Below are 113,704 nucleotides of genomic sequence, written 5' to 3'. Positions count from 1 at the left end.
GTCCTTTGGCAGGCAAGAGCCGCCGAAGGCGAAGCCAGGACGCATGTAGTACTGGGACAGGTTGAGTGTCTTGTCCTGGCAAACCACTTCCATCACTTCACGACCATCAACGCCGACTGCTTTGGCGATGTTGCCGATTTCGTTGGCGAAGGTCACTTTGGTGGCGTGCCACACGTTGCAGGTGTACTTGATCATCTCGGCCACTGCGATGTCCTTGCGGATGATCGGAGCGTCGAGTTCTTCGTACAGGGACTGCAGGACATCGCCGGAAGCTTTGTCGAATTCACCGATAACGGTCATCGGTGGCAGGTCGTAGTCCTTGATCGCGGTGCTTTCACGCAGGAACTCAGGGTTCACTGCAACGCCGAAATCGATGCCGGCTTTCTTGCCCGAGCAATCTTCCAGGATTGGAATAACCACGTTGGCGACAGTGCCTGGCAATACAGTACTGCGCACCACGATGGTGTGGCGGGAAGTCTTGTCGCGCAGAACGAAGCCGATTTCGCGGCAGACGGATTCGATGTAATCGAGTTCCAGATCGCCGTTCTTTTTGCTCGGCGTGCCGACACAGATCATCGACAGGTCGGTGGCCCGAATGGCTTCGGAGAAGTCTGTGGTGCCGCGCAGTTTGCCGGTACGAATACCCTGTGCCAGGAGGTCTTCCAGGCCAGGTTCTACGATTGGCGATTTGCCGCTATTGATAAGGTCGATCTTGGCTGCAGAGATATCCACACCAACAACATCATGACCCCGCGCAGAAAGGCAACCGGCACATACTGCACCGACATAACCCAAACCAAAGATGCTGATACGCATCGTATTCTCCTCGATGTTCACGCCATAAGTTGGCTGGATATTAAAATTTGACCAGCAGTTATCGCGCGCTCGAAAAACGTGACTTGTAGAAGTCACATATCGAACGCAGGCATAGTTGAAAGGTGAGCGCCAAATAGTTAAGGCGGACTCAAGTACTGCTGAGTATTCGTGGCAAGTAACCTGTATGTAACGCTGCAGGATCTCGCTCTGGGACGCGGCAAGCCACTCCGTTCGGTGTCCCCAGTGGTCTCTAGGTCAGAGGCGCGGGCTAAAGCCTTTGCGGTCGTTCCTGAGTCACGCTGTGTGCACCTCGATAGTGCTTTGCCCAATAACCAATCGTTGCCAAATGGTGCATTTATCTCCAGATACCTACCGCCTTGACCTGTCAGGTCAAACATCGTGGTCGGCAACTTCCAGTTTCCCCACCTTGTCTGTAAGTGATCTCTCACAAGCTTGGCGAGAATTGTTACGGGATGTAGGAGCCCCTGATTTCGAGATAAGTTCCTGGCCACTCGTCCTCTTTTTGAGATTCGCCGATTTCAAATCGCCCGGATAAGTAATCTCACAATGATGGCATTTTCCGTTCAGGCCTTAGTTCTCAGGGGGTTTAGCGTCCTAATATAGAAAAGCCACTATCGTGAAAAAGCAAAATGCTAGCACGGAAAAAGTTTGTTAATTTTTTGAGAATCGAAAGTTGGAAAACTCGAAGACTTAATATTGACGTCATTAACTCGTCAAAAACGCGTCACGATAAAGGGGCGTATCAGCGCAACCCGACTTGCTGTTGCGCTTTACAACTGACTTTAGTGTTCGGGAGTTTCCCGCAAGAACACTAACTTGGTGGGCGTGGACTGTTCGCTGTTGTAGCGATAGCCCTGAGCGTCGAACTGCTTTAGTGCGTCGGGTGTATTGATCTGCTCGGAAATCACGAAGCGACTCATCATGCCTCGGGCTTTTTTCGCATAGAAGCTGATGATCTTGTACTGCCCGTTCTTGAAGTCCTTGAACTCGGTGTCGATGATCCGGGCATTCAAGGCAGGGCGTTTGACGGCGGAAAAATACTCGGTCGATGCCAGATTCAGCAGCAGGTCGTCGCCTTGCTCGGCCAGCGCCTCGTTGAGCCATTCGCTGATGCGCGTACCCCAGAATGCGTAAAGGTCCTTGCCGCGAGCGTTGGCCAGTCTGGTGCCCATTTCCAGCCGATACGGCTGCATCAGGTCCAGCGGCCGAAGCAGGCCGTACAGACCCGACAGCATGCGCAAGTGGTCCTGAGCATAAGTTAGCTCGGTTTCGCTCAGGGTCTCGGCTTGCAGCCCGGTGTACACATCGCCCTTGAACGCCAACAACGCCTGCTTGGCGTTCTCCGGAGTGAAGGCCGGGGTCCAGCTGCCGAAGCGCGCGGCATTGAGGCCCGAGAGCTTGTCGGACAGGTGCATCAACTCGCTGATCTGCGCCGGGCTGAGCTCGCGCAGCTGGGTGATCAACTCCTGCGAGTGGTCCAGGTATTGCGGCTGAGTGAAACGGGCAGTGGTCGGCGGGGTGTCGAAATCGAGGGTTTTCGCTGGGGAAATCACCATCAGCATAAAGTCGTCTCCTTTAATCGTGGCGCGATTCTAGGGACTTCGGCCTGCGGGAGCCAATAAAACGCATAAACGCCTGGTGAAATGTCCCTGTGGGAGCGAGCTTGCTCGCGATGGCGTCGGGTCAGCCAAAACTGTTTAGTATGACGCATTGCTTCGCGAGCAAGCTCGCTCCCACAAACGGCTGTGCTTTGTATCACCCTCGACATCAGCCATGCCGGGCATTTGGGCTATAGTGCCGCGCTAGTCTGGCGATTAAGGGAGCGATTGGTTTTGCGTAAGTTTTTAGCAGTTTGCGCGTGTCTGTTCGGGCTTGAGGCCCACGCGGCATTGCCCGAGGTGGCAACCATCGATCGCGGCGCGTGGCCCGAGCCATTGGTCACCGCCGATCTGTTCGACGTGGCGTCGCGTGCCGAAATTCTCGGTTTCGCCCACGCACTGTATCTCAGCGAAGGTCTGGACGAAGAAGGCCTGAAGAAGCGCCTGGGCTTGCGCTACGTCAATCTGCAATCGCTGAACCTGATCCGCAACCGGCTCTGGAACCGCTTGCTGGAGAACTACCAGAGCGCGCAAAAAAGCTGCCCACAGGACGCGTCGTTTTGCGTACTGGTCGAAGACATGGACATGCTGCGCGCGCGTGCCGCCGAATTCAAAATCGCCGATGATTCGTTCTACGCCAAATGGGCGGCGCCCAGTGCGACTTTTCATGAGCGCTATCTCAATGAGCTGCTGTTTCAGGCTGCGCTGTTCCCGCAGACCAGCAGCGAAATCGCCCGCTACAACTCCGACGAGTTGAGTGGTGATGCAATGGCGGATCGAACCTTTCAGCTGAATTTCGATGGCGGGCCTACCGGCGCCGATGGCGGCACGGACTGGCTCGCCGATTTCATGCGCCAACAGAAGATGAACGCTACATTTTTTGTGCTGGGCAAAAGTCTCCAGGAGCGCCTCGAAGCCGGGTCTGCCACGACGTTGCAGTCCCTGTACCGTTTGCAATGCGTGGGGATTCAGGGCTGGGAATATCGTTCGCATAGTCAGTGGCTGGAATGGCAGGGCTCAGTGGTGCGCAGCGCGGGTTTGACCCAACAACTGCTGCCGGACAACTACGTGCCGTTGTTCCGTCCGCCGTATGGCCATCGTCGCGCGGACAGCGGGCAATTTTTCCGCGATCAGAATCTGCGCGTTTCGCTGTGGACGATCGATGCCCAGGATGCCAACGGCCGGCTTTCCACCGAACAGATCAGTGACCGGATTATTAACCTGATGCTGTTGTGGCGACGCGGTACGGTGGTGTTTCACGACGCCAGTGCCAAAGTGCAATCGGCAGTGCCGCTGTTGCTGGCCAATACGGCACAAAGTGAGCTGATTTGGGACGATTGCCGCAATATCCCTGAGAGCCCCGCAGAATAAGGGGCTACACGCGTTTGAGTGGGGGATCTGCCGGGATTTCGGGCATATTTCGAGTGGGGCGGACTTCCGACTGTAAGCGCACTGACGCAGGTCGCCAAGGGCTATTCGTCATACTGTGAAATAAACTTCAAAAAAGTGTCAAAGAGCTTTTTTCTGTCATGGGTTTTGCGGTATTACCACTACAGACCGCCGAAACCTGCAACACAGGTGGCGTCCTTCCAGACGAACCTTGAGCATATTTCTCCTGCTTGAAGGAGAAAGCCCGGCGGCCTTTTCGTGGCGCAGTATTGTTGTGGTTCTGCGTCGCTTGGCTTTTATAAAGGTGAGCGAGTATGGATGATCACGGACGCACCCCTTCCTCAAACCAGCCAATCCTTTACGTGCTCGATACCAACGTATTGATTCACGATCCCAATGCCCTGCTGAATTTCGAAGAACACCGCGTCGCCATTCCCATGACCGTCCTCGAAGAGCTGGACAAGCTCAAGGCCGGTAAACACTCGGTTGCCGCCGAATGCCGCCAGGCGATTCGCCTGATCGACAAAACTCTGGGCGAAGCCACACCCGAGGAAGTTGAACTCGGCGTACCGATTGATCGCGGTACCGGTGTGCGCAAAGGCTTCCTGTCCATCCTGATGAGCAAGCGCGAGGAGCCCAACAACCTTCTGCCCGAACACCTCAACGACAACATCATCATCAACCAACTGATCGACCTGCATGCGCGCGACAAGGATTTGCGCCTGGTGCTGGTCACCAAAGACATCAACATGCGCCTCAAGGCGCGGGCGTGTGGGATCGCCGCAGAAGACTACAGCACTGATCAACTGGTCGACGACGTGTCGATGTTGTCCCGTGGCTATCACACCATGACCGGTTCGTTCTGGGATCGCGTCAGCAAGGTCGAAACCCGTCAGGATCATGGCCGCACCTGGCACCGTGTGCAGCTCACCGACAACCTGCCGGCGGTTCACATCAACGAGTTCATCATTGACGAACAGGGTTTCGTCGGCTGGATCAAGGGCATCAAGTCTGACGAGTTGCTGATTCTGGACATGCACCAGGAACCGCTGATGCACCAGGAAGCCTGGGGTCTCAAGCCGCGCGACATCTATCAGGGCCTGGCGCTGTTTGCCTTGCTCGATCCCGATATCCACCTGGTCAACCTGTCCGGCGCCGCCGGTTCCGGCAAGACCATTCTGGCGCTGGCCGCTGCCATCGAGCAGACCATGGTCAGCAAGCGCTACCGTCGCATCATCGCCACCCGCAGCGTGCAGGGCCTGGATCAGGAGATCGGCTTCCTGCCCGGCACCGAAGCGGAAAAAATGGAGCCGTGGCTCGGCGCGATCACCGACAACCTCGAAGCCTTGCACATGGATGACGAAAACACCCATGGCAGCGTCGATTACATCCTCAGCAAAGTGCCGTTGCAGTTCAAATCCCTCAACTACATCCGGGGTCGCAGCTTCCAGCAGAGCCTGATTCTGATCGACGAATGCCAGAACCTGACGCCGCACCAGATGAAAACCATCATCACCCGTGCCGGCGCCGGTTCCAAAGTGGTCTGCCTGGGTAACCTGGCGCAGATCGACACCCCTTACCTGTCGGCCACCAGTTCCGGGCTGACTTACCTGACGGAGCGTTTCAAAGACTTCCCCAACGGCGTGCACATCTCGCTGCAAGGCGTGCCACGCTCCATCCTGGCCGAGTATGCGGAGTCGCATTTGTAGATGAAAAGTTTCAAGCTGCAAGCTGCAAGCGAAGATCCAAAGCTTGTAGCTTGTAGCTTGTAGCTTGTAGCTTGTAGCTTGTAGCTTGTAGCTTGTAGCTTGCAGCTTGCAGCTTGCAGCGTTAGCTCACACAATTCCCACTCCTGTTCAGGAGTAAGGCAAGTGCTGACTCACCTCGATTCCCAAGGTCGCGCCAATATGGTCGACGTCACCGATAAATCCGTGACGTTCCGTGAAGCCGTGGCCCAGGCGCGCATTCGCATGCGGCCTGAAACCCTGCAAATGATTGTCAGCGGTGGTCATCCCAAAGGGGATGTATTCGCCGTTGCGCGGATCGCCGGCATTCAGGCGGCGAAGAAAACCAGCGATCTTATCCCGCTCTGCCACCCGCTGATGCTCACCAGCATCAAGGTCGAACTCAGTGCCGAGGGTGAAGACACGGTCCTGATCCTCGCGCGCTGCAAATTGTCCGGGCAGACCGGCGTGGAAATGGAAGCCCTGACCGCCGCCAGCGTCGCCGCGCTGACCATCTATGACATGTGCAAGGCCGTTGATCGCGGCATGGTCATCGAATCCGTGCGCCTGCTGGAAAAACTCGGCGGCAAGAGCGGCCATTTCATAGCCGATGAACCGCAAGCGGAGGCGTGATGACCCTGCAAGTCCAGTATTTCGCCCGTTATCGTGAAGTCCTCGGCCTGGATGGCGAGCAGGTCACAGGCGACTTCGCCACCATCGATGACCTGCGCCAGCACCTGTTGCAACGCGACGGGGCCTGGCAAGTGTTGGCCGAGCAAAGCGTGATGTGCGCGCGCAATCAGGAACTGTGTTCGCTCGACGAGCCGTTGCAGGCTGGCGACGAAGTGGCGTTTTTCCCGACTGTGACGGGAGGCTGACGATGGCGATTCGGGTCCAGGCGGCTCCTTTTGATCCGGGAGCGGAAGTCAACGCCTTGCATGCCGCCAATGTTGGCATTGGCGCGGTGGTGGGTTTCGTTGGTTATGTGCGGGATTTCAACGAGGGTCGGGAAGTGGCGGGGATGTTTCTCGAACACTATCCGGGCATGACTGAAAAAGCCCTGGCCAAGATTGTTGAAGAAGCCGAACAGCGTTGGCCGTTGCTCAGGCTGGAGGTATTGCATCGGGTGGGCGCTCTGGAGCCGGGCGAACCGATTGTGTTCGTCGGCGTCGCCAGCGCCCATCGTCAGGCAGCGTTCGAAGCCTGCGATTTCGTCATGGACTACCTGAAAACCCGTGCACCTTTCTGGAAGAAGGAAACCACTTCAGACGGGCCGCGTTGGGTAGAAGGGCGGGACAGTGATCATGCGGCGGCGAATCGTTGGAAGTGAGCCTGCATGTTTTGTGGGAGCGAGCTTGCTCCCACAGGTGAAATGCGGTCATCCCGTGGGACCGGATTTATCCGGGAAGGCGTCGGTGCAGACACCACATCTGCGGCGTCTGTGGGTTGCCCTCAAACATAGAATTTCCCACAGAGCAGTGAAGGCCCGTTACACCGGCTGCGCTGGCTTGCGCACCACCGGCTTCAACAACTCCGCTGGCGGGGTTTCGCAGCTGATCTTGCGACCGAGTTTTTCTTCAATCGACGGCAATTGATACGAGTCGTCTTCACCGGCAAAGCTGATCGACACGCCGCTCGCGCCAGCACGACCGGTACGGCCGATACGGTGCACGTAATCGTCCGGCACTTCCGGCAGGGTGAAGTTGATCACGTGGCTGATGCCATCGATGTGAATCCCGCGACCGGCAACATCGGTTGCTACCAGCACGCGAATCTTGCCTTCGCGGAAACCTTCCAGCGTCTTGATGCGCTTGTGCTGCGGCACATCGCCGGAAAGCTGAGCGGCATTCACACCATCGCGTACCAGACGTTCTTCAATGCGGCGCACTTCGTCCTTGCGGTTGGCAAAGACCATCACCCGTTCCCAGTTGTTTTCGGTAACCAGGTTGTAGAGCAGCTTGTATTTGTCGGCAGCGGCCACGGCATAGATATGCTGTTCGACCATTTCGCTGGCGACGTTCAGGGCTTCAATTTCGACAATGGCGGGTTCGGTGGTCCACTGTTTGGCGAGGTTCATCACGTCTTCGGTGAAGGTCGCGGAAAACAACAGAGTCTGGCGCTCGCCCTTGTGCGGCGTCTGACGAATGATCTGACGCACTTGTGGGATGAAACCCATATCCAGCATGCGGTCGGCTTCGTCGAGCACCATCACTTCGACCATGTCCAGATGCACTTCGCCGCGCTGGTTGAAGTCCAGCAGACGGCCCGGCGTTGCCACCAGAATGTCGCAATGGCGCGCTTCAAGCTGCTTGAGCTGTTTGTCGAAGTCCATGCCGCCCACGAACGTCATGACGTTCAGGTCGGTGTACTTGGTCAGGTCGGCGGCGTCCTTGGCGATCTGTACGACCAGTTCGCGGGTCGGCGCGATGATCAATGCACGCGGCTCGCCCATGTAGCGTTCTTTGGGCGGCGGCGTCTGGGTCAGCTGCGAAATGATCGAAATCAGGAACGCTGCGGTTTTACCGGTACCGGTCTGGGCGCGACCGATGGCGTCCTGACCTTTAAGGGTAAAACCCAGCACCTCGGCCTGAATCGGTGTGCAATACGGAAACCCCAGATCCTGAATCGCGTGCATCAATTCCGGCGCCAGGTCGAAATCATGGAAGCGGGTTTTACCTTCCTGCGGCTCGACGACGAAATCTGCAAGGTTCCAGACGACCACTGGCGGCTTGGGCGCGCGCTCGCGACGTGGGCGCTCGGACTTTGGTTTGGCGGAGCTGACCGGTTCGGCCTTGGCGGGCTCCTCGCGCGATTCCTCAACAGCAACGGATGCGCTGGGCGCAGCCGAAACCTGGGCATGACGATTCTGCAAATCGTCAGCAACAGGGCTGATAGGGGCGGGGGAGGATGTAACAGGGCTAGGCGCGAGCTGCTCAGCCTCGCTTTTACCGAACATCTTTTTAAGTGCTTTGAGCACGGTCATCTCGTCGATTGATTAGGGAATGTACGCCGAGCAGTGTAAAGCAAGAACAGGGCGCGGCGTAGTGTCATGCGGAATGGGCTACACGATGGGCTCCAAAGGCGCATTCCAGAGGCGTCTAAAAACGGTGTTACCTAAGTTTGTTGCTTAGCCAGCTACCAATGTCGGAAATCTCCTGCGGTAACACTTCGTGCCCCATTGGGTATTCCTGCCATGTGACGGTGACGCCCAGCGTCTGGAGCCGCTCATAAACGTCACGTCCCATGCCGTACTGAACCACATCATCGTTTTGGCCATGCAGGCAATACGCCGGGATGCGTTGCTGACTGGCAGAAAGCGTCATCTGATCGTTGAATGTCGGTGCATAAGTCGACAGCGCAAGTACGCCGCCCAACGGACCCTGCCAACGACGAAAGGCCGCGTGCAGGATCACTGCGCCACCTTGGGAAAAGCCCGCCAGAAAAATCCGCGCCGGGTCGATGCCGCTGTCGCGTTGCGCTTCGACAAGGTTCAAAACCGTCAGCGCCGACGCCTCCAATTGGTCGTGATCAATAGCGCGGGCGGGGGTCATCGCTAATATGTCGTACCAGCTGGGCATGGCGTAGCCACCATTGATAGTCACCGCGCGGGTCGGTGCCTGGGGCAGCACGAAGCGGGTGGTCAACAGTGTTTCCTGGAGCATTTCCGCGACGGGCATGAAGTCGTAGCGATCCGCCCCCAGACCATGCAGCCAGATGACGCAGGCGTCGGTAGCCTGGATCGGCTCTAGAACAAGGGTCTCACTCATGTGCGCTCCATTACCGTGCGGTCGCTCTTTTGCAGTGCGTTAAGGCGGTGCACGGCCTGTTAAAAATGAAAGAAGATGTCGCAAGGTTACAAGTTTTCCTATTGACCTGTCGCTAATTCGACTCTGCCATCATGCTGGTACGGGCTTTGCTATAAAAACGCTGGAGTGAAAGCGCTCACCTCGGTCGGTAACACTATCAGCGTATGACTGATAACCACCGGGGCAGGCACGGAATCCATGCATCAGGATTTTCGGCACGGTTCGTCCTGTACCGGGTTGGTCCAGGAACATCATGGGGCTTGAATCTGCCAGACCGTTTTGGGGTCGTGATTACGAGTGACGAGAAGATCTTGCGCTCGATTCAGGATCCGGGTCTTACGCCGCATGACCCAAAAATAAGCCAGCACGGGTCATCAGTGCCTCACAAGGGTGCGGCGGGGCTCAAGCTCCGACACAACAAAGAGCAAACTGGAGGTTTGAATGAAGATGTTGAAATCCACCCTGGCCGTAGTGGCCGCCGCAGCAGTTCTCGGCGTGAGCAGTTTTGCTCAGGCAGGCGCGACACTGGACGCTATTCAAAAGAAAGGCTTCGTACAGTGCGGCGTCAGCGATGGCCTGCCAGGTTTCTCCGTTCCTGATGCCAAGGGCAAAATCAACGGTATCGACGCCGACGTCTGCCGCGCTGTCGCTGCTGCCGTATTCGGTGACGCGAACAAAGTGAAATTCAGCCAGTTGAACGCCAAAGAGCGTTTCACCGCGCTGCAGTCCGGCGAAATCGACATCCTGTCGCGTAACACCACCTGGACCAGCTCCCGTGACGCTGGCATGGGTCTGGTATTCGCTGGCGTGACTTACTACGACGGTATCGGCTTCCTGGTAAACAACAAGCTGGGCGTTAAAAGTGCCAAGGAACTGGACGGTGCAACCATCTGTATCCAGGCCGGTACTACTACCGAGCTTAACGTTTCCGACTACTTCCGTTCGAACGGTCTGAAATACACCCCGATCACTTTCGACACCTCTGACGAAAGCGCCAAGTCCCTGGAAGGCGGCCGTTGCGACGTTCTGACCTCCGACCAATCGCAGCTTTACGCACAGCGCAGCAAGCTGGCCAAGCCGGACGACTACATCGTTCTGCCAGAAGTGATCTCCAAAGAACCTCTGGGCCCGGTCGTACGTAAAGGCGACGAAGAGTGGTTCAGCATCGTCAAGTGGACTCTGTTCGCAATGCTGAACGCTGAAGAAGCTGGCGTGACGTCGAAAAACGTTGAAGCCGAAGCCAAATCGACCAAAAACCCGGACGTCGCTCGTATGCTCGGTGCTGACGGCGAATACGGCAAAGACCTGAAACTGCCGAAAGACTGGGTAGTACAGATCGTCAAGCAAGTCGGTAACTACGGTGAAGTTTTCGAACGTAACCTGGGTGAAGGCACCGCGCTGAAAATCAAGCGTGGCCTGAATAATCTCTGGAACAAAGGCGGCATTCAGTACGCTCCACCAATTCGCTGATTGACCCGGCGCCCGACAGTCTGAACAACAGGCTGTCGGGCGTTGTTCTGTTCCATTTTTCCTGGGGCATTCAATGGAAAAGCAAATCGTCGCACCCAAGCAAAAGCTCTCTTTGAGCGACCCGAAAGTGCGCGCGTGGGCATTTCAGATCATCACCATAGTGGCGGTGATCTCGATGGGCTGGTTCTTGTTCGATAACACCCAGACCAACCTGGAACATCGTGGCATCACCTCGGGTTTCAGCTTTCTTGAGCGCAGTGCCGGGTTTGGCATTGCTCAGCATCTGATCGATTACACGGAGTCTGACACCTACGCTCGCGTATTTGTCATCGGTCTGCTCAACACCCTTCTGGTTTCGTTCATCGGTATCGTCCTGGCGACGCTGCTGGGCTTCATCATTGGCGTTGCCCGCTTGTCACCCAACTGGATGATCAACAAGCTGGCGACTGTCTACGTTGAGGTCTTCCGGAACATCCCGCCGCTGCTGCAGATTTTATTCTGGTACTTCGCGGTGTTCCTGACCTTGCCGGGTCCGCGTCAGGCGCACGGCTACCTGGAGATGTTCTTCGTCAGCAGCCGTGGCCTGAACATGCCCAGAGCACTGGCCGCTGATGGCGCGTGGCCGTTCATCATCAGCATTGTGCTGGCCATTGTTGCTGTGGTCATGATGACCCGCTGGGCCAACAAGCGTTTTGAAGCCACCGGGCAACCGTTCCACAAGGTCTGGGTCGGCCTCGGGCTACTCATCGTGATCCCTGCGCTGTGTGCCGCGATCTTCGGTGCGCCGGTGCATTGGGAAATGCCGGAACTCAAGGGCTTCAACTTCGTCGGCGGCTGGGTTCTGATCCCTGAACTGCTGGCCTTGACCCTGGCGCTTACGGTGTACACCGCAGCGTTCATCGCCGAAATCGTGCGTTCGGGTATCAAGTCGGTCAGCCACGGTCAAACGGAAGCTGCACGTTCCCTGGGCCTGCGCCCTGGGCCGACGCTGCGCAAGGTCATCATCCCGCAGGCTCTGCGCGTGATCATCCCGCCGCTGACCAGCCAATACCTGAACCTGGCGAAGAACTCCTCGCTGGCGGCCGGTATCGGTTATCCGGAAATGGTTTCCCTGTTTGCCGGTACGGTGTTGAACCAGACCGGGCAAGCGATTGAAGTCGTTGCCATCACCATGAGCGTGTACCTGGCGATCAGCATCAGCATTTCCCTGCTGATGAACTGGTACAACAAGCGCATTGCGCTGATTGAGCGGTGAGGAAGCGCCCATGACTACCCATACTTTCAAACCTGATATGCCACCACCGGGCAAAGTGTTCGGCCCCGTGGCATGGATGCGGCAAAACCTGTTCTCCAGCTGGATGAATACGCTGCTGACCTTGTTTTCGATCTACCTGGTATTCCTGGTCGTGCCGCCGATTCTCAGCTGGGCGTTCATCGACGCCAACTGGGTCGGCACCACACGCGCCGATTGCACCAAGGCTGGCGCCTGCTGGGTGTTCATCGAGCAACGCTTTGGTCAGTTCATGTACGGCTACTACCCTGGCGACCTGCGCTGGCGTGTAGACCTGACCGTGATCCTGGCGATTGTCGGCGTTGCGCCGCTGTTCATTTCGCGCTTCCCGCGCAAAGCCGTCTACGGCCTGAGCTTTTTGTTCATCTACCCGGTCGTTGCGTTCTTCCTGCTGCATGGTGGCGTGTTTGGTCTGACCAACGTCGCCACCAGCCAGTGGGGCGGCCTGATGCTGACGCTGGTGATCGCCACGGTCGGTATTGCCGGTGCATTGCCGCTGGGTATCGTGCTGGCGCTGGGTCGTCGCTCGAACATGCCGGCGGTGCGCGTGGTCTGCGTGACGTTCATCGAGTTCTGGCGCGGCGTGCCGTTGATCACCGTGCTGTTCATGTCCTCGGTGATGCTGCCGTTGTTCCTGCCGGAAGGGATGAACTTCGACAAACTGCTGCGCGCCCTGATCGGCGTCATCCTGTTCCAGTCGGCTTATGTGGCTGAAGTGGTTCGCGGCGGTATGCAGGCAATCCCCAAAGGGCAATACGAAGCGGCTGCGGCCATGGGCCTGGGTTACTGGCGCGCCATGGGGCTGGTCATTCTGCCCCAGGCGTTGAAGATGGTTATCCCCGGCATCGTCAACACCTTTATTGCCCTGTTCAAAGACACCAGCCTGGTGATCATCATCGGCCTGTTCGACCTGCTCAACAGCGTCAAGCAAGCTGCTGCCGACCCGGCCTGGCTCGGTATGGCCACTGAAGGCTATGTCTTCGCGGCATTGGTGTTCTGGATCTTCTGTTTCGGCATGTCCCGCTATTCCATGCATTTGGAACGTAAGCTGGACACAGGCCACAAGCGTTAGGAGTTATGTGATGAGTGAAGTTATCAGTAAGCCTCTGGGCGCCGAAGGCATGATCCGCATGGAGGGCGTACACAAGTGGTACGGCCAGTTCCACGTGCTCAAGGACATCAACCTGAACGTGCGTCAGGGTGAGCGAATCGTGTTGTGCGGCCCTTCCGGCTCCGGCAAGTCGACGACCATTCGTTGCCTGAACCGCCTGGAAGAGCACCAGCAAGGCAAGATCGTCGTCGATGGCACCGAGCTGACTTCGGACCTGAAACAGATCGAAACCATCCGCCGTGAAGTCGGCATGGTGTTTCAGCACTTCAACCTGTTTCCGCATCTGACTATCCTGCAGAACTGCACGCTGGCGCCGATGTGGGTTCGCAAGCTGCCCAAGCGCAAGGCCGAAGAAATCGCCATGCACTACCTTGAGCGCGTGCGTATCCCGGAACAGGCCCACAAGTTTCCAGGCCAGCTTTCCGGCGGTCAGCAACAACGTGTGGCGATTGCCCGCGCGCTGTGCATGAAGCCGAAAATCATGCTGTTCGATGAGCCAACCTCGGCACTCGATCCGGAAATGGTAAAAGAAGTGCTCGACACCATGGTCGGCCTGGCGGAAGAAGGCATGACCATGCTCTGCGTCACCCACGAAATGGGCTTCGCCCGCACCGTGGCCAACCGCGTGATCTTCATGGACAAAGGCGAAATCGTCGAACAGGCCCCGCCAAACGAGTTCTTCGACAATCCGCAAAGCGATCGCACCAAACTGTTCCTGAGCCAGATCCTGCATTGATTGGTTGTTGGTGACAGAGAGAAACCCGGACCTTGTGTTCGGGTTTTTTATGGGGCGCTAATTGATGGCGAGGCCTCTTCACGCAATCCCGTTGGAACGAGGCAAGCGTGGCGATCCTGTGGGAGCGATCGGAGGTTACGACGGCCGCGAAGCGGTGTTTCAGGAGGATTGCTATCGCTGCATCGCGCCGCTCGTGAGCCTTTTAAGCCTCCAACCGATCCAGCGACTGCTCCACCGCGCCACGCGCCAGATCAATCAGGTGCATAACGGCAAAGGCCAGGTCGCGTTGGCTGCCGTTCAAGTGATCGCCCGTTTCATACGCCGTCGCAGATGCGCAACGCAGCAGTTCGACGGCGTGGATCAAGGAATCTTCCACAGTGGGCAACGGTTGAGCGGGGGTGATCTTGAGCATGTTGAAACTCCTATTGCAGTAAGGAGCCATCACTCGTCGCGACTAAACGAAGGGTGGTGGCCGTGCCACAGGTTAGTCGACCGGCCAATAGGAAACCGGCGCACCCGAAAGTGCCCTGCGCACAGCCACCATAAGAGGTGAAATCATATGCGCCTATTGATCCGGGCGACTAAACCCGATCGCTGATGTGCAGCGACCGACGCAGCCTAGACACCCAAATCGGCAGGCGCAAGCGGCTGAGAGTTTCTAGGAAATTTCACGCAAGGGAAAGAGACGGGTCTTGCGATTTGCGAGTTACGGTGCTTGGCGATCTCTGTGGGACCGGATTTATCCGGGAAGACGTCGGTTCATGCACCGGCATCTTCGGGAATGAATTCCCTCCTACAGAGTTTGGTCCCAGGAGCGTCTGTACCCAATCCCGGTGAAACTTGTATTCGCCCTGGTTCTCCAACAGGATGCATGCTTTGCGCAATGCGCTGTTACACACTCTGCCCTTTACGAGAATCCCATGACGACCAAGGCGCCATCGGCGAGCACGACTCCAATAAATCATTCCCTTCCTCACGACATCGATGCCCAGCTGATCGATTGCGAAGCCGACGATACGCCCGCGCCGCCGTTGCTCAAGCGGCCGTGGTTGCTGCTGTTGGGGCTGGTGCTGGTGGCGCTGAATCTGCGCCCGGCGTTGTCCAGTGTCGCGCCGCTGCTTAACAGCGTGTCCAAAAGCCTTGGGCTGTCGGCGGCTGAAGCGGGTTTGCTGACGACATTGCCGGTATTGTGCCTGGGACTGTTTGCGCCCTTGGCGCCAAGGCTGGCGCGCCGGTTTGGTGGGGAGCGGGTGGTGTTCGGCATTTTGCTGATGCTGGCGGCGGGGATCATTTTGCGCAGTTGCTTTGGCGAAGTCGGGCTGTTCGCCGGCAGCCTCGTGGCCGGGGCCAGTATTGGCATCATCGGCGTGCTGTTGCCGGGGATCGTCAAGCGGGATTTCCCGAAACAGGCCGGGGCGATGACCGGCGTCTACACCATGGCCTTGTGTCTGGGTGCGGCGATCGCGGCGGGTTCGACGGTGCCGCTGAGCCAGCATTTCGACGACAGCTGGGCCATCGGTCTGGGCTTCTGGATGATCCCCGCCGTGCTGGCCGCCATCGTCTGGCTGCCGCAAGCCCGCCACGGGCATGGCGCGCATCATGTGGCGTATCGCGTCAAAGGTTTGCTGCGTGATCCGCTGGCCTGGCAAGTTACGTTGTACATGGGTCTGCAGTCGTCCCTGGCCTACATCGTGTTCGGCTGGCTGCCGTCGGTGCTGATCGGGCGCGGTATGAGCGCCACCGAAGCCGGGCTGCTGTTGTCCGGGTCGATCATGGTGCAGTTGGTCAGCGCCCTGACCGCGCCGTGGCTCGCGACCCGTGGCAAGGATCAGCGAGCCGGCATTCTGCTGGCGATGGCATTGACGCTGACGGGTTTGTTCGGCTGCCTGTACGCGCCGCTGGATGGGCTGTGGGGTTGGGCCATCGTATTGGGATTGGGGCAGGGCGCGACGTTCAGTCTGGCGCTGACCTTGATTGTGCTGCGCTCGCGGGATTCTCATGTAGCGGCCAATCTGTCGAGCATGGCCCAAGGCATCGGCTACACCATTGCGTCCGTCGGGCCTTTCGCCGTAGGCGTGGTGCATGATGTCACGGGTGGCTGGGACGCCATCGGCTGGATCTTCGCCGTGATCGGTATCGCCGCCACCGTTGCCGGAATGGGCGCCGGTCGGTCGCTGTACGTGCAGGTCACCAGCGAAAAAATCTGAGTCGGGGTATTTGCCATGCGAATGGGCATGGCAAATCGCCCGTTGGCCGCTTATCGTGCAACGACCTTTTGCTTCAACGGACTTGCCTGCATGAGTGACGAAGATAAACGTCTGATCAACAATGCCCTGATCACCCGCTTCTACGAGGCGTTCAATCGACTGGACGCCGAAGCCATGAGCGCCTGTTACAGCGATGACGTGCTGTTCAGTGATCCGGTGTTTGGTGAGCTGCGCGGCGCCGAGGCCAGTGACATGTGGCGCATGTTGACGTCTCGCGCCAAGGATTTTTCCCTGACCTTCGACAGCGTACGTGCCGATGAACGAACCGGCGGGGCGCATTGGGTCGCCACGTACGTGTTCAGCCAGACCGGCAACACCGTGGTCAACGATATTCAGGCGCGCTTCGTGTTCCGCGACGGCAAGATCTGCGAACACCACGATCACTTCGACCTGTGGCGCTGGTCACGTCAGGCGCTGGGGTTCAAGGGCCTGTTGCTGGGCTGGACGCCAATGGTGCAGAACGCGATTCGCGCCCAGGCGCAAAAGGGTTTGAAGGCGTTTCAGGCCGGGCGTTGAGCCTCTGTTAGAATCGCGCCTTTCATGTAACCCGACTGCTGCCATGCCTGACACATCTCCCGCCGTCATCAGCGCACCCTCCGAACCTGCGGCGAGCAAACCATGGTTCGTCTATCTGGTGCGCGCGGCGAATGGCTCGCTGTATTGCGGCATCAGCGACGATCCGCAGCGGCGTTTCGCCAAGCACCAGAGCGGCAAAGGCGCACGCTACTTCAGCTCCAGCCCTGCGGTGGCGCTGGTCTATGTCGAAGCCTGGCCGGACAAGGGCGAGGCGTTACGCCAGGAGCGGCTGATCAAGAAGTTGAAGAAGAGTGCCAAGGAGTGTCTGGCTGCGGGTTTTCAGGGGGTGGCAGCCGATCCATCCGCGTGATGTCGTGACTTCAGGTTCACTGCGTAGGCCGCAGGCTCACAGCCAGCTAAGCTATCGGCTTTCCACCTGCCGGACAGACCGAACATGACAGAGCTCATCCTGCACCATTACCCGAATTCACTTTTCGCCGAAAAAGCCCGTTTGATGCTGGGTTTCAAAGGGTTGTCGTGGCGCTCGGTAATCATCCCGTCGATCATGCCCAAACCCGACCTGACCGCGCTCACCGGTGGTTATCGCAAGACGCCAGTCTTGCAGATTGGTGCTGATATCTATTGCGATACCGCGCTGATGGCGCGTCGACTTGAGCAGGAAAAGGTCTCGCCGACGTTTTACCCGGAAGGCCAGGAATTCACCGTCGCCAGTTTTGCTGCCTGGGCAGATTCGGTCATGTTCATGCATGCCGTGACCCTGGTATTCCAGCCTGAGTCGCTGGCGGTGCGCTTCGCCAAGGTGCCGCCCGAAGCGGTCAAGGCCTTCGTCGCTGATCGCGCGGGCTTGTTCACCGGCGGCAATGCGAGCCGTTTGCCAGCCGAGCAGGCCAGGCATCAATGGCCGACGCTGATGTCCCGCCTGGAACTGCAACTCGCACGCAATGGCGACTTTCTGTTTGGTGTGCCTTCCATTGCGGACTTCACTGTTGCGCACACGCTGTGGTTCCTTAAACAAACCCCGGTTACTGCACCGTTGGTGGATGGCTACCCGGAAATTGCCGCGTGGCTGGGTCGTGTGCTGGGCTTCGGCCATGGCGCTTGCAGCGAGCTGAGTTCAGCTGACGCCCTGGAGATTGCTGCCAAGGCAACGCCCGCCGCGCTGCCGGACGAAGTGTTTGTCGATCCGAACGGATTCAAGCCGGGCGATCAAGTGACGATTGCCGCCATTGATTACGGCGTTGATCCGGTCGAGGGCGAACTGGTGTACAGCGGGCGTGAGGAGTTGATTGTGCGTCGCGAAGACGAACGCGCGGGCGTGGTGCATGTGCACTTTCCTCGGTTCGGGTTTCGGGTTGAGAGGCGCTGAATATTCATCTGATGCCTCTCGTACTAAAAGCCGGTGTGACAAACATTTAAGTGCCGGGATGTGCGTCCGGAAATATGACGGGGTTCGCATGGCCTCACGCAGCGACCCCGTTATAGCGATTAAAAAAACAGTGCAAAGCGCGAAAAGTTATGCTGACTTGTCAGTTCTGACAGTTGCCAGTCTCGGCAAGGCGGTAGTAGGGTGCCCTGTGTGCGAGTCAGTAACTGGAAACAAAATTGCGCTTATTAGACAGGAGTCTACGGCAATGAAAAAACATAACTGGAAGATAATATGTGAAGACGCTGCATATTACGTGGAGTTTAACCTGGACGCCGCAGATTTTCCTGGGCATGCCTATCCAACGCTGTTCATTGATGGCGTGGAACGTGAGGCTCGGCTGTTAAACGACCAAAAAACATTAAGAGTGTCCATTTCTGATGTCGATATTGACCGAATAATAGAAGTCATGACTCCTCGGCTATTTTTTTTGTCGCATCGAGGTCAGTGCACCGCAGGTAAAGTCCCATTTCAAACCAGGGTGATTGATAAGCCTGCAGGCATGATGGCACCTGATTCAATGTCCCCAGGAAAGTTTAATGTCATTCGCCATGACTATGACTATGGTGATGAGGCATTGGCATTGCCCGAGGCCATCGCTAACGTGGAGTTCCGCGCCGCCGTATATATGCCGGATAATACGGTTGGCACTCATCCCGTTGTTATATTTTTACATGGGCGGCACTATACATGTTATGGCGCAGAGGGTATCCAAAGTACCTGGCCCTGCAGTGTCGATAATCTTCCCATTCCCAGTCATGAAGGCTACAGCCTGGCAGCATCAAGTCTTGCCAGTCATGGCTATGTCGTTATTTCCCTGTCGGCTAATGGTATTTTTCCCATAGAGGCGCCCGGTGCTTTAAGTATCGGTGGCACGTTACGTGGGCATTTGATTCTGGCGCACCTTGATCTGTTAGCCGAGGCGAACGGAGGCAATCGTCCTGAGCTCTCTTTTCTGGCGGGTAAACTGAATTTACAGAACATCGGCCTTATGGGGCATTCGCGTGGCGGTGAGGGCGTGGCGAGGGCTGTCACATTGAACAGGCTTTTTAACAAGGGTTACGGGATACGAAGCGCCTTGTTTCTAGGCAGCACGGCTCGTGAAGGAGTAGCCATCCCCGATACGCACACAGCAGTTGTTCTACCGTTTCTGGACGGCGACGTTCAAGACTTAACGGGCCAGGGGTTCTCTGATCTTTCTCGTTATGCATTTGACGATAACGTGCTGCGCAGTGTCGTATTAATGCTGGGCGGCAATCATAACTATTTCAATCCGGTATGGTCGCCCGGATTTCCAGGCGGTTCGGATGACGCAGCCATGTGGGATGAAGTCCCGGTGACTCGCCTGACACAACCGGAACAGGAGCTGCTGGGCTCCTTTTATATCGCCGGTTTCTTTCGTTTGACTCTGAGCGCAGAGCAACAGTATCTGCCACTGTTCGATGGTTCTCTCGTGACTGTACCGGTACTTCCAGAGGCACAGGTGCGCAGCTCTGCCCACTTTCCAGCATCAAGTAGCTACGTGATTCAAAGTTTTGAAGCGATTCATTCGGGCGAAACCTTCTCCATGCCGGGAAACTGGGATTGGAATATCGGGCAAGGCGTCGGAGAAATAATGGACAAGGCTTTATTCGTCAATAAATTCCGTTACACGCACAACGCGTATCACAGCTTTTTAAATCTTAAAAGCGACACGCCGTCATCGCCCGCCCAGCTTGAACTTTACCCTCGACAGGGTAGTGAACCGGTCAATGTCTCGGGTTATACCCATTTAAGTTTTCACGTCACTCACCTCCTGGAAGAAAACTCTCAAGAAACCATCGAGCTCTATATAACGTTGCAAGGGGGCGTACTCGACGTCAGGAGAAACGTTTCCGCCTTATGGCCTGTCCCGGAAATCAATCCCGGTGTTGGAACGGTGCTCAAGCAACAGATAACAGTACCGCTCAAGGAGTTTCGCATCGACATGTCCATGCCGGTTAACAGCCTGTCGTTCACGCTACCCAACGGCGGAAACATCTACCTGTCGGATATTGCCTTTGTAAAACCGTCGTTAGGAGCGACCGGTTCGATTCGCCTGCCCTTCGTCAGTATTGAAGACGTGCATATCGTGCCAACGGGGCTGGAGCAGGAGCTGGAGATTAAAGTCACTTTGTCCGAGGCGAGCGCGAACAGGATTTCCATGCGGATATATACGCCGATAATGCACACGCTTCTGGGCACTATGCGTCTCGACACGCCGCTGGTATTTGAGCCAGGAGAAACAACCAAATCTGCCAGATTCCTCATACCCTCGGGAGGCTTTAGAGGGGCGGATGGAGACTTGGTGAATTTTATTTCTGTCATCGAGGCGCGGGCCCTGTCGAACGCCTTGTTCGACCGCGAGCGCGCATTGTTGACAACGCCCAGACCTGCCAAATAATCAGCGAATTTCAGCAGCGAGCTGGGTCAGGCAGATTGAGGTTGTCGGGCTGGCTTTTTCGGGGACAAGTCCCCTCCTACAGGTTTTTTTGAGGTTGTCGAGGCAGAGCCGGCGCGTTGATCGTCAGTTCAACGCCGCCAATATCGCCTCTTCACTGAAACCGCGAATGATCGTGCCGTTCACATCGATCAACGGAATGCCGCGCCCGCCCAATGCCTCGTAAGCCTTGCGGCCCTCCGGGGATTTCTCGATGTCGTATTCCTTGAAGGGAATGCCTTTGCTGTCGAGAAAGCGCCGGGTCTGTTTGCAGTAGCCGCACCAGTCCGTGGCGTAGAGCACGACGCGGGCCTGTGCCTGGCTTTGCGTGACGACAACCGGGGATGGATTGAAGAAGTGCTCGATCTTGCCCCAGTTCTGGTAAACCACCACGAACAGCATGATCAGCACGACTTTCTTCAAGGTGCGCAGCAACATCGCGTCAGGCCCTCAGCGGCGTTTGAGCTGATCGGTGAGCTGGGTCGGCAAGCCTTTGATGATCAAGGTTCCGGCCTCTTCGTCGTATTCGATCTTGTCGCCCAGCAGGTGCGCTTCAAAACTGATCGACAAGCCCTCTGCGCGGCCCGTGAAGCGGCGGAACTGGTTGAGGGTGCGCTTATCCGCAGGGATCTCCGGTGACAGGCCGTAATCCTTGTTGCGGATGTGCTCGTAGAAAGCGCGCGGGCGCTCTTCGTCAATCAGCCCGGACAATTCTTCCAGGCCCATGGGCTCGCCCATCTTGCTCTGGCTGCTGGCGTAGTCCACCAGGGTCTTGGTTTTCTCGCGGGCGGATTCTTCCGGCAGGTCTTCGCTTTCCACGAAGTCACTGAACGCCTTGAGCAGCGTGCGGGTTTCGCCGGGACCGTCGACGCCTTCCTGGCAGCCGATGAAGTCGCGGAAATACTCCGAAACCTTTTTGCCGTTCTTGCCCTTGATGAAAGAAATGTACTGCCTGGAGGTCTTGTTGTTTTGCCACTCGGAAACGTTGACCCGCGCCGCGAGGTGCAACTGGCCCAGATCCAGGTGCCGCGACGGGGTGACATCCAGCGCGTCGTTCACTGCCACGCCTTCGCTGTGGTGCAGCAGGGCGATGGCCAGGTAATCCGTCATGCCTTGTTGATAGTGAGCGAACAACACGTGACCGCCGACGGACAGGTTCGATTCCTCCATCAGCTTTTGCAGATGCTCGACCGCCACGCGGCTGAACGCGGTGAAGTCCTTGCCGCCGTCCAGGTATTCCTTGAGCCAGCCGCTGAACGGGTGCGCGCCGGACTCGGCATGGAAGAAGCCCCAGGCCTTGCCTTGTTTGGCGTTATAGCTCTCGTTGAGGTCGGCCAGCATGTTCTCGATGGCTTGGGACTCAGCGAGTTCGGAGTCGCGTGCGTGGAGGACTGCGGGCGTACCGTCAGGTTTTTTGTCGATCAAATGGACGATGCAATGACGGATCGGCATGGGCTTCTCGGCTGTGTGTGGGCGAGCGGGGTGGCTCGATGTGACGGCGGCCAGTGTAACGCACCAAAGACATGAAACATCGCTGCACCCCTTGGTTTTAGCTCCGATCAGGCCCAAACCCCCGTTTTTTTGGGTTGAAACACTTTAATCCTGTCCAAACGGGTAGGTTAGTGCGGATATTTGCGCGGCTCTGTGCTAGTTTTGCGCGGTCTTGCGCACTACAGCGCGCCAAGCACCGCAGTTTGTGTGTGATTGAGCCGAACCAAAGCCCGGTTTCAGTATCTACATTTCGCGATTAATCGTGGCTGCTACTGGAGGGCCAGGTTCATTGCCTGGCCCCAGGCCGACACCGCATCCTGCAATCCAAATGAATTTGATAGGGAAGGAACACCACCATGGCTCTGACTAAAGACCAATTGATCGCCGATATCGCTGAAGCTATCGACGCGCCAAAAACCACCGCGCGTAACGCTCTTGAGCAATTGGGCCAAATTGTTGCCGATCAATTGGAAAACGGCGTTGAAATCACTCTGCCGGGTATCGGCAAACTGAAAGTGGCAGAGCGTCCAGCTCGCACTGGCCGCAACCCTTCGACTGGCGCTGCCATCGAAATCGCTGCCAAGAAAGTCATCAAGTTCGTACCAGCTAAAGTGCTGAGCGACTCGATCAACAAGTAAGCCCACGCTTGCTGTTGAAAAGCCGTGCTCCGGTCAACCGGGCACGGCTTTTTTGTGGGCGATGACATCAGTTGGGCTCGTTCTGTGGGACCGGCTTTAGCCGGGAAGAGGCTGGTACATTCACTGCATTTGCGTCGTCAGTGATGGCGGCTTCCCGGCTGAAGCCGGTCCCACGAGTAGCCTGTCCCGCTAGTTCTTCAGATTAAACCCAACGCTCCTGCCGCCACGCTTCTTGCTGCGCTTTGTCGAGGAAGGTCCAGGCCACGAAGCGGCTTTGTTTCTGCCCCTGGCCCATCTCGATGACGCGGCTTTCGGCGACGCCGGCCTTTTTCAGGGTGCTTTGAATCAATGGCAGGTTCGAGGCCTTGGACACCAGGGTGCTGAACCAGAACACTTGCCTGGGCAAGCGCGTGCTTTCGTTGATCATCTGGGTCACGAAGCCGATTTCGCCGCCTTCACACCATAGCTCCTGGGATTGCCCGCCAAAATTCAGCACCGGCAATTTGCGCTTGGGATCGGCCTTGCCCAGGGCGCGCCATTTGCGCTGGCTGCCGCGCTGTGCTTCGTCGATGGACGAGTGGAACGGCGGGTTACACATGCACACGTCAAAGCGTTCGTCGCTCTTCAGCAAATCCAGCAGGATCTGTTTGCGATTGGCTTGCAGGCGCAGGCTGATGGCTTTGCTCAGGCTGTTGGATTTGACGATGGCGGTCGCCGCTGCAATCGCGGTCGGATCGATATCCGAACCGAGGAACTGCCAGCCGTAATCACTGTGACCGATCAGCGGATAGACGCAGTTGGCGCCCATGCCGATGTCCAGCGCCTTGATCGATGCGCCACGCGGGATCACACCTTCGTTGCGCTCGGCGAGCAAGTCGGCGAGGAAGTGCAGGTAGTCCGCACGCCCCGGAATCGGCGGGCACAGGTAGTCGGCGGGAATATCCCAGTGCGCCACGCCGTAGAACGACTTGAGCAGCGCCCGGTTGAACACGCGCACGGCTGACGGGTTGGCAAAGTCGATGCTTTCCTTGCCGTACGGATTGATGATCACGAATTCAGCCAGCTCGGGGCTGGTTTTGATCAACTTGGGGAAGTCGTAGCGGCCCTGATGGCGATTGCGCGGGTGCAGCGTGGCCTTTTCTCGCGGCTCGGCGGGTTTCGCCTGACGCTCGCCCTGATTCTTCTTGCGTTGTGCTTTGGGTTTTTCTGGAGTGGTCATTTCTGTGTCCGAAATCGTGGAGTCAGTTCAGAGGCTGATTCGTCGCCTGAATGGACGTCTTCGCGAGCAAGCTCGCTCCCACGGTGGATGCGAGCTTGCTCGCGAAGACGTCATGAGACGTTTGCAGCCATCAGCAAAATAAAAAGGGAAGCCGCCTTGGGCTTCCCTCTCGTCAGCGCATTGCCAGGTTTACAAACTGGCTATCCGAGCATGTTGCTCCGCCAGTTTGCCCAAGGCCTGTTCAGCCTCGACCATTTTGGCGCGTTCCTTGGCGATGACTTCCGGCGGTGCCTTGTCGACGAACGCTGCGTTGGACAGCTTGCCGCCCACCCGTTGCACTTCGCCTTGCAGACGCTGGATTTCCTTGTCCAGACGCGCCAGTTCCGCAGCCTTGTCGATCAGACCGGCCATTGGCACCAGCACTTCCATCTCGCCGACCAGACCGGTGGCGGACAATGGCGCTTCCGCGCCCGGTGCCAGTACGGTGATGGATTCCAGCTTGGCGAGTTTCTTCAGCAGGTAATCGTTCTCGTGCAGACGACGCTGGTCTTCGGCGCTGACGTTCTTGAGGAACAATTGCAGCGGCTTGCCCGGACCGATGTTCATTTCACCACGAATATTACGGGTGGCGAGCATCAGGCCCTTGAGCCATTCGATGTCGTCTTCGGCGGCCTGATCGATGCGTGCTTCGTTGGCCACTGGCCACGGTTGCAGCATGATGGTCTTGCCTTCGACGCCTGCCAGCGGCGCGAGGCGCTGCCAGATTTCTTCGGTGATGAACGGCATGAACGGATGCGCCAGACGCAGCGCGACTTCCAGCACGCGAACCAGCGTGCGACGGGTGCCGCGCTGACGCTCGACCGGCGCGGTTTCGTCCCACAGAACCGGCTTGGACAGCTCCAGGTACCAGTCGCAATACTGGTTCCAGATGAACTCGTACAAGGCCTGCGCCGCGAGGTCGAAACGGAACTGATCCAGTTGGCGGGTCACTTCGGCTTCGGTGCGTTGCAGCTGCGAGATGATCCAGCGATCCGCCAGGGACAACTCGACCGCTTCGCCGTTCTGGCCGCAGTCTTCGCCCTTGTCCAGCACGTAGCGGGCGGCGTTCCAGATCTTGTTGCAGAAGTTGCGATAGCCTTCGACGCGGCCCATGTCGAACTTGATGTCGCGACCGGTGGACGCCAGCGAGCAGAACGTGAAGCGCAGCGCGTCGGTGCCATAGCTGGCGATGCCGTCGGCGAACTCGTCACGGGTCTGCTTTTCGATTTTCTTCAGCAGTTTGGGCTGCATCAGGCCGGTGGTGCGCTTGGCCACCAGGTCTTCCAGCTCGATACCGTCGATGATGTCCAGCGGGTCCAGGACGTTGCCCTTGGACTTGGACATTTTCTGCCCCTGGCCGTCGCGAACCAGACCATGCACGTACACGGTCTTGAACGGGACTTGCGGGGTGCCATCTTCATTTTTCACCAAATGCATGGTGAGCATGATCATCCGGGCGACCCAGAAGAAAATGATGTCGAAACCGGTGACCAGCACGTCGGTGGAGTGGAATGTCTCAAGAGCCTTGGTCTTTTCAGGCCAGCCCAACGTCGAGAATGTCCACAGGCCCGAGCTGAACCAGGTGTCGAGAACGTCGTTGTCCTGTTGCAGCGCAACGTCCGGACCCAGGTTGTTCCTGGCGCGTACTTCGGCTTCGTCGCGGCCGACGTAAACCTTGCCGGATTCGTCGTACCAGGCCGGGATGCGGTGGCCCCACCAGAGTTGACGGCTGATGCACCAGTCCTGAATGTCGCGCATCCACGAGAAGTACATGTTTTCGTACTGTTTAGGCACGAACGCGATGCGGCCGTCTTCGACAGCAGCAATGGCCGGTTCAGCCAAAGGCTTGGTGGACACGTACCACTGGTCGGTCAGCCACGGCTCGATGATCGTGCCGGAGCGGTCGCCTTTCGGTACTTTCAGGGCGTGATCGTCGACGCTGACCAACAGGCCGGCGGCGTCGAACGCAGCGACGATCTGCTTGCGTGCTTCGAAGCGGTCCAGACCTGCGTATTCGGCAGGCAGGCGACCATCAACGCTTTCGTTGAGCGTGCCGTCGATGTTGAACACCTGCGCCGCAGGCAGCACGTTGGCGTTCTTGTCGAAGATGTTCAGCAGCGGCAGGTTGTGGCGCTTGCCGACTTCGTAGTCGTTGAAATCGTGGGCCGGGGTGATTTTCACGCAGCCGGTGCCGAATTCAGGATCGCAGTAATCGTCAGCGATGATCGGGATGCGGCGGCCAACCAGTGGCAGCTCGACGAACTTGCCGATCAGTGCCTTGTAACGCTCGTCTTCCGGGTTCACGGCGACAGCGGCGTCACCGAGCATGGTTTCCGGGCGCGTGGTGGCAACGATCAGGTAATCCAGGCCGTCAGCGGTTTTCGCGCCGTCAGCCAGTGGATAACGCAGGTTCCACAGGAAGCCTTTCTCGTCGTGGTTTTCCACTTCAAGGTCGGAGATTGCTGTGTGCAGCTTGGTGTCCCAGTTGACCAAACGCTTGCCGCGATAGATCAGGCCGTCTTCGTGCAGGCGTACGAACGCTTCCTTGACCGCTTCCGACAGGCCGTCGTCCATGGTGAAGCGCTCGCGGCTCCAGTCTACGGACGAGCCGAGACGACGAATCTGACGGCTGATGTTGCCGCCGGACTGATCTTTCCACTCCCAGATTTTTTCCAGGAACTTGTCGCGACCCAGGTCGTGGCGGTTCAGGCCTTGTGCCTCGATCTGACGCTCCACCAGCATTTGCGTGGCGATACCGGCGTGGTCGGTACCCGGCTGCCACAGGGTGTTGCGACCCTGCATGCGGCGGAAGCGGATCAGGGCATCCATGATCGCGTTGTTGAAACCGTGGCCCATGTGCAGGCTGCCGGTGACATTCGGCGGCGGGATCATGATGGTGTACGGGTCACCCGAGCCTTGCGGAGCGAAATAATTCTCGGACTCCCAGGTTTGGTACCAGGAAGTTTCGATGGCGTGCGGCTGGTAGGTCTTGTCCATGCGCGGCGGGAACCTAATTGGCATTAATTCAGGAAAGCCGGCAAGTATAGCGGTGGGGGCAGCTGCAAGCCACAAGCGGCGCTTCGCAAGCGGCAAGCCATGTTTCACGAGCTACAAGCCTCGAGTTTCGGACCGCAAGGGAATGCGTCCGGCTTTTGCCTGGCTTGCAGCTTACAGCTTGCAGCTAACTGCTTGCGGCTGCGGCGAGCAGCCGCTCCATCCGCGCTTCAAGGCGACGTTTGATTTCGGTTTCGATGTGCGGGGCGAAGTCGTCGATGACGTCTTGCATGATCAATTGCGCGGCAGCACGCAGTTCGGTTTCCAGATGCAGCAGGGCATCCGGATTGGCCGCCGGTTTCTGGGGTGCTTGCGTTTGAGGCGGTTCGGCCTGCTGAACAGGCGTCAGCGTCGGGATGTCGGCTTCATCGGTGTCGAAGTCCAGATCGTGGTTCAACGCCGGTTTGGCGCCTACCACATCGAACAGCAACGGAATCTGCGTCTCGCTTTTTACCGTGTCGGTCAGCAGCGGCGGTTGCAGTGAGTCATCGCCGAGCAGTTGCCGGATCGACTCAAGGTCATCCAGCAGGTTGGCGGAGTCTTTCAGGGGTTTCAAAGTATCCATCGTATGCTCAAAGACGCTGTAGCCGGTGATCTTGCAGAGGATAGCCGTGTTCACGATAGAAACGGAAACTCTCTCGTGCGGCCAGACGAATTGCCGGGTCTTCGACGACGATTTCCGCCACGCGGGCAAACCGTTTGAAGAACTCGGGGATGCGTAAATCAAGGTTGACGAGTAAGTCCTGATGCTGCCCGGGATCTTCCCCCAGGCCCAGAACCACGGGCGAGACCTGATCGTCTTCGGCCGGGCTATGAGGCACGAAGCTTTCGCCCTTGAAGCGCCACAAGCGTGCGTCGAGGTCGTCACGTTGCGCGGCATCGCTGCAATGCAGATACACGCGATGGCCGAGACGCCAGGCTTTTTCGGTCAGTTTGCAGGCAAAGTCCAGGCGAGCCGATGGTTCGGCGCTGGGAAGAATATAGAAGTCGACTTGGGTCATGTGGCTTGGGTCATGTAGGAGTCCGTACGCAAAATGTGCCTGCCCGATGGCAGGCACATTCATGCAGGCCGGTTATGCGCCGGCGCGGTCAAGCAGGTACTGAGTCAGCAGCGGAACCGGACGGCCAGTGGCGCCCTTTTCCTTGCCGCCGCTCAGCCAGGCTGTGCCGGCGATGTCCAGGTGCGCCCACTCGTACGTTTTGGTGAAGCGCGACAGGAAGCACGCCGCCGTGATCGTGCCGCCTTTCGGGCCGCCGATGTTGGCGATGTCGGCAAACGGGCTGTCCAGCTGTTCCTGGTATTCATCGAACAATGGCAACTGCCAGGCACGGTCGTCAGCCAGTTTGCCCGCGTCCAGCAGTTGATTGATCAACGCATCGTTGTTGCCCAGCAAGCCCGAGGTATGCCCCCCCAGCGCCACGACGCAAGCGCCAGTCAGCGTGGCGATGTCGATTACCGCCTGCGGCTTGAAGCGCTCGGCGTAGGTCAGGGCATCGCACAGCACCAGACGGCCTTCGGCGTCAGTGTTGAGGATTTCGACCGTCTGGCCGCTCATGGTGGTGACGATATCGCCAGGACGAGTCGCGGTGCCGCTCGGCATGTTTTCGGCGCAGGCCAGGACACACACGACGTTGATCGGCAGTTGCAGCTCAAGCACGGCGCGCAGGGTGCCGAACACGCTGGCGGCGCCGCACATGTCGAACTTCATCTCGTCCATGCCGGCCGCAGGTTTGATGCTGATGCCGCCGGTATCAAACGTGATGCCTTTGCCGACCAGTACGAACGGCTTCTCGCTTTTCTTGCCGCCCGAGTAGTTCATGACGATCAAGCGTGGCGGCTGGGCGCTGCCTTGTGCGACAGCCAGAAACGACCCCATGCCCAGTTCAGCGAGTTTTTTCTCGTCATGAACGTCGACTTTCAGGTTTTTGTAGGCTTTGCCCAATGCCTTGGCCTGCTCGCCCAGATAAGTCGGGTGGCACAGGTTAGGCGGCATGTTGCCCAGATCACGGGTGAACGCCATGCCGGCAGCGATAGCCTGGGCATGGGTTGCAGCGCGTTCTACATCGGCAACGCTGAGCTTGTCGGTCAGCAGGGTGACTTTTTTCAGCGCCTTGGGCTCGGCTTTCTGGGTCTTGAAGCGATCGAAAACGTATTCGCCATCGGCCAGGGTTTCCACCAGCAGGCGAGTTTTGCCATAGGTGTCGCGGTTCTTCACGGCCAGTTGGTCGACGGCGATGACCGCGTCGGTGCCGCCCAGGCCTTTCAGAACCGACAGCACGCAGCTGACGACTTTCTTGAACTGGCGGTCGGATAATTCCGCGTCTTTACCGATGCCAACCAGCAGCACGCGCTCGGCTTTCAGGTTCGGCAGGTTGTGCAGCAGCAGGCTTTGGCCGACCTTGCCGGCCAGGTCGCCGCGCTTGAGCACCGCCGCGATGGCGCCGCCACTCAGAACGTCGATGGCTTTTGCAGCGTCGCTGAGCGCGCGACCTTCGCCCACGGCAACTACCAGCGTGGCGGTCTTCAAGGTTTCTGGGCTTACGCTTTTAACAACCAATTCCATGTCGGGGTCCCCGAATAAACGATGAGCTATGCGAAATGAATGACGTGCGCGGCAGGGCAGAGGTGTCTCGCATGACGATGCCAGCGACAAGGCCCGCAGTTTGACCCCCGCGCACGACCCCTGACAACCCCGTAAAACTCACCGGCAGGGCCACGTGTAGGACCTGTACGTGCGAACTATCCAGAGTGCGCAGTGACAGACCACCTCAATCACAGGATAATGCCGCATATTTTTTTGGTGGTTCCCCTGTTTATCGGGTCTAAACCGTACCGCCGCTGATACCTTTTTCTTGTCCGGCCGCTTGCGCCTGGCAACCCTGGAGTGTCTGGTTTGATTGTCTTCCGTTATCTATCCCGAGAAGTGCTGCTTACCTTGAGCGCTGTCAGCGCCGTGCTGCTGGTAATCATCATGAGCGGACGCTTCATCAAATACCTGGCCCAGGCGGCCTCCGGAGCGCTGGACCCCGGCGTGTTGTTCATGATCATGGGCTTTCGTCTGCCGGGCTTTTTGCAGCTGATTCTGCCCCTGGGTCTGTTTCTGGGGATTCTGCTGGCTTACGGCCGGTTGTATCTGGAAAGCGAGATGACCGTGCTCGCCGCCACCGGCATGAGCCAGCAACGCTTGCTGTGGATTACCATGGCTCCGGCGGCGCTGGTTTCGCTGCTGGTTGCCTGGTTGAGCTTCAGCCTGGCGCCGCAGGGCGCGACGCAATTTTCCCTGTTGATCAACAAACAGGATGCGATGACCGAATTCGATACGCTGGTGCCGGGGCGCTTCCAGACCCTGCGTGATGGCAGCCGGGTGACTTACACCCAGGACCTGTCGGATGATCGTTCGAAGCTGGGCGGGGTGTTCATCTCCGAAAAACGCATGTCCCAGGACAAGTCCAAGGATCGCGGCATCACCGTGCTGGTCGCCGAAAAAGGCCACCAGGAAATCAAGGCCGACGGCAGTCGCTTCCTGATTCTGGAAAACGGTTATCGCTACGACGGCAATCCGGGCGAAGCCAACTACCGCGCCATCAAATACGACACCTACGGTGCCTTGCTGCCCAAGCCGGACATCAGTGACGAAATCACCGACCGCGATGCGATCCCGACCAGCGAACTGTTCGGCAACGATACGCCGCGCTACAAGGCTGAATTGCAGTGGCGCGTTTCGCTGCCGATCCTGGTGTTCATCGTGACCTTGATGGCCGTGCCGCTGGCCCGGGTCAACCCGCGTCAAGGTCGCTACCTCAAGTTGCTGCCGGCAATCCTGCTTTATATGGCGTACCTGACGATCCTGATTGCCGCGCGCGGCGCCCTTGAAAAAGGCAAGCTGCCCATGGCGCTGGGGTTGTGGTGGGTTCACGCATTGTTCTTGTTGATTGGCCTGGGACTTCTGTACTGGGAACCGCTGCGCCTGAAAATGGCGAGTCGTCGTAGCGTACCGGAGGTGACCCATGGTTAAGCTCGATCGTTACATCGGCAAAAGTGTATTTGTCGCGATTCTCGCTGTGCTCGGGATCATTCTCGGGCTGGCTTCGCTGTTTGCCTTCATCGATGAAATGGGCGACGTCAGCGACAGTTACACCTTGCTCGACGCCAGCAGCTTCGTGCTGCTCACCGCGCCACGCCGGCTTTATGAAATGCTGCCGATGGCGGCGCTGATCGGCTGTCTGATCGGCCTGGGCAGTCTGGCCAGCAGCAGCGAACTGACCATCATGCGCGCCGCCGGTGTGTCCATCGGACGTATTGTCTGGGCCGTCATGAAGCCGATGCTGGTGCTGATGATCGCAGGCGTATTGATTGGCGAGTACGTGGCGCCGGTCAGTGAAAACCAGGCTCAGGCCAATCGCTCGCTGGCGCAAGGCACCGGCGACGCACAAAGCGCACGCCATGGCTTGTGGCATCGCCAGGGTGAGGAATTCATTCACATCAACACCGTGCAGCCCAATGGCTTGCTGTATGGCGTGACGCGTTATCGCTTCGACGATCAGCGCCATATGCTCACCTCCAGCTTCGCCAGGCAGGCCAATTTCAAGACCGATTACTGGGAGCTGAAAGACGTCACGACCACGTTCTTCCGCGACGGCAGCACCGAAGTGATCAATACCCCGCAAGAGCGTTGGGACGTGGCCCTCAGCCCGCAACTGCTGAGCACCGTTGTGCTGCCGCCCGATTCCCTGTCCATCAGCGGCCTGTGGGGTTATGCGCACTATCTGGCGGATCAGGGTCTGAACAGCGGCCGTTACTGGCTGGCGTTCTGGACCAAGGTGCTGCAACCGCTGGTCACCGTGGCGCTGGTGCTGATGGCGATTTCCTTCATCTTCGGACCGCTGCGTTCGGTGACGCTGGGGCAGCGGGTGTTCACCGGCGTGCTGGTGGGCTTCACCTTCCGCATCGCCCAGGACCTGCTCGGGCCGTCGAGTCTGGTTTTCGGCTTCTCGCCATTGTTTGCCGTGCTGGTGCCGGCGGCGGTGTGCGCGCTGGCCGGGATCTTCCTGCTGCGTAGAGCGGGTTGATGCCGCGAACCTGGTGGGAGCTAGCTTGCTAGCGAAGGCGGTTTTTTGGGAGGCGGAAACACGTTGGATGTACCGGCCCCTTCGCGAGCAAGCTCGCTCCCTCAGAGGTAGTGCTTCACATAGCCAGGCCGGGTTAGCCGCGTTTTTACTTCTGCTTCGGAATCCGCACCACCTGGCTGTTCGAGTACATGTCATGCCAGCTGCGCTTTTGCTTGTCGAACAGCGCCCAGATGAAGCCGAGCCCGACGCATAGCCACGAAGCGATGGAAACCACAAAGCGCAACAAGGCCTGCCAGAGGCTGATGCCGGTACCGTCGGCGTTCTGCACGCGGATTCCCCAGACCTGCATGCCCAGGGTTTGCCCGGAATGCGTCCAGAACTTGGCAAAGAAGCCGAACAGGACAAAGAACAAAATAGTCGACAGCAACGGGTCGCCATCCAGGGAGCCTGATTCAGACAATGTGCGCAATTTGGCTTCACCCACAAAAGCCATCAGCACCAGCTTGTAGACAAACGCGGTCATCATCAGTAGCGCAAAGCACAGCAGGGCGTCGTAGCAGATCGCTGCGAGCCGGCGGCCAAGGCCTGCAGCCGGAAAGTCACCTTGCGGTCGCAGCAGATGTTTGGACATGGCAGAGCTCTCGGGCATGGGGAGGATCGGCATTTTACGGAATTACGCCCATAAAAAAGCCCCTGATGTCAGCATCAGGGGCTTTTTTAACGAAGAGATTTAAGCTGACGCTTGAACTTCATCCGCCTGCAGGCCTTTCTGGCCCTGTACTGCAACGAAAGTCACCTTCTGACCTTCTTTAAGGCTTTTGAAGCCATTGCCCTGAATAGCGCGGAAGTGCACGAACAGATCCGGCCCGCTTTCTGGAGTGATAAAACCAAAACCCTTCTCGTCGTTAAACCACTTGACGGTACCGCTCTGACGATCAGCCATTTTCTTATTCCCTGAAACTTGAATTGATGACAGCTTCTTTCTCATGAAAGAACTGGGGCTGGTTGCAGGAAGTAAGAAGCGTAGAGCGGGATGTAGCAAAACTCAGAGCTACTGCCCAGGTCCCGATTCCAGCGACCTATGCAAACACAGTAAGGAAACTCTACGCTATCTCTTGTAACAAAAACAAGCCCCCGCCGAAGCCCGGTTTTGCTGGGTCAAAAGGCTTGTTCTAAATTATTTACCAAAAAGGCAGGATCGATAGTTTTTAACTTTCAAACGCATTTTTAGGGTGCGTGTCATGGGCTCTAACGGTGCTTATTTAAACAATGGTATGCAGTTGTATAACTTTAGGATACGCAGTTATACAACCACATTTTTTTGACGGCAGTTATTAGCCGCGGAAGTAACGTTGCGCCACGAAAGGCATTTTGCTCACTACCATGGGTACTTTCTTGCCACGCACGATGGCCCATACAGGAGTGTCCAGCGCAGTGAAATCCTTGTCCAGATAACCCATGGCCAAAGGACCGCCCAGGCTTGGTCCGAAACCACCGCTGCAAACGGTACCGATCCCGTTGCCGTCGGCATCGACGATTTCCGTGCCTTCACGCACCGGAGTGCGCTCTTGCGGCAGCAGGCCAACGCGCTTGCGGGCCGGAGCCGATTGCTGCTGGGCGAAAATCTGTTCCGTGCCAGGGAAGCCGCCAGCACGCGAGCCATCGGCACGGCGCACTTTGGAGATAGCCCAGAGCAGGCCGGCTTCGATTGGCGTGGTGTCGGTGTTCATGTCATGTCCGTAAAGGCACAGACCGGCTTCCAGGCGCAGCGAATCCCTGGCGCCAAGGCCAATCGGGGCGACTTCCGGTTCCGCCAGCAAACGACGCGCCAGCGCTTCGGCCTGATCCGCCGGGACCGAGATCTCGTAACCGTCTTCCCCGGTGTAACCGGAGCGGCTGACGTAGCACTCAACGCCCATTAGCGTGACGCTGGCGAATTGCATGAAAGTCATCGTCGCGACTTGCGGCGCCAGACGCGCCAGGACCGTTACCGCTTGCGGACCCTGCAAGGCGAGTAAGGCACGCTCGTCGAACAACGGCTGGATTTCACACTGGCCGGCCAAATGCTTGCGCAGGTGCGCGAGGTCTTCGTTCTTGCACGCGGCATTGACCACCAGCATCAGTTGATCGTTGCCCAGATTGGCGACCATCAGGTCGTCCAGAATGCCGCCGGTTTCATTGGTGAACATGGCATAGCGCTGCATGCCAACCGGCAGATCGATGATGTCCACCGGAACCAACGCTTCCAGGGCCTTGGCGGCTTCGGCGCCGGTCAAGCGGATCTGGCCCATGTGCGATACATCGAACAGGCCAGCTTTTTCTCGGGTGTGCAGGTGTTCTTTCATCACGCCAGCCGGGTATTGAACCGGCATGTCGTAACCGGCAAATGGCACCATTTTGGCACCGAGTTCACGGTGCAGGGCGTGGAGCGGGGTGGTGAGCAGTTGTTCGGTGGTCATGATCGATTCCTTTGATTGTGGGCGCTCAAGCGCGGCAATCGTGGGACCGGCTTTAGCCGGGAAGGCGGTCTATCTGAAACAACAGATATGGCGGATGTGCCGGCCTCTTCCCGGCTGAAGCCGGTCCCACAACAGAGGTTACGCCTCTTGATAGCTCTCGATGGACGGGCACGCGCAAATCAGGTTGCGGTCGCCGAACACGTTGTCGACTCGGCCAACCGGCGGCCAGTATTTGCCGTCGATCAACGATTCGACGGGATACACCGCTTGCTCACGGCTGTACGGATGGCTCCACTCGCCAACGATTTCCGCAGCGGTGTGCGGCGCGTTTTTCAGCGGGTTGTCTTCCTTGTCCAGGGTACCGTTTTCTACCGCACGAATTTCTTCACGGATCTTGATCATAGCGTCGCAGAAGCGGTCCAGTTCTTCCTTGGATTCGCTTTCGGTCGGCTCGATCATCAAGGTGCCTGCGACCGGGAACGACATGGTCGGGGCGTGGAAGCCGAAGTCGATCAGGCGCTTGGCGACGTCATCGACGCTGATGCCGCTGCTGTCCTTCAACGGGCGCAGATCGAGGATGCATTCGTGAGCCACCAGGCCGCTGCTGCCGGTGTAGAGCACTGGATAGTGTTCTTCCAGGCGACGGGAAATATAGTTGGCATTGAGGATCGCCAGTTGCGATGCCCGCTTGAGGCCTTCGCCGCCCATCATGCTGATGTACATCCAGGTGATTGGCAAAATGCTCGCGCTGCCGAACGGCGCAGCGCACACCGCGCCTTCCTTGCGCTGCATGGTGCCGTGGCCTGGCAGGAATGGCGTCAGGTGCGACTTCACACCAATCGGGCCAACGCCTGGGCCGCCACCGCCGTGAGGGATGCAGAAGGTTTTGTGCAGGTTCAGGTGCGACACGTCGCCGCCGAACTTGCCCGGTGCGCAGAGGCCGACCATGGCGTTCATGTTGGCGCCGTCGATGTAAACCTGGCCGCCGTTGTCATGCACGATACCGCAGATTTCGCGGATGCCTTCTTCGAACACGCCGTGGGTCGACGGGTAGGTGATCATCAGGGCCGCGAGGTGGTCACGGTGCTCGATGGCCTTGGCGCGCAGGTCTTCGATATCGACGTTGCCCCGTGCATCGCAAGCCGTCACGACCACGCGCATGCCTGCCATGTTGGCGGTGGCGGGGTTGGTGCCGTGGGCGGAGGACGGGATCAGGCAGATATCGCGGCGCTCATCACCACGGCTCTGGTGATACGCGCGGATCGCCAGCAAACCGGCGTATTCGCCCTGGGAACCGGCGTTCGGTTGCAGGGAAATCGCGTCGTAACCGGTGGCGGCGCAGAGCATCGCTTCCAGTTCGTCAGTCAATTGCTGATAACCGGCGCTCTGTTCGGCAGGTGCGAACGGGTGCAGATTGCCGAACTCGGCCCAGGTGACCGGGATCATTTCGCTGGCGGCGTTGAGCTTCATGGTGCACGAACCTAGCGGGATCATGGTGCGATCCAGTGCCAGATCCTTGTCGGCCAGTTTGCGCAGGTAGCGCATCAGCTCGGTTTCCGAGTGATAACGATTGAACACCGGATGGCTGAGAATCGCCGACTGGCGCAGCAACGCTGGCGGCAGACGCGATTCAACGCTGGCAGCCAGTGCCGCGAAGTCCGGCAGGCTCTGGCCTTGGCCCGCGAAGATTGCCCACAGGCTTTCAACAGCGGCTTGCGAAGTGGTTTCGTCGAACGACAGGCCCAGGCGCTGGGCGTCGATTTCCCGCAGGTTGATCTGTTGCGCGCGCGCCTTGGCGTGCAGCGCGGCAGTGTCAGCGCCGGTGCTTACGGTCAGGCTGTCGAAGAAGAATTCCTGCTCGACGTTCAGGCCCAGCGCGGTCAGGCCCTTGGCGAAGATCGCCGTCAACTGATGCACACGATTGGCGATTTGCGTCAGGCCGCGCGGACCGTGGTACACGGCGTACATGCTGGCAATGTTGGCCAGCAGCACTTGAGCGGTGCAGATGTTGCTCGTGGCTTTCTCGCGACGGATATGTTGCTCGCGGGTCTGCATCGCCAGACGCAAGGCTTGCTTGCCGTGGCGGTCAACCGATACGCCGACCAGACGGCCCGGCATGTCGCGCTTGAACGCGTCGCGCGTCGAGAAGTAAGCGGCGTGCGGGCCACCGAAGCCCAATGGCACGCCGAAACGCTGGGCGCTACCGATGGCGACGTCGGCACCGAATTCACCCGGCGGGGTCAGCAGCGTCAGGGCCAGCAAGTCGGCGGCCACGGCGACCAAGGCATTGGCGGCGTGGAAGCGCTCGACCAGTTCGCGGTAATCGAACAGGTCGCCATTGCTGGCAGGGTATTGCAGCAGGGCGCCGAAGAACGGGCTGACATCGCTCAGCTCGGCTTCGTCCGCCACCACAACGGTGATGCCCAACGGCTCGGCACGGGTGCGCAGCACGTCGAGGGTTTGCGGGTGGCAATGGCTGGAGGCGAAGAACTGATGGCTGCTTTTGTTCTTGCTCAGGCGTTTGCAGAAGGTCATGGCTTCAGCGGCGGCGGTGGCTTCGTCGAGCAGCGAGGCGTTGGCAATCGGCAGGCCGGTGAGGTCGCTGATCAGCGTCTGGAAGTTGAGCAGCGACTCCAGGCGACCTTGGGATATTTCCGGCTGATACGGCGTGTAAGCCGTGTACCACGCCGGATTTTCCAGCAGGTTGCGCAGAATCGGCGCGGGCGTGTGGGTGTTGTAGTAACCCTGGCCGATGAAGGTCTTGAACAGCTGATTCTTGCTGGCGATGGCTTTGATCGACGCCAGGGCATCGGCTTCACTCAAGCCTGGTTGCATGCCGAGCACGCTGGTGCCCTTGATGCTTTCCGGGATGACGCTGGCGCTCAGGGCTTCCAGCGAGTCGAAACCCAGGGTGGCAAGCATGGCTTGCTCGTCAGCGGCGCGGGGGCCGATGTGACGGGCGATGAATTCGTTGGCGGTGCTCAATTCGATACGGTCAGTCATGGCGTGCTCCTCAGGCTTCAGCGTTGGCTTTGATCAGGCGGTCGTAGGCGTCCTGATCCAGCAGGCCATCGATGGCGCTGGCGTCTTGCGGGATAAAACGGAAGAACCAGCCTGCGCCCAAAGCGTCTTCATTGACCAGTTCCGGCGTGGCGTCGAGTGCCGTGTTGACCTCGACCACTTCGCCATCAAGCGGCATATTGATGCTGCTCGCGGCCTTCACCGATTCTACGACCGAAGCCTCGGCGTGTTGACTATAAGCCTGCAATTCCGGGAGTTGCACATACACCACGTCGCCCAGGGATTCTTGCGCATAAGGCGTGATGCCAACCGTGACACTGCCATCGGCTTCGGCACGCAGCCATTCGTGGTCAACGGTGAATCGCAACTCGCTCATAAAAACTCCTCAAGGGGACAAAGGCTCGTGACTGGCGCGAGCGTAATGGCATTGTCCTTAGCAAGTTTGCGGCCAATCTTGTTTGGGGCAATGAAATCGGGGGGTTTCAGGGTTTTTGTCGGACTGGGCAATTAGCGATTGTAGCGAAATCGCTACAGAGGTTGGGCTGCTGGGGATGGAAGTTTGCGCAAAGGTCAGGCGGGCATGGATATGCCGAGGTCGTAGCGATATCGTTACAGTCGTATTGAAATCGCTACGTAGACGGTTGCTTTGTGTGCGCAATCAACCTGTGGGAGCGAGCTTGCTCGCGAAGGCATTTGTAGAGGCCGCTGGAGGTGTGAGCCGAGGCCTCTTCGCGAGCAAGCTCGCTCCCACTCAAATGACGCTAACCCTTCCCCGAAATCCCGTATTTGCGCAGTCGATGGGCAATCGCGGTGTGGGAGGTCTGCAAGCGCGCCGCCAACTGGCGGGTGGACGGGTGTTCGCTGTAGAGCTTTTCCAGCAGCGACCTTTCGAATTGCTCGACCGCCTGTTCCAGGCTGCCGACTTCGCCGTCCTGGGTGCCAGCCACGGCGGTGCCGGCAATGTCCAGGTCGCCAATGTCCACCAGATTGCTTTCGCTGATTGCGGCAGCGCGGAAAATCACGTTCTGCAGTTGGCGCACATTGCCCGGCCAGCGATTGCTGAGCAGCGCCGGATAGGTTGCGGGCGCCAGGCGACACACCGGGCGCTGGATCTGCGCGCACGCCTGTTCCATGAAATACCGCGCCAGCAGCAGAATGTCCTGACCACGATCACGCAACGGCGGCACTTCGAGATTGAGCACGTTGAGGCGGTAGAACAAGTCTTCGCGGAACGTGCCCTCGCTGACCATTTTTTCCAGGTTGCGATGGGTGGCGCTGAGGATGCGCACGTTGACCTTCACTTCCCGGTCGCCGCCCACCCGGCGAAAACTGCCGTCATTGAGAAAGCGCAGCAGTTTGGCTTGCAGATAAGGCGACATTTCGCCGATTTCGTCGAGGAACACTGTGCCGTGGTTGGCCAGTTCCATCAGCCCCGGCTTGCCGCCACGTTGCGCGCCGGTGAAGGCGCCGGGGGCGTAGCCGAACAGCTCGCTTTCGGCGAGGTTTTCCGGGAGTGCCGCGCAGTTCAACGCCAGGAACGGCGCGCTGTGCCGGGCGCTGGTAGCGTGGCAGGCGCGGGCGACCAGTTCTTTACCGGTGCCGGTTTCACCCTGGATCAGCAGCGGCGCATCCAGTGTCGCCACCCGTTGCGCGCGGGTCTTGAGGGTGCGAATGGCTGGAGATTCGCCGAGCAAGGCATCGAAACCTTCGGCGTGATCGTGGTGCAGCGCAGACAACCGCTCACCGATCCTGCTCGGTTGATACAGGGTCAGCAGCGCGCCGGCATCGGTGATCGGCGTGGCGTCCAGCAGCAAGGCCTCACCGTTGAGGGTGACTTCGCGCAGCGGCAGGCGAAAACCGTTTTCCAGCAGGGCGCTTTGCAGTCCGGGATCGGCGAACAGCTCGGCCACGGACTCACCGGCGGGTTCACGACCGATCAGGGTTATCAGGGCCGGGTTGGCCAGCAACACATGGCCGGCGCTGTCCAGCGCCAGGACCGGATCGGTCATGGCTGCGAGCAGGGCATCCAGTTGCAGGTGACGGCGCTGGCCGGGAAGGATGTCGACCACGGTGATCGCCTCGACGCCGCGCACCCGGAACAAGGCGTCCTTGAGTTCCTCAAGAACCTGATGGCTCAGGGTCGGCGCATCGATATAGACATTGGGCGGCACCATTTCCACGGCATCGAGGTTGAGATTGCGTCCACCCAGAATGGCCAGGACCTCCTGAGTGATACCGACTCGGTCGATGAAGCTGACGTGGATGCGCATGGCAAGCTATGGATTCTGGGCCGCGAGGGGGGCGATTATGCCAGTAATCATCGCGAATCCTGTAGCAGACAACGTGTGGGCGAAACATAGCGTCAGGCCGCTTCGCGAGCAAGCTCGCTCCCACACTGGTTCGCTCCTACCGGATTCTTACGTCAGATGCTCCGGCTTCACCGGATCACCCGATTCGGCGTGCAGTTTCTTGCGCACGTCCTCGAACATCAGGTCGTAGTCCTTGTGCATTGCCAAAGGCAGCGTTGCCGCAGGTGGCAGGCCGTGTTTGATGGCGATGCGGTTGGCGTCATGGGCGAAGTTGAAGGCCAGATCGCGCGGCAGTTCAAACTCTTCCTGAAAGGTATTGCCGCCCACGTCGCCTTCCATGGCGAAGTGCATGGACGTGCCTTCCACGGGGTTTTCGCAGATCTCATAACGAATATGGATGTCATAGCTGAAATCCGAGGCTTGCAGCGCAGTACGGCAAATATGGAGATGGCCTGGCTCGAACATGTCATTGCCTCAGGAAAGTCGAAAGAGAAGGGTAGACCGTTCGGGCTATCCAGCGTTCAGCGGCAGGAAAAGATGCAACCTTAGACGATATTGAATGACACGGACGTGACGTGGGGCAAAACCGTTGCCATCACTGAGGCGCGGCCGTGGGTTCCGGGCGCGACCAGATCCACAGATTGCCCAGGCTCATGCCCGCGACTGCGGCATACAGCGGCCAGCTGTGGGGCATCAGGCTGAACATGAGAATGGCGCAAACCAGCATGCTGATCGTGGCGCTGATCTTGGCTTGCCGCGCGACCAGCTTGCCATTGCGCCAATTGCTCAGGATCGGGCCGAACAGACGATGGTTCTCCAGCCAGGCGCTCAGGCGCGGCGAACTTTTGGTCGCCGCCCAGGCAGCCAGCAGGATGAATTCGGTGGTGGGCAAGCCTGGCACAAAAATGGCGATCAGGCCGATGCCCAGGCTGGTGTAAGCGAGCAGGCCAAAAAGACAGCGGGAAATTCTGGACCCTGGAGGTTTGCTGGTCATGGTCTCGTCAGTGGTCGATGGGGACATGGCTGTCATTGAAATCCCGGCCAGCTTAACAGGCCGGGCCTGTTTTCAGGTGGCGGCCATTGCAGCTGGCTTTGCCGTGGAGTATGCGTGTTGCAACAACACGTTGAAGCGCTCAAACGCCTCGATGGCGCCTTGCTCGGCCTGCGCTTCCTCTTCTGCGCTTAGCGTCTGGCTGTCGAGGATGCGCGTGAAGGTCTTCCAGCCTTCGGCGCGACCACCGGCGGGCTCGCCGAGATGGCGGGCGCCGAAGGTGTCGCTAAGGTTCAACGCGGCGGCACGTTTGATCAAAAACGCAGCGCCGAGTTTCGAGCCTTCTGAGACGAACAGCCAGCCCAGCGCCTGAGCCTTGGTGGGGGGGCGCAACGCGCCGCTGACCTGCGCGGGGACGTCGGTATTCAGATCGCCAAGATCGGCCATTGCCTGCTCGGCGCGGCAGCGGCTCGCCAGGTCGGGGAAAACTTTGATCAGGTCAGGATTGGTGTACAGCGCTTTCAATTCCGCCTGAAACAGATATTGCGCAACCACGAAGCGGGCGTAGCTGCCCAGGGTTTCGAACGGCGCATTGGCCTTGACGGCTTTGTCCAGTTGCTCGTGGGGCGCGTGGGTCACCAGATTCAAACGTTGCGAACGCAGAGCCGGAGCATGATTTTCGGGAGTCATCGGGTCTTCCTTGTGAAAGCGGCGGGCTTGTTAACAAGACGATCGGGAGGGGCCATTTGCGTAAAAAGTTTGCGAACCGGCTTGAACGTGTGGGAGCAAGCTTGCTTGCGAAGGCGGTGTCTCAGGCTCCGAGACAGCGCCGGATGTACTACCTGCTTCGCGAGCAAGGTGGATCGCCACCCCGGTCGCTCCCACAATGGATCTCCGGAGGATCAGATATCCCACACCACATTCACGGCGAAATTGCGTCCCGGCTGGGTCAGGCGATCCAGTGACGCCGGGCTGGTAACGCCTGCTTCGCCTACGCCGTCGTAGCCGCGCACGTCGTCCCACTGCCAGTATTTTTTGTCGGTCAGGTTGTACAGACCGGCATTGAGGGTGACGTCGTTGGTGACTTTGTAGAAACCTTCCAGGTCGAGCACGCCATAACCGGGTGTCTTGAACTGGCTGGACGAACCGTCCGGGGCGTGGAAGTTGGTGCTGTCCACGCGATCCTTGCGTTTGACCAGGGTCCAGCTCAGCAGGCCGCCATAATGTTGCTGCTCATAACCCAGGCCCAGCACGCCCTTGAGCGGGTTGACGCTGTTGATCGGTTCGCCGGTGTCGTCGTTGCGGCCGTATTGGTAAGCCGCCGATCCCAGGGTGTACAGGCCGTCTGGTGCGCCGAAGGTATCCAGATTCAGGCGACCCTTGAGCTCGACGCCCTTGATGGTGGCGTGCTTGATGTTATTGGACTGGAACACCGCTTCGGTAGCCGTCGCCGGCTGGATCGCGTCTTCGTTGATGAAGTCGCGGTACTTGTTATAGAACACCGCGACGTCGAACGAACCGGCGTCGAAGTGGCCGCGCAAACCGGTCTCGTAGCTCTTGCTTTTCTCGGGTTCGAGATCCGAGTTGGGTTCGACGATGTAGCCGGTTTGCAGGTTTTCAAAGCGTCCGTACAGGGCTTTGGCGCTTGGCGTGCGGAAACCTTCGGCGTATTGGCCGTACCAGGTGTACTGCTCGCTGAGGGCGTAGGTCACGCCGAACTTCGGCGACAGGCGATGCCAGGTTTTGCTCTCGTCACTGACTTGGCCGCCGCCGGTGGGATTGACCGTATTGAGGAATTCCTGGGTGATGTGCGGGCTCAGGTCGATGTAGTCGTAGCGCACGCCGGGCAGGAAGGTCCAGTCGTTCCAGTGGATCTGATCCTGGGCGAACAGGCTGTAGGTGTTAATGGTCGGGTCCGGGAAATCACTCGATGGCGTCAGGCTATCCGACGCCGTCGGGCTTTTCGCGCCGATCACCCGGCACGTGCCGAGGACCGCTGCGCAGGTCGCGTTGCCGCTGCGCTGGCCGGTGACTTTCTGTTCCTTGAGGGTGGTGCCGTACGTCAGCACATGCTCGGTGTCGGCAATGCTGAACGCTTTGTCCAGTTGCGCATCAAGAATCCACTGGCGTTCCTTGTAATAGGTATCGCGCGAGCGCCAGACATCCCGCGATCCGGGCACGTAGCGTTCAAGGGTGCTTTGATCAGTCTTGGCGATCTGGTAGTTCAGGCTCAACTTGACGTTATCGACCAGCAGGCTGTCCAGCGCGAAGCTGTTCTCGATTCCGAAACGTTCGCGGGTGATGGTGTCGTTGCCGGTCCGCGCCCGATAGAAGCCAAAACCGCTGCCGGCGTTGAACGGCCCGCCCACCGCGCTCTTCTGGTTGGTGTCGCGGTCATCCTTGTACTTTTCGTAGGTCAGGCCCAGGCGCGAGCCGTCGTTGTAGTTCCAGCCCAGCTTGGCCAGGACGTTGGTGGTCCGCGCGTCTTCCGGGTTGGCCTCGATGCGTTGCAGCCCGGTGCCGCCCGTGCTGCCGTAGGATTCGGTCTCGTGCCCATTACGCTGGCTCACATGCAGCAAGCCGTCGAAGTCGCCCTGGCGACCGGCGACGGTGGCGGAGGTCAGCCAGCTGTCATCGGCGGAGCTGTAGCCGGTCTTGAGGCGTGCGCCGACGTCCTTGCCGTCCTTGATGATGTCGCTGGCGTCCAGGGTGTAATAGCTGACCGCGCCGCCGATGGCGCTGCTGCCGTACAACGCCGACGCCGGGCCGCGCAGGATTTCCACGCGCTTGATGATTTCCGGGTCAACGTAGTTGCGATGGGTGTTGGCGTAGGGGCCAGAGAAGAAACTGTCCGGAACTTCGACGCCATCGACCTGGGTCAGGATGCGGTCGCCATCAATGCCACGGATGTTGTAGCCGGTAGTGCCCGCGCGCTGGCCTGCGCCGCCCACCGAAACTCCCGGCTCATAGCGCACCAGATCGCGGATGTTATTGACGTTGTGCCGGTCCAGATCCGCACGGTCCTGCACCGTCACGCTGTTGGGCACCGACGTGACGTCCTGAGCCTGGCGCGTGGCGCTGACCGTGATCTGCTCCAGAGCGATGGCGCCAGCGGTGCGTTTTTCCAGCACGACATTGTTGTTGCCCAGGGTGCGATAGCCCAGATTGGTGCCCGCCAGCAGGCGTTCCAGGGCTTTACCCGCTGACAAATTGCCGGTTGCGCCGGGTGAGGTGACATTGTTGGCCAGCGCGGAAGACAGGCCGACCTGCCAGCCGGTAATGCGACTGAACTCGTTCAGCGCGGCGGCCAGGGGTTGTTGCTCGATGGCGAAGCTGTAGGCGCCGCTGCTGCGACTGGCGGTTGCGGCGCTGCCGGTCTGGCTCGAACTCGCGGCGAACGCCATCGGGCTTGCAGCGAGCACAGCGAGGGTCAATACCGAGAGCGTGAAACTTTGCAGTCCCGAAGTGGGCGGTGTGGCAAAACCCGTGGCGGAGGACGACATCGATAAAGCTCCCTGGTTCGCTGGCGATAGTGTTAGCAGAAAGTTCGTTAATACGAATCAATTGCATTGGCTATGACTAGACGAGCGACGAGCGGTTATCGCGTAAAAATAATCCGGATCAATTCAAGATGACCAATGCCGGCAGCTCATGCAGGCTGGCAGAGGTGACGTGGGCGAGGGACCGGACCACCTCAAGCGGGTTGTCGAGACGGTAGTTGCCGGTGACGGCGACGCGTTCCAGCGAATCGTTGGTGTTGACGATCCAACCGGGGTAATAGCGTCGCAGCTCGGCCAGCACTTCGCTCAACGGGCAGTTGTCGAACACCAGGCGGCCTTGGACCCACGCCAGATCGGTGTTCTGATCCAGCTTCTGGCGATGGCTGGCGCCGTTCGAATCAACGCTGATGCTGTTCCCGGCGCTGACCGTCTGCGCATTGTTTTGCGGGGTGCGCACATCCAGCGCGCCACGTTCGACGTGAATCTGCGCCACGCCATCCAGATAGCGCACGGCGAATGCGCTGCCGCTGGTGCGCATGCTCACCGTTCCCGCCCGGACTTCCAGCGGCAGGTTTTGACTGGCGGCAGGCACTTCAAAAAACGCTTCGCCTTGCAGCAGATGCGCTACGCGAGTCTTGTCGGTAATGGTGCTGGAGAACGCCGAATTGGTATTGAGCAGCACCCGGGAACCGTCTTCGAGCTGCAAGCGTTGGCGCTCGCCGACGACGGTCAGATGATCGGCCTGCAAGCGCAAGCCCAGATTACTGAAATGAAACACCGCGACCAGCAGCAGCGCCGCCGTGGCCAGCGGTTTCCAGCAGGCCCGCGCGCGGCGCCGCCAGAGCGCCGGGCGGGCAGGCTCCATGGCGGCGGCAGCGTGTTCCACCGGCTGCGAATGCCAGACCGAATGCACCCGGTCGAAGGCTTTGCGATGCGCAGGGTCGGCCGCCAGCCAGGCCTGAAAACGCGCCTGCTGCTGTGGGTCGTCACTGTCCAGTTCGATCAGCCAGTTCAAGGCCTGGTCCATCGCGCGGTCGTTGAGTACATCCTGCGCGCTCGAAGTCGCGCGCAGGCTGTCAGGATCCTTCACGGATGATCCTCGGAAGTTCTTGTTGATCGGCTGCCGAACCGCAGGCCGGTGCGCAGATTGCCAGCAGCCTGCTGCAACACCTAAACGTGGTCAAGTCTAGCCGCCACCGCAACGCAAATTGCCATGATCAGTTTCAGTTCTTTTTGCACCGTGCTGGCGGAGACACCCAACTGCTCGGCGATCTCAACGTAGCTGCAGCCATTGAGGCGGCTCATGGTGAAAATCTGCTGTTGGCGCGGGCTCAGCTTGCTCAGGCTTTCATTGAGGCCTTCGAGCATGCGCGTGGCGTGAGTGGCATCTTCCAGGGTCGTGGCCTGGGCGACGACATTTTCGATGTCCGCCTGCGGCGTGTCGTCGGCGACGGTACGGGCCAGAACCCGGCGGGAGCGCAGATGATCGAGCGCTAGATTGCGCGCGGTCTGATAGACGAAAGGTTCCAGGTGATCGATGGCGCGACTGCTCAAGGCCCGCGTCACGCGCAGGTAGGTCTCCTGCAGCAGGTCTTCAGCGGTACTGCGGTTGCTGACCATCCTTTGCAGCGTGCGCAAAAGGACCGGCCGTTGGGAAAGGAAGACTTCGTTTAAGCGCGACTGACTCACGGGAATACCCGACCGGAAAAAGCAGTGGATGATAATGCTTATCATCCACACCTTCGGTCAAGTCATGTTTGTCACTGATTCTTCGCACAATCCCTGTGGGAGCGAGCTTGCTCGCGAAAGGGCCGGTACATCCGACGCATTTTCGGAGCCTGAAACATAGCCTTCGCTAGCAAGCTAGCTCCCACAGTGGATTCACTGCGCGTTATGCAGCGCCAGGCAGTTGTCGAGCATGCGGTTGGAGAACGCCCATTCGTTGTCGTACCAGGCCAGAACCTTGAGCAGCTTGCCGCTGACCTTGGTGTGGTTGGCATCGAAAATCGACGACAGCGGATTGTGATTGAAGTCGTGGGAAACCAGCGGCAAGGTGTTGTAGCCGAGGATTTTCGAGTGCTGGCTGGCTTCTTTCATGATCGCGTTGACTTCGGCGGCCGTGGTTTCGCGGCTCAGGTGCAATGTCAGGTCGACCAGCGAAACGTTGATCACAGGTACGCGCACGGCCATGCCGGTGAGCTTGCCTGCCAGTTCCGGCAATACCAGGCCGACCGCTTCGGCGGCGCCGGTCTTGCTCGGGATCATCGACTGGGTGGCCGAGCGCGCGCGGTACGGGTCAGTGTGGTAGACGTCGATCAGGTTCTGGTCGTTGGTATAGGCGTGGATGGTGGTCATCAGGCCACTTTCGATACCCAGTTCACGGTGCAGGACTTGCGCCACCGGAGCCAGGCAGTTGGTGGTGCAGGATGCGCTGGAAATGATTTGATGCGATTGACGCAGGGTGTCGTGGTTGACGCCATAGACGATAGTGGCGTCCGCGCCTTTGGCGGGAGCCGAGATAATGACCTTGCGCGCACCGGCAGTCAGATGCGCGGCGGCCTTGGTGCGGTCAGTGAACAAACCGGTGCATTCGAACACCACGTCGATGTTCTGTGCTTTCCACGGCAGCTCGGCCGGGTTGCGAATGGCGCTGACTGCAATTCGGTCACCATTGACCGTCAAGCTTTCGCTGTCGCATTCAACGGTTCCGCCGAACGGTCCGTGAACCGTGTCGAAGCGCAGCAGGTGCGCATTCATTTCGCTGTCGCCCAAATCATTGATGGCGACGACTTGCAGGTCCTGACGATAGCCTTGGGTATAGAGTGCGCGTAGGACGTTGCGGCCGATGCGGCCAAAACCATTGATTGCAATACGGAGAGTCATACAGCCGTCCTCAGTAAATTTGTTGTTGGAATTACAAGATTATTCGCATAGAAATAGAAAACAAGCCTTTTTAATGGCAATATTTTGTTTTATCTACAACGAGAAGCCTGTAAGACCAGTACAGTTGATCGAGATCAAGCTTTTACAGACAAGGCTCGCGCCTCGATTTCTGGAACCGTCCGAGCGGGCGACCACACACGTTAGCCTGGAGTTCATCACATGCATCCCCGCGTCCTTGAGGTAACCGAACGGCTGATCGCCCGTAGTCACGACACACGGCAGCGCTATCTTCAACTGATTCGAAGCGCTGCGAGCGATGGCCCGATGCGTGGCAAGCTGCAGTGCGCCAACTTTGCCCATGGCGTCGCGGCCTGCGGTCCCGAAGACAAAAACACCCTGCGCATGATGAACGCCGCCAACGTGGCCATCGTTTCCTCCTATAACGACATGCTCTCGGCGCATCAGCCCTACGAGCATTTCCCGAATCAGATCAAACAGGCTTTACGTGACATTGGTTCGGTCGGTCAATTCGCCGGCGGTGTGCCGGCCATGTGCGACGGCGTCACTCAGGGTGAGCCGGGCATGGAGCTGGGTATCGCCAGCCGTGAAGTCATCGCCATGTCTACCGCCGTCGCGTTATCTCACAATATGTTCGACGCCGCCTTGATGCTGGGCATTTGCGACAAGATCGTGCCGGGCCTGATGATGGGTGCGCTGCGTTTCGGCCATTTGCCGATCCTGTTCATTCCCGGCGGACCGATGCTGTCGGGGATTTCCAACAAGCAGAAAGCCGACGTGCGCCAGCGTTACGCGGAAGGCAAGGCCACTCGCGAAGAACTGCTGGATTCGGAGATGAAGTCCTATCACGGTCCTGGCACCTGCACGTTTTATGGCACCGCCAACACCAACCAGTTGCTGATGGAAGTCATGGGCCTGCATTTGCCCGGCGCATCGTTCGTCAATCCGTACACGCCGCTGCGTGATGCGCTGACGGTCGAGGCTTCGCACCAGATCACGCGCATGACCAAGCAAAGTGGCAATTTCATGCCGTTGGGCGAAATCGTCGACGAGCGTTCGCTGGTCAATTCCATCGTCGCGTTGCACGCCACCGGTGGTTCCACCAACCACACCTTGCACATGCCGGCGATTGCCCAGGCGGCGGGGATTCAGTTGACCTGGCAGGACATGGCCGACCTTTCCGAAGTGGTGCCGACCCTGACTCACGTCTACCCGAACGGCAAGGCTGACATCAATCACTTCCAGGCGGCGGGCGGCATGTCATTCCTGATCCGCGAGCTGCTGGAAGCCGGTTTGCTGCACGAAGACGTCAACACCGTGGCCGGTCGCGGCCTGAGCCGTTACACCCGCGAACCCTTCCTCGAAGATGGCAAGCTGGTCTGGCGCGAAGGCCCGATTGAAAGCCTCGACGAAGATATCCTGCGTCCGGTCGCGCGGCCGTTTTCACCCGAAGGCGGCTTGCGCGTCATGGAAGGCAATCTGGGCCGTGGCGTCATGAAGGTCTCGGCTGTGGCCCTTGAGCATCAGATCGTCGAGGCGCCGGCCAAGGTCTTCCAGGATCAGCAGGACCTGGCCGATGCGTTCAAGGCTGGTGAGCTGGAATGTGATTTCGTCGCCGTGATGCGCTTCCAGGGTCCGCGCTCCAATGGCATGCCGGAACTGCACAAAATGACGCCATTCCTCGGTGTGTTGCAGGACCGCGGTTTCAAAGTCGCGCTGGTGACGGATGGACGGATGTCCGGCGCTTCGGGCAAGATCCCGGCGGCGATTCACGTCTGCCCGGAAGCCTTTGATGGTGGCCCTTTGGCACTTTTGCGTGATGGCGACATCGTGCGGGTCGATGGCGTAAAAGGGACGTTGCAAGTTCTGGTCGAACCGGCAGAATTGGCCGCCAGAGAACCCGCTGTCGGCCAGCTCGACAACAGTGTCGGCACCGGACGCGAGCTGTTCAATTTCATGCGCATGGCCTTCAGCTCGGCAGAGAAGGGCGCCAGCGCCTTTACCTCTAGTCTGGAGACGCTTAAGTGAAGTTGGCCCTGGTCGGTGATATTGGCGGTACCAATGCACGTTTTGCCATTTGGGAAGACGAAAAGCTGCATTCCATCCGGGTATTCCCGACCATCGACTACGTCAGTCCGGAGAAGGCCATCGAGGTCTATCTTCAGGATCTGGAGTTGCAGCGCGGTGATGTCGGTTTTGTCTGCCTTGCGGTGGCCGGGCCGGTGGATGGCGACGCATTCGAGTTCACCAACAGCCATTGGCGGTTGAGCAAGTCGGCGTTCTGCGCGGACCTGAAAGTCGATGAGTTACTGCTGATCAACGATTTCACGGCCATGGCCCTGGGCATGACCTGCCTGAAAGATGACGAGTACCTGACGGTCTGCCACGGCATCAGCGAGGCTGACCGGCCGCGCGTCGTAGTCGGGCCGGGCACCGGTCTGGGCGTCGGCACGCTGCTCAGCGTCGGCGTCAATCGCTGGATGGCCTTGCCCGGCGAAGGCGGTCACGTGGACCTGCCCATCGGCAACGCCCGTGAAGCCTTGTTGTGGATGCGCCTGATGGCCGATCACGAACACGTCAGCGCCGAAACCATCCTCAGTGGCGCTGGCCTGTTGTTGCTGTATCAGGTCAGTTGCGCCCTTGACGCTATCGAGCCGACGCTCAAGTCGCCGGCAGCGATTACCTCGGCTGCGGTCGCCGGTGATCCGGTGGCGGCCGCAGTGCTCGATCAGTTCTGCGTGTTCCTTGGCCGGGTGGCCGGGAACAACGTGTTGACGGTCGGCGGGCGTGGCGGTGTCTACATTGTTGGCGGTGTGGTGCCGCGCTTTATCGAGTTTTTCATGAACAGCGGCTTCAAGCGCGCGTTCGCCGAAAAGGGCGTGATGAGCGATTATTTCAATGGCGTGCCGGTCTGGCTGGTGACTGCCGAGTATCCGGGCTTGATGGGCGCGGGTGTTGCGTTGCAGCAGGCGTTTGGTGACGTGCTGGATGGAGAGGAACTGTAGGAGCCGACACCAACCAGGTGGGACCGGATTTATCCGGGAAGGCGGCATCTCTGACGACAAAGGTGCGGTGGATGTACGGGCCTCTTCCCGGATAAATCCGGTCCCACAAAGGCCCCGTCGTTTCACGGGTCTGTATTGATTTACCCAAAACAATAACGATTCATTGCGACAAGGATGATCCAGGTGAGCTCAGTCAGTAAATCGATCCTGCTGGTTGATGATGACCAGGAGATTCGTGAATTGCTGCAAACCTACCTGAGCCGCTCGGGCTTTCAGGTACGGACGGTCGGCGACGGTGCGGATTTCCGTCAGGCCTTCAACGAAGAACCCAGTGACCTGCTGATCCTCGACGTGATGCTCCCCGACGAAGATGGCTTCAGCCTGTGTCGCTGGGTGCGCCAGCACAATCGCCAGCCCCACGTGCCGATCATCATGCTGACCGCCAGCTCGGACGAAGCCGACCGGGTGATCGGTCTGGAGTTGGGCGCGGACGATTATCTCGGCAAACCTTTCAGCCCCCGCGAACTGCTCGCGCGGATCAAGGCGCTGCTGCGCCGGGCGCAATTCGGTCAGGAGCGGGTTGGCGGCGATGTGCTGGTGTTTGATGAATGGCGGCTGGACATGGTCAGTCATCGGCTGTTTCACAACGATGGCGAGGAAGTGATTCTGTCTGGCGCCGATTTCGCGTTGCTCAAGCTGTTTCTCGACAATCCCCAGCAGATTCTGGATCGCGACATGATCGGTAACGCGACCCGTGGCCGTGAGCTGATGCCCCTTGAGCGCATTGTCGACATGGCGGTCAGCCGCCTGCGGCAGCGCCTGCGCGATACCGGCAAGTCGCCGCGTCTGATCCGCACGGTGCGCGGCAGCGGTTATCTGCTGGCGGCGAACGTCATTTCCCAAGTCAGCAACGGTTACTGAAAATATGGCTATTGAATGTTGAGCGCCGCCGCACCCAAGCGTCGGTTGCCGCTGCCGCGTTCGCTGCTGGGTCGCATGTTGCTGCTGACCTTGCTGGCGGTGTTGCTGGCCCAGGCGCTGTCCAGCGTGATCTGGCTGTCGCAGCTGCGCGCGACGCAAATGGAAGGCTTGATTACCAGTGCCCGCAGCCTGGCGTATTCCATGGCGGCCAGTGTCAGTTACTTCCGCTCGCTGCCGTTGGCCTATCGGCCGCTGGTGCTTGACCAGTTGCGCAGCATGGGCGGCACGCGCTTTGTCGTGTCCCTGAATGATCGTCCGCTGGACATGCAGACTCTCGAACCGACGCCGCGCAAGCAGGCTGTGCTTGATGTGGTCGATGAAGTGTTGCGTCAGCATTTGGGGACTGATCCGGACATTTCTGTGTGGTTCGTGCGCCCGGAAGATCTGCGGATTTTCAATAGCGGCCTGAAACTCGATGAACTGCCGCGCTCCTGGGCGCATTACGCCCTGAGCCTGGAGCCGGTCAACCCGCCGGTCCTGGTCACCCAGATCGAACTGGCGCCCGGCGAATGGCTGTACATCGCGTCGCTGCTGCCTGAGCCTTACACGACGCTCGAAGAACAGGAATTGCCCTTGCAGCAAGTCTGGTTCATCGCCCTGACCAGTGCTTTCCTGTTGTTGTTCATCGGTCTGCTTGTGCATTGGCAAAGTCGCCCGCTCAAACGGCTAGCCCGCGCCGCACGTGACATGTCGCTGGGTGCGGAAGTCGAGTCGGTAGTGGAGGGCGGCGGCAGCGAGGTGGTGGAAGTCAGCCGCGCATTCAATGCCATGCGCACCCGCATCAGTCGCTACCTCACCGAACGCGGCCAGTTGTTCAGCGCCATTTCCCACGACTTGCGCACGCCCATCACGCGCCTGCGTCTGCGGGTCGAGCTGCTGGAGGATGAAACCCAGCAGCGCAAATTCAGTCGTGATCTGGACGAGCTGGAGTTGCTGGTCAAAGGCGCGCTGCAATGCGTGAAAGACACGGATATTCACGAGAACATCGAGGCGGTGGATCTGAACTACGTGCTCGACTGTCTGGTGGAGCCTTTCCTGCCGCCCAACGGCAACGGCAGCGCCACCCAGCACGGCAAGGCCGAAGCGCCGTATCCCGGCAAACCGCTGGCCCTCAAACGCTGCATCGGCAACCTGATCGACAACGCGATCAAGTACGGGCACAAGGCGCATCTAAGGGTCGAAGATAACGCCAAGGCATTTGTGCTGCATGTGGACGACGAAGGCCCCGGCGTACCCGAACAACGCCTGGAACAAGTCTTCGAACCGCATTTCCGCCTCGCGGGCAGCCAGCAGCAAGGCTACGGCCTGGGCCTGGGCATCGCCCGCAACATCGCCCACAGCCACGGCGGCGAAGTCAGCCTGCAAAACCTGCGCGGCGGCGGGTTGCGGGTGACGTTGTATTTGCCAAGGACGGTTGATTGAGCCCCGGACAGGACCTCCGGGAGGTTGAATTGTGGGAGCAAGCTTGCTTGCGAAAGCGGTATTTCAAATGCGCAGATGTGAAGGATGTACCTGCCTCTTCGCGAGCAAGCTCGCTCCCACCAAGCAAGTATCCAATGTAACCATCCTGTGACCATTGCGCATCCCTTCGTTACTGTTCTTTCAAAACCCTTGGTTAGACTCCATGCAGCGCAAGCACAGACTTGCTCATGCATAACAACAAGAAAGGTTAAATCGATGAATTCAATTTCCCGTCTCGCTACTCTCATTTCTCTCGCCTCGTTGTTCCCGCTGAGCGCGCTTGCTGCCGATTCGAAAGGCTCCGTTGAAGTGGTCCACTGGTGGACGTCCGGTGGCGAAAAAGCTGCTGTCGATGTGCTCAAGGCTCAAGTGGAAAAAGACGGCTTCACCTGGAAAGACGGCGCTGTGGCCGGTGGTGGTGGTTCCACTGCCATGACCGTGCTGAAAAGCCGCGCGGTCGCTGGCAACCCGCCTGGTGTTGCCCAGATCAAAGGTCCGGATATCCAGGAATGGGCGTCTACCGGTCTGCTGGATACCGACGTGCTGAAAGACGTCGCCAAAGCAGAAAAGTGGGACAGCCTGCTGGACAAGAAAGTCTCCGACACGGTGAAGTATGACGGCGACTATGTGGCCGTCCCGGTGAACATTCACCGCGTCAACTGGCTGTGGATCAACCCGGAAGTGTTCAAGAAAGCCGGGATCACCAAGAATCCAACCACTCTTGAAGAGTTCTACGCTGCCGGTGACAAGCTCAAGGCTGCGGGCTTCATCCCGCTGGCCCATGGCGGTCAACCCTGGCAGGACAGCACTGTTTTCGAAGCCGTCGTGCTTTCGGTAATGGGGGCGGACGGTTACAAGAAAGCCTTGGTAGACCTGGATGAAAAAGCCCTGACCGGCCCGGAAATGATCAAGTCGCTGACCGAGCTGAAGAAAGTCGCCACCTATATGGATGCCGACGGCAAAGGCCAGGACTGGAACCTGGAAGCGGCCAAAGTCATCAACGGCAAGGCCGGCATGCAGATCATGGGTGACTGGGCCAAGAGCGAATGGACCGCAGCCAAGAAAGTCGCAGGCAAGGATTACGAATGCGTAGCCTTCCCGGGCACCGAGAAAGCTTTCACCTACAACATCGACTCCCTGGCAGTGTTCAAGCAGAGCAAAGACAAGGACACCACTGCCGCTGCTCAGCAGGACATCGCCAAAGTTGTGCTGGGTGAAAACTTCCAGAAGGTCTTCAGCATCAACAAAGGCTCGATCCCGGTTCGCAACGACATGCTGAACAAGATGGAAAGCTACGGTTTCGACTCTTGCGCACAAACCGCTGCCAAGGACTTCCTGGCTGATGCGAAAACCGGCGGCCTGCAACCAAGCATGGCGCACAACATGGCGACTTCGCTGGCCGTGCAAGGGGCGTTCTTTGACGTCGTCACCAACTACATCAACGACCCGAAAGCCGATCCGGCCAAAACCGCCAAGCAGTTGTTTGCGTCGGTCAAAGCCGCGAAGTAATCGTTTCGCGCCCTTGTGATCAGGGGCGCATGTAAACCCCAGCCGCAGTTCGTGCTGATGAAACCGTCTCATCCGGTTTCACGCACGGCTGTGGCCTGGATCAAGCCGTTCCAAGTGGATGCTTCCAATGAGTTCTATTGCTGTATTCAGCAAAGCCTCGCCGTTCGATGCCTTGCAGCGCTGGCTACCCAAGTTGGTGCTGGCGCCAAGCATGTTCATCGTCCTGGTGGGCTTCTACGGCTATATCCTGTGGACGTTCGTATTGTCGTTCACCACCTCGACCTTTCTGCCTTCCTACAAGTGGGCCGGACTGGCTCAGTACGAGCGCCTGTTCGATAACGACCGTTGGTGGGTGGCCAGCAAGAACCTCGCGGTGTTCGGTGGCATGTTCATCGGCATCAGCCTGGTAGTCGGCGTAATACTGGCGGTATTCCTCGACCAGCGCATTCGTCGCGAAGGGTTTATCCGCACCATTTATCTGTACCCGATGGCGCTCTCGATGATCGTCACCGGCACCGCCTGGAAATGGCTGCTCAATCCGGGCATGGGCCTGGACAAATTGCTGCGCGACTGGGGTTGGGAAGGCTTCCGCCTGGACTGGCTGATCGATCCTGATCGCGTGGTCTATTGCCTGGTGATCGCTGCAGTCTGGCAGGCATCGGGCTTCATCATGGCGATGTTTCTGGCCGGCCTTCGCGGTGTCGATCAGTCGATCATCCGTGCTGCGCAAATCGATGGGGCGAGCCTGCCGACCATTTACCTGAAAGTGGTTCTGCCAAGCCTGCGCCCGGTTTTTTTCAGCGCGGTGATGATCCTTGCGCATATCGCCATCAAGAGCTTCGACCTGGTTGCAGCGATGACGGCGGGCGGCCCCGGCTACTCCTCGGACCTGCCAGCGATGTTCATGTATTCGTTCACCTTCAGTCGCGGCCAGATGGGCATGGGCTCGGCCAGTGCAATCCTGATGCTCGGGGCGATTCTCGCCATCGTCGTGCCTTATCTGTATTCCGAGCTGAGGAACAAGCGTCATGAGTAATCAGATCGGAACACCTGCCGTCAGCCTCAGCCGGATCGCGATTCACGCGGTCCTGATCATCGCGTGCCTGCTGTATCTGGTGCCGCTGGTGGTGATGTTGCTGACCAGCTTCAAGACTCCGGAAGATATCAGCGCGGGCAACCTGCTGAGCTGGCCGACCGTGGTGAGCACCATCGGTTGGGTCAAGGCCTGGGCGACCGTCGACGGTTATTTCTGGAACTCGATCAAGATCACCGTGCCCGCGGTGCTGATCTCCACCGCCATCGGCGCGCTCAACGGTTACGTGCTGTCGTTCTGGCGTTTCCGTGGTTCGCAGTTGTTCTTCGGCCTGTTGCTGTTCGGCTGCTTCCTGCCGTTCCAGACCGTCCTGCTGCCGGCGTCTTTCACCCTCGGCAAGATGGGTCTGGCGAGCACCACGACGGGACTGGTGTTTGTCCACGTGGTCTACGGCCTGGCGTTCACCACGCTGTTCTTCCGTAACTACTACGTGAGCATTCCGGATGCGCTGGTCAAGGCCGCGCGCCTGGATGGCGCCGGGTTCTTCACCATCTTCATGAAGATCATTCTGCCGATGTCGACGCCAATCATCATGGTCTGCCTGATCTGGCAGTCCACACAGATCTGGAACGACTTCCTGTTCGGCGTGGTGTTCTCCAGCGGCGACTCGCAACCGATCACCGTGGCCCTGAACAACCTGGTCAACACCAGCACCGGAGCCAAGGAATATAACGTTGATATGGCGGCGGCGATGATTGCCGGCCTGCCGACACTGCTGGTCTACATCGTGGCAGGCAAGTATTTCGTGCGCGGTCTCACGGCCGGCGCGGTCAAGGGGTAATCATGGCAACGCTCGAATTACGCAATGTAAACAAGACTTACGGCGTTGGCCTTCCGGACACGCTGAAGAACATCGAACTGCAGATCAAGGACGGTGAATTCCTGATTCTGGTCGGGCCTTCCGGTTGTGGTAAATCCACGCTGATGAACTGCATCGCGGGTCTGGAAACCATCAGCAACGGCTCGATCCTGATCGACGATGCCGACGTCAGCGGCATGAGTCCCAAGGATCGTGACATCGCCATGGTCTTTCAGTCCTATGCGCTGTACCCGACCATGACCGTGCGCCAGAACATCGAGTTCGGCCTGAAGATCCGCAAGATGAGCGCCGCCGCCATCGACGAGGAAGTGACCCGGGTCGCCAAGCTGTTGCAGATCGAACACCTGCTCAATCGCAAGCCCGGCCAGTTGTCCGGCGGCCAGCAGCAGCGTGTGGCCATGGGTCGCGCACTGGCGCGGCGGCCGAAGATTTACCTGTTCGATGAACCGCTGTCCAACCTCGACGCCAAGCTGCGGGTCGAGATGCGTACTGAAATGAAGCTGATGCATCAGCGCCTGAAAACCACCACGGTGTACGTTACCCACGACCAGATCGAAGCCATGACTCTGGGCGATAAAGTGGCGGTGATGAAAGACGGGATCATCCAGCAGTTCGGCACGCCAAAAGAGATCTACAACAACCCGGCCAACCTGTTCGTGGCCAGCTTCATCGGCTCGCCGCCGATGAACTTCATTCCCCTGCGCCTGCAACGCAAGGATGGTCGCCTGTTTGCCCTGCTCGACAGCGGCCAGGCCCGTTGCGAACTCCCCATGGGAATGTCGGATGCCGGGCTTGAGGATCGCGAAGTCATCCTTGGCATGCGTCCCGAGCAGATCGTGCTGGCGCCCGGCGAGCCCAACGGCCTGCCGACCATTCGCGCTGAAGTCCAGGTTACCGAGCCTACCGGGCCGGACACGCTGGTGTTTGTCAACCTGAACCAGAGCAAGGTTTGCTGCCGTCTGGCACCGGACGTCGCGCCGCAGGTTGGGGAAAGCCTGACCCTGCAATTCGATCCGGCCAAAGTCATGCTCTTCGACGCAGCCACCGGGGAGCGTCTTGGCGTGCTGGGCCAGCCACAGCCTGCCGGCCGCGCGGGCAATGTCACTCAGATCAACCGCAACTGAACCGAGCACAGCCGGTCGGGGTAACCGCTGTCGTAACAGGTCGCCCGGCCGGCAAACACGAAGCAACCGCTGTCGATGCCGTTAGAAGCTAATAACAATAAAACGAGGATTTAAGGGATGAAGAAGCTACGCAACAAATCGCTTAACCAGTTCCAGCTTATCGGTGGTCTGTCTGTTTTGAGTGCTTTGGCGTTTACGGGAACCGCCAGTGCTGTCGAGCCGTTCCACGCCAGTGAACACATGACCGGCGATTGGGGTGGATTGCGTCAGGAACTGTATGACAAAGGCTACGACTTCTCGCTGGAATACGTCGGTGAGATGGGTGCCAACGTGCATGGCGGCTACAACGACGACAAGACGGCGCGTTACAGCGATCAGTTCGCCCTCGGCGTGCAGATGGATCTGGAGAAGGTCCTTGGCTGGAAGAATGCGGAGTTCAAACTGGCCATCACTGAACGAAGCGGTAACAACATTTCCAATGACCGACTTGGCGATCCTCGTGTCGGCACGCTCAGTTCCTCGCAAGAAGTCTGGGGTCGCGGCCAGACCTGGCGTCTGACGCAAATGTGGGTCAAGCAGACCTATTTCGACGGCAAACTCGACATCAAGGCCGGTCGGATGGGCGAGGGCGAGGATTTCGGCAGCTTCCCTTGCGACTTCCAGAACTTGACCTTCTGCGGCACTCAGGCCGCCAACTACGTGAACACCTGGTACAACTGGCCAGTCAGCCAGTGGGCCTTGCGCGTGAAGTACAACATCACGCCTGAAGTCTTCGCCCAGATCGGCGTCTACGAACAAAACCCTTCGTACCTGGAAACCGGCAACGGCTTCAAACTGAGCGGCAGTGGCTCCAAAGGCACCCTGGTGCCAGTTGAAGTGGTGTGGTCGCCGACCATCAACTCGCTGCCGGGCGAATACCGCCTGGGTTACTACTTCAGCAGCCCGAGCGCCGACGATGTCTACGAGGATACCAACGGCCAGCCACAAGGCCTCACCGGCGGCCAGTTCAAGTCCCGCAACGAGAAGACTGGCTGGTGGGTCGTGGCGCAGCAAAAGATCATGACCTTCGGTGGCGATCAGTCCCGAGGCCTGAGCCTGTTTGCCAACGCGACCGTGCATGACAAAGACACTAACTTCGTCGACAACTTCCTGCAGGTCGGCATGGTCTTCAAAGGCCCGTTCGCCGCGCGTCCGAAGGATGACATCGGCATCGGCATTTCGCGCATTCACGTCAACGAAGACGTTCGTGATCGCGCGAAGCAGATCAACGCCGTCAATGGTATCGACGACTACGACAACCCAGGTTATCTGCCGATCCAGAAAAGCGAATACAACTCCGAGATTTACTACGGCGTGCACGTCACCGACTGGCTGACTATTCGTCCCAACCTGCAATACATCAAGTCTCCGGGCGGTGTGGATCAGGTTGATAACGCGCTGGTGGCCGGTATCAAGCTGCAGACCAAGTTTTAACAACGATCAAGGGTCGTGTGGTGCTTTACGGGCGGCCTGGCCGCCCGTTTTTTTGTCTGCGCACGTCCCTGTGGGAGAGGACTTGTCCTCGATGGCTGTAATTTCAGCACTGCATGTGTGTCAGGCGGATCAGGTTCGTTCGGGCTCGCTATCGAGGACAAGTCCTCTCCCACAAAGGCCCCTCTCGCATACTGCCAGGCATTCCGACCGTAGAATCTCGAACAACAATCAGCAGGACAGCAATGACCATCAAGGAAGCAGGGATGCTTGAGCATCCATTGCAGCGATTTTTCAAATCCAGGCGCTCCAGGCCGACGTTCGAGTGGGAGCGTTATCAGCTGCGTGACGTGCTGATCATCGATCACCCGCAATGTGAAGCGGTGTTCAGTCGTCAGGGCGGCCAGTTGCTGCATTTTCAGCCTCGGGGCCAGAAGCCCTGGTTGTGGTGTGCATCGCATTGGCCACAGGTCGGTGCGATTCGCGGCGGCGTTCCGGTTTGCTGGCCCTGGTATGGCCGTCATCCGAGTGAAGGCGTGTGGCCGGCGCACGGTTGGGCGAGACTGCTGGACTGGAAGCTGATCGACAGCCGCGAAAGCGAGGCGGGCGTGAGCCTGCATTGGCGTCTGCAACTGTGGGACTGGCAAGCCGATCTGCACGCCGAACTGGGACAGGGCATGGAACTGCGTTTGACCACCCGGCACCAGGACAGCGAGCCGTGTCAGTTCAGTCATGCGCTGCACGCCTATTGGCGGATCAGCGATGTGCAGGAAGTGGCGCTGGAAGGCCTGGATGGCGCGCAAGGCTGGGATCAGCTCAGTCGACAGGCCTGTCAGCAAGAAGGCGACTTGCGCGTGGCAGGCGGCTGTCAGCGGGTATTCGACCATACCGGCCCGTTGCAGTTACAGGATCAAGCCTGGCAACGGCGCCTGGGTATCGACACTGGCGACAGCGCCAACACCGTGGTCTGGCATCCCGGCAACCGGCCTTTGATGGGTGTGGCGGGCAGCGAAGCCGGTGGATTCGTTTGCGTCGAGGCCGCGTCAGGCGGCAGCGAAAGCCTGAGCCTGGCGCCAGGTGAACGCGCCGAGTTGAGCTTGCAGGCTTATCTGGTGCATTGACTGGGGCAATCCTGCCTCACCCCTGATCCTCAACCGGATAGCGGCTGTCATTCAGGCTTTCCTTGATCTTGCGCAGGTGCGGCTGGAAGTCGACACCGCGACGCAGGGTCATGCCGGTGGCGAGCACGTCGAGCACGGTCAGCTGGATGATCCGCGAGGTCATCGGCATATAGATGTCGGTGTCTTCCGGCAGCGGAATGTTCAGGCTCACGGTGCTGGCCTTGGCCAGGGGTGAACCCGCCGCCGTCAGGCCCAATACCGAAGCGCCGTTGGCCCGGGCGATGCGTGCCACTTCGACCAGTTCGCGGGTGCGGCCGGTGTAGGAAATGATCACGAACAATTCCCCGGTGTGCGCCACCGAGGCAATCATGCGCTGCATCAGCACGTCAGCGTGGGCGGTCACGGCCAGGTTGAAACGGAAGAACTTGTGCTGCGCGTCCAGCGCGACCGGCGCCGAAGCACCGAGGCCAAAGAAATGGATCTGCCGGGCCTGAATCAGCATGTCCACGGCCTTGCTGATCAGCGCCGGGTCCAGTTGCTGGCAGGCGCTGTCCAGCGACGCGATGGCGCTGCCGAAGATCTTCTGCGTGTAGGCCTCGGTATCGTCATCCGCCTCGACCGCGCGACTCACGTACGCGGCACCGCTGGCCAGGCTCTGCGCCAGCTGCAACTTGAGTTCCGGATAGCCGCTGACGCTGAATGAGCGGCAGAAGCGGTTGACCGTCGGCTCGCTGACTTTGGCGGCCTGGGCCAGCGCAGCGATGCTGAAACGGGTCGCTTGCTGCGGATTGAGCAGAATCGCCTCGGCGACCTTGCGCTCAGCCTTGTTCAGCTCTTCGAGTCGGCTCTGGATCATCTCCAGAAGGTTTCGTGTGCGGTCCATTCAAAGTCCTTGTCGCGGCTGTTTTGCTCAGGTTTTTACTTGAGCTATCACGAGGCCCTTTAGCCTGTAGCAAAGGTGGCCTATCGTACTGAGGGCCTGTGTTGATCACCACTGGAATATGGTTTTAGACGGAATGTTGTGGTTATTACTACATTTGGCCTTGAGTAACGCCTTTAAAAAAGGTATTTGTAGCCTAACTTGATAAAAGAACCAACATTATGCTCTCGATTACGGTTGAACCGTGCACTTTTGCCTTGTTTGGCGCCTTGGGCGACCTGGCAGTGCGCAAGCTGTTCCCGGCCCTTTATCAACTCGACCGCGCTGGATTGCTGCATGCCGACACGCGAATCCTCGCGTTGGCACGCGAACCGGGCGACGAACAGCAGCATTTGGCATACATCGATAAATCCCTGCGCCGCTTTGTTCCGGAGGCTGAACTTGAGCCTGAGAACGTGGAGCGTTTTCAGGCACGCCTGAGTTACCTGCACGTGGATTTCCTCAAGGCCGAGGATTACGTGGCGCTGGCTGAGCGGGTGGGCGATGCGCAAGTCCTGATCGCGTACTTCGCCACGCCCGCGTCGGTGTACGGTGCGATTTGCGAAAACCTCGCCTCGGTCAACCTGACCGAACGCACCCGCGCGGTGCTGGAGAAACCTATCGGTCATGACCTGGCGTCTTCGCGTCGGGTCAACGATGCCGTGGCGCAGTTCCTGCCGGAAACTCGCGTCTACCGCATCGACCATTACCTGGGCAAGGACACCGTCCAGAACCTGATCGCCCTGCGTTTCGCCAACAGCCTGTTCGAAACCCAGTGGAACCAGAATCATATTTCTCACGTGGAAATCACCGTCGCGGAGAAGGTCGGTATCGAAGGCCGTTGGGGCTATTTCGATCAGGCCGGGCAACTGCGCGACATGATCCAGAACCACCTGCTGCAGCTGCTGTGCCTGATTGCCATGGACCCGCCCAGCGACTTGTCCGCCGACAGTATCCGTGACGAGAAGGTCAAGGTGCTCAAGGCGCTGGCACCGTTCACGCCGGAACGTCTGGCGACCCAGGTGGTGCGCGGCCAGTACATCGCCGGTTACAGCGAAGGCAAGCCGGTGCCCGGTTATCTGGAGGAAGAAAACTCCAATACCCAGAGCGACACGGAAACCTTCGTTGCCCTGCGTGCCGACATTCGCAACTGGCGCTGGTCCGGCGTGCCGTTCTACCTGCGGACCGGCAAGCGCATGCCGGCCAAGCTGTCGCAAATCGTTATCCACTTCAAAGAGCCGCCGCACTACATCTTCGCCCCCGAGCAGCGCATGCAGATCAGCAACCGCCTGATCATTCGCCTGCAACCGGACGAAGGCATTTCCTTGCAAGTGATGACCAAGGATCAAGGCCTGGATAAAGGCATGCAGTTGCGCAGCGGCCCACTGCAACTGAATTTTTCTGACACCTACCGCAGCGCGCGCGTCCCTGATGCGTATGAGCGGTTGTTGCTGGAAGTGATGCGCGGCAATCAGAACCTGTTTGTTCGCAAAGATGAAATTGAGTACGCATGGCAATGGTGCGATCAGCTGATCGCCGGCTGGAAAAAGGCGGGCGATGCGCCCAAGCCTTACGCCGCCGGATCGTGGGGCCCGATGAGCTCCATTGCATTGATTACTCGTGACGGGAGATCGTGGTATGGCGATATGTGACCTTGAACTGCCAGCGGGCCTTGTCGCTCGCGAGTTCGATAATCCTGTGCTGCTGGCCAGTGAGCTGGCAGCTAACGTGGCTGCGCAACTGAAGATGGCGATCAGCAGCAACGGCGTCGCGACCCTGGTGGTTTCCGGTGGTCGCAGCCCGGTGGCGTTTTTCCAGAGCCTGGCCGAGCAGCCGCTGGACTGGTCCAAAGTGGTCGTGAGCCTGGCTGACGAACGCTGGGTGCCGGTTGAGCATGCCGACAGCAACGCTGGCCTGTTGCAGCGCTATCTGCTGCAAGGCCCGGCGGCCAGGGCGAAGTTCCTCGGTTTGTACAGTGTTGCGCAGAGCCTCGAAGAAGCGGCTGACGCTGCCGATCAGGCCCTGGCCGAGTTGCCGCCCATCGACGTGCTGATTCTGGGTATGGGCGATGACGGGCACACCGCGTCGTTGTTTCCCAACAGCCCGAACCTGAATGAAGCCTTGCGCCTGGATGGCGAACATCGCTGCCTGCCGATGCTGGCGCCGACCGTGCCGCATCAGCGCCTGACCATGACCCGCCGGCTGCTGGCTTCGGCGCGTTTGCCGATCCTGTCGGTTTCCGGCCAGGCCAAACTCGACACCCTGCGCGCGGCCCTGGCCGGTGATGACCTCGCCGAAATGCCGGTTCGCGCCTTCCTTAACTCTTCCCTTGAGATTTACTGGTGCCCATAAGCAAAGGATCCGCCGCCATGAAAACAGTCGAAAACAATCAGCCGCTAAACAGCATGGCGAACAAGATTTCCCAGATCGATGAACTCTGCGCCAAGGCAAAGATTTTGCCGGTGATCACCATTTTGCGTGATCAGGATGTCCTGCCATTGGCGGACGCGTTGGCAGCCGGCGGCATGACGGCGCTGGAAGTGACCCTGCGTTCGGCCTTTGGCCTGAGCGCCATTCGTATCCTGCGCGAACAGCGTCCCGAGCTGTGTGTCGGTGCCGGGACCATCCTGGACCGCAACATGCTGGCCGATGCCGAAGCGGCCGGTTCGCAATTCATCGTCACGCCGGGCAGCACGCATGACCTGTTGCAGGCAGCCCTCGACAGCCCGCTGCCATTGTTGCCCGGCATCAGTAGCGCGTCGGAAATCATGATTGGCTACGCCATGGGTTATCGCCGTTTCAAATTGTTCCCGGCGGAAATCAGCGGCGGTGTCGCAGCCATCAAAGCTCTGGGCGGCCCGTTCACTGAAGTGCGCTTCTGCCCAACCGGCGGCGTCAACGCGGACAACCTCAAGAGCTACATGGCGCAACCCAACGTCATGTGCGTTGGCGGTACGTGGATGATCGACAACGCGTGGGTCAAGAATGGCGACTGGGCCCGCATCCAGGAAGCGACTGCTCAGGCGATTGCGTTGTTTGACTGATTGGTAATGGGTCTTGTGGGAGCGAGCTTGCTCGCGAAGGGGCCGGTACATCCAAAGCATTTCCAGTGCTCATAAGACCGCCTTCGCTAGCAAGCTAGCTCCCACAAGGTTCGAGTTTCACGCCAGCCTGCGTAGCGCTTCAGTCAACAGCTGCATATGCGCAGCAGGGGTGCTGAACCCTGGCGTGATGCGGATGCAGGGCCCGCAGGCTGATCCTTCCCGCGCCACGCTGAACAGGTTGTGTTCATCGAGCAAACGTTGCGCCATGCGCTCCTGATCGGCATGCCGGGTAAAGCGCAAGGCCGTGATCCCGCAATACAGCCGTGGGTCGTCCGGCGTCAGTACTTCCAGGCCTTCCAGCTCCCGAGCCGGCTTGACCCACAGGTCGCGCAGGTAGCTCAGTCGTGCGCCTTTGGCAACCGAACCTCCCATCGCCCGGTGCTCTTCGAACACCTTGGGCAAGGTCATCCATGCCGGAATATTCGGTGTGCCGTAAGGCACCAGTGCAAGGATGTCGTCCTTGGCATAGCGGGTATCGCCCATGTCCGCATCAATCGACCCCAACCGCTCCTTTGTGACATAGATAAAGCCCAGGCTCAACGGCGCGCCCATCCATTTCTGCAAGTTGTAACCGGCAAACGCGACGCCTAGCTCATCCAGCCTGAAATCCAGCTGCCCCAGCGCATGGGCACCGTCGAGAATCACATCGATGTTGCGGCTTTTGGCCCGCGCGGCAATCGCCTGTACCGGCATCACCAGACCGGTGCGATGGGTCACGTGGGTCAGTGCCATGAGCTTGAGGCGCGGGTTGCGCTCGAAGGCGGTCTGATAGCTGTTCAGCAGGGTTTCGTAGCTGGCCGGATGCACATGATTGATTTCGATCACCTCGACGCCGCGGCTTTTGGCCAGCCAACGCATGGCCGTTTGCACGCTGAGATAGTCGAGATCGCTGATCAGCACCTGATCGCCCGGCTGCAACTGGTTGTAGTTGCGAATCAACGATTGCAGGGATTCGGAGGCGCAGCGGGTGATGGCGATTTCCTCAGGCCTGACCTGCACCAGATCCGCCAGCTGCGCGTGAATGACCCGGCTGTCGATTTCGTCGAACTGTCTACGTACGAACACCGAGTTGCTGCGGTTCACGTAATCAATGTTGCGTCGATATTCTTCCAGCACCTCGCGGGTCATGCGCCCGAAATAGCCGTATTCCAGATTGATCGGGCCTGGCTCGACGTCATAGCGCCCGGCGATATCGGCCCAGAAAGCTTCATCGCGCGCCTGTTGCAGTACCGCAGGGTTTACCGGTGCATAGTCCATTGCCGTCTCGCTTGTGGTCAGCCTTCTTTGAATTGACGCGGTCGCGTACGCAGGGGGTCGAGCAGCTCGGACAGGCCGTTATGGTCGATTTCCTGCATCAGCGCCAACAGCCCGCCCAGCTCGCTTTTCGGGAAGCCTTCGCGGGCAAACCAGTTCAGGTATTGCCCCGGCAGATCAGCGATCAGCCGACCCTTGTATTTGCCGAAAGGCATCTCGCGAGTCACGAGCAGTTTGAGTTTTTCCGGGTTCATGGCTGAGCCCCCTTGTCATTGCGCTTAAGGCATCACGATACGTGCATTCTGCATGCAGGCCAAAGGACAGTTCATGCAGAAATCACGATGCGTCTGTATGATTGTTTTCCTAACTAATTGAAAAACATACAAATTTTCTATAGATGAAAGCTGGCACGACAGCTGCAATTATCCAGGCAACAGAAACTTTCGTATCAACCTGCCATTAAGGAAATTACCAATGACTGATATCAATAAAGAATCGATCTCTATCCTGAATGACCTGATCGAAACCAGCAAAGACGGCGAGAAAGGTTTTCAAACCAGCGCCGAAGACATCAAGAACCCTTCGGTGAAGGCGTTTTTCCTGAGCCGTTCCGCTGAAATCGCTACTGCCGTTCGTGAGCTGCAAACTGAAGTACGTGCATTGGGCGGCGATCCAGAAACTTCTTCCAGCGTCAGCGGCACTCTGCACCGCGCATGGGTTGACCTGAAGTCGACTCTGACTGGCAAAGACGACGTAGCTATCCTCAATGAAGTTGAGCGTGGCGAAGACGTAGCGCTGAAGGCTTACAAAGAAGCGCTGCAGAAAGCAACCGAGAAGAACCTGCCAGCAAATGTTACTGCGCTAATCAGCAAGCAGCTGAGTGGCGTGCAAGCCAACCACGATAAAGTAAAAGCTCTGCGTGACAGCGCCCGCGCTGCCAGCTGAGATTGACCCAGCGCCTGCCAACTGACGAGTTGGTGGGCTGGTTCAATATATAAAACGCCAGCCAGTCTGGCGTTTTTTATTGTCTGGGATTTCTTGGGTTGAAGAGGGTGGATGGCGTGGGATTCGTTGGAGCGAGCTTGCCCGCGAACATAGAATCTCCAACGGATCTACGCAACGTTCGCGATAGGACATAAAGCCGATGCATTTGCGTCTACTGGAATGCCGTCTTCCCGGATAAATCCGGTCCCACAAAACCAGCGCGATCTAGTGGGACCGGCTTTAGCCGGGAAGGCGTCGGTTCAGACAATGCATCTGCGGCGCCTGGCGGTTGCCCTCAGACATAGAATCTCCAACAGGTCATGCTTGCTTACAACTCCGCAACCTCCACCCGATTGCGCCCCTGATCCTTGGCTTGATACAGCGCCTTGTCCGCAGCATTGAGCAAATCCCGCAACAAGACTTCGCTGTTCACCACCGTGCAGGCAATGCCAATGCTGACGGTGACCGGGTGCTTATCGCCACCATAGGCGGGCAGGGCCTGGACGCCCTGGCGGATTTTCTCGGCCAGGAGCGTGGCGCCGGTGATGTCGGTTTCCGGTAGCGCGACGACAAATTCTTCGCCGCCGTAACGTGCCACGAAATCACTGGGTCTGCGGATATTGCGCTCAATCGCCAGGGCAACGTTGCGCAACACTTCATCGCCGCCGTGGTGACCATGCCGTTCATTGAACGCCCTGAACTTATCCACATCGATCATCAGCAAGGCCAGCGGTTTGCCTGAGCGCATGGCCCGCAGCCATTCGACCCGGAGCACTTCGTCGAGCTTGCGCCGGTTGGCCAGACCGGTGAGCGCATCGGTCTCGGCGCGCATCTTGAGTTCGGTCTCCGCATGCCGTCGCAGGCCTAATTCTCGGCGCAGCAGCACCGCCAGGCCAAAAATTCCCAGGCACAACACCCCTGTCGCCAGCCCGACCAACAGCGCGTTGCGGCGCCAGATGGCGTAAACCTCATTCACTGACTGTCCGACAACGACGATCAGCGGCAGGTTGCCAACACGGGAGAACGTGTACAGACGTTGCTGCTTGTCGAGAGACGAAATGCTGGTAAAGCTGCCGCTGCCTTCCCTGAGAATGCGCTGGAAGTTGGGCGTATGGCTCAAATCCTCGCCGATCAGATCCCTGCCATCCAGCTCTGGATGGCGCGCCAGCAGCAAACCATTGGTATTGAACAGGTTGACGTTGCTGTCCGGCCCGATGTCCAGTGTGCGAAACAGTTGCTTGAAATAAACCAGGCGCATGGCACCGCTGGCAATGCCCAGAAACGATCCATCGGGTGCCGACATGCGTCGGCTGAAGCTGATGCACCAGTCCTTGAAACCCCAGCGGGTTTTGAAGGGGCCATCAACTTTCAGGTCGGGCGAAGGGTCTTGGGCATGATTCTGAAAGTGCGGTCGGTCAGACAGGTTTTCAGTTCGGGGCTCGATGGACGTGGAATCGGCGAGGATATAACCGTCCTGGTCCAGCAACAGCAAATCACCTTTGAAGCGCGCAGAGGTGAACCGATCAAACAACACCAAATGGCGCAGTTCCGGAGAAATATTCATCAGGCCGGGATGCTGCCAGGCGCTGATCATGCCCTGCAGCGAGGTGTCGTAGAGTTCGGCATTGCGCAACACGTCGGCATCGATCAGCTGCACGATATTGGACGCCGCGCGGGAGGCATTTTCAGTGGCCTCGCGGTGTTCCCGACTCAACAGCGAAATAATGATGAGTAACAGCGTCACCACCGCGATAACGCTTCCGCAGATCAAAATAATTTCTGGCCGGCGCCATTTTTTTCGTAATTCTAGCTTGGGCAAAGGAGCAGTCATTGCACGGGGAGCGCTCGATGAAAAGCAGATCAGACTTAAGATGTTGTATTTTCTGGAATTTCTTAAATGATCGGCATAAAGGTGATAAGCAGGTCCGGTATTTATAACCTCATATGGATAGCACGCAACACAAACCGCCGGATGGCGCAGTCCTTCAGGCGCCCAGACTCAGTGGCAAATTGATCCCGAAGGTATTCAGTCCGGCCTGACTGCGCACGAACACGGTGCCGCCATGCATCAGGGCAATCGCCTTGACGATGGCCAATCCGAGGCCGTGATTGGCGCCGCTGTTACTGCGTGAGGCGTCGACGCGATAGAAGCGTTCGAACAGTTTGGGGAGGTGTTCCTGAGAAATCTCGCTGCCGGGGTTGGCGACTTCGATGCTCACGTGATCCAGGTGTTCGACGATATCGACCTGGATAACCTGACCCGGCTCGGTGTGCTGCACGGCGTTGTGCAGCAGGTTGATCAAGGCCCGGCGCAGATGGGCTTTTTCGATGGGCACGCTGGCATCGCCATTGACCTGGACCTGCACCTGAGCGTCTTCGAGGATGAAGTCCAGATAATCCAGGGTGGTCGCAACTTCCTGCGCCAGGGACGCGCACGTGAGTTCGGTGACCTTGCTGCCTTGGTCAGCGCTGGCCAGAAACAGCATGTCATTGATGATCGAGCGCAACCGTTCCAGTTCTTCGAGATTGGATTGCAGCACTTCAAAATAATGTTCGGCCGAGCGCCCGCGTGTCAGGGCGACCTGGGTCTGGCCGATCAGGTTGGTCAGCGGCGAGCGCAGCTCATGGGCGACGTCCGCATTGAACGACTCCAGGCGCGAATAGGCCTGCTCGACGCGCTCCAGCGTCGAATTGAACGAGGTCACGAACTGGTTCAGTTCCGGTGGCAGCGGTGACAGTTGCAGGCGGCCGGACAGACGCGGCGGGGCGAGTTTCTGCGCCTCCAGCGACAGACTGGTCAAGGGCCGCAGGCCAATGCGCGCCACCCAATAACCCAACAGCGACGCCAGGGCGATGCCGACCGCTGCGAGGCTGATCAGGGCGATCAGCAGCGAGTGCTGGGTTTGCCAGAAGGTTTCGGTGTCGATGGCGATCAGAAAACGCAACGGCGGCCGTTGATCCTTGGCGGCGAACTGGCTGACCAGCACCTTGAACGGAAACTCATGGCCGCTGAGCCGCAAGTCACGCATGCCCAGCGGACCACTGGCGAACGCGCGAATCTCGGCGTCAGGATTGCCGAACTCATAACTCGGGTTGTCGCTGACGACCCAGAAGTGCAGGCGCTTGTCTTCTTCGCTGAGCAATTTGAGCTTGGCGTTGATCTTGACCCAATGCTCCGGCGTGCCGAAGCGATTGACCGCTGATTCCAGCACGCTGTAACGCGCATCGACTTCCGCCTCGGGCAGCAGGCCCAGGCCTTTGTCGACCTGTAAATACAACGCCCAGCCGATCAGGGTGAAGACCAGTAAGGCGACCACCGCAAACATGGCGCTCAAACGCAGCGCGATGGAGTCAGCTTTCACTGCGGTTCTCCAGTACGTAACCCATGCCGCGAATGGTGTGCAGCAGTTTTTGTTCGAACGGCCCGTCCAGCTTCGCCCGCAGACGCTTGATCGCGACTTCGACGACATTGGCGTCACTGTCGAAATTGATGTCCCAGACCATCTCGGCAATCGACGTCTTGGAGAGGATTTCCCCATGCCGCCGCGCCAGTACGCTGAGCAGCGAAAACTCCTTGGCGGTCAGGTCCAGACGGGCGCCGGCGCGGGTGGCCTTGCGGCTGATCAGGTCGATCCACAGGTCGGCGATGCTGATTTGCACGGGCTCGTGGGCACTGGTGCGCCGGGTCAGGGCTTGCAGCCGGGCGACCAGTTCGAGAAAGGAAAACGGCTTGCCCAGGTAATCATCGGCGCCTTCGCGCAGGCCGCGAATCCGGTCGTCCACCTGTTCGCGCGCCGTGAGCATGATCACCGGGGTTTGCTTGCGCGCGCGCAGTGCCCGCAGCACACCGAAGCCGTCCAGGCCGGGCAGCATGACGTCAAGAATGATCACGTCGTAATCGCTCTCCAGGCTCATGTGCAAACCTTCGATGCCTTCACGGGCCAGATCGACGGTGTAACCCTGTTCGGTCAGGCCGCGATGCAGGTAGTCCGCGGTTTTTTCTTCGTCTTCGATAATCAGGACGCGCATGGGGCAACTCTCCGCGCAACTGCAGGAGCGAGGCTTGCCCGCGAAGGGGTCGGGACATCCCACGGATCTGTTGCGTCAGATATACCGTATTCGCGAGCAAGCTCGGCTCCCACAGGTTCCAGCATCCAGACGCCCTGAAAAGTGTTCATTCCGACATCGCCAGCGAACGCTTGGGTTGTGTGACCGGTTCCGGCTTGCGGCGATGGAACACACGTTCAAGTTGCAAGTAGATCACCGGGGTGGTGAACAGCGTCAGCGCCTGGCTGACCAGCAAGCCGCCGACCACCGCGATCCCCAGCGGCTGGCGCAGTTCGGCACCGACGCCGTAGCCGAGCATCAGCGGCAACGCGCCGAGCAAGGCGGCGAGGGTGGTCATGATGATCGGGCGGAAACGCGTCAGGCAGGCTTCGTAGATCGCCGCCTCCGGGGTGAGTCCGCGTTCGCGTTGCGCCTCCAGGGCGAAGTCCACCAGCAAGATGCCGTTCTTCTTGACGATGCCGATCAGCAGTACCACGCCAATCAAGGCCATGATCGAAAAGTCCTGGCCCATCAGCCACAGCATCAACAGCGCGCCGATCCCCGCCGAAGGCAAGGTGGAAATGATCGTCAGCGGATGCACGAAGCTTTCGTACAGCACGCCGAGAATGATGTACACCGCGACCAGCGCCGCGAGGATCAACCAGGGTTGGTTGGCCAGCGAACTCTGGAACGCCTGCGCCGCGCCCTGGAAGTTGCCGATGATCGACGCCGGCATGCCGATTTCGGTCTTGGCCTGATCCAGCATGCGCACCGCATCACCCAGCGCGACCCCTTTGGACAGGTTGAAAGACAGGTTGGCCGCCGGGAACATTCCGTCGTGGCTGATCGACAGCGGGCCCATGGTCGGCGCCGCGACTTTCGCCAGGGCCGAGAGCGGTACCATTTCGCCCGTCAGCGGCGAGCGCAGATAGAAGTACGCCAGACTTTCGGCCTTGCCGCGCTGCTTGGCGTCCAGTTCGAGAATCACCTTGTACTGGTTGATCTCGGTCTGGAATTCACTGATCTGTCGTTGTCCGAACGCATCGTACAGGGCCTGATCCACATCGGCGGTGGTCAGGCCGAAACGCGCGGCGGCGCTGCGGTCAATGTCGATATGGGTGATGCTGCCGCCCAGTTGCAGGTCGTTGGACAGGTCGCGGAATGCCGGGTTGGCACGCAGTTTTTCGGTGAGGCGTTGGGTCCAGGTATTGAGCAGCGGCCCGTCGTTGCTCTTCAGCACATATTGATACTGACTGCGGCTGGGGCCTGAACTGAGGTTGATGTCCTGACCGGCACGCAGGTACAGAACGATACCGGGAATTTTTGCCAGTTTCGGCCGCAGCCGGTCGATGAAATCGCTGACCGACACATCCCGATCGCTGCGTGGCTTCAAGGAAATCCAGAAGCGCCCGTTGGCGATGGTCTGGTTGCTGCCGGTCACGCCGACGGAATGGGAAAAGGCCAATACGGCGGGGTCTTCGCCAACGATTTTCGCCAGCGCCTTATGTTTTTCAACCATGTCCGGGTAAGAAATATCGGCGGCGGCCTCGGTGGTGCCGAGGACGAATGCGGTGTCCTGCACCGGAAAGAAGCCCTTGGGAATGATCACGTAGCCGACTACCGCCAGAACCAGCGTCAGGCCGAAAATCCCCAGCATCACCCGTTGATGGGCCAGCGCCTTGCGCAGTCCGCGCTCGTAGAGATCCAACAGGCGCTCGCCGAAGCCGGGTTTGGCGTGAGGATCGTGTTTGGGCGCGCGCATGAATAACGCTGCGAGCGTCGGCGCCAGAGTCAGGGAAACCACCACGGAAATCAGAATGGTCGCGGTGGCGGTCAGGGCGAACTCCTTGAACAGCCTTCCGACCACGCCACCCATGAACAGCAACGGGATGAACGCGGCCACCAGCGAGAAGCTGATGGACACCACGGTGAAGCCGATTTCCCCGGCGCCTTTGATCGCGGCCTCGCGCATGCCGTCGCCGGCTTCCAGGTGGCGGTGGATGTTTTCCACCACGACGATGGCGTCGTCCACCACGAAGCCGACCGCCACCACGATGGCCACCAGCGTCAGGTTGTTCAGGCTGAATCCGAACAGATACATCATGGCGAAACTGGCAATCAGCGAGACGCCCAGCACGGCGCTGACAATCAACGTGGCCGACAGCTGGCGCAGGAACAGCGCCATGACCGCGACGACCAGCAAGACCGCAATCAGCAGGGTGATTTCCACTTCATGCAACGAGGCCCGAATGGTCCGGGTCCGGTCATTGAGCACGGAGACTTCCACCGACGCCGGGAGCATTTCCTGCAAGCGTGGCAATTCGCGCTGAATGCGATCCACCGTGTCGACGATGTTGGCGCCGGGCTGACGGAAAATCGCCACGTTGACGCCTTGCTGCTCACCGGACCAAGCTCGAACGTAGGCGTTTTCCGAACCGTTCACTACTCGGGCCACATCACGCAGATGCACCGGCGCGCCGTCTTTGTAGGAAACGATCAGCTGCGCGTAATCCTGCGGTCGAAACAGTTGGTCGTTGGAGGCAATCGTCGACACGCTGTCTTTGCCGTACAACGCGCCTTTGGCCAGGTTCAGGCTGGTCTGCTGCACGGCCTGGCGAATGTCGGCAAGGGTCAGGCCCAATGCCGCGAGTTTTTCTGGAGCAGCCTGCACACGAATCGCTGGTCGCTGCTGACCGGTGATGTACACCTGACCGACGCCATCGATCTGACTCAGCTGACGCGAGAGCAGGGACTCGGTGACGTCACTCAGTTCAGTGCCAGGCATCAGCGTGGAGCTGACGCTGAGGATCAACACCGGGCTGTCGGCCGGGTTGACCTTGCGCCAGGTGGGCAGGTTCGGCATGTCGGCGGGTAGGCGCCCGGCGGCGGTGTTGATCGCGGCCTGAACTTCCTGGGCGGCGGTGTCGATGCTTTTATTGAGGGTGAATTGCAGAGTCAGGTTGGTCGAGCCCAAGGCGCTGCTCGACGTCATCTGCGTCATGCCGGGAATCGCGCTGAATTGCACTTCCAGTGGCGTCGCCACCGAAGACGCCATGGTTTCAGGGCTGGCGCCGGGCAATTGCGCCGAGACCTGAATGGTCGGGAATTCTGCTTCCGGCAGCGGCGCGATAGGCAGGCGCGGGAAGGCGATGGCACCGAGCAGCACCAGGGCGAAGGTCAACAGCAGGGTGGCGACCGGATGGTCCACGCACCACGCGGAAATGGATCCGCGGCCTTTCATCGTGCGGTCTCCAGATTGCCCACGGTGTTTTGCGGCGCAGCGTCACTCATCACTTCAATGCGCGAACCGGCCTTGAGCCGGGACTGGCCATCACTGACCAGCACATCCCCGGCACGCGGGCCGGTGATCAAGGTCAGATCGCTGTCCTGATACAACACTTGCACCGGCACCACTTCGACTTTGTCGCCATTGACCCGATAAGCGAAGTGCTGCTCCATGCCGCGCTGAACCACCTGCGGTGGGACTTTCAACGCGTCGCGTTCGATACCGGTCTGGATCTTCACCGTGACCAATTGACCCGGCCAGAGCAGTTGTTTCGGATTGCTGAACTCGGCCTTGGCGCGAATGGTGCCGGTAGTGGCCGAGACCTGGTTGTCGATCAGGGTCAGTTTGCCTTCGCCCAGCAAGCTGCCGTTGTCGCCGTCGCCCAGAAACGCCTTTACCGCAGCAGGGGTGCTGGAAACGATCAGGCTGTGCAAGGTCGGCAGCATTTGCTGGGGCAGGGAAAATTCGACGGAAACCGGGTCAATCTGCGTAACCGAGAACAGTCCCTGGGCATCGCTGACCCGCAGGAAATTACCTTCATCGACATTGCGAATGCCGACCCGGCCAGTCACCGGCGAGCGAATCTGCGTGTAGGAAAGCTGCACCTGTGATGCGCTGATGGCGGCTTGATTGCCCAATGCCGTGGCCTTGAGCTGCTGGACCAGCGCCTGCTGCTGATCGAAAGTCTGTTTGGAAATACCGTTGTCATCGCTGAGCAGCTTGTAGCGTTTGAGATCCAGTTGCGCCACGTCCAGCTGCGCCTGGCTTTGCGCCAGTTGGGCCCTGGCCTGGTCCAGCGTGGCGCGGATCGCTCGGTCATCAATGGTCGCCAGAAGATCACCGGCCTTGACCGCCTGGCCTTCCTTGACCAGCACCTTGGTGAGGATGCCGTCCACCTGCGGCCGAATAATCACACTGTGCAGCGAAAGAACGGAACCGATACCGGTCACGTAACGCGGCACATCCTCCTTGACCACATTCACCACTTTGACCGGAACCGCAGCGGGGGCGCTGATTTTGGCCGTAGCAGGGCGCGTCAGAGTCCAGCTGGCGACCCCGATCAAGCCTGCGATGACGATAACGGCAATGACGGTTTTGGTCTGTCTACGCATGCGAATGGCGCCGGAAGGGTGGGGGAAATAAGGAAGTCGGAAACAGCGCCTCCTTTATAGCCTGCCAATCCGGTCATGAGAATGACTGCAACCTGTCAGAATTGTCAGAAATGCGGCAAAAAGCCACTGGGCCAGCATCAAGAAATCATTCGCATGGACGATATCCCGGAATGAGCGGTGCGTGATTCATGAAAGCGCAACTTGTCTTTCGGAACTATCCTACATCTTTCCGTAGGAATTTCTTACGGACCTATCCTGCACCGATATCATTTGTTTTTTTTGCTGATGGAATAGCGGAGTCATTGCAATGAAAAATGAAGTACCTCACGTGAAACGCTTTTTTAAAGTTGCTTCGTGTGCGCGAAAGATATCTGTGCTGCTTATTGCGGCTCCGCTGTTATTCTTCCCGTTCGGAGCATTTTCCAGTAACGGGGGGATTGCGTTTCGTGGGCAGGTGACCCATTCCAGCTGTGCGGTACAGTTTTCGGCGGGTTCTACAGACACGCAAAATGTGCACTATCTGAAAGTTTCGGATCAGCTCACCTTGAAAGTCAATAAACTGCGCAATGTGTGCGATGGGGAGGTCATGCCGTTTTCTGCTCGATATGAGACGCTGTCGGTGACTCATGAACAGGCGCCAGGCGCTGAAAGCCCCAGTGTAGATGGTCGCGTGGGAATTATTACGCTGACCTATCAATAATTACGACACGAGATTTTGGTTTTGCGAGACGGTGTCGCTCGATATATAGAGTGATTCATCGCGCGGGTTGAAAATAGTGCGGCGCGGCCAATATTCGGACGAGGTGTGCGAAGTTTTGTCTGACCTTTTTGATAAAGTATTGGCTCGAAACCTTGCATTTGCTGGGCTGTCCGCGGAAACAGCTTTCTCCTACGGAAAGTTCTTGCGAGTCTTGTTGGAAAATCCCTCCTGTTAAAGTAACGATGCTGACAGCGATCCAAAAGATCCAACCCTATAGTGCGTGGCGTCCGATTCAGGGCATACACGGAATAACACAAGGAACGTTGTTAGCATGAAAAAACTTACTTTTGGTTTTATGGCAGCAGGCGCATTGACGCTGGGTTTGGCGGGAACGGCGAATGCGGCAAACAACGGAAAATTGATCTTCAATGGAACGCTGACCAATATTTCCTGTGACGTCTCTCCAGGTACGGGCACTGCGCCGGGTGTCAACCCGGGTGAAATCGCGGTCGATCTGGGTAACGTATCGTTCTCGGACATCGGCACTTCATCGCAAAGCGAACTGGCCACGGCGACGCCCATTCAGTTGCTGGTCAACTGCACGGCCGGGGTTGACCAATACAACCTGGTGAAAATGCGCTTCTCTGCCCGTTCCGGCAGTGGCCTGGATAACAACGACGCCAAGCTGCTGCGTACCACCGGTGCTGCGGACGGTGTCGGTATCGGTCTGCTCAATGCGGCGAACGAGATCATGGACCTTGGCGGTACTGAAACCATCGACAAACCCTTGATCAAGGATGGCGCGGGCGGCGCAACCGCCGAGCTCAATTTTGGCGCGGTCTATGTGCTCAATGGCACGGCCACCAACCCCGGTAATGCCGACGGCTTCATGCCTTTCGTTCTGGATTACGAGTAATCCAACAGGCGGGGCGAGTCTGACTCGTTCCGCCTCAATCCGAACTCAAGGCGACACCTTCATGATCTTTCCCCTTTATCGTTGCGTCGCATTGTTCGCCGCCGCCTTGCTGGCCATCGACGGCCAGGCGGGCATTGTGCTCAATACCACGCGCGTGATTTACCCGGCCAACGACAAGGAAGTCAGTTTCGGTGTGCATAACACCGGCAGCGCGGAAATCCTGTTGCAGAGCTGGCTTGAACCCAACGCGGAAAACCCCGATCCGGGCAGTCTTCCTTTTGTCGTGACCCCGGCGCTGGCGCGCTTGCAGGGTGATGGCAAACAGCTGTTGAGGATTATTTACGCTGGCACGGATATGCCTCGGGACCGCGAGTCAGTGCTGTGGCTCAACGTGCAGGAAATTCCCCAGGCGGTGGCCGAAAACTCTTTGCAGGTGGCAATACGTCAGCGAATAAAGGTGTTTTTCCGTCCGCAAGGCTTGCCGGGCGATCCAGCTAAAGCGCCGCAAGCGCTGCGATGGCGACTCGGACAGGGCGGCTTGCAGGTGGAAAATCCTGGGGCCTATCACGTCTCCATGGTGAAGCTCGAACTGCGCCAGGGTGCGAGCGCGGTGCTGAGCAAGGACAGCCAGATGATTGCGCCAGGCCAGAGCGTGCAGATTCCTTATGAAAAACCGCCAAGCCCCGTGGCCATCGACCTCGGTTTCATCAGCATCAATGACTTCGGCGGCCAGGAACGCTATCGCGCCAGCCTGAAAACCGGGCAAATCGTTCAGGCTGAAAAGGCTGAGCCGCGCTAGCCGTAGAAAAAACCGATCTATCCGTTTAGGAGCCTCGCCGTGCGGCGGCTCTGTCGTCATGCGTCTGCGTGAAGGGATTGCGCTGCGCGCTGAATGCCTGAATCGAGTGAAAACTGCTAATGGAATGGCTTTATCTGAATACCAGGGAGTTCACCCCGCGACCCTTGATGGCTGGCGGGTTGGCGGGCTTGATGTTGTTTGCACCACTGTCCTCGGCGGCTGACAGCGGCGATGTGCCGACCGTGAAGTTCAATACCGCGTTCATCCAGGGCAGCGATCAGCCGCCGGAGCTCACCGAGTTTCTGCGCGCCAACAGCGTGCTGCCCGGAACCTATCGGGTGGACATCTACGTCAATCGGGCCTTGAGCGGGCGTCGTGATATCAGCTTCAGCAAGAACACGGTTTCCGGTCGTGTCGAACCTTGCCTGACGCTGCCGATGTTGCAGGCGTTCGGGCTGGACGTGGAGAGACTGCCAGCATCGCGGCAAAGCTGCTTCGATCTGGGGCAGGTCGAGTTCGCCCGAGTCAATTACCAGCCCAATGCACTGCGACTCAATATCAGCGTGCCGCAAGCCTTGATGACGCGCAGCTCCAGAGGTTTCGTGTCGCCTGATCTGTGGGACGCGGGCGAGTCCGTGGGCTTCGTCAACTACAGCTTCAGTACCAGCCGGCGCCGCAATCGTCAGCGCGATGCCGACAGTTATTATCTGGGCCTGCGCAACGGTGTGAATCTCGGCGCATGGCGTCTGCGCAACGAATCTTCCCTGGCCTACGGCAGCGGCCAGCCCTATCGCTTTCGCAGCAATCGCACCTTTGTGCAGCGCGATATCAGCGCGCTCAAGAGCCAGTTGACCCTGGGCGAGACGTTCACCGATTCCCAGGTCTTCGACAGCGTGCGCTTCAAGGGTGCCGCGCTCAGTTCCGACGACGGCATGCTGCCCGACAGCGAGCGCATCTTCGCCCCGGTGATTCGCGGCGTCGCCGAAACCAATGCCGCAGTAGAGGTCCGGCAGAACGACTTCCTGCTGTACAGCGGCAATGTTTCACCGGGGCCATTTGAAATCACCGACATCTATCCCAGCGGCTCCAATGGCGATCTGCAAGTCACGATTATCGAAGCCGATGGGCGTCGGCGCTCTTTCACCCAGGCCTACGCGTCGCTGCCAATCATGGTGCCGCAAGGGGCGTTGCGCTTCAGCCTGGCGGCGGGCCAACTGGACGACAACGCGAATAATCCCGAGTCGCCGACGTTCGCCAGCGCAGCCCTGATCTACGGATTGTCGGAGCGGATCACCAGCTTTGGTGGCTTGCAACTGGCCGAGGATTATCAGGCCAGTAATCTCGGCGCGGGGGTCAATACCGGGCTTGGCGCGCTGTCTGCCGATGTCACGCAATCGATCAGTGAGATGCGCAATGACAGTCGGGTCGGGCAGAGCCTGCGCCTGCGTTACGCCAATACCCTGGACGTCACCAACACCACGCTGGCGATAGCCGGTTATCGCTATTCAACCGAAAAATACCGGACGCTGAACGAGCATGTCGACGAGCTGGGCAACATTGCCCGTCGGCTTTCGGCAGGTCGCGCCAAAGACCGTGTCGAGCTGACGGTCACCCAGGCGTTCGCCGATCCGTCCGGCAGCCTGAGCCTGAGCGCTTCGGAACAGCGTTACTGGAATCTGCCCGGCAAGACCCGGCAGTTTTATCTGGCGTGGAACGCCACGTGGCGCAGTCTCAGCTACAACTTGTCGCTGGAAAGCAACCGCGAGGAGGGCGGCGAGCAGGCGGGCGACAGCGATCAGCGGATAGCCCTGAGCGTGACCCTGCCACTGGGCTCCAGTCCCGGCTCGTCGCGGCTGTCGTTCAATGGCGTGCGTGACAGTTCAGGGGATTACAACGCGCAAGCCGGGCTCAACGGCCAGGTGCTGGATCAACGCAATACGTTCTATTCGGTGCAGGCCGGTCAGGACAACCGCTCCGGCAGCTTCGGCTCCGGCAAAGTCAGCACCACCGCACCGTTTGGTCGGTTCGAAGCCGGTTACAGCCAAGGCCGGGATTACGACGCGTTGAGCCTGAGCGCGGCCGGATCTCTGGTCGCCCATGCGGGCGGCGTGAACTTTGGCCAGTCCCTGGGCGAGACATTTGCCCTCATCGAAGTCCCCGACGTCAGTGGCGCGCGACTCACCAGCTTCACCAACGTCGAGACCGCCGCCAACGGTTACGCGGTGCTGCCCTACGCGCAGCCGTATCGCAGCAACTGGGTCAGCCTCGATACCCGGCAGTTGGGCGCGGATGTCGATCTGGGTAACGCCATCACTCAGATCGTGCCGCGTCGTGGCGCAATGCCGGTGGTGCGGTTCCAGGCGTCGGTGGGACGCCGGGTGCAATTCGAGCTGGTCCGCGCCGATGGCAGCAAAGTGCCGCTGGGCGCCAGTGTCGAAAACGCTGAGGGCAAGTCGTTGGCCATAGTCGATCCGACCGGACGCGCCTTGGTGCTCAGCGATCAGGCCCGTGGCGAATTGCAGGTCAAATGGGCCGGAAACCAGTGTCGGGCGCCATTCACCTTGCCCGAAAAAGACCCGCAACGCGCCTATGAACGCATCAAGGTGACGTGCCAATGAAGCGCCCGGTGTTGTGGATCGTCGTGGTCTATCTGCTGTTGACGCTGCTGATCTCGGTGCCGGGCCTGAAAGCCTTTGGCGCGGTTTCCCTGACTGGCACGCGGCTGATTTTCGATGGGCGCTTTCCTGAAGCCAGCATCGCGGTGACCAACCGCAGCGACCATCAGGTGTTGATTCAAGCCTGGTTGAGCGACACCCGCGACGACGAGGGTGATCCTGGCAAGGCCGGCAGCGAGTTGCCTTTTGTGCTGACGCCGCATCTGGCGCAACTGGACGGGCAGGGCAAACAGCTGTTGCGCCTGTTGTATCAAGGCAGCGGCATTGCTCAGGACAGGGAATCGCTGCTGCACCTGTATGTGCTGGAAATTCCCCGGCGCGCGGAGGGGAAAAATCAGCTGAGCATCGCCATCCGCCAACGCATCAATGTGTTTTATCGACCTCCGGGATTGCCCGGCGATCCCGCTGAAACCGCCAGCCTGTTGCGCTGGACCTGGCCTGCAAACGGCCCGCTGCGCGTCAGCAACCCCACGGCGTTTCATGCCGCGCTGCAAAACGTGACGGTGGACGGCGTCGAACTCAGTGAATACCTGTTGCTGGCACCGGGCGCGAACCATGAGTTTGCCCGCCCAGCGTCAAATCCGCGTCCGCTGCGCCTGGCGTTCAGCGCCCTCACCGATTACGGCGCTGCTCGGGCCTGGTGCGCGCAAATCAACGAGCGCGAGCCTTTCAGCGCTCGCTTGCTTGACCCTGTTTTTCAACAGCAAAAGGAATGCTGATCATGAATCGTCCCCATCACCCGCGCTGGTGTCAGCTGCTGTTCGTGGCGCTGCTGCTGAGCCCGGCCAGCTGTTTCGCCCTGATCTGCAAAACCCAGGACTCGGGTCAGACGCTGATTCGCGATGATCTGGACAGCAGCGTCGCAATCCCGGCCACGCTGCCCGATGGCGACATTGTCTGGCGTTCGCCGCGACACGACATTCAGGTCGAATGCGCCAAGGACGCCAGGCCGGAAATTCGGGAAGAAATTTTCGTTTACCTGAATCCGGATAACCTGCAAATCGGCCAGGGCATTCGTTCTGGCCTGGCGTTGGCGGGCATCGATCACCTGCAAAACGGCGGGCGGATCGCTACCGGTCAGTTCCTGCCGGTGTGTCACGAGAGCCCGTCCAATATCGCGGCCTGCCCCAAAGTGACGTTCAATCTCGGGTTCTCGATGTTCATCCAGAAATTCGGGCCAACCCCGCCGTCCGGCGTCGCCAGCGACCTGCTCGATTATCGACTGTTCCAGCTCGACGGTGTCAGCGGCCCCAACCCGCTGCCTGGTCAGAACCTCAGCTATATGATCAATAACCTGAGCGGGTTACGTTTTGTGGCCTGCGATGCCGAGCTGGAGATCGTGCCCGAGACTGTCGAGTTTGGCGCCATCGGCATTCAGCAGGTGGCGGTGGGGAAAGTCATCGACCGCAGACCGTTTTCCCTGACGACGCGACGATCCTGCGACTCACCGTTCAGCCTCGGCGCGCGCTTCAAGCCGGTCACGGGCACCTTGGCGGGGGATTTCCTGATTCCCGCGGCCAATAACGCGGTGGGCATTCGCATCGTCAATGGCCGGGACAACGCAATCCTGCGTTACAACGAACCCTTCCATCTGGCCGATATGCTCGACGATGTGCAGTCCGCGAGCGCGGACTTCAATGCAGAGTTGGTCTGGCAGACGTCGCGGCCCAAAGCCGGGCCATTCGAGGCCGAGGTGATGGTGGATCTGTTCTACAAATAGCGTTAGCCGATGGGAGGTGAGGGGCGGTGCAGGCGGCTCGCGAGGGATTCAGGTATGCTGCGCGGCCGTTCGACGACCCAATTCCATTTTCTGGAGCCTTCCATGACTTCTGCTGACCAAACACCTGCTCCTGAAACCGTCGTCGATGATGCGGCCACAGACAAAAAAGCGGCAATTCCAGCGTTCAGCTTCCCGTTCAAGCCTGCCGATTTCGCGCAGAACAAGAACGATCAGCCCTGGTATCAGCAATCGAACAAATCCGGTCACCACAAAACCCCGGGCGTCGCGCCACACGGCACGCGCAAGACGATGGGTAAGCGCTGATCCAATTGCTGCCATCTATCTTCTGTGTCAGGCCTGCAGCGGAATGAATATATATCCCTGCGGTGCGCTGGACAGCACATTGGCGCCCGCCATTTTTAGCGTGTCGATGACCGCTTCCCCCGCCGCGTGAAAGGTCCAGCCCTCGTGGCCGGACGCAGAATCGGCACCTTCAAGCACTTGCACCACGGCGCCGGCAAAGGCGCTCATGTCGGGCAGGTACGCGACGAAGCCGTTGCCTTTGAGCGCCGTGGTGCGGATCCCCAGTTGCTGGCAAATGGCTTGCTTGGCAGCGATGTCATCGCGGTCGGCCTGGCGCGATTGTTCGATCAGCCCCATCAGTTGCATATCGACCAGTTGGCCGCCGACGATCAGGTCCGGGCCTTGCTCCCACGATTGCGGCGGACAGCCCTTTGATTCGGGTCGAAGGGGGATATGCGGATTGATCTCCATCGGATAGATACGGCACACCAGCGGCCGACGCTCATAGATGCGGCAGAGATTTTCCGCGTCAAGATTCCGACAGGGACCGACATTGTAGGCGGCGAAGGTGATGGCCACATGGACCTGGGCCGCGCCGCTGGCAACCACCGTTGAGCGGCGCAGCGCATGATTCAGCTGGGCGGGGTCAACACCGTAACCATCAGCCAGAAACGCCTCGGTCAGAACGATCACTGTTCCGCCATCGGCCGCCCAGTACATGGCTTCGGTGAGTGTCAGGGGGACGTGGTGATCGGTGCAGCAGCTGCCACAACCGACGCAGGAAAACCGGGTGTTCATGGGCAAACGATCCGTCATGACAGGCGCGGAACAGTGCGGCAAGAACCCGCTGCTCACACGGCAAAGACACAAATCGAAGCAAGTTATGCGCCAGCGAGCGTTGCTTTGGTGGGAGAGGACTAGTCCTCTCTGACAGACGATGACCCGTGGGACCGGCTTTAGCCGGGAAGAGGCCGGTGCATTCACTGCATTTTGTCGTGAGAAATGCCGCCTTCCCGGATAAATCCGGTCCCACAGGATCAGCGCAAACCCGGTAGGAGGGGACTTGTCCCCGAATAGGCCGGTGCATTCACCGAATATTTCAACGCTGAATCGAAGCCTTCGCGGGCAGCCTCGCTCCAACGGGTGTCGGTATCATCGCCGGCAGATGATTTCGGGACGTTACTGCTTCGGCGTCGGCTTGAGGGTGTTCCACTCGGTCACCATCGCCTTCTTGCTATGGCGGTTGTACAGGCACAGCTCGGCGCCGGGCTGATTTTTCATGTGCGGCTGCGGATAGCGGCCTTCGAGCATCAGCGCTTCGTAGCCGACACTGTCGTCAAAACCGGCTTTGCCGGAAGGTTTGACACTCTTGAGCTGGCTGGCCTTGATGCAGCTGTCGACCACTGCTTTGTCCAGCGCTTTCCAGGCATCGGTGCTTGAAGCGTGGGCCTGGCCGGCGATGGCGATCAGGGCGAGCAGTAACGCGGTGGCTGATTTCATGTCCATTTCCATTGGGCTTGTCGGGGCGGGGATTATGCCAGATCAGGCCAGATCGGACTCGGTCATTGCCGAACGCTGCACGTAGCGCATCCCGGCTTTTTCATAAAGCCGTCGGGCATCGAAGTTGTTCTCCATGACTTTCAGGTCCACCCAGCCTTCGCCGCGCAGCTCGAATGTGTGAAAGCAATGATTGAGCAATGCCAGTGCGGTGCCCTGACGCCGGGCGCGGGGATGAACGACCAGATCCTTGATGAATGCGCTGGTCCAGCAGTGCATGACGCCCACCGGACCTGATTCGTCCCAAACGGTAAAACACAGGGTTGGATCGAACTCAGGATCGGTGTGCAGGGCGCGCAGCCAGGTTGAATAATCCATCACGCTGCCGCCGCCGTTTTGATAGCCCAGGATCAGCAGCTGATGAATCTGCATCGCGTCTTCGAGCGCAAAGCCCTGCCGAACCTGTTGACTGGCAGAGCCCTCGATTGACTGGAATCCCGGCAAATCCCGACGCATCAGCCAGCAATGCCGGTCCGAGCTGCCGAGGGGATCGGCAGCCAGTCGGGTTTGCCGGCTTTGCCAGATCAGTGATGGCTGGCTTGTACCGCACGTGCCGCCGTGATCAAACATTTGGTCAACTCGGGGGACGAGAACTTGGTCAGCACGGCATTGGCACCTGCCGCCTGGGCTTTTTCGCTGTTCATCGCGCTGTCCAGCGACGTGTGCAGCAGGACGTAAAGATCGTTGAAGTCCGGGGTCTCGCGCAAGGTCCGCGTGAAGGCGTAACCATCCATCTCGGACATTTCGATATCCGAAACCACCACGTTGATCTGTGCCGGCGAGCCTTGCAGCTCCAGCAGCACGTCGATGGCTTCCTTGGCGCTGCGGGCCGTGTGGCAATCGAGTCCGAGGTTGCGCAGGGTAATCAGTGATTGCTGCAAGGCGACCTGACTGTCATCGACGACCAGAATTCGTGCGGCGGCCAACAGTTCGGCTTCTTCCGCCGTCAGGGCGTTAGGCTCGACGACAATTTGCGCAGGCGCAATGGCATGAATGACCTTCTCGATATCCAGCACCTGCACCAGCACGCCATCGACCTGGGTGACTCCGGTGATGAACGACTTGCTGCCCGCACCGTATGGCGGCGGACGAATGTCGGTGGTCAGGCAATGGACGATCTTGCTCACGGCCTGGACGTGCAGACCCTGCTTGGAGCGGCTGACGTCAGTGACGATCAGGCAACCGCCATCCGGGTCCACCAGCGGTCGCTCGCCAATGGCGCGGCTGAGGTCGATCACCGACAACGCAGCTCCGCGCAAGGTGGCGACGCCTTTGACGTGGGGATGGGATTCGGGCAGCCGGGTCAGGGCAGGGCAGGGAATGATTTCGCTGACCTTGAGTAGATTGATCGCCATCAGCTTGCCGCTGCGCAATGTGAACAGCAGCAGCGAGAGGGAATCTGCGCGGACGTTCTTGGAGGACATATAAACCTTCTGGCCTTAGGTGTCTCGCTGCAACGAGCAGCAGACAGCTTTCTCTGGAGGGTTATCGACCTGCGAGACGCGCGCTTGAGGTTTTTTCTGTAACCGGTGTGGAAAATTCTGCCATCGGAAGGCGTATTTCTGCTTTCTCATGATGCCGAACGATGTCGAGTCAAAAAGACCCCGCGCTGTCAAAGTGACTTGTTAGCGCATGTGGTCATTTTGACCTTTGTTTGTTAGGCGATTGATTTTATTGAATAAAATTACTGGCACGATTACTGATACAACAAGGTAGATTTTATAAAGCCCCGCGTGCCAGGAGTACCTTATGTTGAATGCCTCAGATCGTGCCATCGTCAAATCCACTGTGCCACTGCTCGAAAGTGGTGGCGAAGCACTGACCACTCATTTCTATAAAAAAATGCTTTCGGAATACCCGCAAGTGCAGCCGTTGTTCAATCCGGCGCACCAGGCAAGCGGTGCTCAGCCAAAGGCGCTGGCCAATGGTCTGCTGATGTACGCCCGCCACATCGACGAGTTGGAGCAACTGGGTGACCTGCTCTCCAAAATCATCAACAAACACATTGCCCTGCAAATTCTCCCCGAGCACTACCCGATTGTCGGCAGCTGCCTGTTGGCCGCCATTACCGAAGTGCTGGGCGAGGAAATCGCTACGCCGGAGGTCATTAACGCCTGGGGTAATGCCTATCAGCAACTGGCGGATATCCTGATCGGTGCCGAAGCCGAGATTTACGACGAAAAAGCCGCGGCCGTTGGCGGCTGGCGCGGGACGCGTGAATTCAAGCTGGCGGCCAAGGTCGTCGAGAGTAACGAAATCACCTCGTTCTACTTCAAGCCTGCGGATGCAGGTCCGGTGCTGGAGTTTTCGGCCGGTCAATACCTGGGTTTGCAACTGCACATCAATGGCATCGAGATGCGTCGCAACTACTCGCTGTCGGCGGTTCCTGGCGGCGGCCAGTACCGGATCAGCGTCAAGCGTGAGCCGCACGGCAAGGTGTCGAACTATCTGCACGATCAGGTGCAGGTCGGCGACAGTCTTCAGGTCTTCACCCCGTCCGGGGAATTCACCCTGGCGAAGAGTGATAAACCGCTGGTGCTGATCAGTGGCGGGGTAGGGATCACCCCAACCCTGGCCATGCTTGAAGCCGCATTGGCCACTTCGCGTCCGATCCACTTCATCCATTGCGCGCGCAATGGCGGCGTGCATGCGTTCCGCAACTGGGTCGATGACCTGGCAGCTCGCCATCCGCAGCTCAAACGTTTCTACTGCTACGCCGAAGATGACGGCGTGAGCCCGGCAGCCGATGCCGTGGGCTTGCTGAACCAGACGCAACTGGAGCAATGGTTGCCGAAGGACCGCGACCTGGATGCCTACTTCCTCGGACCCAAGGGCTTCATGGCCGCGATCAAGCGTCAGCTGAAGGTTGCCGGGGTTCCGGAAAAGCAGAGCCGTTATGAATTCTTCGGGCCGGCTTCTGCTCTTGAGTAAGCTGCGACAAAGCGCCGCACTCTTCTATATATAGAAGGGCGAACTGCGACAAAAAGCCGCATCCTTCTATATATAAGAAGGATTCGGCTTTTTTGCGTTTCTGGTGGTGCCCGGTGGCGGATGCTGGCGGTGATCGTGCATAGCGGATTTTTGCGCGTGCATGACTCAGGTCAAGGCGAGGCGGTGCCTTCCGGTGGCCAAATGTATCCGTACAGCGGGTCAGGTCTTGAGTTGTCCGGCCCGCCCCGTGATTATCCCGAGCGATCGGGCCGTTGTGCATTTACACTCTCGTGGTTGAGAACCCACGGCTGGCTTCAATGGGCCCAGGCATGGATCGACGATCCATATGGACACCCTGACAAAAGGTATGTGAATGAGCGACAACATGTTGTACCTGAAACGCGAGAAACGCTTTCTGGTCTTGCTGGGCGTGATTTGCCTGGGCTTGATCGGCGGCGCGCTGTACATGCAAGTGGTGCTGGGCGAGGCGCCATGCCCGCTGTGCATCCTGCAACGTTATGCGCTGCTGTTCATCGCCATCTTCGCCTTCATTGGCGCCGCGATGCCGGGCAGCCGCAGTATCACCGTGTGCGAGGCGCTGGTCACCTTGAGCGCAATAGGTGGAATCTTCGCCGCAGGCCGCCACGTCTACATCCTTGCCCACCCCGGCGAGAGCTGCGGGATCGATGTGCTGCAACCGATCGTCGACGGTTTGCCCCTGGCATTGATCTTTCCCCTGGGTTTTCAGGTCGGCGGCTTTTGCACGACCCCCTATCCGCCAGTCCTCGGTCTTTCCCTGGCCCAATGGGCGTTGGTGGCCTTCGTTCTGACTGTCGTGCTGGTTCCAGTCGGAATCCTGCGTAACCGACGCAAGCGTCACGGTTTACAAGGCCTGTAAGGCGAAGCGCTCCGTAAAAGCGGAGCGTTTTTCTTGTGAAAATTCCGTCGTTGTTTCGTGATCGTTACGTATTCGGAAACAAACTGTTGCTAAATAAACCATAGTCATAAAAATCTTACATATCTACAATCCCCGCACTTACCGCTCCGGTACACCGAGTGATAAGCAGTTTTCAGGGTCCAAAAGCGTCTTTTTACACATTGTGTAGGGTGTTTTTGCGGCCTTTGTCAGCTCTCGGAATGTCCGCGCCAAAGGGAATTGGCCTGCAAAACAGGCCCAATGCCACCAATCAAATAAGAATCTAAAGATAACGTCGGATTTGTCGTTACGCTTGCATGCGTCCTGACAGGGCCCTGTTCAATCCAAAAATATGCCAGCACCGGCAGGCTTTAGTGTTGGCGGTCGAAAACCAATTGCACTGCGTAAGCTGCTTTTGCTTTTAGAGGTCGTGAGATGAGTAAAAAAAGGTACCCCAGGTTTTTTGGCTTCTTGGCCCTTTTCAGCATGCTTTTGCTCAGTGGTTGCGAGGGTGTGCCTCTGCTCGATCCGAAAGGACAGGTAGGGATTGACGAGCGAAACCTGATTATTACCGCCACGCTGCTGATGTTGATTGTCGTGATTCCGGTCATCTTCATGACCATTATCTTCGCCTGGAAATATCGCGCATCGAACACGAAAGCGACGTACACGCCTGACTGGTCGCACTCCACGAAGATCGAAATCGCTGTCTGGGGCATTCCACTCGCCCTGTTGATCGTCCTGGGCTACATCACCTACGTGTCTACTCACGCTCTCGATCCGTACCGCCCTATCGACTCCGACATCAAGCCGGTGACGATCGAAGTGATCTCGATGGACTGGAAATGGGTATTCATCTACCCGGAACAGGGCATCGCCACGGTCAACAAAATCGTGTTCCCGGCCAACACACCGGTCAATTTCAAAATCACCTCCGACTCGGTAATGAACTCGTTCTTCATTCCAGGTCTGGGCGGCCAGGTGTACGCCATGGCGGGCATGCTGACCAAACTGCACTTGATCGCTAACGAGAACCACGAATTCAACGGTATCTCCGCCAACTACAGCGGCGCGGGCTTCACCGGTATGAAATTCAAGGCGATCTCGACGTCTCAGGCTGACTTCGACGCCTGGGTCACTGAAGTCAAGAATTCACCTAAAAAGCTTGAAACGTCCGAATACGCAGCCTTGCTCAAGCCAAGCGAGCGTAATCCCGTCGAGCTCTATTCCAAGGTCACTCCAAACCTGTTCCAGGCCGTCATCGACAAGTATGAAGGCATGAAACCGGGCAAGGCGAACCCTCACGAGCAGGAAGGTAACGCTCACGAGGCAGGACATGCCGGTATGGAAGGGATGGACATGGGTAAGCATTCAGCTGCTGGGGCAGAGGAGTAAACGATGTTTGGTAAATTAAGTCTGGACGCGATACCGTTCCACGAACCGATCGTCATGATCACTCTGGCGATGATCGCGCTGGGTGGCATCGCGTTGTTCGCGGCTATCACGTACTTCAAGAAGTGGACCTACCTGTGGACCGAATGGCTGACCTCGGTCGACCATAAGAAAATCGGTGTGATGTACATCGTCGTTGCCATGGTCATGCTGTTGCGTGGCTTTGCCGACGCCGTGATGATGCGTACCCAGCTGGCTGTTGCCACCAACGGCTCGGAAGGCTATCTGCCGCCTGAGCACTATGACCAGATCTTCACCGCTCACGGTGTGATCATGATCATTTTTATGGCAATGCCATTCTTCACCGGCCTGATGAACATCGTCGTGCCGCTGCAGATTGGCGCCCGTGACGTTGCCTTCCCGTTCCTGAACTCCCTGAGCTTCTGGCTGCTGGTATCCGGCGTGATCCTGGTCAACCTGTCCCTGGGCGTCGGCGAGTTCGCACGTACCGGTTGGGTTGCCTATCCACCTCTTTCCGAACTGGGCTACAGCCCGGGCGTGGGGGTCGATTACTACATCTGGGCGCTACAGCTATCGGGACTCGGGACGACACTCACGGGTGTCAACTTCCTGGTTACCGTGCTGAAAATGCGTACGCCTGGCATGAAGTTGATGGAAATGCCGATCTTCACCTGGACTTGCACGTTCGCCAACGTCCTGATCGTGGCTTCGTTCCCGATCCTGACGGCGACGCTGGGTCTGTTGACGCTTGACCGCTACATGGACTTCCACATTTTCACGAACGAATTGGGTGGTAACCCGATGATGTACGTGAACCTGTTCTGGGCATGGGGTCACCCTGAGGTTTACATCCTGGTGCTTCCGGCATTCGGGGTCTTCTCCGAGGTCATCTCCACGTTCTCCGGCAAACGTCTGTTCGGTCACAAGTCGATGATCTTCGCCAGCGGCGGGATCACCGTGCTGGGCTTCATGGTCTGGCTGCACCACTTCTTCACCATGGGTTCGGGTGCCAACGTCAACGCCTTCTTCGGGCTGGCGACGATGCTCATTGCGATCCCGACGGGTGTGAAGCTGTTCAACTGGCTGTTCACGATTTACCAGGGTCGTCTGCGCTTCACTGCGCCGGTTCTCTGGACCCTGGGCTTCATCATCACCTTCTCGATCGGCGGCATGACTGGCGTTCTGTTGGCGATCCCGGGTGCCGACTTCGTGCTGCACAACAGCCTGTTCGTAATCGCTCACTTCCACAACGTCATCATCGGCGGCGCGGTCTTCGGTTACATCGCCGGCTTCGCGTTCTGGTTCCCTAAAGCGTTCGGCTTCAAGCTCAACGAAAACTGGGGCAAGGCTGCATTCGGCTTCTGGTTCACCGGCTTCTTCGTTGCGTTCATGCCGCTGTACTTCCTGGGCTTCCTGGGCATGACCCGTCGTCTGAACAGCACCGATAACCCTGAGTGGAACCTGTATCTGCACATCGCCTTCTGGGGCGCGATGCTGATCGCTTGCGGTATTGCCTGCCAGTTGATCCAGATCTACGTCAGTATCCGCGATCGCAAAGACAACATGGACGTCACCGGCGACCCATGGAATGGCCACACCCTGGAGTGGTCGACTTCTTCGCCGCCGCCGTTCTACAACTTTGCAGAACTGCCGAAAGCCGACGAAATCGATGCATTCACCGCGAACAAGCGTGCGGGCACGGCTTACAACGTTCCGGCTCACTACTCCGACATTCACATGCCTAACAACACCGCCACCGGCGTGGTGATGGGCCTGCTGTTGACGGTGTTCGGCTTTGCCATGATCTGGCACATCTGGTGGTTGGCGATCGCCAGCCTGGTAGGAACAGTCGTTGCCTTCGTGATCCACGCAGCACGTGACGACCAGGGCTACATGGTTCCGGCCGCAGACGTAGCGCGTATCGAAGGTGAGCAGCACAAGGTCCTCGTGGCTAACGGCGCATACACTCCTGTCAATTCCTCGCTGGAGCAGGTTTAAACATGTCGAACTTAGTATTGAATCCAGGAGATGCCCACGGTCACGACCACGGGCATGATCACCACGACGCAGGAGCCATGACCGTCTACGGTTTCTGGCTCTACCTGATGACTGACTGTGTGTTGTTCGCGTCTGTATTCGCGGCCTACGCAGTGTTGTCCGGCAACGTGGCTGGCGGGCCTTCGGGCCACGATATCTTCGAACTGCCGTTCGTGCTGGTCGAAACCGCTTGCCTGCTGTTCAGTTCCATCACCTACGGTTTCGCCATGCTGGCGGTGCACAAGGGCAACAAGTCGCAGGTCCTGGGCTGGTTGGCCCTGACCTTCCTGTTCGGTGCCGCGTTTATCGGCATGGAGATCTTCGAGTTTCACAAGCTGATCTCCGAGGGCTTCGGTCCTAGCCGCAGCGGCTTCCTGTCGGGCTTCTTCGCTCTGGTAGGCATGCACGGCCTGCACGTGACCAGCGGCCTGATCTGGATGGGCATCATGATGTATCAGGTCCAGACTCGTGGCCTGACAGCGACCAACACCACCCGCCTGAGCTGCCTGAGTCTGTTCTGGCACTTCCTGGACGTGGTCTGGATCTGCGTCTTCACCGTTGTTTATCTGATGGGAGTCCTGTAATGGCTAACGCACATATCCACGCTGAAGAAACCAGTCACGGCAGCGTCAGGTCGTATGTCATCGGCTTCGTGTTGTCGGTAATCCTGACCGCGATTCCGTTCTGGCTGGTCATGGATCCCATCATGTCCAAGACGGCGACGCTTTGGACGATTCTGATCTTTGCAATCGTTCAGGTCATGGTTCACCTGGTGTACTTCCTGCACTTCGACCGTTCGCCTGGACAACGCAATAACGTGATTTCCTTTGCGTTCGCGGCGCTGGTCATCGTCCTGTTGGTTGGTCTCTCGTTGTGGATCATGTTCAGCATCCACACCGTCATGATGGCGCACTGAGGAAACCTGAATGTCCCTTAAGCACTTTATCCAAATCACCAAGCCGGGGATCATTTTCGGTAACGTGCTTTCGGTGGCAGGTGGCTTTTTTCTGGCTTCCAAAGGGCAGATCGACTTCGGCCTTTTTCTGGCCGCAGTCATCGGCACCTCGCTGGTCGTGGCGTCCGGTTGCGTGTTCAACAACTGCATCGACCGTGACATTGACGTGAAGATGGAACGCACCAAGAACCGCGTGTTGGTGCAGGGCCTGGTTTCATTGAAACTGGCGCTGCTCTACGCAACGATTCTGGGTGTGGTCGGTGTTGGCCTGCTGTACACCAAGGCCAACCCGCTGGCAGCGTTGTTCGCGGTCATCGGTTTTGTGATTTATGTCGGCTTCTACAGCCTGTACCTGAAACGCAAATCGGTGCACGGCACCCTGGTGGGCAGTCTGTCGGGGGCCATGCCGCCGGTGATTGGCTACGTTGCGGTGAGCAACAGCTTCGACTTCGCTGCGCTGACGCTACTGGTGATGTTCAGCCTGTGGCAGATGCCGCATTCGTATGCCATTGCGATCTTTCGTTTCAACGACTATCTGGCCGCGAAGATTCCGGTTCTGCCGGTCGAGCGAGGTATTCTGGTCGCCAAGCGTCATATCCTGATGTACATCCTGGCGTTCCTGGTGGCTACCCTGATGTTGACCGTTGGCGGTTACGCCGGCCTCAATTACATGGCAGTCGCTGCCGCCATGGGCATGTACTGGTTGTACATGGCCTGGAAAGGCTACAAGGCGGTGGATGACATCGTCTGGGCACGCAAGTTGTTCGTCTTCTCCATCTTCACCATCAGCGCCTTGAGCGTGATGATGTCGCTGGACTTTCAGGTAACCAGGGAATTGTTGGTGACTTACGCCTTCTGATTCCACGCGAGCCTGAAACATGAAACCCCGTTGCTCGATTGAGGAACGGGGTTTTTTTATGGCTCGCAAATGATGGCAGCGTTGTCGCAATTGCTTTACAGGACCTTGGCCAACAGACTGTCTGCAAAATAGGTTAAGTGTCTGCCCACGTTGATTTGGCCTCGGGCGATGCGAGCAGGCTCCCCCGCAGGAGCTTGATTCGAGACAGTTTCAGCCTTACAGAGGGATTCAAACCATGACAAACGGGGGGTGTTTGCAGCATGATGTATCCGCTTTGTAGGTAATAGGTAACTGGTCTGTAGGACCGCGCCCTTGAAAGGCTTCGAAATTGACTTTATGACTGACGAAAACATCTCTGGACCACATCAGGCAATGGATACGCCGCCGCTCGTATCAATCGTTGCCCCTTGCTACAACGCCGAAAAGTTTCTGGAAGAGGCGATTGCCAGCATCTTCGCGCAGGATTACGCGAACTTCGAAGTCATCATCGTCGACGACGGTTCGACCGATAACAGCTACGCGATGCTTGAAGCACTCCAGTCGCGGTATCCGTTCCAGCTCTATCAGCAGGTGAACCAGGGCGTCAGCGCCACGCTCAATCACGGGCTGCAATACGCCCAAGGCGTCTACGTTTCCACGCCAGACCTGGACGACATCATGTTGCCCGGCTCAGTGCGCATTCGTGCCGAGTATCTGGACAAACACCCCCATGTTGGTTGTGTCGGTGCGCTGATCATTTACATGGACAGCGAAGGCAACAACACCAAGTTCCAGAAGTTGAACGAAGTTAAACACCTCAACTTTGATGAAATACTCAGTGATGCCATCGTAGTTGGCGCGCCGGTTTCGTTGTATCGGATGGACGCCCTCAAAGCTGCGGGATTCTACAATCCGGACATCAAGGTCCAGGATTTCCAGATGACCCTGAAAATCGCGCATCAGGGTTACGGCATCGATGTCCTGCCGGTGAGCGTGACCCGTTATCGGCGCCATCCCAACAACCTGTCGCGCAAGTACAAAGTGCTGCTGGATGCCGATCTGCAGACGATTGCGCCTTACACCGCGCACCCCGCGTACCAGAGCGGTCGCACCGCGATCCTCAACAAGGCGCTCAAGTACGCCGTGGTCACCGATAAAAAACACGCCTGGAGCCTGTTGCGCTCGATCCCTTTTCGGCATCTGAACATGACGACCTTCCGCCGCTTCAAGCGCCTGCTGTTGCATCGCCATAGCGGTTAAGCGGTACTTGCCAGACACCTCGTCATTCTTGTTTGCGGATTGCCATGAATCTCCTCGACCTGTTGAAAAAGCGCACTACCCGAAAACGCCTGCGCCGCATGGACAAACTGGAGCGCGCGCCGGAAAAGATCAGGCTCGAATATCCGCGCTACACCGTCGGGGTCGGCACTTACGGCATTCCTGAAGTCATCGAGTTTGGCGATGACACCATCCTGCGCGTGGGTTCCTACACGTCCATTGCCGGAGGCGTGCGGATTCTGCTGGGCGGCGAGCATCGCACCGACTGGCTCACCACCTATCCATTCCCGGCGATGATGAGTGGCCTGGAAGACATCAAGGACTATGCGCCGAGCAAGGGCGATGTGGTGATTGGCAGCGATTGCTGGATCTGCGCCGATGCGATGATCCTGTCGGGCGTCACCATTGGCCACGGCTCTATCGTAGCTGCCGGTGCCATCGTGACCCGCGATGTCGCGCCGTTCTCGGTCGTGGGTGGCAACCCGTGCAAGTTCATCCGCTGGCGCTTCGAAGAAGACGTGCGCGATTTGCTGTTGCAGACGGCGTGGTGGGACTGGCCGATGGAAGAGGTCAAGTCCGTGGCGCGGATGCTGAGCAGTTCGGACATGGATGCGTTTTTGGCTTATATCCGCAGCCGAGCAACCCCGTAGCGGCGAAGCTCGGCAGCCTGACCTTCCATCGCGAAGTGGTATTGCTGATGCGGCGCAGCCAGCGCGATCTGCCCCTGCATCGGCTATTCGCCCGCTGCCTGTCGAAAGCCGAGCCGGCCGATGAAATCTCCCCCTTGCTTCACACTTGAACGCCATGTGGAGGTTTATGTGGATTTGAAGCCTCAGGGTGCGGATGATCTGGCAGAATACGGGCTTGGCCTGATTCGTCCAGGCAGCTGCTAATGACAGAGGGCGTTATGAGTCACGAAAGTATCAACTGGGACAAACTGGGTTTCGACTACATCAAAACTGATATGCGCTACCTCTCTCACTGGCGCGATGGTGCCTGGGACGAGGGTTCACTGACCGAAGACAACGTCTTGCACATCAGTGAAGGCTCTACGGCGCTGCATTACGGTCAGCAATGCTTTGAAGGCCTCAAGGCCTATCGTTGCAAGGATGGCTCGATCAACCTGTTCCGTCCTGACCAGAACGCCCAGCGCATGCAGCGCAGCTGTTCGCGTCTGCTGATGCCTCATGTGCCGACCGATGTGTTTATCGAAGCCTGCAAGCAAGTGGTCAAGGCCAACGAACGCTTCATCCCGCCGTACGGCTCAGGCGGCGCGCTGTATCTGCGTCCTTTCGTGATCGGCGTGGGTGACAACATCGGCGTGCGTACCGCGCCCGAATTCATCTTCTCGATCTTCTGCATTCCGGTCGGCGCCTATTTCAAGGGCGGCCTGAAGCCGAACAACTTCGTGATCTCCGGTTACGACCGCGCGGCACCGAACGGCACTGGCGCAGCGAAAGTCGGCGGGAACTACGCCGCCAGCCTGATGCCGGGTTCCGAAGCCAAGAAGAACCATTTCGCCGACTGCATCTACCTGGACCCGCAAACCCATTCGAAGATCGAAGAGGTTGGTTCGGCCAACTTCTTCGCCATCACCCACGATGACGTATTCGTCACGCCCAAATCGCCGTCAGTGCTGCCGGGTATTACCCGCCTGTCGCTGATCGAACTGGCGCAAAGCCGCCTGGGCCTGAAAGTGGTTGAAGGTGACGTGTTCATCGACCAGATCGCCGACTTCAAGGAAGCCGGCGCGTGCGGTACCGCTGCGGTCATCACGCCAATCGGCGGGATTTCCTACAAGGACAAGCTGCATGTGTTTTACAGCGAAACCGACGTCGGTCCGGTGACCCGCAAGCTGTACGCGGAACTGACCGGCGTACAGTCCGGTGACGTTGAAGCGCCACAGGGCTGGATCGTCAAGGTTTGATCGGCCCAAGCGTGTAGGAGCGAACTTGTGTAGGAGATCCCCCGTCGTCCAGACGCCGCGCTGTCGCGCAGCAAACAGTCCAGTGGGACCGGATTCATCCGGGAAGAGGTCGGTACATCCACTGCATTTTCCTCGTCAGGAATGCCGCTTTCCCGGATAAATCCGGTCCCACGGATCCTCGTCAGGCCAGATGGATATGTGTTGTTTGATGAGAGCGAGCTTGCTCGCGAAGCTTCTGAAACGAGGCTTCGCCAACAAGTTGGCTCCTACAACTTACTGTCCCGGCACCGCCAACCAATGTCCGACCACGGTCTGATACGCGCCGGTGGCCTTGCTCAAATGCAGCCATTGATCAACAAAGCCCTTCCAGGTCACGTCATCGCGCGGCAATAGATACGCCTTCTCGCCATATTGCATGTACTGCGCAGGATTGATCGCGCACAGCCCAGGCATGCGTTTTTGCTGGTACAGCGCTTCCGAGGCATCGGTAATCATCACGTCAGCCTTCTTGTCCAGCAACTGCTGAAAGATGGTCTTGTTGTCGTGAAACGCCAACTGCGCCTTGGGCAGGTAAGCGTGAACAAACGCTTCGTTGGTGCCTCCGGCAGGCTCGATCAAGCGCACCGACGGCTGGTTGATTTGCTCGATGGTCTGATACAGCGCGTGGTCTTCACAGCGGGTCAGGGGGATCTTGCCGTCGATGTCCAGCATGTTGCTGAAGAAGGCTTTCTTCTGGCGCTCAAGCGTGACCGAAACCCCGCCCATGGCGATGTCGCACTTGCCGGCGATCATGTCCGGCATCAGGGTTTTCCAGGTGGTCGGCACCCACTGGATCTTCACCCCCAGGCTTTTCGCCAGCGAGCGCGCCATTTCAATATCGATGCCTTCGTACTCGCCGTCCTCGCGCAGGAACGTGTACGGTTTGTAGTCGCCGGTGGTGCATACCGCCAGTTGCCCGCCTTGCAGGACCTTGTCCAGATGAGACGCGGCCGGCTCTTCGGCGAAAGCCATGTTGGAAAATCCACACAGCAAGGTAGCGATGGCGCTGTACTTGAGGCTCTTCATGCAGTGATGCTCACTTCTAGTGATTGTTCTAGTGAGGGGTGTTCGCTTGGTGTCAGCTTCTCAACTTTCCCGTTTCCAGGTCCTGGGGCTGATGTCGATGCTGCCGTCCTGGCTTTGCCGATAAACTGTGTAGGGCAGGGCGACGGTGTCCAGCACCACGCAGGCAGCGGCGTCGATCAACAATCCCGGCATGTTGTACCCGCTGCGACTGGCATTTTCAGGCGCTGGTGCGTTGAGCAGACAGAAATCGTAGTACACGCCGCTGTAGACCCGGGGAACGGTGGCGCAGTAGGACTTCTGGTCGATCAGCTCGCGGCTGGTGACTTCATCGCCGCGCAACACCGTATTGATGCTTCCGCATCCGCTCAATACCAAGCCGAGGGCCAACAAGGCAATTATTTTCATGGCAGGCATCCTTGCTTAAAAGGCCTGAGGATAGCGGCGCCAACGCGTTTTTGGTGATTTTTTTCCAGCTTTCGAACCTGAGAGCGGAGATTTTACTCTTGAACATTTCGTTAAAAGGCGTAATGTTCGCCTCATGATTCTCGAACAGCTCAAAGCGGTCGGCAATGACACTCGCATGACTATCATGGAGTGGCTCAAAGATCCGCAAACTCACTTTCCTCCCCAGGACCATGGCGATCCGGCGATTGGCGTGTGCATGTCGCACATTCAGCGCAAGGCCAGCCTGTCACCGTCCTCGGCGTCGGCGCACCTGGCGATTTTGCAGCGTGCAGGGCTGCTGCAGGCAACGAGAATCGGCAAATGGACTTACTTTCGACGCGACGAGCAGGCCATCGATCAGTTCGCCGCCCGACTGAAAAACGAACTCTGATTTTTGATCACACGTTTCGTCATTATGCGTAATGATGAATTATTCCGTATTGAAATATTGATTTGTTGGAGCGAGGCTTATCCGCGAAGGCCATGTTTGACGTTCAGAAGATGGGCGAATGTATCGGCCTCTTCGCGGGCAAGCCTCGCTCCTACGACTACATCAAGCCAAGAGGAACTCACCCATGAGCAACAAAACCATTTACGTCCAGGCGGGCGGCGGTTACGACAACGTGACCATCGGCGATAGCGAAGTCCGTGCGCCACAAGCCGGCGAGATCAGCGTGCGGTTACGCGCCAATTCCCTGAACTACCACGACTTCGCGGTCGTCAGCGGCATGTGGGGGCCGAGCGAGGCGCGCATTCCCATGGCCGATGGCGCGGGCGAAGTCATTGCAGTGGGCGAGGGCGTCAGCGAGTTCAAGGTCGGCGACTCGGTTGTCAGCACCTTCTTTCCGGACTGGATCGATGGCACGCCCCTGGTCGAAGGTTTCGTCAGCGTACCCGGCGATGGCATCGACGGTTACGCCCGTGAGCAAGTAACGGCGCGCGCGACCTCATTCACTCTGGCACCAACCGGTTACAGCCACGCCGAAGCAGCCACGCTGACTACCGCCGGTTTAACCGCCTGGCGTGCGCTGATGGCCGACGATTCCCTCAAGCCTGGTGATACCGTTTTGATCCAAGGTACAGGCGGCGTATCCATCTTCGCCTTGCAGTTCGCGAAAATGGCCGGCGCGACTGTGATTGCGACATCCTCCAGCGACGAAAAGCTCAGCCGTCTGAAAGCCATGGGCGCCGATCACCTGATCAACTACCGCAAGGACACCCATTGGGGTGAGACTGCGCGCGCCTTGACGGGCGGCCGGGGCGTGGATCACGTGATAGAAGTAGGCGGGCCATCGACACTGGAGCAATCGATGATTGCTGCGCGGGTCGGTGGGCATATCTCGGTGATTGGTATTCTGACGGGCGTTGCCGGGCAACTGTCATTTGTACCGGCGCTGGTCAAGCAGTTGCGTCTGCAAGGTGTACTGGTAGGCAGCCGCACACAGCAGCAGGATATGATTCGCGCAATCAATGCCAGTGGCATGCGTCCGATCATTGATAGGCACTTCCCGTTGAGCGAAATAGTTGAAGCATTCCGCTATCAGGAAACCAATCAACACTTCGGCAAGATCTGCCTGGATATCTAACTTCAGGCACAGCGAGCAAGCCTGCGCGCAGGCTTGCTCTATCGTTTGCTATGCACATTTTATTGTCACGGTTGTTACGACTTGCCCGACTTGTTAGTCACCGAAGCGGACTTGCGGTTCGAATCCGGCAAACCCGAATGATCGGAACTGCCCGAAACCCTCAATGAGTTGATGGTCTGGTTTACCTGAAAACCACGTTTGATGTTCCGCGCCAGAACTTCAAAGCTTTTAACGGTTGATTCAAACGATGCAGGGCCAGCCAGCAACACATTAACTTCCTGGTCATTTACAAGGCGAGCGTCATCCTCAGACAAATGCATTCTCCACCTCCTCTTTTAAGTGTTGGTCAGTCAGCGACACATGTTGTTGAACTTACAGGTCTTTACCCTGCACATAACCTGAACCCAAATCCGCACCGGTAATCGGGTTGGCATCAGGATCGGACATGGTGCGTTCCTTCATCGTCAACAACACGGCTTCGTCATCGGTGGACAGATCGACCGATGCGGTACCGTCCCCGCCATCCACGGCAGGTTGTGGTGATTCCACGTATTCCCACTCGTCGCCTTCATTCCACGGACCGCGCAGGTTTGGCTCGCCGGCAGACATGTTGAAGTACACGTTGGCGAACTCAGGCATGCCAGGCAGTTTGCCTTGCGGGAAGTTCGGCTGGATCGAATGCAGCGCTTTTTCGAACGACTTCTGGTGCGCGATTTCCCGGGTCATCAGAAAGCCCAGCGCTTCCTTGATGCCTGGATCATCCGTCACGTTCATCAAGCGCTCATAAACGATCTTCGCCCGCGCTTCTGCCGCAATGTTGGAACGGAAGTCCGCAGTCGGTTCGCCGATGGTATCGACGTACGCAGCTGTCCATGGCACACCGGCCGAGTTGGTCAGTGGCGCACCGCCGCCGTAGAGCAAAGAGGTGATATGCGAGTCATTGCCCGCGCCGTTAATTGCACGATACAACTCACCTTCCTGCTGTACGCCTTCGGCCAGCTGACCTTTGCCGCCACGGTTCAGCATGCAAATAATCGAACCGATGATTTCCAGGTGGCTAAGTTCTTCGGTGGCGATATCCATCAGCAAGTCTTTACGACCTGCATCTTCTTCTGCCAACGCTTGAGTGAAGTAGCGCGCCGCTGCTGCCAGTTCACCTTGAGCACCACCGAACTGCTCCAGAAGAAGATTGGCCAGACCTGGATCAGGTCGAGCGACACGGACGGTGTACTGCAAACGCTTGTTATGAATGAACATGATTCAGTTCCTCATCTTATTGAGCCAAGACGGCTGTCGGTGGACATATGATTGGCCACAGTAAAGGGAGCGCCGAGCCTCGAAAGCTGTTCAGCGAAGTTGACGAATGGTCGTGAAAAAATGGAATTGTGTAATGCGCAAATCCATATGAGTGTTAGGAAGATAGATAATTTATCGTTTTGAGTGATGGTCGTCGCGCAAAATGAGGAGCGACGTGGAGGTGAGTCTTGAGTGCGCTTCGAGGTGCCATCTTCGCGCTGCTCACTTTGCACCGCATCCCTGATAACTAAAGTGTCGTAGTGGCCGAAGGATAGGATGTGTCGGATATTTCTTTGAGCTCAACAGGCCAGTCCAGGCTCGTTTCGCTGATTTTACGAAATATGACCGAAGAGGAGAGAAAGCCGTCCGGTTCCTCGGCAAATGCTGTTACAGGATGGCAGCGCGCGGCGACGGTATAAGCAGGCTCATCCAGTCGCGTCTCGACAATTTCGAAACCCAGAGGCTTATTAATCAGCGCCTTCCACGACTCATCGGAGAAACGCCAGAAATCCCAGGGTTGATCGTGCATTGGCCAAGTCTGATGGGTGGTAAACAGTCCAATGCCACCTGGTTTCATGATTCGATTGATTTCAATCATGACTTTCCAGGGCATCATTAAATGTTCAAAAACAGAAAATGCCGTGACACCATCAAAATGATTGGCAGGGTAAGACTGACTTAACTGATGGGCGTCACCCACGACATTAACATTTGGCCCGGCAAGCACATCGAAGCCACTGTATTCCCAGTCGGCGGGTGCAAAACCCCTTCTTACCACGCCGGAACGGGCCCGCGATCCAATCTCCAGCATGCGTCGCGGATGCTCCTGCAGTGTTGCAGGTAGGCTGTTCATCATCTGGACAAACACCGTTGTGAGACCGTGTCGCGGGTTGCCCAGTCTGTGAATCAAGGCGGATGTTCCATCGACGAACTGCACAACCAATCGGCAATCGATGATGGCTGCACGGTCCTCTGAAAATCTGATAAGTTCGTCAAAACGCGATTGGGACGCCTGTTGGCCGAAATGGGGAATCAGATCAGGACTGACTTTACCGAAACTCAGCGGATACAAACCTCCCCCAGGTACTTGCAGCGCTATCTGGTGGATTGTTTTATCGGGACTATGTAGCCAGCCGCTCACTCTTAGAACACCCTGGAAAACTGTAAAGCGGTCAATACAGTATGGGCCGGGAAACTCACTCGCGTCAGTATTCGGGCTAAAAGAGTTAGCTTGCATGGACTTATTCTCGGGCGTGAGCGGCGTTGTTTGAGCGTAGTTGAAGTCTGGCTAGTCGCCCGTTCAGGTATAAGCCAAAAGCCGACCGCACAGCACCACGCACAGCCACAAGCCGATTGATAACACTGCCTGGATCTTTGCGATTGCGGGTGCTGCGACGCCGGTGTTCCAGCGACTGACCGAGCGGTATACGCCGACGTGGAAGAGTGCGGCATTGATGCCCGCAATGGCGATCAGGCTAAGTTTCAAGAGGAAAACGTTGTTGCCAGCGAAGTCATGGGGATGTGCCGAAAACATCATCAAGCCAGCCGGAACGATCAGCAGCAGGGCGGCGAGGGCAAATCGCAACAAGTGCCGGGCCAACGCCGTGACCGCAATTTCCCGGGATAGCCCGAGCACCCGCAGGTCGAACATGACCACGGAGCCGACCAGCACGGCAAAGCCGATGATGTGCACCACTTCGACCAGCGGATAAAGCCACAGGTCGCCGCGCATGGCCGAACCGACGGGTGATGCATCAAGCCAGTCCAGCCAGACGTTTACGCCTGAGCCTGACGGGGCGACATTCATCAGCGCAACTCGGCGGTCTTGTCGCCAATGGTGATGCGTTCGGCGCGTAACTCTTCGGGTTTGGTCCGATTCTGATAGCCGACCACGCTGGCTTGATTACCAACCTTGAGCATGTCCTGGGTCAGGCCCCGGTTTTCCATGCGAGATGGCGGCGCCAGTACCACATTCCAGGTTTTATCAGCGGTTTTGAGGCGCACGAAGCCGTGAGGATGGGAATAGCCTGACTCTTCAATCGTGCCTTGCAGCTGCAATGCCTTGCTGGAGTCGTACTCGCTCCAGCCGTGATGGGCGAATGCTGCAGTAGTAATCAGTACTGACGACAATCCAATGCACTTGAGCATGCCTTTCATGACGCGGTCCTCTTGTTGTCTTTTCTTCTGTGCAGGGCAGAAGCGTAGACGGGACTGGCGTCGTGTTAAGTACAGGTCAGCGAAAGCGTGCCTGGATAGCCTTGCGGTGCCGTGCCTGAGGCCAGCAAGGACAAGGCTTGAGCGCGGTGAATGCCGCTTGTCAGGCAGCGCTGGTTTTGCTGATCAGGCCATCCCGAACTTCGGAGGCGTAGCTCAACAGGCTGGATTCGGATTCCTGATAATTGGCCGACAGCTCAATCAGCGCCTGGGCTTCAGCATGCTTGCCACTATCAGCGAGACTGTTGGCTTCCTTGAGCAGGTTGGCCAAAGACCATCTCAGCAGGTGAGCCGCCGAGACCAGAGCGTTCTGTAGTTGTTGGTTTTCTTTGGTGAGACCCATGTTGATTCCCTTCCAGGTCAGTGCTGCGCCAAACGATGTGGCGATTTGATGTCGGAGAAATATAGCAAACCCAAGCTGCTGATTTATGGATATTTAGCTGGATCGTTCTATAGAACGAAATGCCAGGCACAAAAAAACCGGCACAGTGGCCGGTTTGTGAAGCACACACTTATGGTCGCATAGGTCGTCAGTTTCGTTGCTGAAGCGGATCGGAACCTGCTGTTTTGGCTTTCGGGCCTGCAACCGCCCAGGCCAGCAACCCGAGAACCGGAACAAACACCAGCACGATGATCCACAGCGCTTTGCTTTCACGTTGGCCATCGCTCTTCATGACGCGGGTCACCGCCCACAGCACGGCAACGATCAGCAGCGTCACAATGGATATCCAGGCCAGCGGAGCATCCATGATGTTCGCCAGCACGTCCCAGATTTGTTTGAGTTCCATACCTCACCCCCTTGGTTGTAACTGTTTAGGCAGGGTGGTGCGCAAAGGGTTCAGTGGTTGTGCGCCGGCACAAAATCCTCTCGTCCCGATCCGCTATCAAGGAAGATTGGCATGACTCCTAGTCAGGAGTTAACCCTCATTGTCGAAATGGCGCCCAAGAGATGCGCCTGCACCGTCGACCGGCCGGCTCGATGAGGCAGTACGGCGAAAGGCTCAGTGCAGAGGCGTAATACCAGCGCCGAATTTCGCAGCGTTTTCGTCGATTGCTTAATCAGGCAGTTCGGTTAACCAGCTTAAGAGGCGCAGCACCGCGCTGTTGAGCCAGGTATCGAGTGCAACAAACGCGTAGGAACGAGGAAAAGTTCACCACTTCATCGCGAGCTTTGGTGATCTCTTCATAGAGATTGGTGATCAACTGGTTGGTGGTGAGACCCTCTCCAGCAGCCATCTCAGTGAGGATGTCCCAAAACTGGTTTTCCAGCCGCAACGTCGTGATCACGCCATGTATGCGCAACGAGCGTGATCGGGACTCATACAGAATTGGATCGGCTTTAATATACAGTTCGCACATTTCAAGATCCTACCCAGAAAAAGCAGAATTATTCTCCTCTTTATACAAGAGGAGGTAATAGTCAGATACTACACCTGCGTACTCCTGCCGAGGTTGCAGTCCATGCACAACCCACGAGGTGGCATAACATTCAGACCTTCGGTGACGTTCTTGAGCAGCGCGTCCGGGCCTTTTTCAACACGGGGTTTCCAGGCAGCGTGATCACCCTTTTGCGGAGCCATAGGCAACTGACCGTTATGGCACATGGCACACGACCGACTGAACACAGCCTCCGGCTCTTGCGCTCGTGTAACCAGTCAATGACAGGTTGCGCATCCCCTGGATCAAAGACTGCACAGCGTTTCTCCTCCAGGTAGAGCAGCAGCCAGATGTAATTGTCGGTGAAAGCCTTTCAACTCTCGGACCTCCAGGCCCGCCTGGATTTTGCGCTGTCATGCGGCCTTGGCCTTGAGCGATTCGGCAATGTAGTCGGCCTGTCGGATGGCCAGGCTGACGATTGTCAGTGTCGGATTCTCCGCGCCACTAGTGGTGAACTGACTCCCGTCCGAGATGAACAGGTTAGGCACCTCATGGCACTGTCCATATTTATTGCAGACTCCATCCGCCTCTTTGAGACTCATGCGACACGTGCCCAGGTTATGGGTGGAAGGATAGGGCGGAACCCGGTGGGTCTTAAGCGCGCCAACCGCTTCGTATACCGCGCTGCCTTGTTTGAAGGCATGTTCACGCATGGCAATATCGTTTGGATGATCGTCGTAGTGAACGTTGGCCACGGGTATCCCGAAACGATCCTTAGTGTCATTACTCAATGTGATGCGATTGCTCTCGCGAGGCATGTCTTCGCCCACCAGCCACATGCCGGCCAGGTGCGTGTAATTGTCCATGACCCGGGTAAAATCCTTGCCCCACGCACCAGGATTGAAAAATGCCGCCATGAACGATGGCCCAAGAGAGACAGTTTCCATTTCGTAGCCGCCCACAAATCCCCGATCAGGATTGAAATGCACCTCGTCACTGATCAGTCCCGCCATGATCGTGCCTCGGTAGAAGTGCACGGGATCGCTGAATTCCGCGAAAACGGAGCCGGTGGTGTGGCGCATGTAGTGTTTGCCGACCATGCCTGATCCGTTGGCCAGGCCGTGTGGAAATAATGTGCTGGAGGAGCTCAAGAGTAGTCTGGGTGTTTCGATTGCATTACCGGCTATCGCGATGATGCGGCCTTTCTGCCGGTGCAATTGACCCTTTGCGTCAGCGTAGACAACGGCGCTGGCATGACCTTTGGCATCATGTTCAATGCGAACCGCATGGGCTTGTGTTCGCAACTCAAGCTTGCCAGTCGCTTCGGCGGCTGGAATTTCAGTGTAGAGCGTTGACCACTTAGCCCCCATTTTGCAGCCTTGAAAGCAGAAACCAAGCTGCATGCATTGCGAGCGTCCTGCACGGGCGCGGCTGTTGATGGCCATGCGTCCAGTCGAGCAATGTTTATAGCCAAGCTTCATCGCACCGTTGTACATCACCTGGAAATTGTTGTTGCCGGGCAGGCCGGGAATGTCATTGGTGCGAGTGACCCCCATCTTGTCCTCGGCACGGGTGTAATAGGGTTCCAGTTCCGCCAACGTCAATGGCCAGTCCAGCAGGTTCGCTCCTTTTACGTCGCCGTAAGTCTGACGTGCGCGAAACTCGTGTTCTTGTAAGCGGATGCTTGCTCCGGCCCAATGAGTGGTGGTGCCACCCACTGTTTTGCAGATCCAGGCGGGTAGATTGGGAAAGTCCCTGGCAATCTGCCAAGTGCCCGACGTCGTGCGTGTATCACCCCAGGAAAGCTGTTGAAACGAAGGCCATTCATCATTGATGAAGGTTGCTGAGGATTGACGCTCACCTGCTTCGAGAAGAACGACCGGTATGCCCTTTTGGCACAACTCGTTGGCGAGTGTCCCGCCACCCGCACCGGAACCTATGATTACTACTACGGAATCATCGTCATAACTGTAGGTTGTCATGCTCGTTACTCCTCAAGAAAAAGCGCTGGGACTGGCTTCTGCTGGAGCGGCAGGCAGCCACTTCAGATCATTGAAGCCACGCATCAGATATCCGCCCTTAGGAAAGGAGGCGCCTTCGTAACCGAAATGCTGATAAGCCAGCTCATTGCTATATAGCGAGTTGACTGACGTGCCTCTGATCAAAATGAAAAAGTCGGAATGCTGGATTTCTTCAAGCAGGGCGACCTGCCTGGTTTCATTGAGACTTGTCCAGCTGCCGCTGGCCAGTCGATCCAGGTCGGAAAGACCTTTATCAAGCAGCGGGAGTACGGAGGGGTCAGTGGATGCACGCTCGTCGAGCGCTTTTACGGCAAAGGCGTAGACAGCATCTTCCATGCGGTCATGGGGGTAAATACGGCGTATCACCAGCAGCAGTTTCGCCGCAACGTCGCTACTCAGGGTATTCATCTCCATCGCCCATGATCGGCTGGGAGCCAGCAGGGCGATGGGGCCTGAGCCGAATATAAGCGTACCCAGCAACAACCCACTGCTCCCTTGCAGAAAGCGGCGACGATTGAGATTTAAGTCTTGCATGAAATGTCCCCTTTTTATTGTTATTAAGGAGTGACAACGTCACGGTCGAATCATGGATTGCGGTTTAAAGGAAAAACTCACTCCTATTGAAGATCAAGTGGAAAATACTGTCTGAGGTTTTTGGTTCTGAGCTGGCAGGTGCTTAGTCCGACGGTAATTGGAACCTCAAATATTCATTGATAGTGGCCGCCACGCTGCAACACTTCGATTTTGTAACCATCGGGATCCTGAATAAAAAAGAATCGTGCGAGCAAAACGCCTTTTCTTTTGAATTCCTTGATGGGGGCTGGTGACAATTTCAGATCCACCAGTCGATTGAACTGCTGGTCCAGATCCTCGACGACAAAGGCGGCATGACCGTAGCCACTGCCGTGGGTGTACTCGCTCTGTCCCTTGTTCCAGGTCAGCTCGATTTCTGCGCCACTCTCGTAATCTCGCAGGTAGACCAGCGAGAAATCGTCGAAATCCAGGCGATGAGTTTCTCTGAGTCCAAACACTTCCTGGTAGAACTTCATGGACTGGTCGAGGTCGCCCACGCGGATCATGGTATGAATAAATTTTGCCATTCCATCTACCTACGGTTTTCTTGATTCTTGGATTTTTGATCAATCACGGTCGATTTCATGATGAGGCGAACGTGACCCAGGTGGGTAATAGAGGGCTACTACGTTTTTACTGAGGTACAGAATTTTTGCGTTCTTTGTGAGTGATCGCGAGTGGAACTGAGAAATGTGGGTGATGTAAGTTTAAGCATGGGCGTCGGCCAAAATAGCATCGCGTAAGCGCATGCCCATGGCTCAGGCCAGCGGGATTCAGGCCTCTGCGACCGGTGAGGGATGTCCACTAACGCGGGACTGGCGGCTCTTTACGATCGGGCGCAGGTCGGCGCAATAAAATGGCCAAGCGGATAGGTTGCTACAGGGCAGCTATGAAAGGGATGAGTTGCCGCAGTGGGCACACTGTTGAAAGTGGGCATCCATGATGCAGTCGTCGCCGGTAGCCGGGTGGTGGTCTTGCTTAAAGCCGGAGAAACCCAGGCAGTTCGTGTTCGCGCAGATATGGGTGGGGGAACGGTCTGTCGGCAGGCCTGGACGCTTTGATTGGCAAGCTGGTCAATGGCTTCGCTGGACACCTCCGGTTCTCGAACTGGAAAATGTACCAAAAAGAGGCTGGCTTGCAAGAGATGAGGGTGGAACCCCAGAGACCAAAAAGCCCGCGGTTAGCGGGCTCTAGGGGTGTTGCGTAGACGCCGGTAGTCGTCTATGTACTGCAAATGGTGCCCCGAGGGAGACTCGAACTCCCACTCCTTTCGAAAACGGATTTTGAATCCGCCGCGTCTACCGATTCCGCCATCAGGGCTCAATGGCGGCGAAGTCTACAGACGGTATTACCGTTGGTCAATCACCTTTCATGGTCAATTTTGTCTTCTTCCGCTAAACTTCACGGCCCTGCTAGACGAACCCCATCATGCGCGTTGCTGACTTTACCTTCGAACTCCCTGATTCCCTGATCGCTCGCCATCCTTTGGCCGAGCGCCGCAGCAGTCGTTTGTTGACCCTGGACGGGGTTAGCGGCGCGCTGGCACATCGTCATTTCTCTGATTTGCTGGAGCACGTGCGGCCCGGCGATTTGATGGTGTTCAACAATACCCGCGTGATTCCGGCCCGGTTGTTCGGCCAGAAGGCGTCCGGCGGCAAGCTGGAGATTCTGGTCGAGCGGGTGCTGGACACGTATCGCGTGCTGGCCCACGTGCGGTCGAGCAAGTCGCCAAAGCCGGGTTCGACGATTCTGATCGATGGCGGTGGCGAGGCCGAGATGGTGGTGCGCCATGACACGCTGTTCGAGCTGCGTTTTGCCGAACCGGTCTTGCCGCTGCTCGAACGCGTCGGGCATATGCCATTGCCTCCTTATATAGACCGCCCGGACGACAGCGCTGACCGCGAGCGTTATCAGACGGTCTATGCCGAGCGCGCCGGTGCGGTGGCTGCGCCGACGGCGGGCCTGCATTTCGATCAGCCGCTGCTGGATGCGATTGTCGCCAAAGGTGTGGAATTGGCGTTCGTGACGCTGCACGTCGGCGCGGGGACGTTTCAGCCGGTGCGTGTCGAGCGTCTGGAAGATCACCACATGCACAACGAGTGGCTGGAAGTCAGCCAGGAAGTCGTGGACGCCGTGGCCGCGTGTCGCGAGCGGGGTGGGCGGGTGATTGCCGTGGGCACGACCAGCGTGCGTTCGCTGGAAAGCGCGGCTCGCGATGGTGTGTTGAAGCCGTTCAGTGGCGACACCGATATCTTTATTTTCCCGGGGCGTCCGTTTCATGTGGTCGATGCCCTGGTGACCAACTTTCATTTGCCTGAATCCACGCTGCTGATGCTGGTTTCGGCTTTCGCCGGTTACCCCGAGACCATGGCTGCCTATGCGGCAGCGGTCGAGCATGGCTACCGCTTCTTCAGTTACGGTGATGCAATGTTCATCACCCGCAATCCCGCGCCGACCGCTCCTGCGGAATCGGGCCCAGAGGATCACGCATGACCCGCACCAGTCGTATGTCTTTCGAGTTGTTGGCCACTGACGGCAAGGCGCGTCGTGGTCGTCTGACCTTCCCGCGCGGCGTGGTCGAAACCCCGGCGTTCATGCCGGTGGGCACTTACGGTACGGTCAAGGGCATGCTGCCACGGGACATCGAAGCCACTGGCGCGCAGATGATCCTCGGCAACACCTTTCACTTGTGGCTGCGTCCGGGCACCGAAGTCATCAAGGCTCACGGCGACCTGCACGATTTCATGCAGTGGAACGGGCCGATTCTGACCGACTCCGGCGGCTTCCAGGTGTTCAGCCTCGGTGCCATGCGTAAGATCAAGGAGGAGGGCGTGACCTTCGCTTCCCCGGTCGATGGCGCCAAGGTGTTCATGGGGCCGGAAGAGTCGATGCAGGTCCAGCGTGACCTGGGCTCGGACATTGTGATGATCTTCGACGAATGCACGCCGTATCCGGCCGACGAAGATGTCGCGCGGGTTTCCATGGAGTTGTCCCTGCGCTGGGCCAGGCGTTCGAAGATCGCCCACGGCGAAAGCACGGCTGCGCTGTTCGGTATCGTTCAGGGCGGCATGCATGAAAACCTGCGCATGCGCTCGCTGGAAGGGCTGGATCAGATCGGCTTCGACGGCCTGGCCATTGGCGGTCTGTCGGTGGGAGAACCCAAGCACGAGATGATCAAAGTGCTGGATTATCTGCCGGGTCAAATGCCGGCTGACAAACCTCGTTACCTTATGGGTGTAGGCAAGCCGGAAGATCTGGTGGAGGGTGTGCGCCGCGGAATCGACATGTTCGATTGCGTGATGCCGACCCGCAATGCCCGCAATGGTCATTTGTTCATTGATACAGGTGTGCTGAAGATCCGTAACGCGTTCCATCGTCATGACGATTCGGCGCTGGATCCGACGTGCGATTGCTACACCTGCAAGAACTTCTCCCGCGCTTATCTGCATCATCTGGACAAGTGCGGTGAAATGCTGGGGAGCATGCTCAATACGATCCATAATTTGCGGCATTACCAGCTGCTTATGGCTGGTTTGCGCGAGGCTATTCAACAGGGTACATTGGCCGCCTTTGTCGATGCCTTCTACGCTAAACGCGGCCTTCCCGTGCCGCCTTTGGATTGATTGAACTGAGTTTTTGCAGCTTTTCTTATTAATTTTGCAACTGGAGTGCTAAATGAGCTTTTTCATCTCTTCCGCTTTCGCGGATGCTGCTGCACCGGCCGCAGGCCCTATGGGCGGTGGCTTTGAATGGATTTTCCTGGTCGGTTTCCTGGTCATCTTCTATCTGATGATCTGGCGTCCACAGGCCAAGCGCGCCAAGGAGCAGAAGAACCTGCTCGGCAACTTGCAGAAGGGCGACGAAGTTGTCACCTCCGGCGGTATCGCTGGCAAGATCAACAAAGTGACCGATGACTTCGTAGTTATCGAAGTGTCCGACACTGTTGAGCTGAAAATTCAGAAGGGCGCTATTGCCGCCACCCTGCCAAAGGGCACCCTGAAAGCGATCTAAGGTTTCAGTCTTTTACCAATCGACGGGGCGCGCAAGGCGCCCCGCGTTATACGGGCGGCGTGATGCTGAACAAATACCCTCTGTGGAAATACGTACTGATCCTGGCGGTGCTGGTGGTCGGTTTTATTTATTCCGCACCCAATCTCTATCCTGATGATGCGGCGATCCAGATCACCGGCGCGAGCACGGCGTTGCAGGTCAATCAGGCTGACCTCGATCGTGTCGGCAAGGCGCTTACCGATGCAGGTATCGCGGTCAAGGCTTCGTCCCTGGCTGAGAATGGCAAAGGCGGTTTGTTGCGTCTGAGCAAGCAAGAAGACCAGTTGCCGGCCAAGGATGTCGCCCGCAAGGCTTTGGGTGATGACTATGTCGTTGCACTGAACCTGGCCCGCACCACGCCGACATGGTTGCGTCATCTGGGTGCCAGCCCGATGAAGATGGGTCTGGACTTGTCCGGTGGTGTGCACTTCCTGCTGGAAGTCGACATGGACAAGGCGCTGGATGCGCGCATGAAGGTTTATGAAGGCGAAGTGAAAAGCCTGCTGCGCAAGGAAAAATCGCGCTATCGCAGCCTGCCGCAACTCAACGGCGCTATTCAGCTGGGTTTCAGCGATGAAGCTGCCCGCGACGAAGCTCGCACGCTGATCCGCAAGAATTTCACCGATTTCGATATCGTCCCGGCCGATCTGAACGGGATTCCCGTGCTGCGTCTGGCGATGACTCCGGCCAAGGTTGCCGAGATTCGCGAATACTCGATCAAGCAGAACTTGACCACCGTGCGTAACCGGGTCAACGAGCTGGGTGTTGCCGAGCCTCTGGTCCAGCGTCAGGGCGCCAACCGCATCGTGGTTGAGCTGCCGGGCGTGCAGGACACCGCTGAAGCCAAGCGTATTCTGGGCAAGACCGCCAACCTTGAGTTCCGTCTGGGCGCAGGTCCTGATGATTCCAAAGCTACCACCGAGATGTTCGAGTTCCGCGAAGGCGGTCGTCCGGCAGCTCCGGTCGAACGTGGTCTGATCATCACCGGTGACCAGGTAACCGACGCCAAGGCTGGCTTCGATGAGCATGGTCGTCCGCAAGTGAACATTACGCTGGATGGCCACGGTGGCGATCTGATGAGCCGCTCGACGCGCAGCAATGTGGGTCGCAGCATGGCAGTGATCTTCATCGAGCAGAAGCCAACGACTACTTACACCAGGCAAACGGTCAACGGCGTCGAGAAAGACGTGCCGGTTCAGACCTTCAAGGAAGAGAAAAAGATCATCAGCCTGGCGACCATTCAGTCGCCGCTGGGCAGTTCGTTCCGGATCACCGGTCTGAACGGCCAGGGTGAAGCTTCCGAGCTGGCGCTGCTGTTGCGTGCCGGTGGTCTGGCTGCACCGATGTACTTCGCTGAAGAACGCACCATCGGCCCGAGCCTGGGTGCGGACAACATCACCAAGGGTATCGACGCTTCGCTGTGGGGCATGCTGTTCGTCTCGCTGTTCATCATGGCCATCTACCGCTTCTTCGGTCTGATCGCCACGGTTGCCCTGGCGCTGAACATGGTCATGCTGCTGGCCTTGATGTCCTTGCTGGGTGCGACGCTGACCCTGCCGGGTATCGCCGGTATCGTGCTGACCATGGGCATGGCGGTGGACGCCAACGTACTGATCTTCTCGCGTATTCGTGAAGAAATTGCTGGCGGCATGACTGTGCAACGGGCGATCAACGAAGGTTTCGATCGCGCGTACACCGCGATTCTCGACGCCAACCTGACAACGCTGCTGGTTGGCGGCATTCTCTTTGCGATGGGCACCGGCCCGATCAAAGGTTTTGCCGTGACCATGTCGCTCGGGATCTTTACCTCGATGTTCACTGCCATCATGGTGACCCGCGCAATGGTCAACCTGATCTATGGCGGGCGTGACTTCAAGAAGTTGTGGATTTAAGGGGCTGACATGTTACGTACCATTAACTTCATGGGCGTGCGCAATATTGCGTTCGCCGTCACCATGCTCCTTACGGTCCTCGCGTTGTTCAGCTGGGCCACCAAAGGGCTGAACTACGGTCTGGATTTCACCGGCGGTACGCTCATCGAGCTGACCTACGAGCGTCCTGCGGATCTGGGCAAAGTACGTGAAGAGCTGGCAACCGCCGGTTATCACGACGCGGTCGTGCAGAGTTTCGGCGCGACCACCGATCTGCTGGTGCGTATGCCTGGCGAAGATCCGCAACTGGGCACTCAGGTCGCTGACGCGCTGCGCAAGTCGGGCGCCGATAACCCGGCGACCGTCAAGCGTGTGGAATTCGTCGGTCCGCAGGTCGGTGAAGAGCTGCGCGACCAGGGCGGCCTCGGCATGCTCATGGCGCTGGGCGGCGTGTTGATCTACCTGGCGTTCCGCTTCCAGTGGAAGTTCGCGGTCGGTGCAATCATCTCGCTGATCCACGACGTGGTCGTGACCATGGGTATCCTGTCGTTCTTCCAGATCACCTTCGACCTCACGGTGTTGGCGGCGGTTCTGGCGATCATCGGTTACTCGCTGAACGACACCATCGTGGTCTTCGACCGGGTCCGGGAAAACTTCCGTCTGTTGCGTAAAGCGTCGTTGATCGAAAACATCAACATCTCCACCACGCAAACGCTGCTGCGTACGATTGCGACCTCGGTTTCGACCTTGCTGGCGATCGTCGCGCTGTGGGTATTTGGTGGCGACAGCCTGCACGGTTTCTCGGTGGCGCTGTTCATTGGCGTATTGGCGGGTACTTACTCGTCGATCTATATCGCCAACGTGGTGCTGATCTGGCTGAACCTGTCCTCTGAGGATCTGATTCCTCCAGTGGTCGCTGAGAAAGTGGACGACCGTCCATAACTCGACGCGTTCACTGCAATGACCTGAAAGGCGCGAGTTTTGAACTCGCGCCTTTTTTTGTGCTCCAAGGTTTGGGTCTGTAAACCGCCACGCGGCTCACGCTGAACGTGCAGTAGACCCAAGTCGCGCAGGTCACTGCGCTTGAGATGGTCAGGAGGTTCACGTGAACAAATCGTTGCTTGTTGGTGCTGTGCTGGGTGCTGCCGTTGTTACTGCCGGCGGTGCTGTTGCCACCTACAGCCTCGTTAAAAGCGGCCCTGAATATGCTGAAGTTTTGGCAGTCGAACCTGTCAAACAGCAAATCAAGACGCCGCGTGAAGTCTGCAAAGATGTGGTTGTCACCCGCCAGGCGCCGGTCAAGGACCAGCACCAGATCGTCGGTAGCGTTATCGGTGCGGTTGCCGGCGGTTTGCTGGGCAATCAGATCGGTGGCGGTAATGGCAAGAAGCTTGCGACGGTCGCTGGCGCGGTAGGTGGCGGTTATGCCGGTAACAAGGTTCAGGAAGGCATGCAGAACCGTGATACCACCACCAGTACTCAGACACGCTGCAACACGGTCAATGACATCAGCGACAAGGTCGTGGGCTATGACGTGAAGTACAAGCTGAACGACAAGGTTGGTCAGGTGCGTATGGAGCGTGATCCGGGCAATCAGATTCCGGTTAACAAGG

Annotated in this window: 106 protein-coding genes, 1 tRNA gene and 1 pseudogene (2 of these 108 cut by a window edge); 56 read left to right on the top strand and 52 right to left on the bottom strand. The window is 58.3% G+C overall.

The features are described 5' to 3' along the window. Positions 1-816, bottom strand: partial view of a nucleotide sugar dehydrogenase gene (locus ACP7E4_RS05615; RefSeq protein WP_426112421.1) — the 5' portion only. The gene continues 501 nt to the left of window position 1, outside the view; only the first 816 of its 1,317 coding nucleotides appear in the window; its start codon is at positions 814-816; the stop codon falls past the left edge of the window. Positions 817-1,619: 803 nt separating this feature from the next. Further along, on the bottom strand, positions 1,620-2,399 hold the full coding sequence (yaaA, locus tag ACP7E4_RS05610; RefSeq protein WP_426112419.1) for a peroxide stress protein YaaA: 780 nt from the start codon (positions 2,397-2,399) through the stop codon (positions 1,620-1,622). A 270-nt stretch (positions 2,400-2,669) separates the two neighbouring features. Here yaaA and ACP7E4_RS05605 point away from each other — a divergent pair, with 270 nt between their 5' ends. The 5 genes from ACP7E4_RS05605 (at position 2,670) to moaE (ending at position 6,878) form a co-directional block, all read left to right on the top strand. Next, entirely contained in the window at positions 2,670-3,806 is a 1,137-nt protein-coding gene (locus ACP7E4_RS05605; protein ID WP_426112417.1) for a polysaccharide deacetylase family protein, read from the top strand. Positions 3,807-4,138: 332 nt separating this feature from the next. Continuing rightward, complete coding sequence (locus ACP7E4_RS05600) at positions 4,139-5,533, top strand: PhoH family protein (RefSeq protein ID WP_426112415.1); 1,395 nt, start codon at positions 4,139-4,141, stop codon at positions 5,531-5,533. Between the two features lie 162 nt (positions 5,534-5,695). Then, complete coding sequence (gene moaC / locus ACP7E4_RS05595; RefSeq protein WP_426112413.1) at positions 5,696-6,181, top strand: cyclic pyranopterin monophosphate synthase MoaC; 486 nt, start codon at positions 5,696-5,698, stop codon at positions 6,179-6,181. Next, on the top strand, positions 6,181-6,426 hold the full coding sequence (locus ACP7E4_RS05590) for a MoaD/ThiS family protein (protein WP_065835004.1): 246 nt from the start codon (positions 6,181-6,183) through the stop codon (positions 6,424-6,426). The genes moaC and ACP7E4_RS05590 overlap by 1 nt, the downstream gene beginning before the upstream one ends. 2 nt (positions 6,427-6,428) lie before the next feature. Next, a complete protein-coding gene (gene moaE, locus ACP7E4_RS05585) occupies positions 6,429-6,878 on the top strand; it encodes a molybdopterin synthase catalytic subunit MoaE (protein ID WP_426112411.1) in 450 nt (149 codons plus the stop codon). 159 nt (positions 6,879-7,037) lie between these two features. On the opposite strand, the gene rhlB is transcribed toward moaE, so the two are convergent. Beyond that, positions 7,038-8,531, bottom strand: a complete 1,494-nt coding sequence (gene rhlB / locus ACP7E4_RS05580) for an ATP-dependent RNA helicase RhlB (RefSeq protein ID WP_426112409.1) — start codon at positions 8,529-8,531, stop codon at positions 7,038-7,040. Between the two features lie 127 nt (positions 8,532-8,658). Further along, positions 8,659-9,315, bottom strand: a complete 657-nt coding sequence (locus ACP7E4_RS05575; protein ID WP_426112407.1) for an alpha/beta hydrolase — start codon at positions 9,313-9,315, stop codon at positions 8,659-8,661. Positions 9,316-9,795: 480 nt separating this feature from the next. On the opposite strand from ACP7E4_RS05575, the gene ACP7E4_RS05570 reads away from it, so the two are divergent. The 4 genes from ACP7E4_RS05570 (at position 9,796) to ACP7E4_RS05555 (ending at position 13,962) form a co-directional block, all read left to right on the top strand. After that, complete coding sequence (locus tag ACP7E4_RS05570; RefSeq protein ID WP_426112405.1) at positions 9,796-10,824, top strand: amino acid ABC transporter substrate-binding protein; 1,029 nt, start codon at positions 9,796-9,798, stop codon at positions 10,822-10,824. 73 nt (positions 10,825-10,897) lie between these two features. After that, the gene (locus ACP7E4_RS05565) at positions 10,898-12,079 is read left to right on the top strand and encodes an amino acid ABC transporter permease (protein ID WP_426112403.1); all 1,182 of its coding nucleotides are present in this window, start codon (positions 10,898-10,900) and stop codon (positions 12,077-12,079) included. Positions 12,080-12,089: 10 nt separating this feature from the next. Then, complete coding sequence (locus ACP7E4_RS05560) at positions 12,090-13,187, top strand: amino acid ABC transporter permease (protein WP_426112401.1); 1,098 nt, start codon at positions 12,090-12,092, stop codon at positions 13,185-13,187. A gap of 10 nt (positions 13,188-13,197) precedes the next feature. Then, positions 13,198-13,962: an amino acid ABC transporter ATP-binding protein gene (locus ACP7E4_RS05555; RefSeq protein ID WP_020294368.1), complete on the top strand. Its 765-nt coding sequence runs from the start codon at positions 13,198-13,200 to the stop codon at positions 13,960-13,962. A gap of 202 nt (positions 13,963-14,164) precedes the next feature. Here ACP7E4_RS05555 and ACP7E4_RS05550 read toward each other — a convergent pair whose 3' ends face one another. Further along, on the bottom strand, positions 14,165-14,374 hold the full coding sequence (locus ACP7E4_RS05550) for a DUF6124 family protein (RefSeq protein ID WP_426112398.1): 210 nt from the start codon (positions 14,372-14,374) through the stop codon (positions 14,165-14,167). Between the two features lie 508 nt (positions 14,375-14,882). On the opposite strand from ACP7E4_RS05550, the gene ACP7E4_RS05545 reads away from it, so the two are divergent. The 5 genes from ACP7E4_RS05545 (at position 14,883) to ACP7E4_RS05525 (ending at position 20,611) form a co-directional block, all read left to right on the top strand. Further along, entirely contained in the window at positions 14,883-16,169 is a 1,287-nt protein-coding gene (locus ACP7E4_RS05545; protein ID WP_426112396.1) for a CynX/NimT family MFS transporter, read from the top strand. Between the two features lie 90 nt (positions 16,170-16,259). Beyond that, the gene (locus ACP7E4_RS05540) at positions 16,260-16,745 is read left to right on the top strand and encodes a nuclear transport factor 2 family protein (RefSeq protein WP_426112394.1); all 486 of its coding nucleotides are present in this window, start codon (positions 16,260-16,262) and stop codon (positions 16,743-16,745) included. Between the two features lie 43 nt (positions 16,746-16,788). After that, positions 16,789-17,115, top strand: a complete 327-nt coding sequence (locus ACP7E4_RS05535; RefSeq protein WP_426112392.1) for a GIY-YIG nuclease family protein — start codon at positions 16,789-16,791, stop codon at positions 17,113-17,115. An 84-nt stretch (positions 17,116-17,199) separates the two neighbouring features. Further along, entirely contained in the window at positions 17,200-18,132 is a 933-nt protein-coding gene (locus tag ACP7E4_RS05530) for a glutathione S-transferase family protein (protein WP_426112390.1), read from the top strand. A gap of 265 nt (positions 18,133-18,397) precedes the next feature. Further along, positions 18,398-20,611, top strand: a complete 2,214-nt coding sequence (locus tag ACP7E4_RS05525) for a hypothetical protein (RefSeq protein WP_426112388.1) — start codon at positions 18,398-18,400, stop codon at positions 20,609-20,611. Positions 20,612-20,734: 123 nt separating this feature from the next. On the opposite strand, the gene ACP7E4_RS05520 is transcribed toward ACP7E4_RS05525, so the two are convergent. Both ACP7E4_RS05520 and yejK read right to left on the bottom strand, forming a co-directional pair. Further along, positions 20,735-21,085 (bottom strand): glutaredoxin family protein, encoded by a 351-nt coding sequence (locus ACP7E4_RS05520; protein ID WP_426112386.1) that lies wholly within the window; start codon positions 21,083-21,085, stop codon positions 20,735-20,737. A 12-nt stretch (positions 21,086-21,097) separates the two neighbouring features. Next, positions 21,098-22,099: a nucleoid-associated protein YejK gene (gene yejK / locus ACP7E4_RS05515; protein ID WP_426112384.1), complete on the bottom strand. Its 1,002-nt coding sequence runs from the start codon at positions 22,097-22,099 to the stop codon at positions 21,098-21,100. Positions 22,100-22,494: 395 nt separating this feature from the next. Between yejK and ACP7E4_RS05510 the strand changes: the two genes are divergently transcribed. Then, on the top strand, positions 22,495-22,776 hold the full coding sequence (locus ACP7E4_RS05510; protein ID WP_020292090.1) for an HU family DNA-binding protein: 282 nt from the start codon (positions 22,495-22,497) through the stop codon (positions 22,774-22,776). Between the two features lie 202 nt (positions 22,777-22,978). Here ACP7E4_RS05510 and rlmF read toward each other — a convergent pair whose 3' ends face one another. The 5 genes from rlmF to ACP7E4_RS05485 all read right to left on the bottom strand — a co-directional run bounded on the left by rlmF (position 22,979) and on the right by ACP7E4_RS05485 (position 29,652). Further along, the gene (gene rlmF, locus ACP7E4_RS05505) at positions 22,979-23,995 is read right to left on the bottom strand and encodes a 23S rRNA (adenine(1618)-N(6))-methyltransferase RlmF (protein WP_426112382.1); all 1,017 of its coding nucleotides are present in this window, start codon (positions 23,993-23,995) and stop codon (positions 22,979-22,981) included. Between the two features lie 189 nt (positions 23,996-24,184). Continuing rightward, a complete protein-coding gene (locus ACP7E4_RS05500; protein ID WP_426112380.1) occupies positions 24,185-27,031 on the bottom strand; it encodes a valine--tRNA ligase in 2,847 nt (948 codons plus the stop codon). Positions 27,032-27,215: 184 nt separating this feature from the next. After that, positions 27,216-27,653, bottom strand: a complete 438-nt coding sequence (locus ACP7E4_RS05495; RefSeq protein ID WP_426112378.1) for a DNA polymerase III subunit chi — start codon at positions 27,651-27,653, stop codon at positions 27,216-27,218. Between the two features lie 7 nt (positions 27,654-27,660). Continuing rightward, the gene (locus ACP7E4_RS05490; protein WP_426112376.1) at positions 27,661-28,089 is read right to left on the bottom strand and encodes a DNA polymerase III subunit chi; all 429 of its coding nucleotides are present in this window, start codon (positions 28,087-28,089) and stop codon (positions 27,661-27,663) included. A 72-nt stretch (positions 28,090-28,161) separates the two neighbouring features. Continuing rightward, the gene (locus tag ACP7E4_RS05485) at positions 28,162-29,652 is read right to left on the bottom strand and encodes a leucyl aminopeptidase (RefSeq protein WP_426112374.1); all 1,491 of its coding nucleotides are present in this window, start codon (positions 29,650-29,652) and stop codon (positions 28,162-28,164) included. A gap of 330 nt (positions 29,653-29,982) precedes the next feature. Between ACP7E4_RS05485 and lptF the strand changes: the two genes are divergently transcribed. Continuing rightward, positions 29,983-31,104 carry an LPS export ABC transporter permease LptF gene (lptF, locus tag ACP7E4_RS05480; protein WP_426112559.1) on the top strand — a complete coding sequence of 374 codons (1,122 nt, stop codon included), beginning with the start codon at positions 29,983-29,985 and terminating at the stop codon, positions 31,102-31,104. Next, positions 31,097-32,158, top strand: coding sequence for an LPS export ABC transporter permease LptG (lptG, locus tag ACP7E4_RS05475; RefSeq protein WP_426112372.1), 1,062 nt, complete (start codon positions 31,097-31,099; stop codon positions 32,156-32,158). Before lptF ends, lptG begins: the two co-directional genes overlap by 8 nt. 145 nt (positions 32,159-32,303) lie before the next feature. On the opposite strand, the gene ACP7E4_RS05470 is transcribed toward lptG, so the two are convergent. The 13 genes and pseudogenes from ACP7E4_RS05470 to gap form a co-directional block, all read right to left on the bottom strand. Then, positions 32,304-32,789, bottom strand: a complete 486-nt coding sequence (locus tag ACP7E4_RS05470) for an RDD family protein (RefSeq protein WP_426112370.1) — start codon at positions 32,787-32,789, stop codon at positions 32,304-32,306. 99 nt (positions 32,790-32,888) lie between these two features. Beyond that, positions 32,889-33,101: a cold-shock protein gene (locus ACP7E4_RS05465; RefSeq protein ID WP_426112368.1), complete on the bottom strand. Its 213-nt coding sequence runs from the start codon at positions 33,099-33,101 to the stop codon at positions 32,889-32,891. A 391-nt stretch (positions 33,102-33,492) separates the two neighbouring features. Further along, positions 33,493-34,617, bottom strand: a complete 1,125-nt coding sequence (gcvT, locus tag ACP7E4_RS05460) for a glycine cleavage system aminomethyltransferase GcvT (protein ID WP_426112366.1) — start codon at positions 34,615-34,617, stop codon at positions 33,493-33,495. Between the two features lie 138 nt (positions 34,618-34,755). Then, positions 34,756-37,620 carry an aminomethyl-transferring glycine dehydrogenase gene (gene gcvP, locus ACP7E4_RS05455; RefSeq protein ID WP_426112364.1) on the bottom strand — a complete coding sequence of 955 codons (2,865 nt, stop codon included), beginning with the start codon at positions 37,618-37,620 and terminating at the stop codon, positions 34,756-34,758. A 10-nt stretch (positions 37,621-37,630) separates the two neighbouring features. Further along, the gene (gene gcvH, locus ACP7E4_RS05450; protein WP_426112362.1) at positions 37,631-38,014 is read right to left on the bottom strand and encodes a glycine cleavage system protein GcvH; all 384 of its coding nucleotides are present in this window, start codon (positions 38,012-38,014) and stop codon (positions 37,631-37,633) included. Between the two features lie 385 nt (positions 38,015-38,399). Then, on the bottom strand, positions 38,400-39,908 hold the full coding sequence (locus tag ACP7E4_RS05445; protein ID WP_426112360.1) for a sigma-54-dependent transcriptional regulator: 1,509 nt from the start codon (positions 39,906-39,908) through the stop codon (positions 38,400-38,402). A gap of 147 nt (positions 39,909-40,055) precedes the next feature. Further along, entirely contained in the window at positions 40,056-40,412 is a 357-nt protein-coding gene (locus ACP7E4_RS05440) for a DUF5064 family protein (protein WP_426112358.1), read from the bottom strand. 130 nt (positions 40,413-40,542) lie between these two features. Further along, positions 40,543-41,033: pseudogene (locus ACP7E4_RS05435) on the bottom strand (YbaN family protein). Next, positions 41,014-41,628 (bottom strand): biliverdin-producing heme oxygenase, encoded by a 615-nt coding sequence (locus tag ACP7E4_RS05430; RefSeq protein ID WP_426112356.1) that lies wholly within the window; start codon positions 41,626-41,628, stop codon positions 41,014-41,016. Before ACP7E4_RS05430 ends, ACP7E4_RS05435 begins: the two are co-directional and overlap by 20 nt. Positions 41,629-41,840: 212 nt before the next feature. After that, the gene (locus ACP7E4_RS05425) at positions 41,841-44,441 is read right to left on the bottom strand and encodes a TonB-dependent receptor (protein ID WP_426112354.1); all 2,601 of its coding nucleotides are present in this window, start codon (positions 44,439-44,441) and stop codon (positions 41,841-41,843) included. Between the two features lie 118 nt (positions 44,442-44,559). Continuing rightward, a complete protein-coding gene (locus tag ACP7E4_RS05420; protein ID WP_426112352.1) occupies positions 44,560-45,528 on the bottom strand; it encodes a FecR family protein in 969 nt (322 codons plus the stop codon). Positions 45,529-45,608: 80 nt separating this feature from the next. Then, entirely contained in the window at positions 45,609-46,127 is a 519-nt protein-coding gene (locus ACP7E4_RS05415; RefSeq protein ID WP_426112350.1) for an RNA polymerase sigma factor, read from the bottom strand. A 192-nt stretch (positions 46,128-46,319) separates the two neighbouring features. Beyond that, positions 46,320-47,321 carry a type I glyceraldehyde-3-phosphate dehydrogenase gene (gap, locus tag ACP7E4_RS05410; protein WP_426112348.1) on the bottom strand — a complete coding sequence of 334 codons (1,002 nt, stop codon included), beginning with the start codon at positions 47,319-47,321 and terminating at the stop codon, positions 46,320-46,322. A 219-nt stretch (positions 47,322-47,540) separates the two neighbouring features. Here gap and edd point away from each other — a divergent pair, with 219 nt between their 5' ends. From edd to ACP7E4_RS05360, 10 genes are all read left to right on the top strand, one after another. Next, positions 47,541-49,367: a phosphogluconate dehydratase gene (edd, locus tag ACP7E4_RS05405; RefSeq protein WP_426112346.1), complete on the top strand. Its 1,827-nt coding sequence runs from the start codon at positions 47,541-47,543 to the stop codon at positions 49,365-49,367. Beyond that, entirely contained in the window at positions 49,364-50,344 is a 981-nt protein-coding gene (locus ACP7E4_RS05400) for a glucokinase (protein ID WP_426112344.1), read from the top strand. The genes edd and ACP7E4_RS05400 overlap by 4 nt, the downstream gene beginning before the upstream one ends. 183 nt (positions 50,345-50,527) lie before the next feature. Continuing rightward, positions 50,528-51,265: a response regulator transcription factor gene (locus ACP7E4_RS05395; protein WP_331150603.1), complete on the top strand. Its 738-nt coding sequence runs from the start codon at positions 50,528-50,530 to the stop codon at positions 51,263-51,265. A 15-nt stretch (positions 51,266-51,280) separates the two neighbouring features. Beyond that, the gene (locus ACP7E4_RS05390) at positions 51,281-52,747 is read left to right on the top strand and encodes an ATP-binding protein (protein ID WP_426112341.1); all 1,467 of its coding nucleotides are present in this window, start codon (positions 51,281-51,283) and stop codon (positions 52,745-52,747) included. Between the two features lie 255 nt (positions 52,748-53,002). Next, complete coding sequence (locus ACP7E4_RS05385; protein WP_426112339.1) at positions 53,003-54,295, top strand: ABC transporter substrate-binding protein; 1,293 nt, start codon at positions 53,003-53,005, stop codon at positions 54,293-54,295. Positions 54,296-54,422: 127 nt separating this feature from the next. Beyond that, positions 54,423-55,331 (top strand): carbohydrate ABC transporter permease, encoded by a 909-nt coding sequence (locus ACP7E4_RS05380; RefSeq protein ID WP_426112337.1) that lies wholly within the window; start codon positions 54,423-54,425, stop codon positions 55,329-55,331. Further along, the gene (locus tag ACP7E4_RS05375; protein WP_426112335.1) at positions 55,324-56,169 is read left to right on the top strand and encodes a carbohydrate ABC transporter permease; all 846 of its coding nucleotides are present in this window, start codon (positions 55,324-55,326) and stop codon (positions 56,167-56,169) included. The genes ACP7E4_RS05380 and ACP7E4_RS05375 overlap by 8 nt, the downstream gene beginning before the upstream one ends. A gap of 2 nt (positions 56,170-56,171) precedes the next feature. Then, positions 56,172-57,332 carry a sn-glycerol-3-phosphate ABC transporter ATP-binding protein UgpC gene (locus tag ACP7E4_RS05370; RefSeq protein ID WP_331150599.1) on the top strand — a complete coding sequence of 387 codons (1,161 nt, stop codon included), beginning with the start codon at positions 56,172-56,174 and terminating at the stop codon, positions 57,330-57,332. Between the two features lie 117 nt (positions 57,333-57,449). Further along, positions 57,450-58,805, top strand: a complete 1,356-nt coding sequence (locus tag ACP7E4_RS05365) for a carbohydrate porin (protein ID WP_426112333.1) — start codon at positions 57,450-57,452, stop codon at positions 58,803-58,805. Positions 58,806-59,068: 263 nt separating this feature from the next. Further along, positions 59,069-59,923 carry a D-hexose-6-phosphate mutarotase gene (locus tag ACP7E4_RS05360; protein ID WP_426112557.1) on the top strand — a complete coding sequence of 285 codons (855 nt, stop codon included), beginning with the start codon at positions 59,069-59,071 and terminating at the stop codon, positions 59,921-59,923. A gap of 16 nt (positions 59,924-59,939) precedes the next feature. On the opposite strand, the gene ACP7E4_RS05355 is transcribed toward ACP7E4_RS05360, so the two are convergent. Further along, positions 59,940-60,806, bottom strand: a complete 867-nt coding sequence (locus ACP7E4_RS05355) for a MurR/RpiR family transcriptional regulator (RefSeq protein WP_065835285.1) — start codon at positions 60,804-60,806, stop codon at positions 59,940-59,942. Between the two features lie 218 nt (positions 60,807-61,024). Between ACP7E4_RS05355 and zwf the strand changes: the two genes are divergently transcribed. The 3 genes from zwf to ACP7E4_RS05340 are packed head-to-tail and all read left to right on the top strand — an operon-like array spanning position 61,025 to position 63,886. Further along, positions 61,025-62,494: a glucose-6-phosphate dehydrogenase gene (gene zwf, locus ACP7E4_RS05350; protein WP_020292124.1), complete on the top strand. Its 1,470-nt coding sequence runs from the start codon at positions 61,025-61,027 to the stop codon at positions 62,492-62,494. Continuing rightward, positions 62,481-63,194 carry a 6-phosphogluconolactonase gene (gene pgl, locus ACP7E4_RS05345; RefSeq protein ID WP_426112330.1) on the top strand — a complete coding sequence of 238 codons (714 nt, stop codon included), beginning with the start codon at positions 62,481-62,483 and terminating at the stop codon, positions 63,192-63,194. The genes zwf and pgl overlap by 14 nt, the downstream gene beginning before the upstream one ends. Before the next feature lie 17 nt (positions 63,195-63,211). Next, on the top strand, positions 63,212-63,886 hold the full coding sequence (locus ACP7E4_RS05340; protein WP_426112328.1) for a bifunctional 4-hydroxy-2-oxoglutarate aldolase/2-dehydro-3-deoxy-phosphogluconate aldolase: 675 nt from the start codon (positions 63,212-63,214) through the stop codon (positions 63,884-63,886). Positions 63,887-64,003: 117 nt separating this feature from the next. Here ACP7E4_RS05340 and ACP7E4_RS05335 read toward each other — a convergent pair whose 3' ends face one another. Together ACP7E4_RS05335 and ACP7E4_RS05330 are read right to left on the bottom strand one after the other, a co-directional pair. Further along, complete coding sequence (locus ACP7E4_RS05335) at positions 64,004-65,203, bottom strand: aminotransferase class V-fold PLP-dependent enzyme (RefSeq protein ID WP_426112326.1); 1,200 nt, start codon at positions 65,201-65,203, stop codon at positions 64,004-64,006. 17 nt (positions 65,204-65,220) lie between these two features. Continuing rightward, positions 65,221-65,454, bottom strand: a complete 234-nt coding sequence (locus tag ACP7E4_RS05330; RefSeq protein ID WP_020292128.1) for a DUF3820 family protein — start codon at positions 65,452-65,454, stop codon at positions 65,221-65,223. Between the two features lie 220 nt (positions 65,455-65,674). On the opposite strand from ACP7E4_RS05330, the gene ACP7E4_RS05325 reads away from it, so the two are divergent. Then, a complete protein-coding gene (locus tag ACP7E4_RS05325) occupies positions 65,675-66,145 on the top strand; it encodes a PA2169 family four-helix-bundle protein (protein ID WP_331151709.1) in 471 nt (156 codons plus the stop codon). 367 nt (positions 66,146-66,512) lie between these two features. On the opposite strand, the gene ACP7E4_RS05320 is transcribed toward ACP7E4_RS05325, so the two are convergent. From ACP7E4_RS05320 to ACP7E4_RS05300, 5 genes are all read right to left on the bottom strand, one after another. Continuing rightward, positions 66,513-68,015, bottom strand: a complete 1,503-nt coding sequence (locus ACP7E4_RS05320) for a sensor domain-containing diguanylate cyclase (protein WP_426112323.1) — start codon at positions 68,013-68,015, stop codon at positions 66,513-66,515. Positions 68,016-68,169: 154 nt separating this feature from the next. Beyond that, entirely contained in the window at positions 68,170-69,546 is a 1,377-nt protein-coding gene (locus ACP7E4_RS05315) for a heavy metal sensor histidine kinase (RefSeq protein WP_426112321.1), read from the bottom strand. Continuing rightward, positions 69,536-70,213 (bottom strand): heavy metal response regulator transcription factor, encoded by a 678-nt coding sequence (locus tag ACP7E4_RS05310; RefSeq protein ID WP_426112319.1) that lies wholly within the window; start codon positions 70,211-70,213, stop codon positions 69,536-69,538. The genes ACP7E4_RS05315 and ACP7E4_RS05310 overlap by 11 nt, the downstream gene beginning before the upstream one ends. Positions 70,214-70,358: 145 nt before the next feature. Next, positions 70,359-73,472 carry a multidrug efflux RND transporter permease subunit gene (locus ACP7E4_RS05305; RefSeq protein ID WP_426112317.1) on the bottom strand — a complete coding sequence of 1,038 codons (3,114 nt, stop codon included), beginning with the start codon at positions 73,470-73,472 and terminating at the stop codon, positions 70,359-70,361. Further along, a complete protein-coding gene (locus tag ACP7E4_RS05300) occupies positions 73,469-74,629 on the bottom strand; it encodes an efflux RND transporter periplasmic adaptor subunit (protein WP_426112315.1) in 1,161 nt (386 codons plus the stop codon). The genes ACP7E4_RS05305 and ACP7E4_RS05300 overlap by 4 nt, the downstream gene beginning before the upstream one ends. 307 nt (positions 74,630-74,936) lie before the next feature. Between ACP7E4_RS05300 and ACP7E4_RS05295 the strand changes: the two genes are divergently transcribed. The 7 genes from ACP7E4_RS05295 (at position 74,937) to ACP7E4_RS05265 (ending at position 81,763) form a co-directional block, all read left to right on the top strand. Continuing rightward, positions 74,937-75,329 (top strand): hypothetical protein, encoded by a 393-nt coding sequence (locus ACP7E4_RS05295; RefSeq protein ID WP_426112313.1) that lies wholly within the window; start codon positions 74,937-74,939, stop codon positions 75,327-75,329. A gap of 331 nt (positions 75,330-75,660) precedes the next feature. Continuing rightward, positions 75,661-76,245 carry a fimbrial protein gene (locus ACP7E4_RS05290; RefSeq protein WP_426112311.1) on the top strand — a complete coding sequence of 195 codons (585 nt, stop codon included), beginning with the start codon at positions 75,661-75,663 and terminating at the stop codon, positions 76,243-76,245. 61 nt (positions 76,246-76,306) lie between these two features. After that, positions 76,307-77,044, top strand: a complete 738-nt coding sequence (locus ACP7E4_RS05285; RefSeq protein ID WP_426112309.1) for a fimbrial biogenesis chaperone — start codon at positions 76,307-76,309, stop codon at positions 77,042-77,044. Positions 77,045-77,211: 167 nt separating this feature from the next. Further along, positions 77,212-79,662, top strand: a complete 2,451-nt coding sequence (locus ACP7E4_RS05280) for a fimbria/pilus outer membrane usher protein (RefSeq protein ID WP_426112555.1) — start codon at positions 77,212-77,214, stop codon at positions 79,660-79,662. Next, on the top strand, positions 79,659-80,438 hold the full coding sequence (locus tag ACP7E4_RS05275; RefSeq protein WP_426112307.1) for a fimbrial biogenesis chaperone: 780 nt from the start codon (positions 79,659-79,661) through the stop codon (positions 80,436-80,438). The genes ACP7E4_RS05280 and ACP7E4_RS05275 overlap by 4 nt, the downstream gene beginning before the upstream one ends. Beyond that, complete coding sequence (locus tag ACP7E4_RS05270) at positions 80,432-81,439, top strand: fimbrial protein (protein WP_426112305.1); 1,008 nt, start codon at positions 80,432-80,434, stop codon at positions 81,437-81,439. The genes ACP7E4_RS05275 and ACP7E4_RS05270 overlap by 7 nt, the downstream gene beginning before the upstream one ends. A 102-nt stretch (positions 81,440-81,541) precedes the next feature. Then, the gene (locus tag ACP7E4_RS05265) at positions 81,542-81,763 is read left to right on the top strand and encodes a hypothetical protein (RefSeq protein ID WP_426112553.1); all 222 of its coding nucleotides are present in this window, start codon (positions 81,542-81,544) and stop codon (positions 81,761-81,763) included. A 27-nt stretch (positions 81,764-81,790) separates the two neighbouring features. On the opposite strand, the gene ACP7E4_RS05260 is transcribed toward ACP7E4_RS05265, so the two are convergent. The 4 genes from ACP7E4_RS05260 to ACP7E4_RS05245 all read right to left on the bottom strand — a co-directional run bounded on the left by ACP7E4_RS05260 (position 81,791) and on the right by ACP7E4_RS05245 (position 84,723). Further along, positions 81,791-82,540: a YkgJ family cysteine cluster protein gene (locus ACP7E4_RS05260; RefSeq protein ID WP_426112303.1), complete on the bottom strand. Its 750-nt coding sequence runs from the start codon at positions 82,538-82,540 to the stop codon at positions 81,791-81,793. Positions 82,541-82,921: 381 nt separating this feature from the next. Further along, positions 82,922-83,242, bottom strand: coding sequence for a hypothetical protein (locus ACP7E4_RS05255; RefSeq protein WP_426112301.1), 321 nt, complete (start codon positions 83,240-83,242; stop codon positions 82,922-82,924). A gap of 42 nt (positions 83,243-83,284) precedes the next feature. Next, positions 83,285-83,869, bottom strand: a complete 585-nt coding sequence (locus ACP7E4_RS05250) for a GNAT family N-acetyltransferase (protein WP_426112299.1) — start codon at positions 83,867-83,869, stop codon at positions 83,285-83,287. Further along, positions 83,824-84,723 (bottom strand): chemotaxis protein, encoded by a 900-nt coding sequence (locus ACP7E4_RS05245; RefSeq protein WP_331151696.1) that lies wholly within the window; start codon positions 84,721-84,723, stop codon positions 83,824-83,826. Before ACP7E4_RS05245 ends, ACP7E4_RS05250 begins: the two co-directional genes overlap by 46 nt. 325 nt (positions 84,724-85,048) lie before the next feature. Between ACP7E4_RS05245 and hmpA the strand changes: the two genes are divergently transcribed. From hmpA to ACP7E4_RS05195, 10 genes are all read left to right on the top strand, one after another. Beyond that, on the top strand, positions 85,049-86,230 hold the full coding sequence (gene hmpA, locus ACP7E4_RS05240; protein ID WP_426112297.1) for an NO-inducible flavohemoprotein: 1,182 nt from the start codon (positions 85,049-85,051) through the stop codon (positions 86,228-86,230). A 373-nt stretch (positions 86,231-86,603) separates the two neighbouring features. After that, the gene (locus ACP7E4_RS05235; RefSeq protein WP_426112295.1) at positions 86,604-87,128 is read left to right on the top strand and encodes a disulfide bond formation protein B; all 525 of its coding nucleotides are present in this window, start codon (positions 86,604-86,606) and stop codon (positions 87,126-87,128) included. Positions 87,129-87,581: 453 nt separating this feature from the next. Then, the gene (cyoA, locus tag ACP7E4_RS05230) at positions 87,582-88,541 is read left to right on the top strand and encodes a ubiquinol oxidase subunit II (RefSeq protein WP_426112293.1); all 960 of its coding nucleotides are present in this window, start codon (positions 87,582-87,584) and stop codon (positions 88,539-88,541) included. 3 nt (positions 88,542-88,544) lie between these two features. Continuing rightward, the gene (cyoB, locus tag ACP7E4_RS05225; RefSeq protein WP_426112291.1) at positions 88,545-90,557 is read left to right on the top strand and encodes a cytochrome o ubiquinol oxidase subunit I; all 2,013 of its coding nucleotides are present in this window, start codon (positions 88,545-88,547) and stop codon (positions 90,555-90,557) included. 2 nt (positions 90,558-90,559) lie between these two features. Next, positions 90,560-91,180: a cytochrome o ubiquinol oxidase subunit III gene (locus ACP7E4_RS05220; protein ID WP_044901468.1), complete on the top strand. Its 621-nt coding sequence runs from the start codon at positions 90,560-90,562 to the stop codon at positions 91,178-91,180. Then, a complete protein-coding gene (gene cyoD / locus ACP7E4_RS05215) occupies positions 91,180-91,512 on the top strand; it encodes a cytochrome o ubiquinol oxidase subunit IV (RefSeq protein WP_020292152.1) in 333 nt (110 codons plus the stop codon). Before ACP7E4_RS05220 ends, cyoD begins: the two co-directional genes overlap by 1 nt. A gap of 10 nt (positions 91,513-91,522) precedes the next feature. Beyond that, positions 91,523-92,410 carry a heme o synthase gene (gene cyoE / locus ACP7E4_RS05210; protein ID WP_426112289.1) on the top strand — a complete coding sequence of 296 codons (888 nt, stop codon included), beginning with the start codon at positions 91,523-91,525 and terminating at the stop codon, positions 92,408-92,410. 372 nt (positions 92,411-92,782) lie between these two features. Further along, positions 92,783-93,649, top strand: a complete 867-nt coding sequence (locus ACP7E4_RS05205; protein ID WP_426112287.1) for a glycosyltransferase family 2 protein — start codon at positions 92,783-92,785, stop codon at positions 93,647-93,649. 44 nt (positions 93,650-93,693) lie between these two features. After that, positions 93,694-94,317, top strand: a complete 624-nt coding sequence (locus ACP7E4_RS05200; RefSeq protein ID WP_426112285.1) for a CatB-related O-acetyltransferase — start codon at positions 93,694-93,696, stop codon at positions 94,315-94,317. Between the two features lie 257 nt (positions 94,318-94,574). Further along, complete coding sequence (locus tag ACP7E4_RS05195; protein WP_426112283.1) at positions 94,575-95,594, top strand: branched-chain amino acid aminotransferase; 1,020 nt, start codon at positions 94,575-94,577, stop codon at positions 95,592-95,594. A gap of 273 nt (positions 95,595-95,867) precedes the next feature. On the opposite strand, the gene ACP7E4_RS05190 is transcribed toward ACP7E4_RS05195, so the two are convergent. Then, positions 95,868-96,659, bottom strand: a complete 792-nt coding sequence (locus ACP7E4_RS05190; protein ID WP_426112281.1) for a transporter substrate-binding domain-containing protein — start codon at positions 96,657-96,659, stop codon at positions 95,868-95,870. Positions 96,660-96,719: 60 nt separating this feature from the next. Beyond that, positions 96,720-97,064, bottom strand: coding sequence for a YceK/YidQ family lipoprotein (locus ACP7E4_RS05185; RefSeq protein ID WP_426112279.1), 345 nt, complete (start codon positions 97,062-97,064; stop codon positions 96,720-96,722). Between the two features lie 133 nt (positions 97,065-97,197). Between ACP7E4_RS05185 and ACP7E4_RS05180 the strand changes: the two genes are divergently transcribed. Both ACP7E4_RS05180 and ACP7E4_RS05175 read left to right on the top strand, forming a co-directional pair. Continuing rightward, positions 97,198-97,494 carry a helix-turn-helix transcriptional regulator gene (locus tag ACP7E4_RS05180; protein WP_331150130.1) on the top strand — a complete coding sequence of 99 codons (297 nt, stop codon included), beginning with the start codon at positions 97,198-97,200 and terminating at the stop codon, positions 97,492-97,494. Positions 97,495-97,678: 184 nt separating this feature from the next. Continuing rightward, positions 97,679-98,689 carry a zinc-dependent alcohol dehydrogenase family protein gene (locus ACP7E4_RS05175; RefSeq protein WP_426112277.1) on the top strand — a complete coding sequence of 337 codons (1,011 nt, stop codon included), beginning with the start codon at positions 97,679-97,681 and terminating at the stop codon, positions 98,687-98,689. Between the two features lie 74 nt (positions 98,690-98,763). Here ACP7E4_RS05175 and ACP7E4_RS05170 read toward each other — a convergent pair whose 3' ends face one another. The 13 genes from ACP7E4_RS05170 to ACP7E4_RS05110 form a co-directional block, all read right to left on the bottom strand. After that, complete coding sequence (locus ACP7E4_RS05170) at positions 98,764-99,009, bottom strand: hypothetical protein (protein ID WP_426224879.1); 246 nt, start codon at positions 99,007-99,009, stop codon at positions 98,764-98,766. A gap of 52 nt (positions 99,010-99,061) precedes the next feature. After that, the gene (locus tag ACP7E4_RS05165; RefSeq protein WP_426112273.1) at positions 99,062-99,946 is read right to left on the bottom strand and encodes a manganese catalase family protein; all 885 of its coding nucleotides are present in this window, start codon (positions 99,944-99,946) and stop codon (positions 99,062-99,064) included. A gap of 286 nt (positions 99,947-100,232) precedes the next feature. Continuing rightward, entirely contained in the window at positions 100,233-101,222 is a 990-nt protein-coding gene (locus ACP7E4_RS05160; protein WP_426112271.1) for a class I SAM-dependent methyltransferase, read from the bottom strand. A gap of 63 nt (positions 101,223-101,285) precedes the next feature. Then, complete coding sequence (locus ACP7E4_RS05155) at positions 101,286-101,792, bottom strand: DUF6644 family protein (RefSeq protein ID WP_426112269.1); 507 nt, start codon at positions 101,790-101,792, stop codon at positions 101,286-101,288. Then, entirely contained in the window at positions 101,792-102,142 is a 351-nt protein-coding gene (locus ACP7E4_RS05150; protein ID WP_426112267.1) for a DUF6152 family protein, read from the bottom strand. The genes ACP7E4_RS05155 and ACP7E4_RS05150 overlap by 1 nt, the downstream gene beginning before the upstream one ends. A gap of 160 nt (positions 102,143-102,302) precedes the next feature. After that, a complete protein-coding gene (locus ACP7E4_RS05145; RefSeq protein ID WP_426112265.1) occupies positions 102,303-102,542 on the bottom strand; it encodes a hypothetical protein in 240 nt (79 codons plus the stop codon). 187 nt (positions 102,543-102,729) lie between these two features. Next, positions 102,730-102,987, bottom strand: a complete 258-nt coding sequence (locus tag ACP7E4_RS05140) for a PLD nuclease N-terminal domain-containing protein (protein ID WP_426112263.1) — start codon at positions 102,985-102,987, stop codon at positions 102,730-102,732. 271 nt (positions 102,988-103,258) lie between these two features. Then, on the bottom strand, positions 103,259-103,558 hold the full coding sequence (locus tag ACP7E4_RS05135) for a ribbon-helix-helix domain-containing protein (protein ID WP_341522864.1): 300 nt from the start codon (positions 103,556-103,558) through the stop codon (positions 103,259-103,261). Positions 103,559-103,626: 68 nt separating this feature from the next. Next, positions 103,627-103,854, bottom strand: a complete 228-nt coding sequence (locus ACP7E4_RS05130; RefSeq protein WP_426112551.1) for a c-type cytochrome — start codon at positions 103,852-103,854, stop codon at positions 103,627-103,629. A gap of 135 nt (positions 103,855-103,989) precedes the next feature. Beyond that, positions 103,990-105,558, bottom strand: a complete 1,569-nt coding sequence (locus tag ACP7E4_RS05125) for a GMC family oxidoreductase (RefSeq protein WP_426112261.1) — start codon at positions 105,556-105,558, stop codon at positions 103,990-103,992. A 12-nt stretch (positions 105,559-105,570) separates the two neighbouring features. Next, positions 105,571-106,131 carry a tat (twin-arginine translocation) pathway signal sequence gene (locus tag ACP7E4_RS05120; protein ID WP_426112259.1) on the bottom strand — a complete coding sequence of 187 codons (561 nt, stop codon included), beginning with the start codon at positions 106,129-106,131 and terminating at the stop codon, positions 105,571-105,573. 173 nt (positions 106,132-106,304) lie between these two features. Next, on the bottom strand, positions 106,305-106,697 hold the full coding sequence (locus ACP7E4_RS05115; RefSeq protein WP_426112257.1) for a VOC family protein: 393 nt from the start codon (positions 106,695-106,697) through the stop codon (positions 106,305-106,307). Between the two features lie 708 nt (positions 106,698-107,405). Next, positions 107,406-107,490 (bottom strand) — tRNA-Leu (locus ACP7E4_RS05110). 108 nt (positions 107,491-107,598) lie between these two features. Between ACP7E4_RS05110 and queA the strand changes: the two genes are divergently transcribed. The 6 genes from queA to ACP7E4_RS05080 all read left to right on the top strand — a co-directional run. After that, positions 107,599-108,663, top strand: a complete 1,065-nt coding sequence (gene queA / locus ACP7E4_RS05105; protein WP_426112255.1) for a tRNA preQ1(34) S-adenosylmethionine ribosyltransferase-isomerase QueA — start codon at positions 107,599-107,601, stop codon at positions 108,661-108,663. Between the two features lie 14 nt (positions 108,664-108,677). Beyond that, the gene (gene tgt / locus ACP7E4_RS05100) at positions 108,678-109,793 is read left to right on the top strand and encodes a tRNA guanosine(34) transglycosylase Tgt (protein WP_426112549.1); all 1,116 of its coding nucleotides are present in this window, start codon (positions 108,678-108,680) and stop codon (positions 109,791-109,793) included. A 52-nt stretch (positions 109,794-109,845) separates the two neighbouring features. Continuing rightward, positions 109,846-110,181: a preprotein translocase subunit YajC gene (yajC, locus tag ACP7E4_RS05095; RefSeq protein ID WP_020292183.1), complete on the top strand. Its 336-nt coding sequence runs from the start codon at positions 109,846-109,848 to the stop codon at positions 110,179-110,181. Between the two features lie 62 nt (positions 110,182-110,243). Further along, a complete protein-coding gene (secD, locus tag ACP7E4_RS05090) occupies positions 110,244-112,112 on the top strand; it encodes a protein translocase subunit SecD (RefSeq protein WP_426112252.1) in 1,869 nt (622 codons plus the stop codon). A gap of 9 nt (positions 112,113-112,121) precedes the next feature. Beyond that, positions 112,122-113,033, top strand: coding sequence for a protein translocase subunit SecF (gene secF, locus ACP7E4_RS05085; RefSeq protein WP_020292185.1), 912 nt, complete (start codon positions 112,122-112,124; stop codon positions 113,031-113,033). 163 nt (positions 113,034-113,196) lie between these two features. Continuing rightward, positions 113,197-113,704, top strand: the 5' portion of a protein-coding gene (locus ACP7E4_RS05080; protein WP_426112250.1) for a glycine zipper 2TM domain-containing protein. Its footprint extends 29 nt past the window's final position; the window shows 508 of its 537 coding nt (coding positions 1-508); the start codon lies at positions 113,197-113,199; the stop codon falls past the right edge of the window.

This window comes from Pseudomonas sp. DSP3-2-3, assembly GCF_049898225.1.
In the GTDB taxonomy this organism is placed as follows: Bacteria; Pseudomonadota; Gammaproteobacteria; order Pseudomonadales; family Pseudomonadaceae; genus Aquipseudomonas.
The sequence above is the reverse complement of the archived record's forward strand: the minus strand, read 5'-3'. Positions and strand labels throughout refer to the sequence as shown.

What these genes read in the sequence shown, in the direction of transcription:
- yaaA (WP_426112419.1), bottom strand. Translation starts at nt 2,399, where the DNA reads ATGCTGATGGTGATTTCCCCAGCGAAAACCCTCGATTTCGACACCCCG.
- ACP7E4_RS05600 (WP_426112415.1), top strand. Translation starts at nt 4,139, where the DNA reads ATGGATGATCACGGACGCACCCCTTCCTCAAACCAGCCAATCCTTTAC.
- ACP7E4_RS05590 (WP_065835004.1), top strand. Translation starts at nt 6,181, where the DNA reads ATGACCCTGCAAGTCCAGTATTTCGCCCGTTATCGTGAAGTCCTCGGC.
- moaE (WP_426112411.1), top strand. Translation starts at nt 6,429, where the DNA reads ATGGCGATTCGGGTCCAGGCGGCTCCTTTTGATCCGGGAGCGGAAGTC.
- rhlB (WP_426112409.1), bottom strand. Translation starts at nt 8,531, where the DNA reads ATGACCGTGCTCAAAGCACTTAAAAAGATGTTCGGTAAAAGCGAGGCT.
- ACP7E4_RS05575 (WP_426112407.1), bottom strand. Translation starts at nt 9,315, where the DNA reads ATGAGTGAGACCCTTGTTCTAGAGCCGATCCAGGCTACCGACGCCTGC.
- ACP7E4_RS05570 (WP_426112405.1), top strand. Translation starts at nt 9,796, where the DNA reads ATGAAGATGTTGAAATCCACCCTGGCCGTAGTGGCCGCCGCAGCAGTT.
- ACP7E4_RS05565 (WP_426112403.1), top strand. Translation starts at nt 10,898, where the DNA reads ATGGAAAAGCAAATCGTCGCACCCAAGCAAAAGCTCTCTTTGAGCGAC.
- ACP7E4_RS05560 (WP_426112401.1), top strand. Translation starts at nt 12,090, where the DNA reads ATGACTACCCATACTTTCAAACCTGATATGCCACCACCGGGCAAAGTG.
- ACP7E4_RS05555 (WP_020294368.1), top strand. Translation starts at nt 13,198, where the DNA reads ATGAGTGAAGTTATCAGTAAGCCTCTGGGCGCCGAAGGCATGATCCGC.
- ACP7E4_RS05550 (WP_426112398.1), bottom strand. Translation starts at nt 14,374, where the DNA reads ATGCTCAAGATCACCCCCGCTCAACCGTTGCCCACTGTGGAAGATTCC.
- ACP7E4_RS05545 (WP_426112396.1), top strand. Translation starts at nt 14,883, where the DNA reads ATGACGACCAAGGCGCCATCGGCGAGCACGACTCCAATAAATCATTCC.
- ACP7E4_RS05540 (WP_426112394.1), top strand. Translation starts at nt 16,260, where the DNA reads ATGAGTGACGAAGATAAACGTCTGATCAACAATGCCCTGATCACCCGC.
- ACP7E4_RS05535 (WP_426112392.1), top strand. Translation starts at nt 16,789, where the DNA reads ATGCCTGACACATCTCCCGCCGTCATCAGCGCACCCTCCGAACCTGCG.
- ACP7E4_RS05530 (WP_426112390.1), top strand. Translation starts at nt 17,200, where the DNA reads ATGACAGAGCTCATCCTGCACCATTACCCGAATTCACTTTTCGCCGAA.
- ACP7E4_RS05525 (WP_426112388.1), top strand. Translation starts at nt 18,398, where the DNA reads ATGAAAAAACATAACTGGAAGATAATATGTGAAGACGCTGCATATTAC.
- ACP7E4_RS05520 (WP_426112386.1), bottom strand. Translation starts at nt 21,085, where the DNA reads ATGTTGCTGCGCACCTTGAAGAAAGTCGTGCTGATCATGCTGTTCGTG.
- yejK (WP_426112384.1), bottom strand. Translation starts at nt 22,099, where the DNA reads ATGCCGATCCGTCATTGCATCGTCCATTTGATCGACAAAAAACCTGAC.
- ACP7E4_RS05510 (WP_020292090.1), top strand. Translation starts at nt 22,495, where the DNA reads ATGGCTCTGACTAAAGACCAATTGATCGCCGATATCGCTGAAGCTATC.
- rlmF (WP_426112382.1), bottom strand. Translation starts at nt 23,995, where the DNA reads ATGACCACTCCAGAAAAACCCAAAGCACAACGCAAGAAGAATCAGGGC.
- ACP7E4_RS05500 (WP_426112380.1), bottom strand. Translation starts at nt 27,031, where the DNA reads ATGGACAAGACCTACCAGCCGCACGCCATCGAAACTTCCTGGTACCAA.
- ACP7E4_RS05495 (WP_426112378.1), bottom strand. Translation starts at nt 27,653, where the DNA reads ATGGATACTTTGAAACCCCTGAAAGACTCCGCCAACCTGCTGGATGAC.
- ACP7E4_RS05490 (WP_426112376.1), bottom strand. Translation starts at nt 28,089, where the DNA reads ATGACCCAAGTCGACTTCTATATTCTTCCCAGCGCCGAACCATCGGCT.
- ACP7E4_RS05485 (WP_426112374.1), bottom strand. Translation starts at nt 29,652, where the DNA reads ATGGAATTGGTTGTTAAAAGCGTAAGCCCAGAAACCTTGAAGACCGCC.
- lptG (WP_426112372.1), top strand. Translation starts at nt 31,097, where the DNA reads ATGGTTAAGCTCGATCGTTACATCGGCAAAAGTGTATTTGTCGCGATT.
- ACP7E4_RS05470 (WP_426112370.1), bottom strand. Translation starts at nt 32,789, where the DNA reads ATGTCCAAACATCTGCTGCGACCGCAAGGTGACTTTCCGGCTGCAGGC.
- ACP7E4_RS05465 (WP_426112368.1), bottom strand. Translation starts at nt 33,101, where the DNA reads ATGGCTGATCGTCAGAGCGGTACCGTCAAGTGGTTTAACGACGAGAAG.
- gcvT (WP_426112366.1), bottom strand. Translation starts at nt 34,617, where the DNA reads ATGACCACCGAACAACTGCTCACCACCCCGCTCCACGCCCTGCACCGT.
- gcvP (WP_426112364.1), bottom strand. Translation starts at nt 37,620, where the DNA reads ATGACTGACCGTATCGAATTGAGCACCGCCAACGAATTCATCGCCCGT.
- gcvH (WP_426112362.1), bottom strand. Translation starts at nt 38,014, where the DNA reads ATGAGCGAGTTGCGATTCACCGTTGACCACGAATGGCTGCGTGCCGAA.
- ACP7E4_RS05445 (WP_426112360.1), bottom strand. Translation starts at nt 39,908, where the DNA reads ATGCGCATCCACGTCAGCTTCATCGACCGAGTCGGTATCACTCAGGAG.
- ACP7E4_RS05440 (WP_426112358.1), bottom strand. Translation starts at nt 40,412, where the DNA reads ATGTTCGAGCCAGGCCATCTCCATATTTGCCGTACTGCGCTGCAAGCC.
- ACP7E4_RS05430 (WP_426112356.1), bottom strand. Translation starts at nt 41,628, where the DNA reads ATGACTCCCGAAAATCATGCTCCGGCTCTGCGTTCGCAACGTTTGAAT.
- ACP7E4_RS05425 (WP_426112354.1), bottom strand. Translation starts at nt 44,441, where the DNA reads ATGTCGTCCTCCGCCACGGGTTTTGCCACACCGCCCACTTCGGGACTG.
- gap (WP_426112348.1), bottom strand. Translation starts at nt 47,321, where the DNA reads ATGACTCTCCGTATTGCAATCAATGGTTTTGGCCGCATCGGCCGCAAC.
- edd (WP_426112346.1), top strand. Translation starts at nt 47,541, where the DNA reads ATGCATCCCCGCGTCCTTGAGGTAACCGAACGGCTGATCGCCCGTAGT.
- ACP7E4_RS05390 (WP_426112341.1), top strand. Translation starts at nt 51,281, where the DNA reads ATGTTGAGCGCCGCCGCACCCAAGCGTCGGTTGCCGCTGCCGCGTTCG.
- ACP7E4_RS05385 (WP_426112339.1), top strand. Translation starts at nt 53,003, where the DNA reads ATGAATTCAATTTCCCGTCTCGCTACTCTCATTTCTCTCGCCTCGTTG.
- ACP7E4_RS05380 (WP_426112337.1), top strand. Translation starts at nt 54,423, where the DNA reads ATGAGTTCTATTGCTGTATTCAGCAAAGCCTCGCCGTTCGATGCCTTG.
- ACP7E4_RS05375 (WP_426112335.1), top strand. Translation starts at nt 55,324, where the DNA reads ATGAGTAATCAGATCGGAACACCTGCCGTCAGCCTCAGCCGGATCGCG.
- ACP7E4_RS05370 (WP_331150599.1), top strand. Translation starts at nt 56,172, where the DNA reads ATGGCAACGCTCGAATTACGCAATGTAAACAAGACTTACGGCGTTGGC.
- ACP7E4_RS05365 (WP_426112333.1), top strand. Translation starts at nt 57,450, where the DNA reads ATGAAGAAGCTACGCAACAAATCGCTTAACCAGTTCCAGCTTATCGGT.
- ACP7E4_RS05360 (WP_426112557.1), top strand. Translation starts at nt 59,069, where the DNA reads ATGCTTGAGCATCCATTGCAGCGATTTTTCAAATCCAGGCGCTCCAGG.
- ACP7E4_RS05355 (WP_065835285.1), bottom strand. Translation starts at nt 60,806, where the DNA reads ATGGACCGCACACGAAACCTTCTGGAGATGATCCAGAGCCGACTCGAA.
- zwf (WP_020292124.1), top strand. Translation starts at nt 61,025, where the DNA reads ATGCTCTCGATTACGGTTGAACCGTGCACTTTTGCCTTGTTTGGCGCC.
- pgl (WP_426112330.1), top strand. Translation starts at nt 62,481, where the DNA reads ATGGCGATATGTGACCTTGAACTGCCAGCGGGCCTTGTCGCTCGCGAG.
- ACP7E4_RS05340 (WP_426112328.1), top strand. Translation starts at nt 63,212, where the DNA reads ATGAAAACAGTCGAAAACAATCAGCCGCTAAACAGCATGGCGAACAAG.
- ACP7E4_RS05335 (WP_426112326.1), bottom strand. Translation starts at nt 65,203, where the DNA reads ATGGACTATGCACCGGTAAACCCTGCGGTACTGCAACAGGCGCGCGAT.
- ACP7E4_RS05330 (WP_020292128.1), bottom strand. Translation starts at nt 65,454, where the DNA reads ATGAACCCGGAAAAACTCAAACTGCTCGTGACTCGCGAGATGCCTTTC.
- ACP7E4_RS05325 (WP_331151709.1), top strand. Translation starts at nt 65,675, where the DNA reads ATGACTGATATCAATAAAGAATCGATCTCTATCCTGAATGACCTGATC.
- ACP7E4_RS05320 (WP_426112323.1), bottom strand. Translation starts at nt 68,015, where the DNA reads ATGACTGCTCCTTTGCCCAAGCTAGAATTACGAAAAAAATGGCGCCGG.
- ACP7E4_RS05310 (WP_426112319.1), bottom strand. Translation starts at nt 70,213, where the DNA reads ATGCGCGTCCTGATTATCGAAGACGAAGAAAAAACCGCGGACTACCTG.
- ACP7E4_RS05305 (WP_426112317.1), bottom strand. Translation starts at nt 73,472, where the DNA reads ATGAAAGGCCGCGGATCCATTTCCGCGTGGTGCGTGGACCATCCGGTC.
- ACP7E4_RS05300 (WP_426112315.1), bottom strand. Translation starts at nt 74,629, where the DNA reads ATGCGTAGACAGACCAAAACCGTCATTGCCGTTATCGTCATCGCAGGC.
- ACP7E4_RS05295 (WP_426112313.1), top strand. Translation starts at nt 74,937, where the DNA reads ATGAAAAATGAAGTACCTCACGTGAAACGCTTTTTTAAAGTTGCTTCG.
- ACP7E4_RS05290 (WP_426112311.1), top strand. Translation starts at nt 75,661, where the DNA reads ATGAAAAAACTTACTTTTGGTTTTATGGCAGCAGGCGCATTGACGCTG.
- ACP7E4_RS05285 (WP_426112309.1), top strand. Translation starts at nt 76,307, where the DNA reads ATGATCTTTCCCCTTTATCGTTGCGTCGCATTGTTCGCCGCCGCCTTG.
- ACP7E4_RS05280 (WP_426112555.1), top strand. Translation starts at nt 77,212, where the DNA reads ATGGCTGGCGGGTTGGCGGGCTTGATGTTGTTTGCACCACTGTCCTCG.
- ACP7E4_RS05275 (WP_426112307.1), top strand. Translation starts at nt 79,659, where the DNA reads ATGAAGCGCCCGGTGTTGTGGATCGTCGTGGTCTATCTGCTGTTGACG.
- ACP7E4_RS05270 (WP_426112305.1), top strand. Translation starts at nt 80,432, where the DNA reads ATGCTGATCATGAATCGTCCCCATCACCCGCGCTGGTGTCAGCTGCTG.
- ACP7E4_RS05265 (WP_426112553.1), top strand. Translation starts at nt 81,542, where the DNA reads ATGACTTCTGCTGACCAAACACCTGCTCCTGAAACCGTCGTCGATGAT.
- ACP7E4_RS05260 (WP_426112303.1), bottom strand. Translation starts at nt 82,540, where the DNA reads ATGAACACCCGGTTTTCCTGCGTCGGTTGTGGCAGCTGCTGCACCGAT.
- ACP7E4_RS05255 (WP_426112301.1), bottom strand. Translation starts at nt 83,242, where the DNA reads ATGAAATCAGCCACCGCGTTACTGCTCGCCCTGATCGCCATCGCCGGC.
- ACP7E4_RS05250 (WP_426112299.1), bottom strand. Translation starts at nt 83,869, where the DNA reads ATGTTTGATCACGGCGGCACGTGCGGTACAAGCCAGCCATCACTGATC.
- ACP7E4_RS05245 (WP_331151696.1), bottom strand. Translation starts at nt 84,723, where the DNA reads ATGTCCTCCAAGAACGTCCGCGCAGATTCCCTCTCGCTGCTGCTGTTC.
- hmpA (WP_426112297.1), top strand. Translation starts at nt 85,049, where the DNA reads ATGTTGAATGCCTCAGATCGTGCCATCGTCAAATCCACTGTGCCACTG.
- ACP7E4_RS05235 (WP_426112295.1), top strand. Translation starts at nt 86,604, where the DNA reads ATGAGCGACAACATGTTGTACCTGAAACGCGAGAAACGCTTTCTGGTC.
- cyoA (WP_426112293.1), top strand. Translation starts at nt 87,582, where the DNA reads ATGAGTAAAAAAAGGTACCCCAGGTTTTTTGGCTTCTTGGCCCTTTTC.
- cyoB (WP_426112291.1), top strand. Translation starts at nt 88,545, where the DNA reads ATGTTTGGTAAATTAAGTCTGGACGCGATACCGTTCCACGAACCGATC.
- ACP7E4_RS05220 (WP_044901468.1), top strand. Translation starts at nt 90,560, where the DNA reads ATGTCGAACTTAGTATTGAATCCAGGAGATGCCCACGGTCACGACCAC.
- cyoD (WP_020292152.1), top strand. Translation starts at nt 91,180, where the DNA reads ATGGCTAACGCACATATCCACGCTGAAGAAACCAGTCACGGCAGCGTC.
- cyoE (WP_426112289.1), top strand. Translation starts at nt 91,523, where the DNA reads ATGTCCCTTAAGCACTTTATCCAAATCACCAAGCCGGGGATCATTTTC.
- ACP7E4_RS05205 (WP_426112287.1), top strand. Translation starts at nt 92,783, where the DNA reads ATGGATACGCCGCCGCTCGTATCAATCGTTGCCCCTTGCTACAACGCC.
- ACP7E4_RS05200 (WP_426112285.1), top strand. Translation starts at nt 93,694, where the DNA reads ATGAATCTCCTCGACCTGTTGAAAAAGCGCACTACCCGAAAACGCCTG.
- ACP7E4_RS05195 (WP_426112283.1), top strand. Translation starts at nt 94,575, where the DNA reads ATGAGTCACGAAAGTATCAACTGGGACAAACTGGGTTTCGACTACATC.
- ACP7E4_RS05190 (WP_426112281.1), bottom strand. Translation starts at nt 96,659, where the DNA reads ATGAAGAGCCTCAAGTACAGCGCCATCGCTACCTTGCTGTGTGGATTT.
- ACP7E4_RS05185 (WP_426112279.1), bottom strand. Translation starts at nt 97,064, where the DNA reads ATGAAAATAATTGCCTTGTTGGCCCTCGGCTTGGTATTGAGCGGATGC.
- ACP7E4_RS05180 (WP_331150130.1), top strand. Translation starts at nt 97,198, where the DNA reads ATGATTCTCGAACAGCTCAAAGCGGTCGGCAATGACACTCGCATGACT.
- ACP7E4_RS05175 (WP_426112277.1), top strand. Translation starts at nt 97,679, where the DNA reads ATGAGCAACAAAACCATTTACGTCCAGGCGGGCGGCGGTTACGACAAC.
- ACP7E4_RS05170 (WP_426224879.1), bottom strand. Translation starts at nt 99,009, where the DNA reads ATGCATTTGTCTGAGGATGACGCTCGCCTTGTAAATGACCAGGAAGTT.
- ACP7E4_RS05165 (WP_426112273.1), bottom strand. Translation starts at nt 99,946, where the DNA reads ATGTTCATTCATAACAAGCGTTTGCAGTACACCGTCCGTGTCGCTCGA.
- ACP7E4_RS05160 (WP_426112271.1), bottom strand. Translation starts at nt 101,222, where the DNA reads ATGCAAGCTAACTCTTTTAGCCCGAATACTGACGCGAGTGAGTTTCCC.
- ACP7E4_RS05155 (WP_426112269.1), bottom strand. Translation starts at nt 101,792, where the DNA reads ATGAATGTCGCCCCGTCAGGCTCAGGCGTAAACGTCTGGCTGGACTGG.
- ACP7E4_RS05150 (WP_426112267.1), bottom strand. Translation starts at nt 102,142, where the DNA reads ATGAAAGGCATGCTCAAGTGCATTGGATTGTCGTCAGTACTGATTACT.
- ACP7E4_RS05145 (WP_426112265.1), bottom strand. Translation starts at nt 102,542, where the DNA reads ATGGGTCTCACCAAAGAAAACCAACAACTACAGAACGCTCTGGTCTCG.
- ACP7E4_RS05140 (WP_426112263.1), bottom strand. Translation starts at nt 102,987, where the DNA reads ATGGAACTCAAACAAATCTGGGACGTGCTGGCGAACATCATGGATGCT.
- ACP7E4_RS05135 (WP_341522864.1), bottom strand. Translation starts at nt 103,558, where the DNA reads ATGTGCGAACTGTATATTAAAGCCGATCCAATTCTGTATGAGTCCCGA.
- ACP7E4_RS05125 (WP_426112261.1), bottom strand. Translation starts at nt 105,558, where the DNA reads ATGACAACCTACAGTTATGACGATGATTCCGTAGTAGTAATCATAGGT.
- ACP7E4_RS05120 (WP_426112259.1), bottom strand. Translation starts at nt 106,131, where the DNA reads ATGCAAGACTTAAATCTCAATCGTCGCCGCTTTCTGCAAGGGAGCAGT.
- ACP7E4_RS05115 (WP_426112257.1), bottom strand. Translation starts at nt 106,697, where the DNA reads ATGGCAAAATTTATTCATACCATGATCCGCGTGGGCGACCTCGACCAG.
- queA (WP_426112255.1), top strand. Translation starts at nt 107,599, where the DNA reads ATGCGCGTTGCTGACTTTACCTTCGAACTCCCTGATTCCCTGATCGCT.
- tgt (WP_426112549.1), top strand. Translation starts at nt 108,678, where the DNA reads ATGTCTTTCGAGTTGTTGGCCACTGACGGCAAGGCGCGTCGTGGTCGT.
- yajC (WP_020292183.1), top strand. Translation starts at nt 109,846, where the DNA reads ATGAGCTTTTTCATCTCTTCCGCTTTCGCGGATGCTGCTGCACCGGCC.
- secD (WP_426112252.1), top strand. Translation starts at nt 110,244, where the DNA reads ATGCTGAACAAATACCCTCTGTGGAAATACGTACTGATCCTGGCGGTG.
- secF (WP_020292185.1), top strand. Translation starts at nt 112,122, where the DNA reads ATGTTACGTACCATTAACTTCATGGGCGTGCGCAATATTGCGTTCGCC.